The organism is Rosettibacter sp. KY25 (assembly GCF_057554405.1).
In genome coordinates this window covers 1-115,343 of sequence record NZ_BAAJAO010000001.1, presented here as the reverse complement: position 1 = coordinate 115,343, position 115,343 = coordinate 1, and the positions used below count along the sequence as shown (strand labels likewise).

107 protein-coding genes, 1 tRNA gene and 1 other RNA gene (1 of these 109 running past the window's edge) are annotated in these 115,343 nt (G+C 30.8%); 78 read left to right on the top strand and 31 right to left on the bottom strand.

The features are described 5' to 3' along the window. The 14 genes from AC27L2_RS00545 to AC27L2_RS00480 form a co-directional block, all read left to right on the top strand. Positions 1-43: the end of a hypothetical protein gene (locus tag AC27L2_RS00545; protein ID WP_487209701.1), read on the top strand. The gene continues 809 nt to the left of window position 1, outside the view; 43 of the gene's 852 nt are visible here — the last part of the coding sequence; its start codon lies off the left edge, out of view; its stop codon occupies positions 41-43. Between the two features lie 9 nt (positions 44-52). Beyond that, the gene (gene der / locus AC27L2_RS00540) at positions 53-1,366 is read left to right on the top strand and encodes a ribosome biogenesis GTPase Der (protein WP_487209700.1); all 1,314 of its coding nucleotides are present in this window, start codon (positions 53-55) and stop codon (positions 1,364-1,366) included. A gap of 62 nt (positions 1,367-1,428) precedes the next feature. Beyond that, entirely contained in the window at positions 1,429-2,787 is a 1,359-nt protein-coding gene (locus tag AC27L2_RS00535) for an FAD-dependent oxidoreductase (protein ID WP_487209699.1), read from the top strand. Positions 2,788-2,789: 2 nt separating this feature from the next. Beyond that, entirely contained in the window at positions 2,790-3,416 is a 627-nt protein-coding gene (gene upp / locus AC27L2_RS00530) for a uracil phosphoribosyltransferase (RefSeq protein ID WP_487209698.1), read from the top strand. Between the two features lie 54 nt (positions 3,417-3,470). Beyond that, positions 3,471-5,666: a RelA/SpoT family protein gene (locus tag AC27L2_RS00525; protein ID WP_487209697.1), complete on the top strand. Its 2,196-nt coding sequence runs from the start codon at positions 3,471-3,473 to the stop codon at positions 5,664-5,666. A gap of 12 nt (positions 5,667-5,678) precedes the next feature. Next, positions 5,679-6,116: a Holliday junction resolvase RuvX gene (gene ruvX / locus AC27L2_RS00520; RefSeq protein ID WP_487209696.1), complete on the top strand. Its 438-nt coding sequence runs from the start codon at positions 5,679-5,681 to the stop codon at positions 6,114-6,116. A gap of 71 nt (positions 6,117-6,187) precedes the next feature. Further along, complete coding sequence (gene eutM / locus AC27L2_RS00515; RefSeq protein WP_353677872.1) at positions 6,188-6,469, top strand: ethanolamine utilization microcompartment protein EutM; 282 nt, start codon at positions 6,188-6,190, stop codon at positions 6,467-6,469. A 7-nt stretch (positions 6,470-6,476) separates the two neighbouring features. Next, a complete protein-coding gene (locus AC27L2_RS00510) occupies positions 6,477-7,103 on the top strand; it encodes a BMC domain-containing protein (RefSeq protein ID WP_487209695.1) in 627 nt (208 codons plus the stop codon). Positions 7,104-7,224: 121 nt separating this feature from the next. Further along, complete coding sequence (locus AC27L2_RS00505) at positions 7,225-8,136, top strand: CdaR family protein (RefSeq protein ID WP_487209694.1); 912 nt, start codon at positions 7,225-7,227, stop codon at positions 8,134-8,136. A gap of 2 nt (positions 8,137-8,138) precedes the next feature. After that, positions 8,139-8,768: a dTMP kinase gene (tmk, locus tag AC27L2_RS00500; RefSeq protein WP_487209693.1), complete on the top strand. Its 630-nt coding sequence runs from the start codon at positions 8,139-8,141 to the stop codon at positions 8,766-8,768. 15 nt (positions 8,769-8,783) lie between these two features. After that, positions 8,784-10,433, top strand: coding sequence for a S41 family peptidase (locus AC27L2_RS00495; RefSeq protein ID WP_487209692.1), 1,650 nt, complete (start codon positions 8,784-8,786; stop codon positions 10,431-10,433). Then, positions 10,423-11,292, top strand: a complete 870-nt coding sequence (locus AC27L2_RS00490; protein ID WP_487209691.1) for a sulfite exporter TauE/SafE family protein — start codon at positions 10,423-10,425, stop codon at positions 11,290-11,292. Before AC27L2_RS00495 ends, AC27L2_RS00490 begins: the two co-directional genes overlap by 11 nt. A gap of 11 nt (positions 11,293-11,303) precedes the next feature. Next, positions 11,304-11,672, top strand: a complete 369-nt coding sequence (locus AC27L2_RS00485; protein WP_487209690.1) for a DUF1634 domain-containing protein — start codon at positions 11,304-11,306, stop codon at positions 11,670-11,672. Between the two features lie 12 nt (positions 11,673-11,684). Next, entirely contained in the window at positions 11,685-11,975 is a 291-nt protein-coding gene (locus tag AC27L2_RS00480; protein WP_487209689.1) for a hypothetical protein, read from the top strand. Here AC27L2_RS00480 and AC27L2_RS00475 read toward each other — a convergent pair whose 3' ends face one another. Next, a complete protein-coding gene (locus AC27L2_RS00475; RefSeq protein ID WP_487209688.1) occupies positions 11,976-13,658 on the bottom strand; it encodes an exonuclease domain-containing protein in 1,683 nt (560 codons plus the stop codon). It abuts the gene before it with no gap. Between the two features lie 166 nt (positions 13,659-13,824). Between AC27L2_RS00475 and AC27L2_RS00470 the strand changes: the two genes are divergently transcribed. The 6 genes from AC27L2_RS00470 (at position 13,825) to aroA (ending at position 18,511) form a co-directional block, all read left to right on the top strand. Next, positions 13,825-14,628, top strand: coding sequence for a TIGR00282 family metallophosphoesterase (locus AC27L2_RS00470; protein ID WP_487209687.1), 804 nt, complete (start codon positions 13,825-13,827; stop codon positions 14,626-14,628). Between the two features lie 34 nt (positions 14,629-14,662). After that, positions 14,663-15,568 carry a bifunctional methylenetetrahydrofolate dehydrogenase/methenyltetrahydrofolate cyclohydrolase FolD gene (gene folD, locus AC27L2_RS00465; protein WP_487209686.1) on the top strand — a complete coding sequence of 302 codons (906 nt, stop codon included), beginning with the start codon at positions 14,663-14,665 and terminating at the stop codon, positions 15,566-15,568. A 193-nt stretch (positions 15,569-15,761) separates the two neighbouring features. Next, positions 15,762-16,400 carry a deoxyribose-phosphate aldolase gene (gene deoC / locus AC27L2_RS00460; protein ID WP_487209851.1) on the top strand — a complete coding sequence of 213 codons (639 nt, stop codon included), beginning with the start codon at positions 15,762-15,764 and terminating at the stop codon, positions 16,398-16,400. Positions 16,401-16,413: 13 nt separating this feature from the next. Further along, positions 16,414-16,638 carry a type II toxin-antitoxin system HicB family antitoxin gene (locus tag AC27L2_RS00455; protein ID WP_487209685.1) on the top strand — a complete coding sequence of 75 codons (225 nt, stop codon included), beginning with the start codon at positions 16,414-16,416 and terminating at the stop codon, positions 16,636-16,638. Continuing rightward, a complete protein-coding gene (locus tag AC27L2_RS00450; protein WP_487209684.1) occupies positions 16,638-17,228 on the top strand; it encodes a TrmH family RNA methyltransferase in 591 nt (196 codons plus the stop codon). Before AC27L2_RS00455 ends, AC27L2_RS00450 begins: the two co-directional genes overlap by 1 nt. Further along, a complete protein-coding gene (aroA, locus tag AC27L2_RS00445) occupies positions 17,225-18,511 on the top strand; it encodes a 3-phosphoshikimate 1-carboxyvinyltransferase (RefSeq protein WP_487209683.1) in 1,287 nt (428 codons plus the stop codon). Before AC27L2_RS00450 ends, aroA begins: the two co-directional genes overlap by 4 nt. Here the strand turns inward: aroA and bshC are convergent. Beyond that, positions 18,493-20,118, bottom strand: coding sequence for a bacillithiol biosynthesis cysteine-adding enzyme BshC (gene bshC / locus AC27L2_RS00440; protein WP_487209682.1), 1,626 nt, complete (start codon positions 20,116-20,118; stop codon positions 18,493-18,495). The two genes, aroA and bshC, sit on opposite strands and share 19 nt — an antisense overlap. Positions 20,119-20,267: 149 nt before the next feature. Here bshC and AC27L2_RS00435 point away from each other — a divergent pair, with 149 nt between their 5' ends. Next, the gene (locus AC27L2_RS00435) at positions 20,268-21,242 is read left to right on the top strand and encodes an ROK family protein (RefSeq protein ID WP_487209681.1); all 975 of its coding nucleotides are present in this window, start codon (positions 20,268-20,270) and stop codon (positions 21,240-21,242) included. Positions 21,243-21,245: 3 nt separating this feature from the next. Here AC27L2_RS00435 and AC27L2_RS00430 read toward each other — a convergent pair whose 3' ends face one another. From AC27L2_RS00430 to AC27L2_RS00415, 4 genes are all read right to left on the bottom strand, one after another. Further along, entirely contained in the window at positions 21,246-23,219 is a 1,974-nt protein-coding gene (locus tag AC27L2_RS00430) for an ABC-F family ATP-binding cassette domain-containing protein (protein WP_487209680.1), read from the bottom strand. Position 23,220: 1 nt separating this feature from the next. Next, positions 23,221-25,431: a type IX secretion system anionic LPS delivery protein PorZ gene (porZ, locus tag AC27L2_RS00425; protein ID WP_487209679.1), complete on the bottom strand. Its 2,211-nt coding sequence runs from the start codon at positions 25,429-25,431 to the stop codon at positions 23,221-23,223. A gap of 87 nt (positions 25,432-25,518) precedes the next feature. Next, on the bottom strand, positions 25,519-26,349 hold the full coding sequence (locus AC27L2_RS00420; RefSeq protein ID WP_487209678.1) for a PHP domain-containing protein: 831 nt from the start codon (positions 26,347-26,349) through the stop codon (positions 25,519-25,521). Further along, positions 26,349-27,029, bottom strand: coding sequence for a Crp/Fnr family transcriptional regulator (locus tag AC27L2_RS00415; RefSeq protein WP_487209677.1), 681 nt, complete (start codon positions 27,027-27,029; stop codon positions 26,349-26,351). Before AC27L2_RS00415 ends, AC27L2_RS00420 begins: the two co-directional genes overlap by 1 nt. A 240-nt stretch (positions 27,030-27,269) precedes the next feature. Here AC27L2_RS00415 and gap point away from each other — a divergent pair, with 240 nt between their 5' ends. The 4 genes from gap (at position 27,270) to AC27L2_RS00395 (ending at position 31,005) form a co-directional block, all read left to right on the top strand. Next, entirely contained in the window at positions 27,270-28,334 is a 1,065-nt protein-coding gene (gap, locus tag AC27L2_RS00410; RefSeq protein WP_487209676.1) for a type I glyceraldehyde-3-phosphate dehydrogenase, read from the top strand. Positions 28,335-28,451: 117 nt separating this feature from the next. Beyond that, positions 28,452-29,651, top strand: a complete 1,200-nt coding sequence (locus AC27L2_RS00405; RefSeq protein WP_487209675.1) for a phosphoglycerate kinase — start codon at positions 28,452-28,454, stop codon at positions 29,649-29,651. Between the two features lie 132 nt (positions 29,652-29,783). Next, on the top strand, positions 29,784-30,701 hold the full coding sequence (locus tag AC27L2_RS00400; protein ID WP_487209674.1) for a rhomboid family intramembrane serine protease: 918 nt from the start codon (positions 29,784-29,786) through the stop codon (positions 30,699-30,701). A gap of 28 nt (positions 30,702-30,729) precedes the next feature. After that, positions 30,730-31,005, top strand: a complete 276-nt coding sequence (locus AC27L2_RS00395; RefSeq protein WP_487209673.1) for a hypothetical protein — start codon at positions 30,730-30,732, stop codon at positions 31,003-31,005. Here AC27L2_RS00395 and AC27L2_RS00390 read toward each other — a convergent pair. Then, complete coding sequence (locus AC27L2_RS00390) at positions 30,998-33,565, bottom strand: RecQ family ATP-dependent DNA helicase (RefSeq protein WP_487209672.1); 2,568 nt, start codon at positions 33,563-33,565, stop codon at positions 30,998-31,000. The two genes, AC27L2_RS00395 and AC27L2_RS00390, sit on opposite strands and share 8 nt — an antisense overlap. A gap of 173 nt (positions 33,566-33,738) precedes the next feature. Between AC27L2_RS00390 and rplM the strand changes: the two genes are divergently transcribed. From rplM to AC27L2_RS00330, 12 genes are all read left to right on the top strand, one after another. Next, positions 33,739-34,179, top strand: coding sequence for a 50S ribosomal protein L13 (gene rplM, locus AC27L2_RS00385; RefSeq protein WP_487209671.1), 441 nt, complete (start codon positions 33,739-33,741; stop codon positions 34,177-34,179). 12 nt (positions 34,180-34,191) lie between these two features. After that, positions 34,192-34,578 (top strand): 30S ribosomal protein S9, encoded by a 387-nt coding sequence (gene rpsI, locus AC27L2_RS00380; RefSeq protein ID WP_487209670.1) that lies wholly within the window; start codon positions 34,192-34,194, stop codon positions 34,576-34,578. A gap of 141 nt (positions 34,579-34,719) precedes the next feature. Then, on the top strand, positions 34,720-35,670 hold the full coding sequence (gene rpsB, locus AC27L2_RS00375) for a 30S ribosomal protein S2 (RefSeq protein ID WP_487209669.1): 951 nt from the start codon (positions 34,720-34,722) through the stop codon (positions 35,668-35,670). 16 nt (positions 35,671-35,686) lie between these two features. Next, positions 35,687-36,556, top strand: a complete 870-nt coding sequence (gene tsf, locus AC27L2_RS00370) for a translation elongation factor Ts (protein WP_487209668.1) — start codon at positions 35,687-35,689, stop codon at positions 36,554-36,556. A gap of 71 nt (positions 36,557-36,627) precedes the next feature. Then, on the top strand, positions 36,628-37,362 hold the full coding sequence (gene pyrH / locus AC27L2_RS00365) for a UMP kinase (RefSeq protein WP_487209667.1): 735 nt from the start codon (positions 36,628-36,630) through the stop codon (positions 37,360-37,362). A gap of 27 nt (positions 37,363-37,389) precedes the next feature. Further along, positions 37,390-37,947 (top strand): ribosome recycling factor, encoded by a 558-nt coding sequence (frr, locus tag AC27L2_RS00360; protein WP_487209850.1) that lies wholly within the window; start codon positions 37,390-37,392, stop codon positions 37,945-37,947. 137 nt (positions 37,948-38,084) lie between these two features. Then, positions 38,085-39,248: a tetratricopeptide repeat protein gene (locus AC27L2_RS00355; protein WP_487209666.1), complete on the top strand. Its 1,164-nt coding sequence runs from the start codon at positions 38,085-38,087 to the stop codon at positions 39,246-39,248. A gap of 61 nt (positions 39,249-39,309) precedes the next feature. Next, positions 39,310-39,633 (top strand): DUF3467 domain-containing protein, encoded by a 324-nt coding sequence (locus tag AC27L2_RS00350; RefSeq protein WP_487209665.1) that lies wholly within the window; start codon positions 39,310-39,312, stop codon positions 39,631-39,633. Between the two features lie 220 nt (positions 39,634-39,853). After that, entirely contained in the window at positions 39,854-40,918 is a 1,065-nt protein-coding gene (locus AC27L2_RS00345; RefSeq protein ID WP_487209664.1) for a fibronectin type III domain-containing protein, read from the top strand. 20 nt (positions 40,919-40,938) lie between these two features. After that, positions 40,939-41,658: a FecR family protein gene (locus AC27L2_RS00340; RefSeq protein WP_487209663.1), complete on the top strand. Its 720-nt coding sequence runs from the start codon at positions 40,939-40,941 to the stop codon at positions 41,656-41,658. A 35-nt stretch (positions 41,659-41,693) separates the two neighbouring features. Beyond that, the gene (locus tag AC27L2_RS00335) at positions 41,694-44,084 is read left to right on the top strand and encodes a TonB-dependent receptor (protein ID WP_487209662.1); all 2,391 of its coding nucleotides are present in this window, start codon (positions 41,694-41,696) and stop codon (positions 44,082-44,084) included. Between the two features lie 4 nt (positions 44,085-44,088). Then, positions 44,089-46,308: a CHASE2 domain-containing protein gene (locus tag AC27L2_RS00330; RefSeq protein ID WP_487209661.1), complete on the top strand. Its 2,220-nt coding sequence runs from the start codon at positions 44,089-44,091 to the stop codon at positions 46,306-46,308. Positions 46,309-46,334: 26 nt separating this feature from the next. Here AC27L2_RS00330 and AC27L2_RS00325 read toward each other — a convergent pair whose 3' ends face one another. Both AC27L2_RS00325 and AC27L2_RS00320 read right to left on the bottom strand, forming a co-directional pair. After that, the gene (locus tag AC27L2_RS00325; RefSeq protein ID WP_487209660.1) at positions 46,335-47,417 is read right to left on the bottom strand and encodes an LptF/LptG family permease; all 1,083 of its coding nucleotides are present in this window, start codon (positions 47,415-47,417) and stop codon (positions 46,335-46,337) included. Then, the gene (locus AC27L2_RS00320; protein WP_487209659.1) at positions 47,404-48,774 is read right to left on the bottom strand and encodes an LptF/LptG family permease; all 1,371 of its coding nucleotides are present in this window, start codon (positions 48,772-48,774) and stop codon (positions 47,404-47,406) included. The genes AC27L2_RS00325 and AC27L2_RS00320 overlap by 14 nt, the downstream gene beginning before the upstream one ends. Positions 48,775-48,927: 153 nt before the next feature. Here AC27L2_RS00320 and AC27L2_RS00315 point away from each other — a divergent pair, with 153 nt between their 5' ends. The 26 genes from AC27L2_RS00315 (at position 48,928) to AC27L2_RS00190 (ending at position 79,511) form a co-directional block, all read left to right on the top strand. After that, positions 48,928-50,295 carry a dipeptidase gene (locus AC27L2_RS00315; RefSeq protein ID WP_487209658.1) on the top strand — a complete coding sequence of 456 codons (1,368 nt, stop codon included), beginning with the start codon at positions 48,928-48,930 and terminating at the stop codon, positions 50,293-50,295. Positions 50,296-50,315: 20 nt separating this feature from the next. Further along, a complete protein-coding gene (locus AC27L2_RS00310) occupies positions 50,316-51,143 on the top strand; it encodes a hypothetical protein (protein ID WP_487209657.1) in 828 nt (275 codons plus the stop codon). Positions 51,144-51,218: 75 nt separating this feature from the next. Beyond that, positions 51,219-52,319 (top strand): CAF17-like 4Fe-4S cluster assembly/insertion protein YgfZ, encoded by a 1,101-nt coding sequence (gene ygfZ / locus AC27L2_RS00305; protein WP_487209656.1) that lies wholly within the window; start codon positions 51,219-51,221, stop codon positions 52,317-52,319. Then, positions 52,316-52,855, top strand: a complete 540-nt coding sequence (locus AC27L2_RS00300; RefSeq protein WP_487209655.1) for a cob(I)yrinic acid a,c-diamide adenosyltransferase — start codon at positions 52,316-52,318, stop codon at positions 52,853-52,855. The genes ygfZ and AC27L2_RS00300 overlap by 4 nt, the downstream gene beginning before the upstream one ends. A 27-nt stretch (positions 52,856-52,882) precedes the next feature. Next, positions 52,883-53,238: a transfer-messenger RNA gene (gene ssrA, locus AC27L2_RS00295) on the top strand. 336 nt (positions 53,239-53,574) lie between these two features. Continuing rightward, entirely contained in the window at positions 53,575-57,300 is a 3,726-nt protein-coding gene (locus AC27L2_RS00290; RefSeq protein ID WP_487209654.1) for a PAS domain S-box protein, read from the top strand. 105 nt (positions 57,301-57,405) lie between these two features. After that, complete coding sequence (gene dapF, locus AC27L2_RS00285) at positions 57,406-58,278, top strand: diaminopimelate epimerase (protein WP_487209653.1); 873 nt, start codon at positions 57,406-57,408, stop codon at positions 58,276-58,278. 7 nt (positions 58,279-58,285) lie between these two features. Further along, positions 58,286-58,588: an antibiotic biosynthesis monooxygenase gene (locus tag AC27L2_RS00280; RefSeq protein ID WP_487209652.1), complete on the top strand. Its 303-nt coding sequence runs from the start codon at positions 58,286-58,288 to the stop codon at positions 58,586-58,588. A 47-nt stretch (positions 58,589-58,635) separates the two neighbouring features. Continuing rightward, positions 58,636-59,676 (top strand): CehA/McbA family metallohydrolase, encoded by a 1,041-nt coding sequence (locus tag AC27L2_RS00275; RefSeq protein ID WP_487209651.1) that lies wholly within the window; start codon positions 58,636-58,638, stop codon positions 59,674-59,676. Between the two features lie 52 nt (positions 59,677-59,728). Next, positions 59,729-60,418, top strand: coding sequence for a tetratricopeptide repeat protein (locus AC27L2_RS00270; protein ID WP_487209650.1), 690 nt, complete (start codon positions 59,729-59,731; stop codon positions 60,416-60,418). A gap of 187 nt (positions 60,419-60,605) precedes the next feature. Next, positions 60,606-61,085 (top strand): acetyl-CoA carboxylase biotin carboxyl carrier protein, encoded by a 480-nt coding sequence (gene accB / locus AC27L2_RS00265; protein ID WP_487209649.1) that lies wholly within the window; start codon positions 60,606-60,608, stop codon positions 61,083-61,085. A 25-nt stretch (positions 61,086-61,110) separates the two neighbouring features. Further along, positions 61,111-62,463: an acetyl-CoA carboxylase biotin carboxylase subunit gene (gene accC / locus AC27L2_RS00260; protein ID WP_487209648.1), complete on the top strand. Its 1,353-nt coding sequence runs from the start codon at positions 61,111-61,113 to the stop codon at positions 62,461-62,463. Further along, positions 62,460-62,837, top strand: a complete 378-nt coding sequence (gcvH, locus tag AC27L2_RS00255; RefSeq protein ID WP_487209647.1) for a glycine cleavage system protein GcvH — start codon at positions 62,460-62,462, stop codon at positions 62,835-62,837. Before accC ends, gcvH begins: the two co-directional genes overlap by 4 nt. Positions 62,838-62,871: 34 nt before the next feature. Then, the gene (guaA, locus tag AC27L2_RS00250; RefSeq protein WP_487209646.1) at positions 62,872-64,413 is read left to right on the top strand and encodes a glutamine-hydrolyzing GMP synthase; all 1,542 of its coding nucleotides are present in this window, start codon (positions 62,872-62,874) and stop codon (positions 64,411-64,413) included. Position 64,414: 1 nt separating this feature from the next. After that, positions 64,415-65,095: a RadC family protein gene (gene radC, locus AC27L2_RS00245; RefSeq protein ID WP_487209645.1), complete on the top strand. Its 681-nt coding sequence runs from the start codon at positions 64,415-64,417 to the stop codon at positions 65,093-65,095. Positions 65,096-65,255: 160 nt separating this feature from the next. Continuing rightward, positions 65,256-65,531, top strand: a complete 276-nt coding sequence (locus tag AC27L2_RS00240) for a hypothetical protein (RefSeq protein ID WP_487209644.1) — start codon at positions 65,256-65,258, stop codon at positions 65,529-65,531. A 36-nt stretch (positions 65,532-65,567) separates the two neighbouring features. Continuing rightward, positions 65,568-66,272: a LysM peptidoglycan-binding domain-containing protein gene (locus AC27L2_RS00235; protein ID WP_487209643.1), complete on the top strand. Its 705-nt coding sequence runs from the start codon at positions 65,568-65,570 to the stop codon at positions 66,270-66,272. A 228-nt stretch (positions 66,273-66,500) separates the two neighbouring features. Further along, entirely contained in the window at positions 66,501-67,337 is an 837-nt protein-coding gene (locus AC27L2_RS00230; protein WP_487209849.1) for a PhoH family protein, read from the top strand. Positions 67,338-67,726: 389 nt separating this feature from the next. Next, positions 67,727-70,741 carry a TonB-dependent receptor gene (locus AC27L2_RS00225; protein ID WP_487209642.1) on the top strand — a complete coding sequence of 1,005 codons (3,015 nt, stop codon included), beginning with the start codon at positions 67,727-67,729 and terminating at the stop codon, positions 70,739-70,741. A gap of 61 nt (positions 70,742-70,802) precedes the next feature. Continuing rightward, a complete protein-coding gene (locus tag AC27L2_RS00220; protein ID WP_487209641.1) occupies positions 70,803-72,506 on the top strand; it encodes a FlgD immunoglobulin-like domain containing protein in 1,704 nt (567 codons plus the stop codon). A 148-nt stretch (positions 72,507-72,654) separates the two neighbouring features. Next, complete coding sequence (locus AC27L2_RS00215; RefSeq protein ID WP_487209640.1) at positions 72,655-73,680, top strand: LacI family DNA-binding transcriptional regulator; 1,026 nt, start codon at positions 72,655-72,657, stop codon at positions 73,678-73,680. Positions 73,681-73,721: 41 nt separating this feature from the next. Then, positions 73,722-75,107, top strand: a complete 1,386-nt coding sequence (locus AC27L2_RS00210) for a glycoside hydrolase family 28 protein (protein ID WP_487209639.1) — start codon at positions 73,722-73,724, stop codon at positions 75,105-75,107. 63 nt (positions 75,108-75,170) lie between these two features. Further along, positions 75,171-76,994 (top strand): TonB-dependent receptor, encoded by a 1,824-nt coding sequence (locus tag AC27L2_RS00205; protein WP_487209638.1) that lies wholly within the window; start codon positions 75,171-75,173, stop codon positions 76,992-76,994. A 58-nt stretch (positions 76,995-77,052) separates the two neighbouring features. Beyond that, positions 77,053-77,973, top strand: coding sequence for a VOC family protein (locus tag AC27L2_RS00200; protein ID WP_487209637.1), 921 nt, complete (start codon positions 77,053-77,055; stop codon positions 77,971-77,973). A 23-nt stretch (positions 77,974-77,996) separates the two neighbouring features. After that, the gene (locus AC27L2_RS00195) at positions 77,997-78,428 is read left to right on the top strand and encodes a cupin domain-containing protein (protein WP_487209636.1); all 432 of its coding nucleotides are present in this window, start codon (positions 77,997-77,999) and stop codon (positions 78,426-78,428) included. 30 nt (positions 78,429-78,458) lie between these two features. After that, complete coding sequence (locus tag AC27L2_RS00190) at positions 78,459-79,511, top strand: PfkB family carbohydrate kinase (RefSeq protein ID WP_487209635.1); 1,053 nt, start codon at positions 78,459-78,461, stop codon at positions 79,509-79,511. Between the two features lie 249 nt (positions 79,512-79,760). Here the strand turns inward: AC27L2_RS00190 and trpA are convergent, their stop codons facing one another. The 9 genes from trpA to AC27L2_RS00145 form a co-directional block, all read right to left on the bottom strand. After that, positions 79,761-80,546 (bottom strand): tryptophan synthase subunit alpha, encoded by a 786-nt coding sequence (gene trpA / locus AC27L2_RS00185; RefSeq protein WP_487209634.1) that lies wholly within the window; start codon positions 80,544-80,546, stop codon positions 79,761-79,763. Next, a complete protein-coding gene (gene trpB, locus AC27L2_RS00180) occupies positions 80,546-81,745 on the bottom strand; it encodes a tryptophan synthase subunit beta (protein WP_487209633.1) in 1,200 nt (399 codons plus the stop codon). Before trpB ends, trpA begins: the two co-directional genes overlap by 1 nt. A 143-nt stretch (positions 81,746-81,888) precedes the next feature. Beyond that, positions 81,889-82,515, bottom strand: a complete 627-nt coding sequence (locus tag AC27L2_RS00175) for a phosphoribosylanthranilate isomerase (protein ID WP_487209632.1) — start codon at positions 82,513-82,515, stop codon at positions 81,889-81,891. An 8-nt stretch (positions 82,516-82,523) separates the two neighbouring features. After that, complete coding sequence (gene trpC, locus AC27L2_RS00170) at positions 82,524-83,312, bottom strand: indole-3-glycerol phosphate synthase TrpC (RefSeq protein ID WP_487209631.1); 789 nt, start codon at positions 83,310-83,312, stop codon at positions 82,524-82,526. Then, entirely contained in the window at positions 83,309-84,325 is a 1,017-nt protein-coding gene (gene trpD, locus AC27L2_RS00165) for an anthranilate phosphoribosyltransferase (RefSeq protein ID WP_487209630.1), read from the bottom strand. Before trpD ends, trpC begins: the two co-directional genes overlap by 4 nt. Next, positions 84,322-84,888: an anthranilate synthase component II gene (locus AC27L2_RS00160; protein ID WP_487209629.1), complete on the bottom strand. Its 567-nt coding sequence runs from the start codon at positions 84,886-84,888 to the stop codon at positions 84,322-84,324. Before AC27L2_RS00160 ends, trpD begins: the two co-directional genes overlap by 4 nt. Next, positions 84,869-86,347: an anthranilate synthase component I gene (gene trpE, locus AC27L2_RS00155; protein WP_487209628.1), complete on the bottom strand. Its 1,479-nt coding sequence runs from the start codon at positions 86,345-86,347 to the stop codon at positions 84,869-84,871. Before trpE ends, AC27L2_RS00160 begins: the two co-directional genes overlap by 20 nt. Positions 86,348-86,613: 266 nt before the next feature. Further along, a complete protein-coding gene (locus AC27L2_RS00150; protein ID WP_487209627.1) occupies positions 86,614-88,086 on the bottom strand; it encodes an aminotransferase class V-fold PLP-dependent enzyme in 1,473 nt (490 codons plus the stop codon). A gap of 140 nt (positions 88,087-88,226) precedes the next feature. Continuing rightward, the gene (locus tag AC27L2_RS00145) at positions 88,227-89,087 is read right to left on the bottom strand and encodes a sigma-70 family RNA polymerase sigma factor (protein ID WP_353676362.1); all 861 of its coding nucleotides are present in this window, start codon (positions 89,085-89,087) and stop codon (positions 88,227-88,229) included. Between the two features lie 515 nt (positions 89,088-89,602). On the opposite strand from AC27L2_RS00145, the gene AC27L2_RS00140 reads away from it, so the two are divergent. Continuing rightward, entirely contained in the window at positions 89,603-90,220 is a 618-nt protein-coding gene (locus AC27L2_RS00140) for a tetratricopeptide repeat protein (protein WP_487209626.1), read from the top strand. On the opposite strand, the gene AC27L2_RS00135 is transcribed toward AC27L2_RS00140, so the two are convergent. From AC27L2_RS00135 to AC27L2_RS00110, 6 genes are all read right to left on the bottom strand, one after another. After that, positions 90,210-90,992, bottom strand: coding sequence for an eIF2B alpha/beta/delta subunit family protein (locus AC27L2_RS00135; RefSeq protein ID WP_487209625.1), 783 nt, complete (start codon positions 90,990-90,992; stop codon positions 90,210-90,212). The genes AC27L2_RS00140 and AC27L2_RS00135 overlap by 11 nt on opposite strands. A 14-nt stretch (positions 90,993-91,006) precedes the next feature. Continuing rightward, the gene (locus AC27L2_RS00130; RefSeq protein WP_487209624.1) at positions 91,007-91,477 is read right to left on the bottom strand and encodes a universal stress protein; all 471 of its coding nucleotides are present in this window, start codon (positions 91,475-91,477) and stop codon (positions 91,007-91,009) included. Between the two features lie 14 nt (positions 91,478-91,491). Further along, a complete protein-coding gene (locus AC27L2_RS00125; protein ID WP_487209623.1) occupies positions 91,492-92,022 on the bottom strand; it encodes a cyclic nucleotide-binding domain-containing protein in 531 nt (176 codons plus the stop codon). Positions 92,023-92,031: 9 nt separating this feature from the next. Beyond that, complete coding sequence (locus tag AC27L2_RS00120) at positions 92,032-92,784, bottom strand: 1-(5-phosphoribosyl)-5-[(5-phosphoribosylamino)methylideneamino]imidazole-4-carboxamide isomerase (RefSeq protein WP_487209622.1); 753 nt, start codon at positions 92,782-92,784, stop codon at positions 92,032-92,034. Then, on the bottom strand, positions 92,777-93,928 hold the full coding sequence (locus AC27L2_RS00115; RefSeq protein ID WP_487209621.1) for an acyl-CoA dehydrogenase family protein: 1,152 nt from the start codon (positions 93,926-93,928) through the stop codon (positions 92,777-92,779). The genes AC27L2_RS00120 and AC27L2_RS00115 overlap by 8 nt, the downstream gene beginning before the upstream one ends. Positions 93,929-94,035: 107 nt before the next feature. Then, positions 94,036-94,323 (bottom strand): hypothetical protein, encoded by a 288-nt coding sequence (locus tag AC27L2_RS00110; RefSeq protein ID WP_487209620.1) that lies wholly within the window; start codon positions 94,321-94,323, stop codon positions 94,036-94,038. A gap of 146 nt (positions 94,324-94,469) precedes the next feature. Here AC27L2_RS00110 and AC27L2_RS00105 point away from each other — a divergent pair, with 146 nt between their 5' ends. The 8 genes from AC27L2_RS00105 to AC27L2_RS00070 are packed head-to-tail and all read left to right on the top strand — an operon-like array spanning position 94,470 to position 102,015. Beyond that, positions 94,470-95,303, top strand: coding sequence for an alpha/beta hydrolase family protein (locus tag AC27L2_RS00105; RefSeq protein WP_487209619.1), 834 nt, complete (start codon positions 94,470-94,472; stop codon positions 95,301-95,303). Positions 95,304-95,316: 13 nt separating this feature from the next. After that, entirely contained in the window at positions 95,317-95,883 is a 567-nt protein-coding gene (locus AC27L2_RS00100; protein WP_487209618.1) for a biotin transporter BioY, read from the top strand. A gap of 25 nt (positions 95,884-95,908) precedes the next feature. After that, complete coding sequence (locus AC27L2_RS00095) at positions 95,909-97,912, top strand: (Fe-S)-binding protein (protein ID WP_487209617.1); 2,004 nt, start codon at positions 95,909-95,911, stop codon at positions 97,910-97,912. 17 nt (positions 97,913-97,929) lie between these two features. Next, positions 97,930-98,124: a histone H1 gene (locus AC27L2_RS00090; RefSeq protein WP_487209616.1), complete on the top strand. Its 195-nt coding sequence runs from the start codon at positions 97,930-97,932 to the stop codon at positions 98,122-98,124. Further along, positions 98,117-99,286, top strand: coding sequence for a CapA family protein (locus AC27L2_RS00085; protein ID WP_487209615.1), 1,170 nt, complete (start codon positions 98,117-98,119; stop codon positions 99,284-99,286). The genes AC27L2_RS00090 and AC27L2_RS00085 overlap by 8 nt, the downstream gene beginning before the upstream one ends. A 37-nt stretch (positions 99,287-99,323) precedes the next feature. Beyond that, on the top strand, positions 99,324-100,499 hold the full coding sequence (locus AC27L2_RS00080) for an MFS transporter (protein ID WP_487209614.1): 1,176 nt from the start codon (positions 99,324-99,326) through the stop codon (positions 100,497-100,499). Next, on the top strand, positions 100,496-101,482 hold the full coding sequence (dusB, locus tag AC27L2_RS00075; RefSeq protein ID WP_487209613.1) for a tRNA dihydrouridine synthase DusB: 987 nt from the start codon (positions 100,496-100,498) through the stop codon (positions 101,480-101,482). The genes AC27L2_RS00080 and dusB overlap by 4 nt, the downstream gene beginning before the upstream one ends. Positions 101,483-101,493: 11 nt before the next feature. After that, entirely contained in the window at positions 101,494-102,015 is a 522-nt protein-coding gene (locus tag AC27L2_RS00070) for an adenine phosphoribosyltransferase (RefSeq protein WP_487209612.1), read from the top strand. A 28-nt stretch (positions 102,016-102,043) separates the two neighbouring features. On the opposite strand, the gene rsmI is transcribed toward AC27L2_RS00070, so the two are convergent. Further along, the gene (gene rsmI / locus AC27L2_RS00065) at positions 102,044-102,757 is read right to left on the bottom strand and encodes a 16S rRNA (cytidine(1402)-2'-O)-methyltransferase (protein ID WP_487209611.1); all 714 of its coding nucleotides are present in this window, start codon (positions 102,755-102,757) and stop codon (positions 102,044-102,046) included. A 268-nt stretch (positions 102,758-103,025) separates the two neighbouring features. Here rsmI and AC27L2_RS00060 point away from each other — a divergent pair, with 268 nt between their 5' ends. Then, positions 103,026-103,466: a hypothetical protein gene (locus AC27L2_RS00060; protein ID WP_487209610.1), complete on the top strand. Its 441-nt coding sequence runs from the start codon at positions 103,026-103,028 to the stop codon at positions 103,464-103,466. Positions 103,467-103,491: 25 nt separating this feature from the next. Here AC27L2_RS00060 and lat read toward each other — a convergent pair whose 3' ends face one another. Continuing rightward, positions 103,492-104,841 carry an L-lysine 6-transaminase gene (gene lat / locus AC27L2_RS00055; RefSeq protein WP_487209609.1) on the bottom strand — a complete coding sequence of 450 codons (1,350 nt, stop codon included), beginning with the start codon at positions 104,839-104,841 and terminating at the stop codon, positions 103,492-103,494. Positions 104,842-105,138: 297 nt separating this feature from the next. Here lat and AC27L2_RS00050 point away from each other — a divergent pair, with 297 nt between their 5' ends. Then, positions 105,139-105,732, top strand: coding sequence for a hypothetical protein (locus AC27L2_RS00050; protein WP_487209608.1), 594 nt, complete (start codon positions 105,139-105,141; stop codon positions 105,730-105,732). Positions 105,733-105,761: 29 nt separating this feature from the next. Next, positions 105,762-107,294 carry an L-piperidine-6-carboxylate dehydrogenase gene (gene amaB, locus AC27L2_RS00045; RefSeq protein WP_487209607.1) on the top strand — a complete coding sequence of 511 codons (1,533 nt, stop codon included), beginning with the start codon at positions 105,762-105,764 and terminating at the stop codon, positions 107,292-107,294. Positions 107,295-107,325: 31 nt separating this feature from the next. Here amaB and AC27L2_RS00040 read toward each other — a convergent pair whose 3' ends face one another. Together AC27L2_RS00040 and AC27L2_RS00035 are read right to left on the bottom strand one after the other, a co-directional pair. Next, positions 107,326-109,284, bottom strand: a complete 1,959-nt coding sequence (locus AC27L2_RS00040) for a helix-hairpin-helix domain-containing protein (RefSeq protein ID WP_487209606.1) — start codon at positions 109,282-109,284, stop codon at positions 107,326-107,328. Continuing rightward, entirely contained in the window at positions 109,281-110,075 is a 795-nt protein-coding gene (locus tag AC27L2_RS00035) for a PorV/PorQ family protein (protein WP_487209605.1), read from the bottom strand. Before AC27L2_RS00035 ends, AC27L2_RS00040 begins: the two co-directional genes overlap by 4 nt. An 87-nt stretch (positions 110,076-110,162) precedes the next feature. Here AC27L2_RS00035 and porD point away from each other — a divergent pair, with 87 nt between their 5' ends. Next, positions 110,163-111,041: a type IX secretion system protein PorD gene (gene porD, locus AC27L2_RS00030; RefSeq protein WP_487209604.1), complete on the top strand. Its 879-nt coding sequence runs from the start codon at positions 110,163-110,165 to the stop codon at positions 111,039-111,041. Positions 111,042-111,086: 45 nt separating this feature from the next. On the opposite strand, the gene AC27L2_RS00025 is transcribed toward porD, so the two are convergent. Together AC27L2_RS00025 and AC27L2_RS00020 are read right to left on the bottom strand one after the other, a co-directional pair. Beyond that, positions 111,087-112,208: a hypothetical protein gene (locus AC27L2_RS00025; protein ID WP_487209603.1), complete on the bottom strand. Its 1,122-nt coding sequence runs from the start codon at positions 112,206-112,208 to the stop codon at positions 111,087-111,089. A gap of 73 nt (positions 112,209-112,281) precedes the next feature. Continuing rightward, positions 112,282-113,475: an aminotransferase class I/II-fold pyridoxal phosphate-dependent enzyme gene (locus AC27L2_RS00020; RefSeq protein ID WP_487209602.1), complete on the bottom strand. Its 1,194-nt coding sequence runs from the start codon at positions 113,473-113,475 to the stop codon at positions 112,282-112,284. A gap of 114 nt (positions 113,476-113,589) precedes the next feature. Here AC27L2_RS00020 and AC27L2_RS00015 point away from each other — a divergent pair, with 114 nt between their 5' ends. Further along, on the top strand, positions 113,590-114,582 hold the full coding sequence (locus tag AC27L2_RS00015; RefSeq protein WP_487209601.1) for an NAD-dependent epimerase/dehydratase family protein: 993 nt from the start codon (positions 113,590-113,592) through the stop codon (positions 114,580-114,582). Positions 114,583-114,605: 23 nt separating this feature from the next. On the opposite strand, the gene AC27L2_RS00010 is transcribed toward AC27L2_RS00015, so the two are convergent. Beyond that, positions 114,606-115,013 (bottom strand): c-type cytochrome domain-containing protein, encoded by a 408-nt coding sequence (locus AC27L2_RS00010; RefSeq protein WP_487209600.1) that lies wholly within the window; start codon positions 115,011-115,013, stop codon positions 114,606-114,608. 190 nt (positions 115,014-115,203) lie between these two features. On the opposite strand from AC27L2_RS00010, the gene AC27L2_RS00005 reads away from it, so the two are divergent. Beyond that, positions 115,204-115,276: transfer RNA gene (locus AC27L2_RS00005), tRNA-Ala, on the top strand. Positions 115,277-115,343: the final 67 nt, after the last annotated feature.

Genomic DNA, 115,343 nt, shown 5'->3' with positions numbered 1-115,343 from the left:
AACAATTTATTATCCTCAATTAAATTTGCAATACACATTTTAAGAAATTTATATGAAAGAACCTGTAGTAGTAATAGTAGGTAGACCAAATGTAGGGAAATCAACATTATTCAACAGATTGACAAAAACTAAAAAGTCAATTGTTGATGATGTAGCTGGTGTTACAAGAGATAGAATTTATGGTGATGTCGAATGGAACGGAAAACATTTTAGATTAATTGATACAGGTGGATTTGTCCCTGATTCTGAAGACCTATTTGAATCTGCAATTCGTGAACAAATTAAAATTGCACTTGAAGAATCAGATGCAATCCTTTTTGTAGTTGACGGTAAAACAGGGCTTACACCTCTTGACAGAGAAATTGCAAATATGATTCGTAAATCAACTAAACCTTATTATCTCCTTGTTAATAAAGCCGATGCACCTGAAATGACATCACACAAAAATGATTTTTATTCTCTTGGAATCGAAAAAGTTTTTGATATCTCTGCATTGAATGGAAGAAACCTGGGAGATTTTTTGGATGATTTACAAAATCATTTAACATTTCCAGAAGAAAAAGAAGAACCAGATTATAGACTGCGTCTGGCAATTATTGGAAAGCCAAATGTTGGTAAATCATCTCTTGTAAATGCTCTTCTTGGATATGACAGAACAATTGTTACTGATATCCCCGGAACAACAAGGGACAGCATTGATTCGATTCTTAAATATTATGGTGAAGAAATTGTTCTTGTAGATACTGCTGGTTTGAGAAGAAAATCAAGAATTAAAGAGAATGTTGAATTTTTTGCAAATGTCAGAACTTACAGAGCATTGTGGGACTGTGATGTTGCTGTTCTCCTTCTTGATGCTGAACTTGGACTTGAAAATCAAGACCAGAGAATAATTCAAGAAGCTGTAAGAAGAAGAAAGGGATTAATCATTGCAATTAACAAATGGGATTTAATAGAAAAAGATGTCAACACTGCAAAGAGATATGAAGATGCAATTAAAGCTAAAATGAAAACAGTTGATTATGTGCCAATAATTACAATTTCAGCTTTAACGAAACAAAGAATTTATAAATTAATTGACCTTGCAAAAAAAATTCATGAAGAAAGAAAAAAGAAAATTCCAACAAGTCAATTAAATGAAGTTCTTTTGCCAGAAATTCTTAAAACTCCACCACCTGCAACCCCTACAGGAAAAGAAATCAAAATAAAATATATAACTCAAGTAGGTGAACATTATCCAATCTTTTTGTTTTTTGCCAATCAACATAAATACATCCCAGAATCATACAAGAGATTTCTTGAGAGATTAATTCGTCAACATTTTGGGTTCGAAGGTGTACCAATTACCATCTCATTCAAAGAGAAATAATTATTAGTTTACCAATCATCATAAAAATTAATTATATTTCTGATAAAATTAATAAATGATTGATGCTTCCCAAACCAAGAAATATAATTATTGTTGGTGGTAATGCTGCAGGTCCAGCTGCAGCTGCTAAAGCAAAAAGAATCTCTCCTGATTCAAATGTGATAATGTTCGAAGCAGGCGAGTTCATTTCAACTGGCACATGTGAATTGCCCTATGTTTTGTCAAATGAAATTAAAGACTGGGAAGAAATTGTTTTTTATAATCAAGAGACTTTTGAAAAGGAAAAGGGTGTTAAAGTTTACTTAAATCATCTCGTAGAAAAAATTGACAGACGAAAAAAAACTGTTACAGTTCTAAGCAAAATTTCAAATCAAAGATATGAGCAACCGTATGATAGTTTAATACTCACCACAGGTTCATTAGCAAAATATCATCCGGATTTAAAAAAAAATCTAAAAAATGTTTTTACGTTAAAAAATGTTAAAGATTATTTATCGATAAAAGATTATTTAGTAAAGAATAATGTAAGAAAAGTTTTGATTATCGGAGCAGGTTATATTGGTCTTGAAGCTGCAGAATCTTTTAAAACACTTGGTTATGATGTAACATTGCTTGAAAAAGAAAATTTGCCAATGCCCTCAGCAGATGTTGAAATATCTCATTTGGTTAGAGAAATTCTTAATGAAAACAAAGTTGAATTTCTCGGGGATGCATTTGATATCAAATTCAAAATACAAGGTGATAAGTTAAAAGCTGTTGTTTACAAAGGTTGGGAGCTTGAATTTGATTTGGTGTTATCTGCAATTGGTTTTGAACCAAATAATTATCTTGCTGTTTCATCATCTCTGCAAATTGGTAAATCAGGTGGACTTAAAGTCGACCAAAGATTAAAAACATCGGATTCTAATATTTTTGCTGCTGGTGATAATATCGAAGTAAAAAATAAAATAACAGGAAAAGATGATTACATTCCTCTTGCTACAATAGCACATAATTATGGACACATAGCAGGTGAGAATGCTGCTGGAGGTAATGTTTATGCAAAACCAATTATCAAAAATGCAGCTGTAAAAATTTTTGATAATTATCTTTCTTATGTTGGAATTAACACTAAAGAAGCACAGGAAAATAGATTTAATTTTGCATCTGTAACTGCCACTGCAAATAATATAATTAAAGTAATGCCAAATTCAAGAAAAGTTTTTGGTAAAATTTTATATGAAAAGTATTCTCAAAAAATTCTTGGAGCATTCTTTCTTGGAGGAAATGAAGTTTCAGGTTATGCAGATTTAATTTCATCATTTATCCAAAACAATATTAAGGTAAGCGAACTATCAAACATACAATTTAATTACACACCTCCACTTTCTCCTTTTATAAATTTATTATCAATTCTTGGAAGAAAAATTAATAAGGAATAATTATGAATAATCTAACCATTGTTGATAATCCTCTTGTTAAAAGAGATATTTCTATTTTAAGAGACAAAAACACTCAGCCTGCAGAATTCAGATATGCTTTAAGTCGAATTTCATTTTCACTTGCAATTGAAATATCAAAAAATTTTGAATTGGAAGAATATGAAGTTCAAACACCATTAGAAAAAACAAAAGGTTACAGATTAAAACATCCTGTAGTTTTAATTCCAGTATTAAGAGCTGGATTAAGCATGGTCGATTCATTTTTAGAAATGTTACCAGAAGCAAAAGTTGGACACATTGGACTACAGCGCGATGAAAGAACTTTACAGCCTATTGATTATTATTATAAAACGCCTGATAATCTTGCACAATCAATTACAATTTTACTTGACCCGATGCTTGCTACAGGCGGCAGTGCAGTTGCTTCGTTTAATTATTTGAAAAAAAATGGGGCTGGAAAATGTATTCTCGCTTGCTTAATTTCTGCTCCAGAAGGAATTGAAAAAATGAATAAAGAACATCCTGAAGTTTTAATTTATACTGCAGCACTTGACCGTAAACTCAATGAAAATGGTTATATATTGCCAGGTTTGGGGGATGCAGGAGATAGAACTTTTGGAACTTTTTGATGAACTTGATTCATTGTTGATTGTATAAAGTAAGGAAATTAAAAGTTATTTGTTATGGAAACCGTAGCAAGGATAAAACATCAAAGAATGCTCGATGAATTGCTGAATGTATGCAGAGAAAATTTGCGTTCAGTAAATGAAGATTTGATTCGTAAAGCATTTCAATTTAGTTATGAGTGTCATAAAAATGATTTCCGTGCTTCGGGGGAACCATATTTTTATCATCCCTATGAAGTTGCAATGATTGTTGCTCGTGAAATTCCTCTGGATGATGTTTCAGTCGTAAGTGCATTACTTCATGATGTTGTAGAAGATTCTGATATTAAACTTGATTTTATTGCAAAAGAATTTGGCAGCGATGTAGCCGAAATTGTTGATGGCGTAACAAAGATGGGAAGTTTATTCAAAGATCAAGAAATTCTTAAAACAGAAGACCAGAGGAAAGCTGAAAATTATCGAAAACTGCTTTTATCAATGATTAAAGATGTTCGTGTTATAATTGTGAAATTTGCTGATCGACTTCATAATATGCGCACTTTAGAATTTGTAACTCCTCAAAAACAAATTAGAATTGCAAAAGAAACTCAAGAAATTTATGCTCCTCTTGCTCATCGATTTGGGCTTGGTGCAATTAAATGGGAATTAGAAGACCTCGCATTTAAATATCTCAATCGAGAATCTTATGAAGATTTAGCAAAAAAAATTAATGATACAAGAAAAGAAAGAGAAGCATTTATTGCCAAAGTAATAAAACCAATTGAAGAAAGATTGAAAAAGGAAAAATTAGTTTTTGAAATCAGCGGAAGACCAAAACATCTTTTCAGTATTTACAGAAAAATGATTAAACAAAATTTACCCTTTGAACAAATTTATGATATCCTTGCAATTAGAATTATACTTGAAACAGAAGATAAAAATCAATGCTATCTCGTTCTTGGAATTGTAACCGAATTATTTAAACCAGTTCCAGATAGATTCAAAGATTTTATTTCTGTTCCAAAGAACAATAATTACCAGTCACTTCATACAACTGTAATTGGACCCGAAGGAAGACTTGTAGAAATTCAGATAAGAACCAGAAAGATGCATGAAATTGCAGAAAAAGGTGTTGCTGCTCACTGGAAATACAAAGAAGAAATTACAACAACAGATAAACAACTTGAAGAGTGGGTAAGCTGGGTAAGAGATATTTTTGAAAATGCATCTAAAGATGAAACTACCAAAGAAATTTTACAAAGTTTCAAACTGAATTTATATCAAGATGAAATTTATGTTTTCACACCAAAAGGAGAACTAAAACGACTGCCAGTTAATTCAACCCCAGTTGATTTTGCTTATGAGATTCACAGCAATATTGGTGACCAATGTATTGGAGCAAAAGTAAATGGAAAGATTGTTCCGCTTGATACAAAACTTCACAGCGGTGATATGGTTGAAATTATTACATCAAAAAACCAACATCCAAATAAAAGCTGGCTCCAATTTGTTCAAACACAAAAAGCAAGAAATCACATAAGAAAATATTTAAATAAAGAAGAAGAAAAATTAGTTGAAGCAGGCAAAGAATTATTTGATAAAAAATCTAAAAAGCTTAAGTTATCATTTACACCAGATGAAATAGTAAAAATTTCCCGCAAATTAAAATTTGATAACATTAGAAGTTTCTACAAAGCAATTGCAGAAAACAAAGTTAATCTTGATGAAATACTTAAACCAGCAGAGGAACAAGAGCAAAAGCAGTCAATCGAATTACCATTTGATAAATTTGCAGATATTGCAAGATATACAGCTGGCGGTGTTGTAGTTGAAGGTGAACAAAAAGGTTTAGCTATAAGTTATGCTAAATGCTGCAATCCAATTCCTGGTGACCCAATAATCGGCTATGTTACAATTGGGGAAGGAATTAAAATTCATAGAAAGAATTGCAAAAATTTGATAGACAAAGTTCAAGCAGGGGATGAAAGACTTGTTCCTGTTACATGGCCTAAAGCAGATGGTTCTTATTTTATAGCTGGATTAATTATTAAAGGTGAAGATGTCCCTGGAATTCTTAAAGATATTTCAAACTGTATTACTAATTATGAAAATACAAATATCAAATCTGTTAACATGAGTGCAGAAGATTCGATATTCAAAGGAACAAATACAGTTTATGTAAAAGACCTTGACCATTTGAATAAATTAATTGATAGACTTAAGAAAATTAATGGAGTTTATTCAGTTGAAAGATTTGATTCCAATAAGCATTAAAAAGAGAAAATTATGAACTCACAAAATGAAGAAAGAATTTTAGCAATTGATTATGGCGAAAAAAGAATTGGATTAGCTGTTACTGACCCCTTGAATATTTTTGCATATCCTTTAGTTACACTTGAGAATAATAAAAATTTATGGTTAGAATTAGAAAAGATTATTCGAGATTATCATGTTAAAAAAATCATATTAGGTAATCCACTGAAAGAAAGCGGAGCAGAGTCCAGAATTTTTCCTTTAATTAAAAAATTCAAAGAAGAAATTGAAAAAAAATTTCAATTGCCAGTAGAATTGGTTGATGAAAGATATTCTTCTTTAATAGCAAAAAAAAGAATAATAGAATCAGTTCCATCAAAAAAGAAAAGAAAAGAGAAAGGATTGCTTGATAAAAATTCTGCAGCAGTTCTTCTTGAAGATTATTTAAAAGAGATTTCAATAACAAGATAAATGAAATTGACATTTTTAACTATAAAAACTATTTTGAAACAGAAAAATTAATCAATATTGGGAGCAAACTTATGACACTTGACGCACTCGGAATGATCGAAACCAAAGGCTTAGTCGGGGCAATTGAAGCCGCCGATGCAATGGTTAAAGCAGCAAAAGTAGAATTAATCGGGAAAGAAACAATCGGTGGTGGATATGTTACTGTTATGGTTCGTGGAGATGTAGGAGCTGTTAAAGCAGCAACAGATGCAGGTGCAGCTGCAGCTCAGCGTGTTGGTGAATTGGTTTCGGTTCATGTTATTCCTCGTCCCCACTCTGATGTTGAATTGATTCTGCCAAAACGTCCCAAATAATTAAATTATGGATTTAGCATTAGGATTAATTGAAACCAAAGGATTAATTGGTGCCATTGAAGCTGCTGATGCAATGGTAAAAACTGCTAATGTTAAGTTAGTAAGCAAAGAAAAAATATCAGCAGGTTTGGTAACAGTTAAAATTGTTGGTGAAGTTGCAGCAGTTCAAGCAGCGGTAGAAGCAGGTGCAGCAGCAGCTCAGCGCGTAAGCCAATTAATCTCTGCTCATGTAATCCCACGTCCAGATGACCAGCTAAATGATATTATTTATTCCGATAACAAATTAAATTTACCAGAACAAATAAATGATTTGAAAGAAGAAAATTCAGTTAATCCTACTTTATTCGATCAGCCAGATTCTGCAGAGGAAGTTCAATCAATTAAGAAAAAAAAGAAAGAACCTGAATCAAGATTGGAAGAGTTAAGAAAAGAAGCTATTGAAGAATTATCTGAAAATGAATTTGCAAAAGAACAAACTGTAAAAGAAGTTCCTTCTGAAGAAGAACTTTCTAAACTTAATGTCCATAAATTACGACATCTTGCACGCAGCTTCGAAAATTTTCCAATTAAAGGAAGAGAAATTTCCCGCGCAAACAGAGAAGAATTAATTGCTTATTTTAATCAAATCAGATGACGAATTTCTTACTGATGAATCTGCTAATTCTGATTTTATAAAATCAAAAAGAATAGAAAGTTAGGAATGATTTTGTTTGATGATTAGTTTTAAAGTCAGCGCCTTTTTTTATATTTAGAGTATGAAGAATAAAATTATTCCAATAATACTTATTGTAATATTTTCATTAATACTGTGGGGTTCAGTTACTCTTTCAGAATATTATGTCGAAATTATTTCTGTGCCTGTTGAACTTATTGACCTGCCAAAGAATTATTCACCAAGTTATATATCAGATGAGGAAATTACAATTAAAGTGAAAGCTAAAGGCTGGGAACTTGCAAAATTAATTTTAACTGGAGAACATTCATTTTATATATCTGCTCACCACAGAATTGGAAGATATAAAGTTGATTTAAGAAATGAAATAGAGAATAATATCTGGCTTACATCTGCTTTTAATGTTCTTGAAATATCTCCAGTTATTTTTGAATATGAGATTGATAAAACAGTAACTAAAAAGGTTCCAATCAAACCAAATGTTAAAATTAATTTTGCAGAAAATTATGATTTAGTTTCGGATATTTTATTAACGCCAGATGAAGTAGAAATATCAGGACCAGCAAGCATTTTGCAAAGTATTAATTATGTCGAAACAGATTCAGTTGTTTTTAATAATGTTAATGAAAAGATAGTTTCTGAAGTTAATTTAAAAGCTGTCAACGGTATTAGTTTTTCAGCAGATAAATGCATAATAGAATTTGATGTTCAAAAAATTGTTGAAAGAGCTTTTGATGATTTATTTGTAGAAATAAGAAATGTTCCGCCTTCAAAAGAATTAAATCTTTATCCAAGCAAAGTAAGTGTAATTTTGAGAGGCGGAATTAATCGACTTGGAAAACTTACAAATGACAGCATTAAAGTTTATGTTGATTACTGGGATGCAGTTCGAAGCGAAGAAAATATGATAGAACCAGTTGTTGTAATTCCGGAATTCACTAAATTGCTTGATATAAAACCAAAAAAACTTGAATTTGTAATTAAACAATACTGAACATGTTTATAACATTTGAAGGATTAGATTTTTGCGGCAAGTCCACTCAGGTAAAACTTCTAGAAAATTATTTGAAAGAAAAAAATGAAAATGTAATAGTCATTCGAGAACCTGGTGGAACGGAAATTTCAGAGCAAATAAGAAAAATTTTGCTCGACAGAATTAACGACGATATGAAAAACGAAACCGAGCTTTTGCTTTTTGCTGCCAGTCGTGCTCAACTTGTTCATGAAGTTATAATCCCTCATCTTGAAAAAAAATATTTTGTGATTTCGGATAGATTTCATGATTCATCAATTGCTTATCAGGCTTTTGGCAGAAATCTTCCACTGGAATTTGTTATGCAGCTCCAAAAATTTGTAATAGGGAATGCAATTCCCAATATTACTTTTTTTATTGATATTCCTGTAGAAGAAGTATTAAAAAGAATGTCAAAAGTAAAAAGTATTGAACTTGATAGAATTGAAACATCACCTAATGGAATTGATTTACAAAAAATTCAATTTTATGAACGAGTTAGAAATGGTTATCTTTATCTTTGTGAAAAAGAAAAAAGAATAAAAAAAATTGATGGCCTTCTTTCTATTGATGAAATTCATAATATCATAATTAAGCATTTAGAAAGTAAATGATTTGAAAGGGAAAGTATGAACAGAACAAAAATATTTTTTGCAATTGCATTTATCTTAATTTTTTCTGGCTTTATAAGACATGATTCGGATTTTTATTTCGAGATAAATAAAAGCATAGACATTTTTGGAAGAGTATACAAAGAGGTTGCACTAAATTATGTTGACCCCATTGATCCACAAGAATTTATGCTTGCTGGAATTTCCGGTATGCTTGAATCATTGGACCCTTATACAAATTTTATTGATGACAGTCATCAAAAAGATATTGATATAATTACAAAAGGAAAATACGGAGGCATTGGGGCAACTGTTGGTTTAAGAAATGATAATGTTACAATCGTAGATTTAATTGAAGGGTATTCTGCACAAAGACAGGGATTAAGAATTGGTGATGTAATTATTAAAGTTGATGATACTCCCGTTACTAAAGAAAATTATGAATCACTAAGCAATTTGTTAAAAGGCGAACCAGGCACAACAGTTAAAATTACTATAAGAAGAGAAGGAGTTAATGAAGAACTAACATTTAATTTGATTCGAGAAGAGATTGAAATAAAAAATTTATCGTTCTATGGTTTTGTGCCGGAAAATTCTAATAATGTTTACTTAAAGTTAAGTGGCTTTTCAAGAGCTGCAGGTGATGAGGTAAAGAAAGCACTGCTCGAACTAAAATCGCAAAGAAAAATTGAATCGATAATTTTGGATTTGAGAGGAAACCCAGGTGGTTTACTTGATGCTGCAATTGATGTTTGTGAAAAATTTTTGTCGAAAGGTCAATTAATTGTTACTGTAAAAGGAAGAGATAGTTCGAATGTCAAAAAATATTTTTCGCAGGAAGAACCAATTGCATCTACTCCAAAACTTGCAGTATTGATTGATGAAGGTTCAGCATCTGCTTCAGAAATTGTTGCAGGTGCAGTTCAAGACCATGATAGAGCAGTTATTATTGGAACTAATTCTTTTGGAAAAGGTTTGGTTCAAACTGTTATCCCACTTTCTTTTAATACATCGTTAAAAATTACTACAGCTCGTTATTATACTCCAAGCGGAAGATGCATACAAAAAATTAATTACTCTGAAAAGAATAAAGTTTTACAAAAGAGTTCCACACAAGAACAAGCTGAATTCCATACTGATAATAAAAGAAAAGTATTTTCAGCAGGTGGTATCAAACCAGATTCCATTGTGAACAATAAGTCGAAATCAATCTTAATTCAAAGATTACTTGCAGATGGAATGTTTTTCAAATTTGCTACTTATCTTTTCAATAATAATTCTTCGATGAATCTTAAGGATGTTTCTGATGATTATTTGTTAAAAGAATTTAAGAATTATGTTCAAAAACAGAGTTTTCAATTTGTATCCCCTACTGAAAAATTAATTGACCAATTAAAACAGGCAGCAAAAGAAGAAAATCTGGGTAATAATTTTATTGACCAGCTTGATAATGCAAAAAAACAAATTGCAGAAAATAATTCTAAAGAAATCAATAAATTCAAAGATGAAATAATTGGTTTGATAAAGGAAGAATTAGCTGCAAGAACTATTGGAAGAATTGGAAGAATTTTAGAATCATTAAAACATGATAATCAATTTGAAACTGCTTTATCAATTTTGAATAATCCACAAATATATAATAAACTATTGAGTACAAATGTTCATTAATATACTGCTTCTATTTTTAATTTCAGTTGTTGCAGGTTTATTGGGCTCTCTTGTTGGAATTGGTGGCGGAATTATTATTGTTCCTGCTTTAACTCTAATTTATAAAGTACCAATTCACAATGCAATTGCTGCAAGTTTAATATCTGTAATTGCAACTTCCATTGCTGGGGCACATAAGTATGTTGAACAGGAAATAACTAATATTAAATTAGGAATGTTTCTCGAAGTTTCAACCACTCTTGGTGCACTGATGGGAGCCTTGTTAGCTTTAATTTTACATGGTTGGATTCTGAGCGTGATTTTTGGTTCACTTGTATTTTCAATGGCTGTTTATTCCTACTTAACCAGAGAGAATGATGATTTATATGAATTTGATTCTGAATTTAATCCCAATAATAAATTTGAAAATATAATTGGAATCAAAGATTCATTCTACGATGCTGCTTTGAAAAAAAGAATTGAATATGCAGTTCATAATCCTTTGAGCGGCAGCTTTGTTGCTATGCTTGCTGGAATTGGTTCGGGTTTACTTGGAATTGGTGGTGGAATAATCAAAGTTTCTGCAATGAACACTTTAATGAAAGTGCCAATGAAAGTTTCAGTTGCAACAAGCAAATTTATGATTGGAGTAACAGCCGCAGCAAGTTCTACTCTTTATTTTCTGAACGGCTCTGTTGACCCGCACTATGTTGCACCAGTTGCACTTGGAACAATTGCAGGGGCTACTTTTGGAAGCAGCATTATGAACAAATTCAAAAGCAAGTTTATTAAACTTCTTTTCACTGCTGTTGCTGGTTATCTTTCAATAAGAATGATACTAAAAGGATTATCTGATGGATTGAACATAAATTTATTTTGAGGTGTTTATAAGTGGAAAATCAAAATCTAAATAAAAATGTAGGACGTATCCTCGCAGTAGGAATTTATTCAACAATATTTTTTTATGTTATTGGGATTATTCTTTTAATTATCAAACATGAAGACTTTGCTGTTTTTAATCATAATACATTTAAGAATGTTGGAGACTTTTTCCAAAATATCTTGAAACTTGAACCCGAACCATTTTTATATCTTGGAACAATAACTTTAATTTTAACTCCGATACTGAGAGTATTTATTTCAGTTTTCTTTTTTTATAAGAATCATGATAAAAAATTTTTTTATATAACATTAATCGTAGCTGCAATTTTAGTATTAAGTATTTTTATGGGAATATTTCTTTCAATAAAATTAGGTTGAGGGTATAAGCATTTGAAAACATTTAAAATATTGATAAGTGTCAATCCACAGTATTCCAAGTGTCCATCATGTAAATCAGCTTTAGCATTACATAGCTCAAGAGCAAGAAATATGCGTGAACAAATTATCAAAAGAATAACTTTCCTTAAGATTTATAGATGCAAAGAATGCGGATGGCGTGGTTATATGTCAACTTATAAAATTACAAAAGATTCGTTAAAGGCTTTGTTGCTTTATGCTGCAATAATTTTGTTGTCGGCGTATATTATTAGGTTTATAATTTTGAGATTTGTTCCAAGATGATTATAAATTATAAGCATGTTGTTGAACGAATATCATGCTTTTTGATAATTCTGTTAGTGAGTTATAATCTTTCAGATAATGAACTTTAATTCTTTGTTTATTTCTTACAAGCCAGTTCAAAGCTATTTTCATTCTTTCTAAATCTTTTTGTGTTACTTCATCAAAAAGATATTGGACCCCTTCAAAATAATCTTCAAGCATTTCATCAAAAAAGCATTTTTCTTCAATAAAGAAATTTTTTATAAATATTTTCCCTTCGAGCAAAAGCAAATAATCATTTTCTCTTTTTCCATAAACTTCAATCAATACATTTGCTTTGTTGATTGGTTCAGAAAGTATTGATGCTTTATTCAATTGATTTAATATTGAGTTGATTATATCTCTTGTTGCTGCAGCTTCTTCATATTTTTTTTGTTCACTGTAGATTTTCATTTTCCTTAAAAGTCTGTCAACAGCCGATTGATTATGACCTTTTAAGAATTCATGAACAAGATTAAGTTCATTATCATAATTTTCTTTCACATTTTCGATGCATGGGGCAAAACATCTTCCAATATCACTTAAATAACATTTTTTCTTTTTGTTAAATTCTTTATCGCTGCATTCTCTCAATAAAAATGTTTTGTCAATAATATCTTTAATTGAATTTGCTGTTTCTCTGTTTGGATAAGGCCCGTAATAATCATTGCCGTCAAAATCAAATGTTGTAACAACTTCAACATCAGGATATTCTTTATTATTTACTCTTATGAAATAATTGCTTGAATATTTTTTTAATAGTGTATTGAGCTTTGGATTATGTCTTTTAATTAGTTCAGCTTCGGCAAGCAAAGCAGTTAATTCTGTGTTAGTTTTTTGAAAATCAATTCGATGAGCTTTTCTTACAATTTCTTTTGTCTTGCGCGGAGTATTATTCAGAAAATAATTACTGATTCTTTGCTTAAGAGATTTAGCTTTCCCAATGTAAATAATTTCATCTCTTGAATTTTTGAAGAAATATACTCCTGGAGTATCTGGAACATTAGATAAATCTTCTGCTAATTTCTTTTTAATTACTTTGAAAGGTTTTGATGATGGAATATTTTGAAAATTAATTATATCCGCTGCAGTTTCTGCATTATGCTCGTTACGAAGATAAGAAAACATCTTCAGAAGAATTTTTGCTGTTGCCATCGCATCTCCCAATCCACGATGAATATTGCGATGACGAATTTTGAAATGTTTTGTTAAACTTCCCAAGGATTTGCTTGGAAGTTCTGGAAATAATCTTTTAGCTAATTTTAATGTGCAAATTGCAGGATTAGATGGAACTTCAAGATTTGCACTTAAGCATTCCTGTCTAAGAAAAGAATAGTCAAAGTTAAGATGATGTGCAACCAGTATTGAATCACCAATAAAATCAATGATACGAGGATATAATTCTTCAAAATATGGTGCCTCTATTACATCAGAATTAGTGATTCCAGTTAGCAATGTAATTGAATATGGAATCTGCCTACCAGGATTTATGAATGATTGAAATGTATCAACAATTTTTCCATTACGAATTTTAACAATTCCTATTTCGATTACTTTATCAAATTTTGCAGAAGTTCCAGTTGTTTCAAAATCAAATACACAATATTCTGCGTTTTCAAACTGAATTTCTTTTAATTCCATATCAAACAGTTTTTTGTTTATCAAATTTAATAAACACTCAACAATCCTGCTTTAAGAGGAAAATTATTGTATTAATTAATCAATTCTTCAATGCAATTAAAAATATTTTTGAGAAAAATATTTTAAGATAATCATTATCATTTCGTAATTCTTTCTATTTTCAATATATTTCTTATTAAAAGATTTGATTATGAATATAAATATACTTTTTATTGGTGATATAGTAGGTCAACCTGGACTTAACATAGTTAACATGTGGCTTCCATCTTTGCAAAAAAAATATAGAGCCGATGTTACTATTGTTAATGGTGAAAATGCTTCTGACGGTAAAGGATGCACCGAAAAAGAAGCAAAACAACTTTTTGAACTCGGAGTTCATGTAATTACAGGCGGAAATCATACATGGGATAAACATCAATCTCAGGAATTTCTTAAAAAAGATCCCAGAGTATTGCGCCCATTGAATTATCCAAAAGGAACTTTTGGAAATGGTTATTACATACTTGATACACCAAAAGGAAAAGTTGGTGTAGTAAATTTGCAGGGGAGAGCATTCATGGCAACAATTGATTGTCCATTTAGAACAAGTGATTGGATTATTCCCAAAATAAAACAGGAAACAAATGTTATTATTGTTGATTTTCATGCTGAAGCCACAGCAGAAAAAGTTGCACTCGTTAATTATCTTGACGGAAAAGTATCTGCAGTTATTGGAACTCACACTCATGTTCAAACTTCGGATGAAAGAATTTTTCCGAAAGGAACTGGTTATATTACAGATTGCGGGATGACTGGTCCATATGATTCTGTAATCGGAATGAAAACAGATGCTGCTATAAATAGATTTCTTTATCAAACACCTCAAAAATATCAAACAGCTGTTGATAATGTTCATCTCTGTGGAGTTTTTCTAAAGGTTGATGCTCAAACAGGAAAAACAGTTGAGATTGAAAGAATTTTTATTCCAGAGTTTGAAAGAAAAATAAATTTATAGTTGCAAAATATTCTCAATTAAATTAGAGAACTTTATGGCTGTAATAATTGATGGTAAAAAAGTTGCTGAAGAGATTAAAACAGAATTAAAAGATAGAATTGCTGAAGCAAGAAATAAAACAGGAAAAGTTCCTGGATTAGTTGCTATACTTGTTGGTGATAATCCTGCTTCGCAAGTTTATGTGTCATCAAAAAGTAAAGCATGCAATGAAATTGGGATGAATTCAAAGGTTGAAAATCTTTCAGCTGATATCAGCGAAAAAGAATTAATTGATTATATTAATCACTATAATCATGATGACAATTATCATGGTATTCTTGTTCAGCTTCCATTACCAAAACATATTAATGAACAAAAAATTATTGAATCAATTTTACCAGAAAAAGATGTTGATGGATTTCATCCGGTAAATGTAGGAAATCTTGTAATTGGCAAAGAAACTTTTTATCCCTGCACACCTTATGGCATTATTGAATTATTAAAAAGATATTCGATAGATACAAAAGGGAAACATGTTGTTGTAGTTGGCAGAAGTAATATTGTTGGGAAACCAGTTGCAAACATGCTTTTGCAAAAGAAAGAAGGAGCAAATGCAATTGTTACAGTATGCCATTCAGCAGCAAAAGATTTATCGAAATACACAAAAGAGGCAGATATTTTAATTGCAGCAATCGGGAAAGAAAATTTTATAACTTCAGATATGATTAAAGAAGGTGTTGTAATTATTGATGTTGGAATTAACAGAGTTGAAGATAAAAATTCAAAAAAGGGTTATAGACTTGTTGGTGATGTTAAATTTGATGAAGTTGAGAAAAAAGCATCATACATAACTCCGGTTCCAGGTGGAGTTGGACCAATGACAATTGCAATGTTATTAAAAAATACATTTCTTGCATTTACAAAATTTTTAGAGAAGAAGCATGGATTCATCATTAATTGACAAAATTGTATCTCAAGTTTTAATTGAAAAAGCTTTGCAGGAATTTTATTGTCATGCAGGAACTTGCAATGGCTGGGAAAGAAATGTAATCGACCAGCCTGTGGCAGTAAAAAATATTATTGAAAACGGTGCAGAAAGAATTGCTGCAGGTCCTGGCATTGGCGAGGAATTAACAAATAAAGATATTGCAAGAATGATTGACCACACTTTATTAAAACCAGAAGCTACTCCTGATGAAATAAAAAAATTATGTGAAGAAGCAAAAACATATGGCTTTGCTTCTGTGTGTGTTAATCCTTGTTATGTAACTTTGTGCAGAGATTTATTAAAAAATTCTGATGTTAAAGTATGTACTGTTATTGGATTTCCCCTTGGTGCAACTACAACAGAAGTAAAACGTTTTGAAGCTGAACAGGCTTTGAAAAATGGCGCTCAGGAAATTGATATGGTAATTAATATAGGAATGTTAAAGCAAAAAAATTATCAGTATGTTTTTAATGATATTAATCAAGTTGTTTTAGCTGCAAAAAAATTTAATGGTATATGTAAAGTGATAATTGAAACTGCTTTGCTTACAGATGAAGAAAAAGTAATTGCGTGTTTGATAAGCAAAGAAGCTAAAGCAGATTTTGTAAAAACATCAACAGGCTTTAGCAAAGGTGGTGCTACTGCAGGTGATGTTGCCTTGATGAAATATGTGGTTGGTTCTGCTGTTGGTGTTAAAGCTTCAGGAGGAATAAGAACTACCGAAGATGCACTCTTGATGATAAAAAGCGGAGCAGATAGAATTGGTGCAAGTGCAAGTGTGAAAATTGTCAAAGGTGAATCTTAAGAGGTGATAGTTCGTGGTACTGGATTTAATTGTAACTAAAACCGATGACGGATTCACAGCAGAAATTCCCTCAATTAAAGGATGTGAAAGCTGGGCTCACATTGAAGATGATGCAATAAACAAAACTATTGAACTCTTTAAATTCTATATCCAGGCTAAACCCGAATTAAAATTAAAAATTGACAGAGCAAGAAAAGAAGGGAATAGAATTGTTTATAAAATAATTTTCGATAAATGATGAAAAGATTTAGAACTCCAGAACGACTTCAAAAAATAACTAATGCTGCATCGTCAAGACAGTTTTCTTTGAGAGTTGTAATTGAAAATATTCACGATGCTCATAATGTAAGTGCAATATTTAGAACATGTGATGCTGTTGGTGTCCCAAAAATTACTTTGCTTTATACAAAAGAAACTTTTCCCAAAATTCATAAGGTAACTTCAGCATCAGCTAATAAGTGGGTAGATGTTGAAAAATTTGATGATGTAAAAAAGTGTGTAGATTCGCTTCATGCTGAAGGTTTTAAAATCTATGCAAGTTTTCTGGATAAAAATGCAAGAAATTTATATGACATCGATTTGACACAGAAAATAGCACTTGTCTTCGGCAATGAACACAGAGGCGTTTCTGATGAAATGAAAAAACTTGCTGATGATTTGTTTTATATTCCAATGAGAGGAATGGTACAAAGCTTAAATGTGTCTGTTGCTGCAGCTGTTACTCTTTATGAAAGCCAGCGTCAAAGAGCAGCGAAAGGAATGTATGATAAATCTGAACTTACAGAACTAGAATTAAATGAATTAATTGAAAAATGGTGTGAAAAATGAAATTCTATTATACTGAAAATTTATCCGGTGAATTATCACTCCCGGGTGATAAATCAATTTCACATCGAGCTGTGATGTTTGCTTCGATGGCAGAAGGGGAATCAATTATAAAAAATTGTTCTAATGCAGAAGATGTTAAATCAACAATTTCTTGCTTTAGAAAACTTGGTGTTGATATTGATGAAAAAGAAAATTTATTGATTGTAAAAGGAAAAGGTTTTAAAAATTTTTGTAAGCCAGAAGAAGAATTGTATGCAGGAAATTCTGGAACTACAGCAAGATTAATGAGCGGAATTTTATGTGCACAAAATTTTGAATCAATAATTACAGGAGATGAGTCCCTTTCTAAAAGACCGATGAAAAGAATTGTTGAACCATTGAATATGATGGGAGCTGATATTACAGCATCACCAGAAGGGACATTGCCTTTAGTAATAAAACCTTCGTCAAGTTTGCATGCTATTAATTACAAATTAAAAGTTGCGAGTGCCCAAGTTAAAAGTGCATTAATTCTTGCAGCTCTTCATCTTGAAGATGAATCAATAATTGTTGAATCAATTCCAACAAGAAATCATACAGAAAAATTACTTGGACTTAAAACAGAAAAAACTGAAGAAGGTACTTTAATTTTTGTTTCTAAAAAAAATTATCCTAAAAATTTTGAAATAACAGTTCCTTCAGATATTTCAACAGCAGCATTTTTCATTGTTCTGGGATTGTTGTCAAAAGATTCTAATATTCTGATAAAAAATGTTTCACTCAATGAAACACGAACAGGTATTCTAGATATATTAATATCAATGGGAGGAAATATTACAATTGAAAATGAGATAACTCAGAACGGAGAAAAAAGAGGAAATATAAGAGTAAAAAGCAGTCAATTAAAAAATATTGAAATACCAGCTGAAATTATTCCAAATATTATTGATGAAATTCCGATTTTATCTGTAGCTGGAGTTTTTGCAGAAGGGAAATTCAAAGTTACAAATGCAAAAGAATTGAGAGTTAAAGAGTCCGATAGAATAAAAGCTTTATGTGAAAATTATAAAAGAACAGGGTTGAAAGTTGAAGAGTTTGAAGATGGTTTTGAAATTGATGGAAAAATTTTAGAAGATAATTTTATTTTCGAAAGCTATGGTGACCATAGAATTGCTATGGCATTTGCTGTAATGTCGATGCTAATAAAAAATGGCGGCAGAATTAATAATTTTGATTGTGTTTCTATTTCAAATCCAGATTTCTTAACTCAACTTCAAAGCTTGGGTTATAACTCTAATATTTGATGTTCAAATTTGTTAATTGTAAGTTCATTAAAAACCCATTTCAAAATATCAAGTCCATATTTATTGGCAAAGTAAATAAAATTTATTTCTCTTTCTTGTAAGTTATTATTAGGATACAAGTTATTTCTTGCTTTTGTAAGCTGACGAATTGTTACTTCGTGCTTGCTTTTTTCAAGCTCAAGTGCTTTTGTTTTAAGATAATTAAGATTTTCTTCAATTTTGATTTTAGTTTTTCCTGTAATATCAAGCAGCGATTTATCAATGCTGCTTAAATTTTCTCCTAACTGATATAAAATCCTTCCGATGTTAGATTGTGTTTCTTCGAAAAGTGAATTGATATCTGTAGTAGAATTTTGTTCGATAATTTTTGTAATTAATTCTTCTTCGGTTGTGAATAGATTTAGATAATCGAGATTATATTTTTCAATAATTGACTTAATATTTTTCTCAACAATAGTTGCAGATGCGCGAGGATAAATTATTGGCTGAACAATGTTATAAATATCATACAGTGGTGAGATTTGTGCAAAATAACTTATCTCAGATGGTCCACCAACATAAAAAGCAGTTGGGAATAAATAATCCTGACAAATTGGCCTGAGCAAAACATTTGGACTAAATTTTTCTGGATGCTGATTTAACTGTTCTAACAATTCGTCTTTTGTAAATTTTTTTCTTCTGCCTTTTAATCGATACTCTTCTTCAACAGGTTCAATAAGAAGACGCTCATTATTTTCTATAAAAAATAGATTGATTGGCTTTACCTTAACCTGTGCATGATAAGTTTCCTCTAACTCTGCACTTCTTTCAACAAGTTGAATTGTATGACTGCGGTAATTAATTATTTCTTCTGAAAAAATTGGAGTAAGTAATTTTTTAATTTCTGAATCAAGAGGATTGAAAACAATTAATCCATAATCATCAAAAATTTTTATTAACAAATTTCGGAATGAGTCTAAAAATGTTTCACCAGGCTTGTAAAATGATTTCAACAGTTCAATTACTGAATTCTTAAATTCAGTTTCTCTTAAATGCAATGATAAATCTTCGAATAACTTTTCAAGATTATTGTTGAAAGATTTGAGTCCAATGCAGCCGCGATTTAATTCTTCTTCAAGACCATCATCATATTTGAGAGTAACAAGTTCATTGTTATTATTAAGTATGCTGAATTTTCTTACTTCATCAAAATCATGGTCATCTCCTTCAAGCCAGAAAACCGGCACAAACTGATAATTATCATATCTTTCTTTGAGATAGTTTGAAAGTTTAATTGCAGTAATAGTTTTATAAAATGTATACAGAGGACCGCCAAAAACTCCTAATTGCTGTCCTGTGCAAATAACAAATGTTCTGTTTGAATAAAGAGCTTCAATATTTGATTCAGTTTGCTTAGATATTCTGATGTTTTGATATTGCTTTTTGATTAATTCAATAAGTTGATTGCGATGTGGTCTGTTAAAATTTTCTAACCTGTTAAATAATGTTTCATAAGATTCTTGCTCTCTAAAATTGCTTTTATAAAATCTTTTGACATTATCGAATTCGTATAAATAGTCAAGAAATAAATTTTGCTGACCAGGGATATCACAAAAATTTATATACATTTAAACTCCATTTGTATTTAAGAAATGAGTTATTTTATAACAACTATTTATATTCTTTTTAATAAAATGTGAAATAAATATTAAATTCGGTATCAATTTAATAAAATTTTATATTGACTGAAATTCAATCTTAAAATTAAGAGGAAATTATGAGTAAGGATTTTATTATATCAGTTGACCTTGGAGGCACTAAAATTCTTTCTGCATTAATCAACTCTCAAAATCAAATTGTATCAAGAGTAAAAATTCCTACTGATGTTAAAAAAGGAGAGGAAAGTTTAACTCAATCAATACTGAAATCGGTTAATCAATTGATTCTTGAAAATAAAATTTCAGAAAAGAATGTAAAAGCTTTATGTCTTGGTGTGCCAGGGACTGTTAATCCATTTACAGGAATTATTTCTAATGCTCCAAATCTTTTTGTGAAAAATTTCAATATAAAGGAAGCATTATCAGAACACACAATTATACCCGTTTTAATTGAGAATGATGTTAATCTTGCTGGACTTGGAATAAAAAAATTTGAGTTTAATGATGAAATAAAAAATATGCTAATTGTTTTTATCGGTACTGGAATAGGCAGCGCTTTGTTTTTTGATGGAAAACTTTATCGCGGTTCAACATTTTATGCGGGTGAAATTGGACACATGATTGTAAACAGCAAGGGTGCTTTCTCATCAAAAAAATCTGCTAATACTTTTGAACTTTCAGCAAGCAGATTGGCTATTATTAAAGCAATTAAGAAGGAAATTAAAAAAGGGAAAAAAAGTATTTTGAAAGAATTTTTATCATCGGATAAAACGATAAAGAGTAAAACCCTTGCTCATGCTGTAGAACAGAATGATGCTTTAGCAGTCAAATATGTATCGAAAGCATGTGTAACAATTGGAACTGTTCTTGGGAGCTTAACTACATTTCTAAATTTTGATACTATAGTTTTAGGTGGCGGAGTAATTGAAGCTATGCATAAATTTATGCTTCCAAAAATTAAAGAAGCATTTTTGGAGGCTGTTTTACCCGAATGCGGTGAAAATGTGAAAATAAGTGTTACGAAATTAGGTGATGATGCAGCTTTGTTTGGAGGTGTTGCACTCGCTGAAGAATTTTTTAATGAAAATAAATAATAATTAATTATTATTTATTGTGATGCTCTTTTCAATTTCTTCTAATTTATAGTTTAGTTCTTCCCAACGGTTATATTCATCATTAAGCAGCTTTTTTATTTTTTCGTATTCGAGATTTTTTTCTCTTGCAAGTTCAGGATTACTGAAAATTTCAGGTTTTGTTAATTCATGTTCAATATCATTTTTTAAGTTTTCTAATCTTATGATTTCTTTTTCAGAGTTTTCTAATTCTTTTTTAATGTCTTTAGTTAAAGCATATTTTTTTTGTCTTAATTCGGCTTCTAATCTTTTTTGTTCTTTCCGGTTAGATTTTGCTGATTCTTTTAACTGGTTAAATTTTTCTTCTTCTAATTCTTTACTCGATGGGATGGATTCCAATAATTTTTTTTGAAGATAATATTCAATTCCACCATAAAAAACTTTTAAGCTCTGATTTCTTATTTCAATAACTTTGTTGACTATTGGCTTGAGAAAATCGATATCGTGTGACACAATTATTAAAGTGCCAGAAAAATCAACTAATGCTTTTTGCAGAATTTCTTTTGAAGATAAATCAAGATGATTTGTAGGTTCATCAAGTATGATTAAATTGCTTTTGGTTAGTAATAATCTTGCAAGTGCAAGTCTGCTTTTTTCTCCTCCAGATAAAACTTTTACTTTTTTAAAAACATCATCACCAGTAAAAAGAAACGATCCAAGAATTTTTCTAATTTGTCCTGGAGTTAATTCATCATTTATTTCTTCAAGTGTGTCAATTAAGTCGTATTCTAAATTTAAGCTGTCTGCAACTTCTTGCTCGTAATAAGAAATAATTGTGTTATGCCCATAGATAACTTCCCCTTTTGAAACATCAATTTTATTCCCAACAATTTTTGCAAAAGTAGTTTTACCTGCACCATTTGGTCCAACTACAGCAATCTTTTCTCCTCTTTCGATTTTTATGTTTACATCTTTTAATACTTCTAAATTATTGTAGGCTTTGTATACATTTTTTAACTCAACAGGGATGCTTCCACTTTTTGGTGTTTCTGGGAATTTTATCTCAATCTTTTTTTCATCTTCAATCAGTTCAACAGATTCCATTTTATCAAGCATTTTAATGCGGCTTTGAACCTGACGAGCTTTTGTTGCTTTGTATCTAAATCTTTCAATAAATCTTTCTATTTCTTTTATCTTTTTCTCTCGATTTTTTTCAATAGCTTTTAATTGAGCTTCTCTTTCTTTTTTGAAATTTAGATATTGGTCATAAGTGCCAGGGAAAAAATTAATTTGTTTATTGAATATCTCAAGAGTCTTATTTGTAACTTTATTTATGAAATGTTTATCGTGAGAAACAATTATCAATGCACCTTTGAAATCATAAAGAAATTCTTCAAGCCAAGTTAGAGTATCGATATCAAGATGATTTGTGGGTTCATCAAGTAAAATTAAATCATTTTCAGCAAGAAGAATTTTTGCAAGTTGAATTCTCATTTGCCATCCGCCTGAGAATTCCTGAGTCAATCTGAAAAAATCTTTTTCTTGAAAACCTAAGCCCGTTAGAACTTTTTTAATTTTTGAGTCAGCTCTGTAAAAGTCAATATTTTCTTTTTTATCATTAATTTCTCCAAGCGATTCAATTAATTCCTGTCTGTCAATTTCTGATAGATTATTTTTATTTAATGAATCAAGGATTTCTTTTTCTTTTTCAATTATTGTGTTTAATTCAATCATGGAAGATTTTACTTCTTCAAACAAAGTTTTATCACGGAATGAAATTAAATCCTGCGGTAAGTATCCAATTCGAATACCTTTCTGTTTATTAATTTCTCCTGTTTCAGGTTTTTCTATTCCATAAATTAATTTTAGAAAAGTTGATTTGCCTTTTCCATTAGCACCAACTAAAGCAATTTTATCATGTTTGCCAATTTTCAGGTTAACATTTTCGAACAGGTTTTCACCTGTAAATTGAATCGATAAATTTTTTATGTCTATCATGTTATTTTCTAATTACTGCAATTTTACCTGTAGTTACATTGTTTGCTTCTTCGTCGTATGCTACAACTATATAAATTCCGCTTGCTACTAAATTACCATCCATATCAGTTCCATCCCAGAGAGTAATTCTACCTCCTGGAGTTTTAATATATTTTATAAGATTCCCGCTGATATCAAGAATTTTTATGTAAGAATTTTTTATCAATCCATCAATTGTAACATAATTGTTTTTGCTTTCAATAATGAATGGATTGGGATAAATAAAAAGTTCATTGAAACTTTCAACAGGTTTTATAGCATATGTTTGAATCATTGCAAGGCCATAATCGGTGCCTATATAAACTCTTCCATTTTTTTCATCCACAGCAATGCTTCTTATATTATCATCAGGAATAGGTGAATCTTTTGAAGTAAAATGAGCAAGTAATTGAAGTCCATCTGAAGAAAGAACAAAAACACCATTAGTTGTTCCAACCCATTTCTGGTCTAAAGCATCAACAGCTATGCAAGTAATACTTTGACTTCTTAGTGATGGAATAATTAATTCTGATATTCTTGGATTAGAAGGGTCTGAAATAAAATTCATTCCCAGACTTGTTCCAATCCATAGTTGTCCGCGTTTATCAACTGATAATGCTTTAACATCATTTGAAATTAATCCATTGTTTGTGCTGAGATAACCTAATCTATCATCATTCAAATTTTCAAATGTACCATTTTCATTAAAATAATAGAGACCTGTTTTTCCAGAAAATAACAAAAACCATTTTGTATCGTACTGGTCAATTACCATTCTGTATATTCCGTCTTTTTCTGTAAAGCCAAAGCTTGCCAATGTATAACTGTACCATTTGTTATCTTTAGTCAATACAATTAATGGTTTGTTGTTTGCAGGATTAAAATTTGTAATCCAGATATTTCCTTTTGAATCTGTTTTAACATCAGAGATTGCAATAAAATTTGTATCATTTGCTATCCCAATAAGAGGGCTGTTATCTTTTTTGTAGACTTTAAAATTGCCATCCTTAAAAATTGTAAAACCATTTCCCCAATTTGCAAGATAAACTGTGTTATCTTTATCAGCATAAATATTGAAATAATCATTAGAAGGAAGTTGAGGATATTTTTGTTTGTTGTAAAGCGTCCAATTTTCACCATCAAATTTCATGAAACCAATTCCTGCTCCATCTCTTCCTGTTGCAATCCATAAATTGCCGTCATTATCTGCTGCAAGATTTATAAATAAATTTCCAGCTGGACCTTCTGGGTATAGTACTTTTACATTGCTATTGTTGAATTCAATCAAACCATTATTTGTGCCAATGTAAATTCTAGACCCATTGCTGATTACAGAAGATATCGAGTTTGTAAAGTCTTCATAAATTTTTGTTAGTTCATTATTGAAAAATTGATAAACCGAATTATCGGTTGCTATGGATAATTTGTTATCCGATGATGAAATATCGATTATGTTTGTTCCTTGAAAAAGGAAGGGTTTCCATTGATTATTTTCAAAAGAAAAAATTCCATTGTCTGTTGCAATTAAAATATTGTTATTCCATTCAATAATTTTTTTAATTGAAGTAGCATTAATGTTGGTCTTAAGTTTAAATGTAGTCCATGATTCTGGGGCAGTAAGATTAATTGTTCCTGGTTTTTGTACTGCAACACCATTTTCTGTGCATACATAAATTAAAGAAGTTTTTATTGCACAAGTTACTTTTGATTCGGAAGGGAAGTCTCCTAACTTTAAAAAAGTATCATAAAGAAAATAATTTTTAGAATTTATCAGCACTAAGCCAAAATCTGTTGATGCAAAAATTGTATCGCTTTTTGTAAAAATGTTGTTAATTCGTTTTTGTGTTTTGTTTGATTTATAAATATCAAGAATATTTTTTACAAAATTGTCTTTGGGATTATATGAAATTATATATCCTTCAAAAGAACCGAACCATATTTTACCTTCACTGTCGGAATTAATTGAGCTTAGGACTTGACTATTTAATTTATCAGCTTTTGTTAAAGTGAAAAATGTTCCATCTGAAAAATTGTATTTGAAAGCTCCTCCAGTTGTTGCAGCCCATAATCCATCATTTGTTAAAGTTATAGACTGAATATTTTTCATATCCGAAAATATTTTCCATTGTCCAATGTTTTGAGCATAACTAAAACTTGTTAATGCATAAATGATAATTAAAAATATTCTTTTCATTCTATTCCCTGATAGATTATAATATTGAAAGCAAATTTAGAATTTTTTTAGATATAAATTCTCTAAAGGCATTTTACAACTAAGATTCTATGCGGTATTTTTTAGGAGCATTTTTCTCATTGCATCAACGTGGTTGAGAGAGATACAATATTGGCCAAGATTTTCTTCATCATTCTTTTTGCCTCCATGAAAATCTGAACCCCCGGTTTCTAACAAACAATATTGATTGACGATTCCTCTATAAAAATTAATCTGGTTTTCATTATGGCTTGGATGAATTACTTCAATACCATCAACTCCTGCTTTAATAATATTTAATAATATTGATTCTTTCATATAACCGGGATGAGCTATAAATGATAAACCACCGCTATCGTTAATTAATTTTAATGCACTATTTGGTGAGATATGAATTTTGCGTTCATATGCGGGGCAGTTATCTCCCAGATATTTTTCAAATGCTTCTGTATAATTATTCACTAAGCCAAGGTCAACAAGTGTATAAGCTATATGAGGCCTTCCTACAGCTGAGTTATTTGTTCGGTCTAAGACATCATCAATGGAAATTGATAATCCGAGATTCCTCAATTTTTGAACAATTCTTTTAGCTCTATAAAGTCTCTCTTCTCGGAAAAATTTTAGATACTTCTGAAGTTCCTCATTATCGATGTCAATAAAATATGCTAACAAGTGAACTTCTTTATCTTCGATGTCGGTGCTTAATTCTAAGCCGGGAATAACTTCAATTCCTTTTTCTTTCCCATATAAAATTGCTTCTTTAATCCCATTGATACTATCATGGTCCGTTATGCTTATAATACTCAAGCCTGCTTTATAAGCTTTGTCTATGATTTCAAAAGGGGAGTAAGCTCCATCTGAATAAGTTGTATGAATATGTAAATCAACCTTTGCCGACATTAACTATAGAGTTCCTTAAATTTTTCGTAGTCAATGATGCGAATTTTTGAACCATCAATTTCAATCAATCCTTTCTTTGCAAAAGCGTGCAATGTTCTTGAAATTGTTTCTCTTGAAGTTCCAGCCATATTTGCTAAATCTTGTTGGTTCGGCAGGTTTTCTAATTCTACCTGTCCATGTTTAATTTTTCCAAACTCATCTGCTAATTGGAGTAAAACTGTAGCAACTTTTCCTTCTGCATCTTTTAATGAAAGAGCCTTGATTTTTACATCTGCTGCTCTGAGTCTTTTAGTTAATTCCTGAAGTAAAGATATTGAAACTTCAGGATGATTTGTTAGCAATGTAATAAAATCATTGCGTTGTATTATAAAAAGTTCTGTATCTTCAATTGCAGTTACAGTTGCAGAACGAGTTTGTCCATCCAGAATTGCCATCTCTCCAAAAAAATCACTTTCATTTAAAATTGTCAAAATAACTTCTTTGCCATCTGGACTTGTCCTTGCAACTTTTACTTTACCTGATATAATTACAAATAGTGCAGAACCAGCTTCATCTTCTTTTAATATTATCTCATTCTTAGCATATTTTTTTCTTGAACCAACTTTTTCAATTTTTTCTAACTCGGAAATCGGCAATTCAGAAAAAATTGGGACATATGATAAAAACTCAGATGAGTTCATACTTACACCCACTGATTTATTATAATTGTCATTGAAAAATAACCTTTTCAAAATTAATCACCAATTATTTTTTTAATAAAATATCAAAGTTAAAGTTCAAGTATATCCTCAATTAATTAGCTTAATTTGATGATATACAGAAATTATTAAATTAATTATTAAGATAAATTGAAACTTCTTTAATTAATAACTATATTGCCATTCAAAATTTACACAAATTCGTATATGGAGGAAAAAATCATGGCAACAAAAGTCGGAATTAATGGTTTCGGAAGAATTGGCAGACAAATAATTAATGTATTAGCAGACAAAGGCTACCTTGGCAAAGAGGTAGATGTTGTTGCTGTTGTGGATATTTCAAATGATGCTAAATATTTTGCTTATCAATTAAAGTATGATTCAGTTCATGGTAAGTTTAAAGGAACATTGAGCAGTGAAAAAAGTGACCCATCATTAGAGAATGATGATATTCTTGTTGTTAATGGTCATAAAATTAAATGCTTGTTAGCTCAAAAAGATCCTTCACAACTGCCATGGAAAGACCTTGGAGTAGAATATGTTCTTGAATCAACAGGTTTATTCACTGATTCTGAAAAAGCAAAAGGTCATTTAGCTGCTGGTGCTAAAAAAGTAATTATTACAGCTCCAGGCAAAGGTGATGTAAAAACTTTTGTTATGGGCGTAAACGATAATGAATATGACCCAGAGAAACATCACATTGTATCAAATGCATCTTGTACAACAAATTGTCTTGCACCACTCGTTCATGTATTGATTAAAGAAGGAATTGGAATCGAAACAGGATTGATGACAACAATTCACTCATACACTGCGACACAAAAAACAGTTGATGGACCATCAAAGAAAGATTGGAGAGGTGGCCGTGCAGCTGCAATTAATATTATTCCTTCAACTACTGGTGCAGCAAAAGCAGTTGGTGAAGTTTTACCTCAGACTAAAGGTAAATTAACTGGAATGTCTTTCCGTGTTCCTACAGCTGATGTTTCTGTTGTCGATTTAACATTTAGGTCAGAAAGAGAAACATCAATTCAAGAAATTGATGAATTGATGAAAAAAGCTTCAGAAACATATCTTAAAGGAATTCTTGGTTATTGCAACGAAGAAGTTGTATCAACCGATTTTATTCATGATGACCGTTCTTCAATTTATGATTCACTTGCAACTTTGCAAAATAATCTTAAAGGTGAAAAAAGATTCTTCAAGATTATATCCTGGTATGATAATGAATGGGGTTATTCCTGCAGAGTTGTAGATTTATTAATGAAGATGATTAATACAAAATAATTTATTAATGATGCTCGATTAAGACGCAGTCCGCTAATTACGGCTGCGTCTTTTTTGTATATATCCTTTCTAACATCTAATTTTCGATAAAGAAAATTCCTAAAACAGGAGGATAAAATGAAAAAACTCAGTATTGACAAAGTTAACCTTAAAGGGCAAAGAGTTCTTGTTCGTGTTGACTTCAATGTTCCTTATGATGAAAATATGAACATTACAGATGACCTTCGTATTACTGCTGCTCTTCCTACTATTAAAAAAATTATTAATGAAGGCGGTAAGTGCATTTTAATGAGTCATCTTGGAAGACCTAAAGGTGCACCAAATCCAAAATATACTTTGAAGCCGGTTGCTGTTCGTTTAAGTGAACTGCTCGATATGGATGTAAAATTTGCACCTGATTGTGTAGGCGAACAAGTAAAAGCAATTGTAAATTCATTAAAGGAAGGAGAAGTTCTTCTTTTAGAAAATTTAAGATTCCATGCTGAAGAAGAAAAAAACGACCCTGCATTTGCACAACAGCTTGCAGAACTTGGGGATGTTTACATCAATGATGCTTTTGGAAGTGCACATAGAGCCCATGCTTCAACTGAAGGTGTGACTAAATTTATCAAAGTTTGTGCAGCTGGTTACTTAATGCAAAAAGAATTGAATTATCTCGGCGAAGCAATATCAAATCCTGTTAGACCATTTACTGCAATTCTTGGAGGTTCTAAAATTTCTGGTAAGATTGATGTGATAGAAAATTTATTGCCTAAAGTTGATAATCTTTTAATCGGCGGGGGGATGGCTTATACATTTTATAAAGCTATGGGTTATGAAATTGGAACTTCATTACTTGAAGAAGAAAAAATTGAACTGGCAAAAGAAACACTTGAGAAATTCAAAAAATCAAATGCAAGAGTTCTATTGCCAATTGATAATGTAGTTGCATCTGAATTTAAAAATGAATCACCATCAATGGTTGTTGACTCTGATAAAATTCCTGCAGATAAAATGGGATTGGATATTGGACCAAAAACAATAGAAGAATTTCGCAAAGTTATACTTGAAAGCAAAACAATTATTTGGAATGGTCCTCTCGGTGTTTTTGAATTTGATAATTTTGCTAAAGGAACAAATGCAATTGCTCAAGCACTTGCTGAAGCTACAGAAAAAGGTGCTATTACAATAATTGGTGGTGGTGATTCTGCTGCAGCAATTAAAAAAGCTGGACTTGAAGATAAGGTATCACATGTTTCAACTGGAGGTGGTGCTTCACTAGAATTTCTTGAAGGAAAAGTTCTGCCTGGCGTTGCAGCATTAAATGATGATGTTTGATTAACTCGAATAAAATTTTAAAGCAGGAGCTAAGATATTTCTTTATGCTCCTGCATATTTTTTTATTAATGTTTTTGGATAATTTATAAAAGAAATAGTAATTTAATAATTAGATAGAACATAGGCATATAAATGAGTTTAGATTCAAGAGATTATTATCGTCCTTCTGGTTTTGGAGGATTTTCCTTTTTCCCTCCAGTTATAAAAAATCTATTAATAATTAATGTTGGTGTTTTTTTAATCCAAATGATATTTGATAACATCAACTTTAATGGAGTACCTGGCTGGTATATTTTGAATAGATACTTTGCATTAAACCCAATTAAAGGAATCGACAGTGCAGGCATGCCTTATAATTTTAAAATCTGGCAGTTCCTAACTTATCAATTTATGCATGGTGACTTTACACATATTCTCTTTAATATGTTTATGCTCTGGATGTTCGGAATGGAGTTAGAAAATATTATGGGTTCTAAAAAATTTTTGATTTATTATTTATTGTGCGGCTTTGGAGCAGGTTTGTTTCAAATCTTTTTGTCACCTTTATTCTCTGAATCATTGGCTCCAACAATTGGGGCATCTGGGGCTGTTTTTGGTATTATGATTGCATTTGCTATGTTTTTCCCCGACCGTTACATTTTTCTATACTTCTTAATTCCAATTAAAGCTAAATATCTTATTGCATTTCTTATTGTTATAGAATTTTTATCGGTTAATGAACCTACACTTGTAGCTCATCTTGCTCATATTGGAGGTGCAGTCACAGGATTTTTATTTATTTTACTTGATAGAAGATACAATTTTCAATTCAGTAATATATTTGGTTATTCTAAGAAAAAATCCAGTTTTAAGTTTACTTCAAGATTAAGAAAACCGTCGTTTTCAAAAGATATTGAAGAAGCAGATTTTTACGATATAGAATCAAAAGATGAAGAAGAAATTACTCAAGAAGAAATTGATAGAATACTCGATAAAATCAGTCAAAGCGGCTACAAAAATTTAACCGAACGTGAAAAGAGAATCTTATTTGAAGCAAGCAAGAAGAAATAAATTTATTTTTTCTTTTTGCATATGTTTAATGATGTTTCTAACAGGCTGCGACAAAAAAAATATTGATGAGCAAACCGCAGTCAAAATTTATGTAGAAAATATTATTCTCGAGGAAAAATATTTTTACAATGTTGATTCGTTAAATGTATATAGAAAAAAAATGTTTGATAGATATAAAGTCAGTCCGAAAGATTTTGAAGAATATTTAAAAGGGTTAAAAGCAAACCAAAAACAATGGGAAAATTTTTTTAAGAAAGCTGATGAGTTTCTTAAAGACTTAAAAAACACCAAAGCAATTAATTAACCCTTCTCTTTGCTAATGCTATTCTTAATTTTGCATAACTTATTTTTTCATTAAAGCATTTTCTAAGTTCTTTTAAATCAAAAATGCCTTCATCGATTTTTTCATAAATCATTTTTAGTTCATCATAATTAAACAGAGAATCAATTTCCAAATCAGGTATTGCTTCTATTAATGTTTCTATCTGAACAGAAAGAATTGATTCGGGAATTTTAGTGATGCTTGCTATATCTTCAAGTGAATATTTTTTTTGAATTAATTCAAGTATTTGATATGAAGTATGCGGTAAATTTTTTTCTTTTATTTTGTGAATATTGGTTTCATTTTTTTCGAATTCATTGATTGCCTCTATAAATTCAGCTCCGATTTTATTGAACATTCTGTTATTAAAACCATCGATTTCAAGAAATTCCGAATATGATTTTGGACGAAGCTTAGAAATTTCTCTCAGGACATTATCTGGACAAATTAACTGTGCCGGCTGATTAAATTTTTCAGATGCTTCTTTTCTAATTTGTCTGAGAATATTAAAAAGTTTTAACTCATCTTCATAATTTTTTTGATTTATTTCAGAGTCTTCTGACAAAAATAAATTAAGATTATTTTGCTTATAGAAAATAATATCATTTTTTATTGATATAATATTTTCCAACTCCAATGTTGAAAGCACATCCTCTAATTCAATTACTGAAAAATGTTCACATGAGCCAAAAGTGGAAATATTGTGGTATTTTGTATCTTTTCCAGTGATAGTTTTAAAAAGTTCTTTTTTATGTAATGGATTTTTGAATTCAAGTAATGTTGTAATTATGTGTCTTCTTAAATAGTCATCATCATTTAATGTTGTTGTTTTTCCAAGGCATAGATCGCATCTGCCGCATTTATAATTTTCTTTTATTTCCCCAAAATAATTTAGTATATATGAAAATCTGCATTCGTTGGATGTTATATAACCAATCATTTTTTGAAGTTTATTTTTATTGTGTTCAATAAGTTTTTTTGTTTTAGAAAAATCTAGAAGCAAATCTTCACTTTTTACTCTTGATTTTAAAATTGTCACAGTTGGAAATAATGAAGGAGGTTCATACAAGATTATGCCTGAATTGTTTAACAATTTTAAGTATTCTATAAGACTTTCGACATTTGAATTTAATATCTCCGAAAGTCTCATCAGATTAATAATAGTTTTTGTTCTGAAAATTTTATTACCATAATCTCTTACAAGAATCAATATAAAATCTTTCAGTTCGTTGTCATTAATCTTGTGGATAAATGAATTTAATTTTGCTGGCTCAATTAAAAATTGAACATAATGCTTTTGATAGAAATCGGGATTAAATTTTATGTAACCTGATTCCTCAAGAATTTTAATTGATGATTCAATGAGTGCTTTATTTAATTCTTTTGACTGCAAGAATGAAATTAGATTTGTATCAAGTGGAATTTCCTTTTTTGGAATGCTTCCAAGTGAAATTCTACCATAATCACAAATTGCATTATAGACTAATTCAACTTGTTCTCTCTGAGGGAAAGAATTTTTTATGAAATATTCTTGTATGGCAATATCTTTTTCATCAAACAATAAAAAAATGTTTGAAGGTTTGCCATCTCGTCCTGCTCTTCCAATTTCCTGATAATAATTTTCGAGATTTGCTGGCATATTAAAGTGAATGACTGTTCTTATATCACTTTTGTCAATTCCCATTCCAAATGCATTTGTTGCAATAATTAGATTAATTCTTCCTTCCAGAAAATCATCTTGAATAAGTTTTCTTTTTTCTGCGTTTAATCCTGCATGATAATAGGTGCAATTAATTTTATTGTATTTTAAGAATTCATAGACTTCTTCAGCTAATTTTCTGGTTGCTGTGTAAATAATTGCTGGTATTGCAGAAGGGATGATTAATTTTAATAAAGTTTCTTTTTTTTCTTTTGTTTTGATAACATTAAGATTAAGATTCTTTCTTTCAAAACCATGAATAAAAATTCTTGCATTAATTATTCCAAGTTGTTCTAAAATATCTTTACGAACATCTTCAGTAGCTGTGGCAGTAAAAGCAGAAATTTTTGTTATGCCAGTAAATTCTGCAAAGTGTTTAATTTTTCTATAGCTTGGTCTAAAGTTATGTCCCCATTCACTAATGCAGTGTGCTTCGTCAACAAAGAGATATGATGGGGAAAGCTGTTTTATTGTTTCAGCAAAATTGATATTGTCTAACTTTTCTGGTGAAAGGTAGAGAAGTTTAATTTTTCCATTTGAAATATCATTGAATACTAATTGAATTTCTTTTTGTGAAAGTGTACTGTTTATGAAAGCAGCTATTTTTATTTTTTTATTTATTGTATCAACCTGATCTTTCATTAAAGCAATAAGAGGAGAAATAACAATAGAAAAAGAATTTGATAGAATAGCAGGAATTTGATAACAGATAGATTTGCCTCCTCCAGTTGGAAGAACAGCAAGAACATTTTCTCCATTCAGAATTGCATCAATAATTTCTTGTTGTGCAGGTCTGAACTCGTCGAACCCAAAGTATTTTTTTAATATTTCATGAGGAGTCATATCTTATTTTTTTACTTTCAAGTAAAAATAACACTGTAAAGATGATAAATATGAAATAATTTCAAACCGAAAACTAAATAATAAATTAAAAATTTCGAATTTCTTGACATTCTAAAGCTATAGAAATATATTTGAAACCTTTGAAAAATAGATTTTTGTATTTGGAGGCTATCTTGAAGCAAGAAAAGATTACTAAGTTCATTAAACCTGAAGAAGCAAATCGAAAATGGTATATTGTTGATGCTAAAGATCAGGTTTTAGGCAGATTAGCTGCTAAAGTAGCAAGAATTATTAGAGGTAAGCATAAACCTGTTTTTACACCCAACATGGATACAGGCGATTTTGTAATCGTGATTAATGCCGATAAAGTTCGAGTTACAGGGAAAAGAGAATCCTTAAAAACTTATTTCTGGCATACAATGTATCCAGGTGGAGTTAAAATCAAAAGTTTTCAAGAGCTGCTTGCTAATAAACCGGAATTTGTAGTAGAACATGCGGTAAAAGGGATGCTCCCCAAAAATCGTCTTGGAAGAAAATTAATTAAGAAATTAAAAGTCTATGCCGGTGAAAATCATCCTCATGCAGCTCAAAAACCAGAAGTGTTAAGTTTATAACGGAGTTATTTGATGGCAGATAAAATATTTGTAGGAAGAAGAAAAACTTCTGTTGCCAGAGTTTATTTGAGAAATGGTTCTGGCAAAGTAACAATTAATGAACGAGAGTTTGAAAATTATTTTCCACTAAAAGAACATCGCGATAATATTTTACTTCCTTTTGTTGTAACTCAAACATTAGGGAAGTATGATGTTTTTGCAAATGTTACTGGAGGTGGAATTACTGGTCAATCGGATGCAATACGACTTGGAATAGCACGTGCACTTGAAGATTTGAACCCAGATTTTCGTCCATTGTTAAAAGCAGAAGGTTTGTTGAAGCGCGACCCACGTATGGTCGAACGCAAAAAATACGGACAGAAAAAAGCAAGAAAGAGATTCCAATTCTCTAAGAGATAATCAACTAATTTATTTAACCATTCATACTCTCGTATTTGCTTCCTGTGTCCCATTAATTTGGGATGAAAAGCAAACTTATCCAACCAATGCTTAATGCAATGGAGGATAAGATGAGAGTAGAAGATAAAACAGGAGAAAAATATGCCAAGAGTACAACTTACAGATTTAATTGAAGCAGGTGCACATTTTGGACACCTGACACGCCGCTGGAATCCCAAAATGAAACCCTACATTTTCATGGAAAAAAATGGGATTCATATTATTGACCTTAAGAAAACACAACAAGCAATCGACCGTGCTGCAGAAGCTATCACAGAAATTGTTGCTCAAGGAAAAAAAGTTCTTTTTGTTGGAACTAAAAAGCAAGCAAAAGGAACAATTGCCGCCGAAGCAAAAAGATGTGATTCAAACTGGGTAAGTGAAAGATGGCTCGGTGGAATGCTGACAAACTTTGCAACAATTCGCAAAAGTGTTAAGAGACTTCAAAATATAGAAAAAATGGAAAGCGATGGAACTTTCGATAAAATAACCAAAAAAGAAAGATTGGTTTTAACAAGAGAAAAAGAAAAATTAAGAAAAGTGCTTGATGGTGTTGAAACAATGACCAAATTGCCGGGTGCATTGTTTGTAGTGGATGTAAAAAAAGAAGCCATCGCAGTTAAAGAAGCAGAAAGATTAAATATTCCTGTGTTTGCTATTGTTGATACAAATTGCGACCCAGACCCAATTGACTATGTTATCCCGGCAAATGATGATGCATCTCGAGCAATTGAAATTATAACTAAGGTAATTGCTGATGCAGTAATCGAAGGCAATGCGAAAGCAAAAGAATTAAAGGCTCAGGAAGTTGCAGAAAAAGAAAGAGAAAAGAAAGTTACAGAGGAAGAAGAACAAGAACCAGAAAAGAAACAAGCAAAAGGAAGAATTAGAAGAGTAAGATTCAATAATGATGATAAAAAAGGTGAATCAAAACGCAGAACTGAAAAAGCTGAATCTTCCCAAGCTGAATCTTCTGTATCCAATCAATCCAATACTGAACAAAATCAAAATGTAAAAGAAGAAAATTCATCTACACAGGAAAATCAAAATTGAAATCGGAGAATAGATTATGGCAATAAGTGCAACTCAAGTAAAGGAACTAAGAGACAAAACCGGCGCAGGAATGGTTGACTGCAAAAAAGCTCTTGAAGAGGCTAATGGAGATTTTCAAAAAGCAATAGAATTACTCAGAAAAAAAGGAGCCGCAGTTGCAGCTAAAAGAGCTGAGAAAGCTGCCAACGAAGGCTTGATATTAACTCGTGTATTTGATAATGGAAGTTCTGCAGTAATTGTTGAAATTAATTGTGAAACAGATTTTGTTGCAAAAAGTGAAGACTTTGTAAATTTTGCTAATTTTGTTCTCGATACACTTGTTCAAAATAAACCTGCAGATGTAAACTCATTGCTTCAATTATCGATGAATGGCAAAAATGTTCAGGATGAGCTCAATGCTTTGATAGGAAAAATTGGTGAGAAAATTGAAGTATCTAGATTTGCTTTTGAAAATGTCGAAAATGGTTTGATTGTAGATTACATACATCACGGCTCAAAGCTTGGCGTTCTTGTATCTGCTGAAAATGTGCCTCAAGATAAAGCTTCAGAGCTTCAGCCGATACTGAAAGACATTGCAATGCAAATTGCAGCAATGAGACCAATTACAATTTATAGAGAAGAAGTTGATAAATCAGTTATCGAAAAAGAACTCGAAATTTATAAAGAACTTGCTCGTAAAGAAGGAAAACCTGAACAGGTTCTTGAAAAAATTGCTATGGGCAAATTGAATAAGTTCTATGAAGAAAATTGTCTGATAGAACAGATTTTTGTTAAAGATAATACCAAAAAAGTTGGAAACCTGATAGAAGAATTTAATAAGAAAAATAATTCACAGGTAAAACTAGTAAGATTCAAACGCTTCCACTTAAGCGACGAAAAGAAGTAATTAATAAAAGGTCTTATTTCTTAATAAGACCTTTTTTTTTATATTGGCTTGCAATAATTCAAAAAAATCTTATGCATTCTAACCTCAAGTATAAAAGAATACTTCTTAAACTTAGTGGTGAATCTTTAATGGGTGACCAATCCTTTGGTATTGACCCTAAAGTTCTTAATTATTTTGCTGATGAAATAAAAAAGGTTCACGACCTCGGTGTTCAAATTGGAATTGTAATTGGCGGTGGAAATATTTACAGAGGATTAAATGCTGCTTCTCAAGGGATTGACAGAGTTACTGGTGATCAGATGGGTATGCTTGCTACAATCATCAATTCACTAGCTTTACAAAATGCTCTTGAACATAAAGGAATATTTACAAGATTAATGACTGCAATAAAAATGGAAGAAGTTGCTGAACCATATATCAGAAGAAGAGCAATTCGACATCTTGAAAAAGGTAGAGTTGTTATTTTTGGTGCTGGAACAGGTCATCCATATTTTAGTACTGATACAGCTGCAACATTAAGAGCTGTTGAAATTGAAGCAGATGCAATTTTCAAAGGGACTAGAGTAAATGGTGTTTTTGATTCTGACCCTGAGAAAAATCCAAATGCAAATATGTTTGAACAGATTTCCTACCTTGATGTTCTTAAAATGAATCTTAGAGTTATGGACCTTACTGCAATTAGTATGTGTCAGGAAAATAATCTTCCAATTGTTGTATTTAATATGGATGTTCCTGATAATTTATTGAAAGTTGTTACAGGAGAAAATGTGGGAACATCAGTTGGTAATTTTACTTCAAAAATCTAATTAATTCCAAAAAGTGAGGCAGCCATGATAAACAATCAAGTTATTAAAGATGCCAAACAAAGAATGGACAAAACAATAGAAGCATTTAGAAATGAAATTGCAAAAATAAGAACTGGAAAAGCAACAACTGCACTTTTAGATGGTATCAAAGTGGATTATTATGGAACAATGACCCCATTAAATCAAGTAGGAAATGTATCAGTGCTTGATGCTCATACTCTTTCAGTTACTCCTTGGGATAAAAGTATGGTAAGTGTGATTGAAAAAGCTATTCTTACATCTGAACTTGGTTTAAATCCAGTCAGCGATGGAACAAACATTAAAATTCCAATACCTCCATTAACAGAAGAACGAAGAAAAGAACTTGTTAAACTTGTAAAAAAATTTGGTGAAGATGCAAAAATAGCATTAAGAAATGTAAGAAGAGACGCGAACGACCATCTCAAAAAAATGGAAAAGAATAAAGAACTGACAGAAGATGAACTCAAAGAAGCTGAAAAGGAAGTCCAAAAAATTACAGATGACCATATTGCAAAGATTGATGAATTAATTAAGCACAAAGAAAAGGAAATAATGGAAGTCTGATAAAAAATTTCTTATAAAAAATTTTGTGCCCTGGATTTATCCGGGGTTTTTTATTTGTTGTTATCCTTGACTTGCGAAATTGAAATTGGTTATTTTTCGATACATATTTTAACATATTTTTAAATTTAGGAGAATCAATGAAACAAGCACTTATTTATTTAAGTATTTTAGGAATGGTCTTAGGAATTACCGCATTCCAATGTGCATCCGCTGAATTAACAGGTGCAAAACTCTATATTAATCAAAAGCAATACGAAAAAGCTAAAGAAACTTTATTAAAAGAAGTTCAAAAAAATCCAAACAGTGATGAAGGTTGGTATCTATTGGGTTATCTCTACGGTGAAGAAGGAGATATTCCAAAAATGCTCGAAGCTTTTGATAAATCATTATCAATAAGTAAGAAATTCGAGCAATCAATTCTTGAATCAAAAAAATATTATTGGGCAACAAGTTTTAATAAGGGTGTAAGCTTTTTCAATAAAGCTACAAAAACTTCCAATCAGGATTCTGTAAAACTTAACTTTGAAAAAGCAGCCGAAAGTTTTAATTACTCAATTATGTGCGAGCCAGATTCTGCTGGTGGATATCTCAATCTTGTTTATACTTATATTAATCTCAATAGAATCGATGATGCAATAACACCTCTTGAAAAATTAGTAAACATTGGAACATCACCAGAAGCTTTTGCAATGCTTGGACAAATTTATACCGAGAAAGGAAATCAATTAATGGATAATTATAAAGTTTCAAAAAGTCCTACAGATAGTGTTCAAGCATTTGAAAATTTCAATAAAGCAATTGAAGTTCTTGAAAAAGGAAGAACAAAATATCCTGATGATGGAGAAATTTTGTTGAGAATATCAAATGCTTACATTGCTGCTAATAAGTTAGATGTAGCAATGAGTGCTTTCAAGGAAGGTGTTGAAAAAGAACCGAATAATAAATTTTACAGATACAATTATGGTGTACTTTTATTGAACGCAGATAATTATCCAGAAGCTGAAAAGCAATTTAAAGCCGCAATAGAAATCGACCCAGATTACACCAATGCGGTTTATAATCTGGCAGTAACTTACATTCGTTGGGGTGCAAAGATTAGAGAAGAAATGGAAGAGAAAGGTGAGGTTTCTGATGCTTATAAAGAAAAATTTAATGCTGCAATCCCTTACCTCGAAAAATATTTAGCAGTAAATCCAAAAGAACCTACAATTTGGGAACTTCTTGGTAAAGTTTATGCAAATCTTGGTATGAAAGAAAAATCAGAAGAAGCTTTCAATAAAGCAGACCAGTATAGAAAATAATTTTAATGCCCGCATATTTGTGCGGGCATTTTTTTGTATAATTCAGAATAGTGAGGATAAAATGGAACACGATGAAATAAAACCACAGCAAATTAATATTGAACTTGGAGAAAAAGAAGCCGAAGGAATTTATTCTAATTTGGCAATAATTACTCATTCACCTGCAGAATTTATAATTGATTTTACTCGAGTAGTTCCGGGCGTACCTAAAGCTAAAGTTCTGGCAAGAATAATTACTACGCCGCAACATGCAAAAATGTTGATGAGAGCATTGAAAGATAACATTGAAAAATATGAAGCTCGTTTTGGAGAAATAAATATTGACTTGCAGCCTGCTCCACAATTTGGGTTTATTAATCCTGACAAAGAACAAAAGGTAAATTAAAAACTACAGTTAAATACTGAAAGACAGATTAAATAAAATCAACTTATAAAAGTGCTTTAGTCTATTTCAAGAATTGCTGCTATTTATTTAACTTTCCTTTTAAAATCATTTCTTAATTGAGAAATAACAAATTATTCTTGAGTTAATCCTAATAAATAATTACTTTTTAATAAACCAATTCTTCTCTCATTTTCGATTTAATAAATTATAGGAGGGAACTATGCGGATTGTTAATATACTTTTTACTTTTTTATTGATTTTTATTTTAGATATTAATTCTCTTAAAGCTCAAACTGCTACAATTACATTGAACATTTTTGGTGATTTATCAACAATTGATTTTGCAGCTTTTGCGGTTGAACAGAATCTCGAAAATCAACCAAGAATGCTTCAGGTAATCATAAATCCTCCTGGAATGGAAGTAATTGTTGAAGGAATATTTTTCTGGTTGAGAGATCGGACTACAGGTTTCCAGCAAGTAGGTTGGTTTAAGACAAAACCTTTCACTGCAAGAACATTTTACAATGATGAAATTGGTAAGATTAATGACATTGAACTTGAAGAAAGTTCTTATAACTCTAATTTAACAAACGAAATATTAGAAAAAGGAAAGCCAAGCGGTATATTTCAAATCAAATTTAATCTTTATGATAAACAAGGAAGATATTTAAGTTCAGCTGAAGAACAATTAGTATTTTTAAATCCAACTCCGCCAAGCATAACTTCTCCTCTTGAAAATAGTGTGCAGGATGTTGGTTCAATATTAGTTTCATGGGACGAAGTACTTGGAGCCACAAGTTATAAGGTCCTAGCAAATTATCTAAAACCAAATGAGTCTAATGAACAAGCTCTAAGTTCAGGAAATCTTCTTGTTAATAATAAAGATGTTGGCAAGCAAACAAATATTGATTTAACAAAATATTTAGACAGAGAATTAATTGCAGACACTGTAATTATTTTAGCTGTAAAAGCAGTTGTTCATCGTCCAGGTGGTTTTGATGAATTAATGAGTAAACCAGTTGTATTTAGAACAGGAAATCAAAGTATGCAGAGTACAGGACAGAAAGTAATTAATCCAGAATTAATTAGACTTGCTAATTTTTTAACAGGAAAAGTAGATGATGCTTTTATAATGAAATTGAAAAATGGGGAAATTAGTGCTGACCAGATTCAGTTTACAGATGAGAATGGGAATACATTAGTCTTCTCTGACTTCATAAGAATACTAAACTTTCTTGAACAAAATTTATCCTCTGTAATTAGTGTACAACAAATTGGCAGATAAATATTAGGAGGGATATTAAAATGAGAATCAAACTTTTAGTACTCTTTATATTATTACCTGCGATAATAACTTTTTCATTTGATAAAACATTTATTAAAGAAAAAAATTCGAACCAGCCCGAAAATTCAGTTGCATATGTAAAAAAAGTTCATAAAGAAGTTGATTATAGAAAATCAACTCAAACGGATTGGGAAAAAGCTATAATTGGAATGGTACTTTACAATGGGAATGAAATTAAAACTGGTTTTAAATCTCTGGCATTAATTCATTTTACAGATGGCTCTGGTTTATTACGTGTTCGAGAAAATTCTATACTTCATATTTATGGAGAGAAAAAAAATAAAAATCTGAATAAAAATGCTTTTCTTCAAAAAGGGTTAATAGGCTTTGATGTTAAAAAACAATCGGAAGATGAAGAATTCAAATTTACAACTCCAACAGTGGTAGCATCGATAAGGGGAACAAGTGGATTTGTTGAATATACTGAAGACAGCACTTTTACTATGACTTTAGATTCTGGAACGGCATTGCTTAATTTTTTAGGACCCCAAGGTGGGGAAGGAACATTAACACAAGGAAATACAATTGTGATTACTTCCGATGGAAATTTTGATTTTCATCAACAAACGGATGAAGAAAAAAATAAATCCGAAGAAACAAAAAGAACAAATGTTAAAAAGCTGATAATCCGCACTAACCAAGGAACTGTTGAAGTTGAATATTACGCTCCAGAAGAATAATTGTAAATAATTTTTACAAATTATCAGGGGTTTGTATGAACAAAAAAATTTTTGCTGCTATAAATACATTAATCATCTTTCTGTTAACAAGTTTTATTTATTCACAGGAAAGTAATTACATATTAAATGTTAAAATCAGTGAAGCTAAAATTAACAATCCAATTAATATTTCAGTTGACTTGGTTTCTGGAGAAAATATTTCATCGATTCAATTAGCTTATCGATTTTTTGGTCAAAATGAGTTTAATAAAAAAGAAATGCAGATTACCGGGATTAATGCAACTATTACAATACCAGCTGACGAAGTTAAACCCCCAACACTTGAATATTTTTTTATAATTAATTTGAAAGATGGAACAATTGATACTTATCCAGCAGGAATTGAACAAGGAACTTCACATTTCCAATTGGCAATTGCAGGACAAACTGAAAAAGAAAAAGAAATTTTAATACTTAGTCCAGAAGAAGGGGAAATCCTTTCTACAGAAAATTTTTTAATCACAATTTCTTTCATAAAGGCACCTTCGAATATTGATATTAAAAAAACAAGAGTTTTTTTAAATGATATTGATATATCACAAAATATGTTAATCGCAGAAGATTTGATAGTAATAAGCGGTGAGAGCATTGGTAATCTAAAATATGGTTCAGCAGAAGTGAAAGTTGAAGTATATGACAACGAAGGGAAACTATATTATACAGCTGAGAGAAATATTTTAATTGCAACCAAGAAAGTACTTGAAAAAATTGCAAGAAAATGGAATATAAATGGAAACTTAAGAGCAGAATCAAGAAATGAAAATTATAGTTCATCATCAACATGGTATAATAATTTAAGTGCAGAAGCCAAATTGACATCAGGAGAATGGCTGTTTAGCGGACAATTATATGTTACCTCAGAAGAAAAAAATTATTTGCAGCCATACAATCGTTATACATTTACAATTCGTAATGGTGATTTATTGAATTTACAATTAGGTGATTCATATCCTCAGTTCCCCAATTTGATAATGAATGGTAAAAGAGTAAGGGGATTTAATGGAGCATTAAATTTAGGAGGAATTAATATTCAAACTGCATTTGGTGAAACAGAAAGAAAGATTGAAGGAACACTTTTGCAAACTTATCAAAAAGGAGATGCTCCTCTTGCTTATGATGTTATTGCAATAAATGAAAGTAAATATGGTTATCCATATGGTAAAGTTAAGTTTGGGACATATAAAAGAAATATTTTCGTAGTTCGACCATCATTTGGAAGTGGAGAAAATTTTCAATGGGGATTTACTTTCTTGCATTCAAAAGATGACCCAAATTCAGTTGAGTTTGCTTCTCGTCCACAAGAAAATGCTGTCTTTGGAACAGATTTAATGTTTGCATTTGATGACCAAAATATAATGTTTACCTCTCAGGCAGCATTTAGTATTTTTAATAAAGATATTTCTTCTGGAACTCTATCAGATGCAAAAATTGATTCAATATTTGGAGAAGGTTCTGCTTTTGATATTGACCCCGACCAGATTAAAACTATTAAAAAAATTCTTGGAAAATTTATTACAGTAAATCAATATATCGGTCCGCTGAACCCGCAAAAATTAGCTTCTCTAGCAGGCGAGGCAGCATTAAGTCTTAACTACTTTAATAATTCTTTGAAAGCTTCTTATGTTTACAGAGGAAATGATTATCTTTCACTTGGTCAGCCGTTTATCCAGACAGACATTAAAGGATTTAATTTTGTTGATAGAATTAGAATGTTCGATAACAGATTTTTCCTTTCAGTTGGTTATGAAAAATTAGAAGACAATCTTCAAAAAACAAAAATTGCTACAACAACTTATGAAACATTCAGTGCAACTGCCTCAATATTTACAAGATTAAATTTCCCAAATATCACAGTTGGATATTATCTTAGGAAAAATAATAATGGCTTAAGTGTAACTGACACTTTGTTCAATAATTATGTTATTGATGAAATTACTAATCGATTTACATTGCTTCTTTCATATGATTTGAAATTAGGTGTTCGTCACAATACATCATTATCGTTATCAACTCAGAAAAGAGATGATAGAAGTCCAAGAAATTTTGATGCAAGTTTTAATTCAGTTTCATTTTCATTAAATAGTTTCTGGGAGAGCAATTTGAACTCTGTGTTCCAGATTCTTTACAGTTCTACAGAAATTGGGAATTCTCAATTTAAATATTTCACTTTAACAGCAGGTGCAAAATATAGATTACTTGAGAATAAACTAACACTTTCAGCTACTTTAAGTCCAAGCATCGGAGATTATAAGAGACAAGCATTGGAATTAATTGCTGATTACAAATTAATTGGAAATCTTAATCTTGCATTTCAGGCAAGAATTTTTAGATTTCCCGGAAAATCAACTAATTCTATTGTCGGTTTAACTACAAGATATGTTTTATAATTTTATGAACAGCAGCAAAAAAATTTTTGGCGATGCATTTAAACAAGTTTTGATAATTATTTTTGCTGCTGTTTTTACTATTGTTATAACTCAAGATTATCTTCTCCCAATTTCTCCTCTAAAAGAATTAGAACTAAAATTAATTGATAGAAGATTTTCGGAAAGAGGACCAATCGATATAAGTGATATTTCCGATGTAATAATTGTAGAAATAACTCAAGATGCATATGAACAAATTCCTGCTCCTTATAATCGATGGCCCTGGCCTAGATTTATTTTTGCAAAAGTAATTAATAATCTTACAGAAGCAGGCGTTAAAGCAATTGGCATTGATATAAATTTTACAAGCAGCGACCAATTTTCTCCAGCAAATGATTCATTAATGATTGATGCAATTAGAAATTCAAAAAAAGTTGTTCTTGCAGGAAAGATTGATGTAGAACAGGAAAAATTATTTGAAGAAAATAAAAGCTTTATAACAAATCTCAATGAAAATTACGGCAATTACTTCTACAATGCAGATAGTTCAATAGGAATTGTGCAGGTACCTGCAGATAATGATGGGGTTTTCAGAAGATATGTTCCTTATGTTAAATCAAATGCATCCAATAAATTAATACCAAGTTTTGGATTTGCAGTATTAAATAAATACTTTGAATTGCCAGCATCTTACACAGCAAAACGCAAAAAGAATTACTTTGAAATTTTTGATAAATTAATTCCTCAGTACGATAAGAACAGTATTTTGATAAATTTCTATGGACCAAGCGGAACTTTCCCTCGTATTAAATTAATTGATGTCCTTGATGATAAAGAATTTAAAACTGTTGATGAAATCGAAATTGGAGAAGACATAAATACATGGGATAATCCAGATGGAGGGTGGTTATATTCTAATAAACTGAAAAATAAAATTGTTTTAATTGGTTCAACAATGCCGGAAGATAGAGATATTCTTCCAATTTCTTTTGCAAGAGGAAAGCAAAAAGGGGACAATTTAATTTATGGCGTTGAATTTCATGCAAATGTTATTCAAAATATTTTAAAAGGTGATTTTTTATACAGGCAATCTAATCTTGGCGAACTTTTGATGATTTTTATATTTACTCTTTATTCATTTCTATTGACTTCGCTGTTAAGGAAAATAAAACTGCATATTGGTTTATTGATTGAGCTGCTGAACATTATTATTGTAGGATTCAGTATTTATTTAATCTATCAACTTAGTGTTTATTATTTTGTTGAAGAAAAATTAGTGATGGCAATTGTAAGTCCATCGCTTGCAGTTGTGACAGGATATTTTTCAAGTACTGCTTATCATTTTCTTAAAGAGAGGCAGCAGAATGTTTTAATCAAAGGAATGTTCAGTCATTATGTAAGCAATGCAGTTGTTAATGAATTAATCTCAAATCCAGAAAAATTAAAATTAGGAGGCGAGAAGAAAAATTTAACTGTATTATTTAGTGATATTGCAAACTTTACAACATTTGCAGAAAAAAAACAACCTGAAGAACTCGTCAGCTTCATCAATCAATTCTTGAATGAAATGAGTGAAATAATAATTGCAAATGATGGAACACTCGATAAATATCTTGGTGATGCTGTTATGGCTTTCTGGGGTGCTCCAATTGAAGTGCCTGATCATGCTTATAAAGCTTGTCTTACAGCATTACAAATGCAAACAAGACTTGCTCAATTAAGAGAAATATGGACAAACAAAACTGAATCTTCAATTCACATAAGAATCGGCATTAATTCAGGTGAAGTTATTGTTGGAAATATTGGCGGTGAAAAAAGATTTGATTACACAGTCCTTGGTGATAATGTTAATTTAGCTTCAAGACTTGAAGGAGCAAATAAAGAATATGGAACAAGCATAATGATTAGTGAATCTACATATGAACTGGTAAAAGACAAATTTCTTGTTCGTTATCTTGATGTTGTAAGAGTTAAAGGGAAAACCAAACCAACAGCAGTTTATGAATTAATAAGTATGAAGGGAGATAAAAAAGCTGAAGAAGCAATAGAAAACATGGATTTTTATTTTCAAGGGATAGAATTATATAAACATCGCAGTTTTGATGCTGCGTTTGATTATTTCAAGCGTTCTTATGAGAAATTAAAAGATTATCCTTCAAAAGTTTATATGAACAGATGTGAATTTTATTTGACTAATCCGCCAGATGAAAATTGGGATGGTGTATTTGAGTTGAAATCAAAATAACTTTTTAATCTTATCCAATCTATAATTTATTTCATTGCTCTGTTAAGATTAAAAATTGCTGCAATCAGAAATATAAAATTAGAAAACCATGCTGTTATGAATGGGTCTAAAATTCCATTTTTGCCAAATGCTTGGCTCACTTTCATAAAAACTAAATAAATAAATGTTATTAAAAGATTGATTCCAAAGTGAAGTGCCAATCCTCCTTTTCTTCTTCCTGCCGAAATTGGCAAACCAAATAAAACTACAATTACACTTGAAAATGCATAAGCAATTCTTGATTGATATTCAATTTGGATTTGTGTTGGGTCGTTTCCTGTTCGTTTTTGTTCATAAGCTAATTCAGATAATTCGGGCAGAGAGAGTTCTTCCGGCTTCCTTTGTTTCTTTATTACATCTTCCGGTTTGAAGTTTAAGCCATGAAACTCTTTCATAACAAATTTTTCTACTGTTTCACTCGTATCGCTGAATGTTCTTTTTATTCCATTATAAAGAATCCAGCATGCTTTTGCTGTGTCATATTTCATTCTAAAGGCATCAGTTCTTTCAATTAACTTTGTTTTATCATTAGAATCAAATTCCTGAATACTTACCTGATTTGCCTGGTCGTTTGCTAAATCATAAATGTTGATTGTAACAATTCTTGTTTTGGTATCTTGGAAATAAATATTACTTCCGAAATAAACAACACCTTTTTTTAAGTAAGTTTGTTCAATGAAAACTTTGTGCTTATTTGCCATCGGAACAATATATCCTCCAAAGTAAACAGAAAAAAGACTGATAATAAAAGCAGTAATAAAAAATGGAACTACAAATCGATAAAAACTTATTCCACCAGCTTTGATGGCAGTTAATTCATTTTGATTGGATAATTTGCCAGCAGTGAAAAGACTTGCAAGCAAAACTGCAACAGGTGTCATTAATCTTATGATTTCAGGAGTGAATACAATGTAGTATTGAACAATAATATTTGTATCAACATTCTGGTCAATAAAATCTCCAAGCTTTTCCATCATATCGATAACAACAAAGAGTAATGTAAAAGCAATCAAGCCAAAAAATATTGATTGTAAAAATTGTTTGACAAGATATCGGTCAATTATTTTCATATTCTTCTTCAGGTTTAAGCCACGATTGAGGAATATATTTTCTTATGAAACTAAAGTCCAAAGTAATTTTTTCTCTTGCACTTTTTATTGTAAGAATAATTCCGAGAATGCCTAAAAGAATATTTGCACTCCACATTCCCCAGAAAGGAGATAGAAGTCCGCGGTCAGCTAATTTTTCGCCTCCAATTAAAAATGCCCAATAGATTAAAAAGAAAACTAAACTTATTCCAGCCGCCATTCCAAAACCGCCTTTTCGTGTCATAGTTCCAAGTGGAGCTCCAATTAAAACAAAAATCAAACATGCAAATGGTAATGAATATTTTTTGTGAATCTCTACCCAGTAACGATTAATTTCTTTTTTATAATAATCAATTCTGTATAAAGTATTTAATATGGAACTTTCATCAGCTTTAATTCTTTGCTGTGCACGAATGAATATAAATTTTGAATACAAATCTGGTTGAACAATATTTTTATTATCCAAAGGAATTTTTTTGATTAATTCAGAAATTTTTTTGTTCAATTCGTTTTCATATTGAGTAAGATATACATTTAGACTGTCAACAATTTTCAGCATCGCAGGTGCACCTAATTCTCTATCGCCACGAGGTCCGCCAGGTGCAGTCTGCTCAAATGTAAATTGTTCTGCTGGCATTGCAATTTTATGACGCTGAAATCTTAATCTTCTGTATTCAATTGAATTAGTATTATCTGTTTCATGAATTTCACCGTTTGTTAAATCCATGATTAATTTTTTTTGATTCTTCGACAAATAAATTTTTCCCTTCGATGCAGTTACAATATTTACTTTTGGCGATTCTGAATAATCATAAATTGTTAAATCTTCTAATTCATTTGTATGAGCATCAACTTTACGAGCAAGTATTGAATAGTTTGGAACATCCTGAGAAAAAACACCAGGCACAAGTGAAAGTGTAGGTTTTTGTCGTGAAATATCTTCCATCAACAATCTTGCAGCATGATTTGCATCTGGATAAATATGATTGTTAAAATAAACAAGCATCAATGCGAGAATAATACTTGCTGCAAAGGGTGGTATCATCATTTTATATAAACTTATTCCAGTTGCTTTTAAAATTGCAATCTCGTTGTTCTGCGACATATTCCCGAAAGCCATTAAAACCGCAACAAGAACCGACATTGGAATTACAAGCACAACCATCCATGCTAAATTGTATGTAATTAATTTTAGAATAACCCAAAAACTTAATCCTTTCCCAACCAACCTATCTGCAAATTTCATAAGGAATTGCAAAAGAAAAATTGCTATCAATACAAAAACAGAAAAGAAAAACGGGGCAATATGATTTTTGAGTATATATTTTATTAATATCATTTAAGTGAGCTGTAAAATTACTTTCCTAAATTTACCAACTTTATTCAGTAAATTGAAATTTGATTAAACATTAACTTGAATACCGATTAAATGCAATGTAAATTTGAGCATAGAAAATACTTAATTAGTTTTTATAAAATTTTAGGGGGTTTTATGGATGCGGTTCTAAATTACATAAATTCCAATCTCCATAATTATCTAAATGAATTAATCGAATACTTAAAAATTCCAAGTATAAGCACACTTGAATCTCATAAAGAAGATATAAACAGATGTGCTGAATTTGCAGCAAGCAAATTGAAAGAAGCAGGAATGACGAGAGTGGAAATTTTTCAGACTGAAAAACATCCAATTGTATATGGTGAATGGCTTGGAGCTCCAGGTAAACCAACTTTACTAATTTATGGTCATTATGATGTTCAGCCTGTTGACCCGATTGATTTGTGGAATAATCCTCCTTTTGAACCTGTAATTAGTGATGGAAAAATTTGGGCTCGTGGTGCAAATGATAATAAAGGTCAACATTTTGTTCACATCAAAAGTGTAGAAGCATTTGTTAAAACTTTCGGCTCACTTCCGCTGAATGTTAAATTTGTAATCGAAGGTGAAGAAGAAATTGGAAGCGGAAGTTTATATTCTTTTATTAAACAGAATAAAGATTTATTAAAATGTGATGCAATTTTAATTTCTGATACAAGCATGTATGATAAAGGTGTCCCAACTATTACTTATGGATTACGCGGACTTTTATATACAGAAGTTGAAGTTATTGGTCCAAAAGCAGATTTACATTCGGGAAGTTTTGGAGGTGCAGTTGCAAATCCAATTAACGAGCTTGCAAAAATAATTTCTAAACTTCATGACAAGAATGGGAAAATTACAATACCAAATTTTTATAAAGATGTTTTGAAATTAACTCCGGAAGAAAAAGAAAACTTCAAGCGACTTAAATTTTCTGATAAAAAATTTGCACATGAACTTGGTGTTAAAGAACTTCAAGGTGAAAAAGGTTTTTCTACTCTGGAAAGACTCTGGGTTCGACCAACATTAGATTGCAATGGGATTGTTGGAGGATTCATTGAAAAAGGAGCTAAAACTGTATTGCCTTCAAAAGCTTCTGCAAAAATTAGTATGAGATTGGTTCCCAATCAAAATCCTCAAAAAATATTTAAGGAATTTGCAAATTATGTAAAAAGTCTTGCACCAAAGAGTGTAAAGGTTGATGTAAAAATGATTCACTATGGTTATCCAGTTGTAACATCATTAAACAGCAATGCAGTTAAAGCTGCATCAACAGCACTTTCAAAAGCTTTTGGAAGAAAAACTGTATTTACTCGCGAAGGTGGTTCAATTCCTATTGTTGTAGATTTTATGAATCAATTAAAAGCCCCAGCAGTTTTAATGGGCTTGGGTTTGGATACAGATAATATTCATTCACCAAATGAACATTTTCATATAGAAAATTTTGAAAAAGGGATTCTAAGTTCAGCTTATTTTATTGATGAATTTTCCAAAACATAAAATATTTTTAAGAGGAATAAATGAACAAGTATAATTTAATTATTTTATTTCCTCTTTTACTTATTGCCTGTACTTCTGGTAAGAAGGAAACAGGCGATGCAGCAACTTCAACTGGAAAAGAAAGAGAAATTAGAGAATACAATATTGAGGTAGCAAAAGAACAAGCAAAGAATAGATTCCCATGCGATACAATTGCATTAAAAGAATATATCCTTGAAAATTATCCTCCAGGAACTTATTTAATGGAAAATGAACCTTCTACAATTTATGGTGTTCCTAAAAATGCAGTAATTTATTTTAATGATGGTGGAAATTTTATTCTTGCATTAATCGCTCGTTCAAAAGAAACCGAAAGATTTATAGAGAAAAAAAATGTTCAAGGATATGAATCAAGTTTTGTTACACTCGACAGCACAAAATTAGGAACAGCTTTTTTCTATTTAACTTTGTTTGAATGCAAAGAAAATAAATTCGAAAAAATCTGGGAAGCCGAGGTCCCAATTCATGGTGGATTTAGCAGAATGTCAATAAAAACATGGGCGCCCAAGAATATTAAATATGTTGAACTCTATTACGAAGATGGAATTATTTCAGGCAACAGAAGATATAATTTTTTCATGATTGATGGATGGCGCAAACCACCGCATTTGCTCGAAACTTATACAGGCATTGTACATAAAAGAACTTTAGCTAATATTAATAACGATAAATATCCCGATTATTATGAATACAGATTTATAGAAGATTCAATGCGTATCAGAGTGCGGGATTCAATACCATTTTATTGGAGTGAAAAAAGACAATTGTACATTACAGATAAAAATCCCCGCTGGTTTAGAAAGTATTAATTTCCTTAACTCAGTTGTTCACAATCTTTAATAACTAACTTTTTTAGAATCAAAAAAATAATTATGAGAGGATTTATGTATCAGGAGGAATTTTCAGTATTGAATGTAAATGAAATATTAAAAAATAAATTCAAAAATTGTGTTTGTGAAGATTCTTTAATCAAAGTGATAAATAATTTTAAGGAAGAATACAATTCATTAAGATATGGTGTTGGGATAAGGTTTTATAATCCTGTGATAATTCAGTTGAAGGGGAATGACACAATCGACTTTCTTCACAGAATTTCTACTAATGATTTGCGAAATCTCAAAGCATTTGAGAAAATCAATACTCTTTTCTTAAATGAAAAAGGAAGATTTATTGACAGAACAACTTTGTTGAATTTGAATAATTATTTTGTCTTGATAGGTCTGCAGGATAATTCGAAAAAATTATTTAACTGGATTAATAAATATATTATAACAGAAGAAATTGAAACAACTGATATTACTTCATCATATATTTTAGTTGAAATTATTGGTCCTCAAACAGAATCATTTTTAACAATGATATTAAGTGAGCAATCGAATGAGATGAACAATCTTTATAATTCATTAAATGAAAATAAAGTTTTGTCAATATCAAATGATAATTTGAAATACGATTTGTTTTTGCATAAAGAAAATGGATTGAACATTTATAAAATTCTTTTAGAAAAAAATGTACTTGGAAATTTTATCGACTATATTTTGGAAAACAAAAGCATATTTGACCTGAATTTTGTTGGTGAAGATGCATATCAAGTTTTCCGAGTTGAAATGGGAATTCCAGATACATCAGAAATAAATCTTAATTTTAATCCACATGAAATAAATTTATTAAATGAAGTAAGCTTTACAAAAGGTTGTTATATCGGTCAAGAGGTTGTTGCAAGACTTGATACTTATGATAAAGTTCAGAGAAAATTATGTGGTGTAATTTTTGAAAATGGAGATAATGTTTTAACTGGTGAAGTAACTGATTTAGAAGGAGAAAATGCTGGAATCATTACAAGTGTTGTAAATTCTGAATTGCTCAATAAAAAAATTGGACTGGCTGTAATTCGAAAAAAATTTTTAGATAAAGAAAATTTTGAATGTCTGATGAACAAGAAAAAATTAAATCTAAGAATTGTAACACTACCGTTCGAAAGATGAAAATTTATACAAAACAGGGAGACGAAGGGAAAACATCACTGCTTGGTGGCGAGAGAGTCTGGAAGGATAATCAACGCATACAAGCATATGGAACAGTTGACGAACTAAATGCTATACTTGGCATAGTTGTAACAGAATTAAAATCTGAGGAACTTAAAGAAGAATTAAGAAGTATACAGTCCGAACTTTTTACAATTGGAGCAGATTTAGCAACACCAAATAATAAATCTGTTAAAATTGTAAGAGTTGATAATAATTTTACAAAAAGAATAGAAGCGTTAATTGACAAGTATGATGAGAAACTACCTGAGTTGAAAAATTTTATTTTACCTGGCGGTTCAAAAGCTTCGGCTTACTTGCATTTAGCAAGAACAGTTTGCAGAAGAGCAGAAAGAGAGGTAGTTTCATTAATTAAAGAAGTAGAAATTAATCCAGAAATTGAAGTATATTTGAATCGGCTTTCAGACTTATTATTTGTTCTTGCAAGATATGAAAATTATATCAGCGGGATTGAAGATATAAAATGGAATCCTTGAAATAATGACAGCCCCTGTTAAAAGTTTGGGGGTGACGTGGTTTCGACGGGGTTACTGGTTCTTTGAACTGCGCACCGTGTTCACCGTAGACACGTTAAACGACGGTAAAAAAATAAATGGCGAATATAACTACGCATTAGCTGCTTAATAAAAAACAGCAGCCGCTCTTTAAATCCTTTCGTATCGGGATTTAACAGAGCGTCGTCAATGATACGATAGCCGAGTCGAGTGTCCGTGTAGACAAGGCGAAATTCTAACGGAATAGTCCTGTTAAAATCTGTCTGTCGATGTTAACAGGGCGAAATTCAAAAGACAGACTATGTGCGTAGACGTTCATTGAAAGGTAACTTCGGACCGGGGTTCGACTCCCCGCACCTCCACAAAATTTATTTACTTCCTAAAATTACTTTAATACCAATTCTAAATTATTTCTCCCCCTATTTCATCATTCAATGGAACCAACAACTTTATCTTTTCATATCAGCTTTTCTAAAATACTATTACATATAAAATGAACTTTTTCTTGCTTTTTTGCTTTTTGCTTATTGTTTTAATTCCAGTTATCTATTTTGTTATTGAATGTTTAGTATAAACTGATTAAGTTCAAAATGAAATTAAATATAACTTAAATGCATAAAACTTTTTATTAGAAAATCGATAATCGTTTAAGAGAAATTTTTTATAGGAAATCTATTGATTAAAAATTTTACGGGGGCTGCATGTTAATTGTTCAGATAATTTATAACTTATCTGTTCTTGTTGCAGCCAGTGTAATTTCTAATTTTATTGATGTTAGATGGAACAGGGATACTTTAGCTGGTAAAATTCTTCAAGGTATAACTTTTGGTTTGATTGCTGTTCTCGCTATGTTAAATCCTTTTGTCCTATCTAAAGGAATAATTTTCGATGGCCGCTCAGTTGTTCTAAGTTTATGTGCTCTCTTCTTTGGCAATTTATCTGGAATTATTGCGGGAATATTGGCTGCAGCAATGAGAATTTATCTTGGCGGCGGTGGAGTTTTAATGGGAATTTCTGTTATTACTTCTTCGGTTATTGTTGGATTAATTTTTTATTCACTTAGACAAAAAAACAAAATTCACCTCAACAATCTTAATCTCTATCTCTTTGGAATTATTGTTCATTCATTGATGATTTTATTAATGATTTTGCTGCCCAAAGGTTATACATCACAAGCATTGCAAACTGTGGGTCTAACCGTTATAATTTTCTATCCAGTCGCAACCATATTAATTGGGAAAATTCTCTTAGACCACGAAATTAATTTGAAGATAAATAAAGAATTAAAAGAAAGTGAATCAGTAAATCGTGCAATCCTCGAAGCCATTCCGGATATTGTTTTTTTAATTGATAAGAATGGAAAATTTCTATCTTATAAAACTTATTCCGTAGATGAATTATATCTTCCGCCAGAAGAATTTATCGGTAAAAATATAAAAGAAGTACTGCCGCCGTTTCTTGCTGATTTGACTATGGAGAATATTAAAAAAGCAATAAGCAAAAAAGAAATGCAGATTTATGAATACAAATTACAAATGACTGCCGGAATACAATTTTATGAAGCACGAATGTCCCCAGGTCTTTATGATAATGTTGTAGTGGTTATAAGAAATATTACAAATCAAAAATTATTTCAGGAAAAACTTCTTAAAAGCGAAAAGAAATTTTCAACATTGTTCCAAAAAACTTCTGTTGCAGTGGAATTATTAAAATTGCCTGATTTAAAATACACAGATGTAAACTTAGCATGGACAGACTTACTTGGCTATTCTAAAGAAGAAGTTATTGGGAAAAATGTATTTGAAGCTGGAATTATAAAGGAGAAAGATTCATTTCAATTATTAGTGAATGAAATTAAGCGTAATAATCATATTAGAAATTATGAAATTACATTAAATACAAAAACAGAAAATCAATTAATTGTTTTAGCAAATAGTGATGTAATTGAAATTGAAAATGAAGAATATATTTTAACTTCGCTTCAAGATATTTCTTTGCTTAAAAAATCTGAGAATGAAATTAAAAGATTGAACAGGATTTATGCAGTGCTGAGCGATATTAATCAGATGATTGTTAGAACACAAGATAGACAAAAAATTTTTGATGAAACATGTCGTATTGCAGTTAAAGTAGGCAAATTTAAATTAGCCTGGATAGGAGAAATTACAGATGAAGAACATAACTCAATAACTCCAATTGCTATTCATTCACAAGGCAATTTCCCTGATGACGAAATAAAAACTGATATAAAAAATATAATTGCAAAGAAGGAATTTATTGATTTCATAAAAAATTCTAAAAGCTATTATATCGTCAACAATTTTGAAGAGAATAAATTCAAATTAATAAGAGAAGCAGCAGATAAGTATAATTTCAAGTCATTTGCTCTATTCCCGATTATTTTTATGAATGATGTAAGATGGTGCTTACATCTTTATTCTGAAGATACTGATTTATTTGATGAAAACGAATTAAAACTTTTAACAGAACTTGTCAACGATATTTCGTATGCAATTTATACTTTAGAGATTGATAGGAAACGAAAGGAAGCAGAAGAAAAGATTTCGGAAAATGAAAGATTTTTATCAACACTGATTGATAATTTGCCTGGTTTTATTTACAGATGTGCTAATGATAAAAATTGGACAATGTTTTATATATCAAAGCAATGTGAAGAAATAACAGGCTACAAACCAGAAGAGTTTATTAACAATAGTGTTGTAGCTTTTAACGACATTATTCATCCAGAATATCAACAATTGTTGTGGAAAGAATGGCAGAAAATTCTTGCTGAAAGAAAATACTTTGAATATGAATACCCAATCATTACAAAATCTCATGAGATGAAATGGGTTTGGGAAAGAGGAAGAGGAATTTTTTCAGAGAGTGGGGAATTGCTCTATCTTGAAGGTTTCATAACCGATATAACCAAACGAAAATTATTGGAAGCTGTGATTAAAGAAAATGAAGAAAAGATGAGACTGCTTGTAGAAGGCACTTCATACTTCTTCTTCTATTCACATGATACTGAAGGAAGAATAACTTATATATCTCCCTCAGTCGAACAAATTACAGGTCATAAAGTTGAAGAATGGCTTAATCAAAATAATTGGTTTCTAACGGATTCACCAGTAAATTTGAAGGCAAGAGAAAACACAAGAAAAATGCTTAGAGGTGAAAAGTGTGAATATCCAATCTATATCGAAATTTATAATTCAAAAAATGAAAAAATATTGCTTGAAGTTTATGAAGTCCCGCATTATCAAGATGGAAAAATTATTGGGTTGCATGGAATTGCCCGTGATGTAACAGAACAGAAAAAAGCAGAAGCATTGCTTAAGAAAAGTTATGACAGATTAAACAGAGCAGAAATTGCATCAAAAACTGGTAACTGGGAACTTAATCTTAATACAAAAAAAATATCAGCTTCAAAAGGGGCTGCGTTGATTTATGGTGTTAATAGAGAGGAAATTGATTTTGAGCTTATCAAAAAAATGCCTTTACCCGAATATAGAAATCTTCTTGATAATGCACTCAAAAATTTAATTGAAAACGATATTCCCTATGATGTAGAGTTCAAAATTAAAAAAGTTGATACAGGAGAAATTCGGGATATACATTCAGTTGCTTTTTATGACAAGGATTCCCAAACTGTGTTTGGTGTTATTCAAGATATAACAGAAAAGAAAAAATTAATTGAAGAATTAATTGAAGCAAAAGAAAAAGCTGTTACATCAGAAAAAATGAAAACTAATTTTTTGGCACAAATGTCTCATGAAATAAGAACACCAATTAATATTATTATGGGTAATCTCCAATTAATAAAAGAAGAACTGTGCAAAAATCCAGATGATGAAATATGTGAGTTGTTTGATGGGATTGAACTTGCAAATAAAAGAATAATGAGAACAATTGATTTAATCCTGAATGTCTCAGAACTCCAAACAAAATCTTATGAACCAATTTTTAAGGAAATAGACCTTGGAAAAAATATTTTGCCTTCATTATATGAGGAATATAAGCTACTTGCCGAAAAGAAAAATTTGAAATTCATTTTTAATAATAAAGTTGATGATGCAAAAATAATTGCAGATGATTACAGTGTTGCACAAATTTTTTCCAATCTGATTGATAATGCACTTAAATATACTAACACTGGAGAAGTAGAAATAAATTTAGATAAAAATGAAAAAGGAGAAATCTTTGTAGAAGTTAGAGATACTGGAATTGGAATGAGTGAAGATTTTTTGCAACATTTATTTGAGCCCTTTAATCAAGAAGAACAAGGCTATTCAAGAACTTATGATGGCACAGGTTTGGGCCTTGCGCTTGTAAAAAGCTATTGCGACATAAACAAAGCAAAAATTGAAGTAGAAAGCAATAAAGGTAAAGGGTCTAAGTTTAGAGTTACCTTCAGCATAGATTGAGAGCAATTTATTGCTTTGATTATTAAGATACTTTCCATAAAAAATCATGCCAGATAACCTTTTTCGTTGATTTCAGTTCTTTATTGCCTTAAATTTGAAATCGCTATGAATAACTTTTTGTCTACAAATATTTTATTTACAAAATTGACAGCAGCAGGCAACGATTTCATTTTATTCGATAGGAAATTAAATCCTTCTATTGAAATGGATGACATTTTTATTCAAAATGTATGCAATCGAAGAACAGGAATTGGTGCCGATGGAGTTTTGCTTTTTTCTGATTCAGTTAATTATCCATTCGAATTAGATTATTTTAATTCCGATGGAACATCTGGAGTTTTATGTGCAAATGGAGCAAGATGTGCATTAAGATATGCTTTTATAAGTGGAAGAATTAATCAAGAAAAAGTAAAATTTTCAGTAAATGGAATTGAATACAGCGGTGAAATTATTGATGATAAATTGGTTAAGTTTTATCTGAACGAACCAAAAAAGATAAAAACAAATTTTAAGATAAAAGCTGAAGAACAATTGATTAATGCATCTTATGTAGATGTTGGTGCACCGCATGTAGTGATTAAAATTTCAGATATTCTAAAAAATCCAAAACGACTCGATTCATATTATGATGATATAAATGATGTTCCTGTTTATCAAATTGGAAAAGATATAAGATATTCAAAAGATTTTGAACCTGAAGGGACTAATGTTAATTTTATTGATATTCAAGACAACTTAATAAAAATCAGAACTTATGAAAGAGGTGTTGAAGACGAAACATTAGCCTGCGGAACAGGAAGTGTTGCATCAGCATTAATTTCTTTTTTGAATTACGACATTAAACCACCAATTAAATTAATTACAAAAATTGGAGAAACTTTCATAGTAGATTTTAAAATTGAAAATAAATCATTCAAAGACCTGTCACTGACAGGACCAGCAGTTGCAGTTTTTAAAGGTGAATTATTAATTAAATGAGGAATACATGAGCAAAGTAATTTTTTCAATTCGTTACAACATTTTCCCAGAAAAAAGAAATGAATATCTTGATATTGTTCGTGAACTAAAAACTTTAGTAAAGGCAGAAGGCTTGGAAAGTTATTCTGTTTATGAACAAAAAAATAAACCAAATAATTTTGAAGAAGTCTATATTTTTTCTTCAGAAGAAGCTTTTGAAAATTTTGATGATAATCAGGATGAACGAATTGATATTTTAATGACAAAACTTTCTGATTTGATTAAAGAACAAACAACTCAATACACAACATTAATTGAGGTTAACAGCTGAAAAATTCAAATCAGAATAACTGCCTGCCTTTATTAGAAAGGTAATTTATGTTTGAATACACAGGTGCAATACATGTGCATTCTATATTTTCTGATGGATCAGGCGATGTAAAGGAAATTGCAAAGTATGCTGCAGAATCTGGACTTGATTACGTTATTTTAACTGACCACAATACTTTGCGAGCACTTCATGAAGGTTATGAAGATTGGTATGATAAAACTTTTCTTCTTGTTGGATGTGAAATAAATGATAAAGAAAATAAAAATCATTTATTGGCATTTAATATTAACGAAGCTTATTCTACAAGACTTCCTGCAAAAGAATATGTTCATAAAGTTAAAGAAGCAGGTGGACTTGGATTTATTGCGCATCCGCATGAAAAAAGAAATTCAATGGAAAAACATCCACCATACCCATGGACAGAATGGGATACAGATGAGTTTACAGGAATAGAAATTTGGAATCACATGTCTGTCTGGATGGAAGGTTTAACTGAAGAAAATAAGTATAATTATTTTGTCCATCCTTTGAAATCAATTACACCACCACCAAAAGAAACATTAGAACTTTGGGATAAGCTTAATTTGAAAAGAAGAGTTGTTGGAATTGGCGGAGTTGATGCTCATGCACATAAAGTAAATCTACTTGGATTTTTTGAAGTAGAAGTTTTTCCATACAAAGTAATGTTCAGGTCAATTAGAACAAATATTTTGGTTGATAAAGAAATATCACCCGGTAATGATAAAAATGAAACAAAAAAAATAATTTATGAAGCTCTTGAAACTGGGAGATGTTATGTAGCTAATTATTATTATGGTGATTCAAAAGGATTTAGATTTTATGCTGATGATGGAATTAAAATTTATCAGATGGGTGATTCAATACCTCTTACTGAAAGAACGAAATTGAAAATTTTACTTCCAAATCAAACAGCAGAAATCAGATTAATCAGAAATGGTGAAATTATTGAAAAGCAAAATTCATCTGAATTGGAATTTGATGTAAAAGAATCAGGTGCTTATAGAGTTGAAGTATATTTAAATGAAAATCCATGGATTTTTTCAAATCATATTAGAATTGGTCTATAATATTTGCTAAATTTCACGCCGAATTTTTTGAAAATATCATAAAGAGGTGAACGTGTTAGAAAAAAAGAAAAAAATTACCAAAAAGGAAATTAAACAAGATACCTTAGTTACAACTTACTACAAAGTTTATAATTTCTTTTTAGAACATCAGGCAAAAATTTTAATTGCCTTAGCAGCTGTTGCTTTAATAGTGGTATCAATTGTAATTTATTCTAATAAGCGTTCAAGTGATAATTTAACTGCAGCAAATTTGCTTGCCAAAGTAATTCCTCTTTACGATGCAGGCCAATATCAACAAGCTATTGAAGGAATAAAGGCTCAAAATATTGTTGGATTAAAAAGCATTGTAGAAAATTATGGCAGCACAGAGCAGGGAGAAACAGCAAAAATTTATTTGGCTAACTGCTATTTATTCCTAAACAAAATTGATAGTGCTTATGAAATGTTTAAAGATTATGATGGTTCAAACCCATTATTCAAAGCTGCTTCCTTAGCAGGGCAAGCTGCATATTATGAAACAAAAAAAGAATATGAAAAAGCTGTAGATGCTTACAAAGATGCAGCAAAGATTTCAAAAGAAAATCCTTTGAATGCAGATTATTTGCTTAAAGCAGGTATTAATTTGCTGAGATTAAATAAAAAGTCCGAAGCAAAAACAATTTTTGAATTAATTAAAAAAGATTATAAAAATTACCCGGAAGCAAGAGAAGTTGAGAGATATATAGTTCAAGTTGAAAGTTGATTTTAATTTATTAACTTGATTTTATAGCATGTGCTGAATATATTTTCATTGCTTACTGGGAATAAATTTAATGAAAGATATATCAGATATAAATAAGTGTATATCATTTTTGCATTTCCTATCTTTAATATGTATAATTGACTTTATCCCTTCTATAAAAAAATTATAAAACAAAATAAGAAAGAACATGGATATTAATTTAATTAAGAAGCTGATTAAAATTGTAGAGCAAAGTGAAATCACCGAATTTTCTGTTCAAGAAGGTGATTTGAAAATCAAAATATCAAAGAACTCACATACGGGAACTCAAGCTGTATTCCAGCAAATTCCTGCTGCAATTCCAGAAGTAGTAGCGCAAGTTCCTGCAACAAACACTGTTCAAGAAGAACCAAAACTGCTGGAATCAAAAGAAGAAAAGAAATCGAACTTACATGAAATCAGGTCTCCAATTGTTGGAACATTTTATAGAGCACCTGCACCAGATGCCGACCCATATGTTCAGGTAGGTGATATAGTTTCGCCAGGAACTGTTTTATGCATTGTAGAAGCTATGAAATTGATGAATGAGATTGAGAGTGATGTGAGTGGAAAGATTGTTAAAATACTTGTCGAAAATGCCACACCTGTAGAATATAATCAACCTCTTTTTTTAATTGAAACTATGTAGTTCGTCTAACTTTTGAGAGGTTATATTGTTCAAAAAAATTTTAATTGCCAATCGAGGAGAAATAGCATTAAGAATTATCCGCACATGTAAAGAAATGGGGATAAAAACTGTTGCTGTTTACTCCGAAGCGGATAAGGAATCCTTACATACAATTTTTGCTGATGAAGCTGTATGCATTGGTCCGCCACCAAGTTCAGAAAGTTACTTGAAAATCCCAAACATAATTTCTGCAGCAGTAATAACTGGTGCCGAAGCAATTCATCCAGGTTATGGATTTCTTGCCGAGAATGCAGAATTTAGTGAAATCTGCGCTGATTCGAATATAAAGTTTATTGGACCATCTGCAGATTCAATTAGAAAAATGGGAGACAAAGCATTTGCAAAAGAAACAATGAAGAAGGTTGGCGTTCCGGTTGTTCCAGGAAGTGATGGTGTTGTTAAAGATATTTCAGAAGCAAAAAAAATTGCAAAGGAAATTGGCTATCCAGTTATGCTTAAAGCTTCGGCTGGAGGCGGTGGCAAAGGAATGAGAATTGTCTGGGAAGAAAAAGATTTGCCAAAATTATTCCAAACAGCAAGCACAGAAGCTGAAGCAGCTTTTGGTGTGCCCGATTTATATATTGAAAAATATATTGAAAATCCTCACCATGTTGAAATACAGATTTTAAGTGATAGACATGGCAATGCATATCATTATGGAGAACGTGATTGCTCAATTCAAAGGAGACATCAAAAATTAATTGAAGAATCACCTTCTCCTTTGATTACACCAGAAATCCGCGAAAAAATGGGAGAAGCTGCATTAAGAGGTGTTCGTGCTGTAAATTATGAAGGGGCTGGAACTGTTGAATTTATTGTCGATAAAAATCTTAATTTCTATTTCATTGAGATGAATACAAGAATTCAGGTTGAACATCCAGTTACTGAAATGGTAAGAAATCTTGATTTGATTAAGCAACAAATTTTAATTGCAGCTGGAGAAAAAATTGCCGACCCTCCTTTAGAACCTCGAGGTCATGCAATTGAATTTAGAATTAACGCAGAAGACCCAGAAAATAATTTTAGACCAAGTCCCGGCAGAATTGAATATCTCCATTTCCCTGGTGGATTTGGTGTAAGAGTAGATTCTCATATTTACAATGAATATGTTATTCCACCTTATTATGATTCATTAATTGCTAAATTAATTGTATGGGGAACAGATAGAAAACATGCTATAGCTCGTGCTCGAAGAGCTTTTGAAGAATTTACTGTTGAAGGTATTAAAACTACTATTCCTTTCCATAAAAAAGTTTTAGAACACGAAAAGTTTATTGAAGGTGACTTTGATACTTCTTTTATAGACAAATATTTAAACAATATTAAGAGGGATTTATGAACATACCCAATAACTTAAAGTACACAAAAGACCATGAATGGATTAAAGTCGATGGTAACATTGGATTTATAGGAATTACCGACTTTGCTCAAAGCGAGCTTGGTGATATTGTGTTTGTTGATATCAAACCAGATTTAAAAGAAATTAAAATGAATGAACCATTCGGTACAATCGAAGCTGTTAAAACCGTAAGTGATTTGTATGCCCCTGTTGATGGGAAGCTGCTTGAGATTAATCCTAAAATTAATAATGAACCGCAATTGATTAATTCCGACCCTTATGGGGAAGGCTGGATTATTAAAATTGAATTAACAAATCCAGAGCAATTGAATGAACTGCTTGATGCAGAAGCTTATAAATCTCAATTAGGTTGATTGGATGATTAATTTTTTTATAGCAATTTAATTTATGACTCATCCACAAAAAATATTAATTCTTGATTTTGGCTCTCAGTATACACAACTAATCGCACGCCGAATTCGTGAATTGAATGTTTATTCTGAAATTCATCCAAATAATTTTCCTTTAGAAAAGATAATCGATGAAAAGCCCCGAGGAATAATTTTATCGGGTGGTCCAATGAGCGTTTACGATGAAGGGGCTTTAACAATTGATAAAAAAATCTTTGAGCTTGGAATTCCAATACTTGGGATTTGCTACGGAATGCAGCTGATTGCAAAATATCATAATGGAAAAGTTGAACCTGCAAAAAATAGAGAATACGGAAAAGCTCAAATTCAGATTTTGCACGAAGATGAATTGTTAAAAAATGTTGAAGATAATTCTATTGTGTGGATGAGTCACGGTGATTATATAACTGAAATGCCAGAAGAATTTAATGTAACTGCGAGAACCGAGAACTCTCCAATTTGTGCAATATCAAATTCTGCAAAAAAAATTTATGGCATACAATTTCATCCGGAAGTTGCACATACAAAAGACGGCAAAAAAATTATTGAAAATTTTCTGTTCAATATATGTAATTGTAATGCAGATTGGACGCCGGGAAATTTTATTCAATCATCAATAAAGGAAATAAAAGAAAAAGTTGGCAGCAAAAAAGCAATTTGTGCACTAAGCGGAGGAGTGGATTCTTCAGTTGCAGCTGTATTAGTTCATAAAGCATTAAAGGAAAATTTAATATGCATTCATGTTGATACAGGATTGATGAGAAAAAACGAGAGTGAAAATATTGTTAGGTTATTCCGTGATAATTTTAACATAAAATTAATTTTTATTGATGCTTCGGAATTATTTTTAGAAAGATTAAAAAATGTTGTTGACCCAGAAAAGAAAAGAAAAATAATTGGTAATACTTTCATAGAAGTATTTGAAAAAGAAGCAAAAAAAATTCCTGATGCAGAATTTTTAGTTCAAGGAACACTTTATCCAGATGTAATTGAATCAGTTTCGGTCAAAGGAGCTTCAGTTACAATTAAAACACATCATAATGTCGGCGGACTGCCGGAAAAGATGAATTTGAAACTGATTGAACCATTTCGTGAATTATTTAAAGATGAAGTAAGAGCAATTGGAAGAGAACTCGGATTACCAGAAATGTTTATAAATCGTCATCCATTTCCAGGGCCAGGACTTGCTGTTAGAGTTTTAGGAGAAGTAACAAAAGAAAGATTGGATATATTGCGTGAAGCAGACGATATCTTTATCAATCTTTTGCACGAAGATGGTTATTACAACAAAATCTGGCAAGCTTTTGCTGTTCTGCTTCCAGTGCAAAGTGTTGGGGTTATGGGGGATGCTAGAACTTATGAAAATGTTTTAGCATTAAGAGCTGTTACATCAACCGATGGAATGACAGCAGATTGGTTTCGATTTGACCATGACTTTTTAGAAAAAGCTGCCAATAAAATTATCCGTTCAGTTAAAGGAATTAATCGTGTGGTTTATGATATAAGTTCTAAGCCGCCATCAACAATTGAATGGGAATAAAATGTCGAAGGTAAAAGAATTACCTATTGACGACCGGCCAAGAGAAAAATTAATTTTAAGAGGGGCACAGAGTTTATCTGATGCAGAACTAATTGCTATATTACTTCGAACAGGTACAAAAGGGAAAAATGTAATTCAAATTGCACAAAGTCTAATCAGCAAATATGGTAATCTGAATATTTTATCAATGCAAACTATTGATGCAATTAAAAAATTTCCTGGAATTGGAAAAGATAAAGCAGCTACTCTCATCGCAGCATTCGAAATCAGCCGCAGAGCCGATGCTCAGAAAAAATGGTTTTCAAATAAAAAAATTACATCACCTTCCGATGTGGCAGAAATATTCATCCCACTCTTGAGAGACGAAGTAAAAGAAAAATTTTATGTTCTATGCCTAAATTCTGCAAATAAAATTATAAAAAATGAATTAATATCAGTTGGAAATTTGAATTCAAGCGTGGTTCATGCACGGGAAGTTTTTAAGGTTGCAATAGAAAATAATTCTGCAAATATAATTTTGCTTCATAATCACCCAAGTGGAAATCCGGACCCAAGCAGAGAAGACATTTTATTAACAAAAAGATTGATAGAAGCAGGCAAGCTGTTGGAAATTCAGGTTTTTGACCATATCATAATTGCTGGGAACAATTACACAAGTTTGGTTGAAAAAAGGCTGGTTTAATAAACTTGTTTGATAATTAAATATGATTTTGCTTTCTTTTGTAAAGAAAATAATTATATTTGAGATAAATTATAAGAGATTTGTTAGCAATTTCAAATAAATTTGTTCATCAATATCGAATTCCAAAATTCAATTATTCACAAATTAAAAGGAGAAGCATATGGTAAATATTAAGAAAATCTTAAGCAGCGGGCTAATTATAGCCTTATTTGCTGGAATGCTTAGCGTTACTGGCTGCAGCGGTGTATCCGAAGAACAAATGGCTGAATTAGAAGCTCTTCGTTCAGAAGTAAAAGCACTTGAGAAAGAAGTTAATTCATTGAAGAGTGAAAAAGCTGCCCTCGAAAGAGAAATTGCTGAAAAGAATGCTAAGCTTGATGAATGCGCAAAAGCAAAAGCAGAGACCAAAAAGAATCTCGAAAAACTTGGTTTATAATTCAAAAAGTTTAATAATCTAAAAAAGGAGGAATAGATGAAAGTTTACAAATTTTTATTGGCAATTACAGCTTTAATGCTCCTCTCAGCTGAAGTTTTTGCGCAGCAGCAAGAATTAACAAAAGAGGAGTGGCAGAACGAAATTAATCGTCTTACAGAAAGAAAAGCTTCATTAACAACTGAATTAAATGCTCTCAAAAAAGAAGTTGCTGATTTAAAAGCTACAAGTGAAAAATTACAAACTTATGATGATTGCATGAAAGAATTATATGCTATGGTTGGAGCATCTTCAAAAGCTGATATAGATAATTTTAGAAATCAGCTTGATGCATTAACAAAGAAAATTGATAACAAAGAAGCTCCTAAAGCAGACCGTCAGGCAGAATTGGATGCAATGAAGAAAAACAAAATTTCTGCTTTGCCAGAATTCTTCGATAAAGTTCATAACCAACTCCAAAGAAAATTAGATGCTTGGGTTGAAGCTCCAAAAGAAATTAACTATACAGTTGTAAAAGGTGACTGCCTCTGGAATATTGCAAAGAAGAAAGAACATTATGATAATCCATTTGCATGGCCAATTATTTATAAAGCTAATAGAGACCAAATTAAAAACCCGGATTTGATTTATCCAAAACAAGTATTTAAAATTCCTAATTTGACTGAAGAAGAAAAAGCTAAGTATGATAAGATTAGAAGAAATTATAAACCAGCTCCACCAGCTCAATCACAAACAACAAAGTAATTGGGTGACACTTTCAGAAAGTGTTAGTCTATAATTTTCATAAAGCCCTTTTCATTTAGTGATGAAGAGGGCTTTTTTTATAAAAAGGAGGTAACTACGCAGATAGAGAAACAATTAAAATTAGAAAATGTTGATTTAATTTCTTTGCTGGGTTATCGAGATTCTAATCTCAAACCCATTGAAGAAAGATTCTCAAGCAACATTATTGTGCGCGGAGATAATGTGATTATTCAAGGTGTAGAGGAAGAAGTAAGTGCTATCGAGAAAGTTTTTAAGGAAATGGTTTTTGTGCTTAATACTACTGGCAAACTTCAACCAACCGATGTTGAAACAATTATTGATTTAACACTTCAGGGGAAAGAAATTATTAATGAAAATGAATATGATAATATTGTTCTCTATTCTAAAAAAGATGTTATAAAAGCTAAAACTCCAAATCAAATTAAGTATATAAAAAGTGCCAGAGAAAATGATATTTGCTTTGCTATTGGACCTGCAGGCACAGGCAAAACTTATCTTGCAGTTGCTCTTGCAGTTGCAGCATTAAAAAAGGGGATAATAAAAAAAATAATTTTGGCTCGTCCTGCCGTTGAAGCAGGCGAAAGTTTAGGATTTTTACCTGGTGACTTTCGAGAAAAAATTGACCCTTATCTTAGACCACTATATGACGCTCTTGAAGAAATGTTGCCCGCAGAACAATTAAGAAATTATATCGAGAAAGGAATAATTGAAATAGTCCCTCTTGCATACATGCGTGGTAGAACACTTAACAATGCTTATGTAATTCTTGATGAAGCACAAAATGCAACTGGAATGCAAATGAAAATGTTTTTGACAAGATTAGGTCCAAACTCAAAAGCAATAATAACTGGAGACATAACTCAAATTGATTTACCATCCTACTCACAAAGCGGATTAGTGCAGGTAAAAGAAATTCTCAAAGATATTGATGGTGTTAGTTTTGTTTATTTTGATAAATCTGATGTAGTTCGTCATAAACTAGTTAAAGATATTATTGATGCATATGAAAAACATTACAACGGCTCTAATAATCCTAAGGAATAAAATTTTTTGAACAGCATAACTAAAGTTTACTAATTTTTAGTTTGTCCCCTCTTACTTAATAATTATAATCGGAAATTATAATGCTTTCAAAAAAGAAACCTCTCATTTTGGCTAACTACAAAAATTTTAGTATAACTTTTTAGGCTGAATAAATTTTTGTATAAAATCTCTGATTGCCTCCTTAATAAAAAATATATTCCATTTTATTTATAAATGGATAAAAGATATTATATTTAAAAATATCTTAAAAAATTTGCTTGACAATTAAAATAAAATTTGGCAAGTTAAGTTATCAATTAAGTAAACAATGACTTTATTGTTCTAATTGCACCTTACCTTTGCTCAAATTTAATACCATATTAAAACAAAGTTCATAAAGGGAGAAAAGTATGAAGCTGAATTACATTAGAAATGCTTTCTTAATTTTACTATTTACCTTTGGGATTATAAATGCGCAGGGCAATTTAAGAGGGACAGTAACCGATTCACTTACAAATGAAAGCTTGATAGGCGCAAATGTGTTTTTGTTAGGAACATCTTTAGGAAGTGCAACAGATATTGAAGGCAAGTATGTTATTAATAGAATTCCTGAAGGCACATATAAAGTTAAAGTTTCTTATGTTGGTTATAAACCTAAAATTTATGATGTAGTTATTCAGAAAAATAAAACTGTTGTTTTCAATTTTAATCTGGTGCCAGATGTCATTGAAGGAACTGAAGTAGTTATTACAGCACAGGCAGTTGGGCAGGCTGCTGCAATTAACCAACAATTAGCTTCAAATACGATTATTAATGTAGTATCTGAAGAAAAAATTAAAGAATTACCCGATGCAAATGCTGCAGAATCAATTGGTAGACTTCCAGGAGTATCAATCCTTCGTTCAGGTGGTGAAGCTAACAAAGTAATTTTACGAGGATTAAGTGATAAATATACAACTGTTACGATCGATGGTATTAGAATTGCATCAACAGATGCTGAAAGTCGTGGCCTTGATTTGAGCACAATTTCTCAAAGTTCACTTGCAGGAATTGAACTTTATAAAGCACTTACTTCTGATAAAGATGCTGACGCAATAGCTGGAAGTATTAATTTGGTAACAAAAAAAGCTCCTTCTTTAAGAGAAATTAATGCAGTATTAAAAGGCGGCTATAATGATATTATGAGTTCCTTCAAACAATATGATTTTTCTTTTAAGTATGGCGAAAGATTCTTTAAGGATTTAATTGGAGTCCGTGTAAATGCAAATGCAGAAAGTAAAATTAGAAGTAATGAAAAAATAGACCTCGATTATGACCAATCTATTAATAATCAAACTGATTATGCTATCAACGATTTCTCTCTTGAATTTACAGATGAAGTAAGAACTCGCAACGGCGGTGGAATTATGTTTGATATTAATACTCCTGATGAAGGTAATATTAAAATCAATAATGTTTATAACAGCACAAAGCGAGATTACATTATACATTCAAGAGATTATCCATCTGGTGGCGGAGTAGGCGGAACTGTAACTTATTCATTTAGAGATAGAGTTCAGGAAATTAAAACATATACAAGTTCAATATCAGGTGAAAATAATTTAATCGGATTGAAGTTAAACTGGGGATTATCTTTTGCACAATCAGAAGCCAACTATCCGTTTGATTACAGTATAGATTTTCATGAGCCTTCTAATGCTGGTGTTTCGGGGATGGCAAATACTCCAAGTTTGAAATCAAATCCAGAAAAATTAATTCCGTTTGCATATAATAATTTTAGAACAGCCACTCTCTATGAAGCTTATTACTATACTCAAAGAAACTTTGAAAAAGAAAGAACTGCTTTTCTAAATGCTTCAAGAAATTATGTAATTGGAAATTTAATGTCTGGCGAATTTAAATTTGGTGCTAAGTATAAAATTAAAAGCAGATCAAATGTAACAACATCAGAGTATGCTCCATATTATCTGGGTTACTGGCAGCCTTATGAATTAACAGCAGATGGAAAAATTCAACCAAAAGATTTAAGCGGAACTTTGTTTGATGCATTTTATCAGAGATACTTACAAAATCCTCTAAATAACACGTTAGCTTTTGTTGAGTTTCTTGATGACACTCCTGCATCGAGAGATTTATATGGCACATATAAATTATATCCTTTAATTAATAGAGATAAAATGCATCAGTGGTATGAACTAAATAAAAATGGAATTGACAAAACAGGTAATAAAAGAGAGTATAATTTAGATCCATCAAATCAAGCTAATTATTATGATATATCAGAAAGTGTTTCTGCTGGCTATATAATGAATACTCTGAAAATTGGTCAAAACATAACTTTTATTGCTGGGTTGAGAATTGAAAGAGAAGATAATGATTATAAATCGAAATATTCTCCAAATCAAATTGGTGGTTTCCCAATTCCTCTTGGTGTAACAAGAGATACATCATCAAACTTTACTCAAACAATTTATCTTCCAAACTTCCATCTTAATATCAAGCCAACAAATTTTATGAGCATCAGAATCGCAGCATATAAAGCTTTAGCAAGACCAGATTTTAATATGAGATTGAGTAAATATTTTGCATGGCGACCGGCTCAAGTTGGTATCGATAAGCAATTAATTGTTGGCAATCCAATTTTAAAAACAGCACAAGCTTGGAACTATGAAATTAATACATCATTCTATGGAAATGAAATTGGATTGATTTCAATTTCTGCATTTTACAAAGAGATTAAAGATATGTACCATATGCTTAATAGAATTAATACAACCGGCGATACTTTATTTCATTACCTTGGACTGAAATGGAAAACACTTCATACCGGAACATATGCTTTAACAGTTCCATATAATTCGCCAAAACCAACAAAAGTTTGGGGATTTGAATTTGAACATCAAATTAATTTCACATTTTTACCAGGACTTCTTAGAAACTTTGTCTTAAGTTATAATGCATCTCTTGTTCGATCTGAAACATGGCTGATAGGTTCAAAGACCGATACAACATTTGTTGAAAAAGAAATTTTGCCTGGCGTTAAAATAAAAGTACCTCAATATTCAGAACGTGCAATAGAAGTTAAACAGCAATTGGAAAATCAACCAGAATTTTTTGGCAATATTGCATTAGGTTATGATATTGGTCCTGTTTCTGCTCGTATTTCATTGTTCCATCAATCAGAATATAATTTGTCATTTTCTCCAAGTGGAAGGGGTGATGTTATAATAAATCCATTTACAAGATTAGATTTTGCACTTAAATATCAATTCAACGAGCATATTGCTATCCTTTTGAATGTTAATAATCTAACAAACATCAAAGAAGAAAATCTGGTTTACAATCGTGTAAATGGTTACAAAATTTTGAATACAAGTGAACGTTATGGTTTAACAGCTGATTTAGGTGTTAAAATAGATTTATAATATTTAGTTCTTTTATGAATTATAAAAAACATATTATTCAACAACAAACCATGGAGGCACCATGAATAAGAAAAACAACTTAATTCTATCTGCATTATTAATTTTATTTTTTACATCATTTGTGTTTGGCCAAAATGTTCTTAAACTCAAACCATATGATGGTACACCCGAATCTTTCTTTATTGCACAAATTAAGGCTGATACAGCAGCTAATCACGGTGTATTACCTGACCGCGTTTATGAACTTGTGAGTGGCGGAGTTTATTTAAACACAGAACAATTTAATGTAGCTAAAGGTGTTACGATAAGATTGGTATGCAACGGTCCTAAGAAGCCAATTATTTATCAATTCCCAACCGGAACTGGAAGCAATCCACAAAATCCACCAGGAAACCTCTTTGTTCTTCAAGGTGGAAATTTAGAAATGAAAAACATTGCTGTATCAGGTTATTTTGAAGCAAGCAGTGATTATCTGGATAACTTGCAAGGTGGTATAATTAATACTACACAAGAAGGTTCTTCAATAATTATCGATGATTGTATTTTTAATAACATTAATGGTCAGCATATTAGAACCGGAAGTGCTACAAAAAAAGTGAAGGTAACTAATACAATATTTGCAAACATGGGCTTCCTTGGTCGTTCTAATCTTGGAGCAGGGAAAGGAATTGATTTAAGAGAAGCTTCATGCGATTCACTAATTCTTGTTAATAATACTTTTGTAAATTATCAAGACCGAGTTGTAAGACATTACAACTTTAGTAATCCACTTGCTGGTACAGGCGGAATTCAATATTGCTTAATTGAACATAACTCATTTGTAAATGGCATGGGATTCCATGGTTTGCTTTCTTTAGGTAATGTTGGCAAAGAAGTAATTATTAAGAATAATTTATTCTACGATGCATTCGCATTAGGTGAAGATTCTACCGATGCTACAAGAGCCGCAGAATGGGCTAACACTGGCGAAACTTATGCTAATGGAAATAACAGAATTACTTGGATATTCAGTGCACCAAACGATACAACTCAATGGACTGTAAAAAATAATTATTATGTAATTTCTCCAGAAGGACAAAACTTTTTAACAAAATATGGATTTGGCGAAGGATCTCCATTATCACTTCATATTAAAAGCAGACTTGGGGCTGCAGCTGCAACTGCTTTTAAGAAAATTAATCTGAAACTGAAAGAGATTCCAAGATTGATGGTTAATATGATGGAATGGTATGAAAGTCCCGATGGCGGCAATAAAACTAAAAATACTCCTTCAGATAAATGGAATAAAAATCTGCACGATATGGATAGAAGAACTTATAAATATTTTGAAGATACACTCGATTGCTCTTATAGTACAAATGTTGAAGCATATTATAGTGCAGAAAGAGGATTCCCTGTTGGCGATTTGAATTGGTTCCCAGATTTAAAAGTTCGCTGGGAAGCTGGAGAAACAGTTGGTGTTGAACAAGATCTAATTTTAGCTAAAGATTATATACTTGAACAAAACTATCCGAATCCATTTAACCCAACTACCAACATAACATATAGTTTACCTAAAGCTTCCAATGTAACATTAACAATTTATAATTCACTTGGTCAAGAAGTTGCAAAACTTGTTAACAATCAACTTCAGAATGCTGGTAAATATACTGTTACTTGGAATGGAAAAAATTATTCAGGTCAAACATTATCGAGTGGAATTTATTTCTATCAATTAAAAACTGATGAAGTAACAATAACAAGAAAGATGACTTTAATTAAATAAAAATGTTACAAAGAGGGATGACTATAAATTGGTCATCCCTCTTAATTAATTTTAGTTAAAGAATGATTCAGTTAAAATCATTATTTTAGTAATTAGAATAAAATTCAATTAACAAAAACTAATAGATAGATTTATTAAAAACATAAAAATGAAATCAAAACCTGTTACTTTAAGTGATATTGCTAAGATATTGAATGTATCAACTGTAACAGTATCGAAGGCATTAAGAAATCATCCCGATATTTCACCCGAAACAACTAAAAAAATAAAAAAACTTGCAGAAGAACTTGAATATACTCCAAATTTGATTGCCAGAAGTTTATCTGCAAGAAGGTCAAATACAATTGGAGTTGTTGTTCCTAAAATAGCTCACTTCTTTTTTGGTTCTATAATCGAAAATATTTATAAAATTGGGATGGAACATAATTATGAAATTATTCTAACTGTTTCTCAAGAAGATGCAGAGCTTGAGAAAAAACACATTCATACATTACTTGCAATGAAAGTTGATGGGATTATTGTTTCAATTACTCAGCAAACAAATAGCTATGAAGTTTTTGAAACAGTTTTGAAACGAGAAATTCCAATTGTATTTATTGACAGAGTTCCACCAATTGAAAATATAAGTACAGTTACAGTAGATGATAGGGGTGGTGCATTTAAGGCTGTTGAACATGCTATTAAACTTGGATACACAAAAATTGCTCACTTTGCAGGTTATACTAATATCAACATTGGCAAACAAAGATTATTAGGTTTTAAAGATGCAATGGAAAAATATGGACTTGAAATTAATCCTGATTGGGTTATTGAAGGAGGTTTTGGAGAAGAATATGGTTACGATGCTTTCATGAAACTTTATAAGCAAAATAATTTGCCCGAATTTATTTTTGCTGTAACTTTCCCTGTGGCTCTTGGGATTTATACTGCAATTAAAGAAGTTGGTTTGCGAATCCCTGAAGATATAGATTTAATCTGTTTTGGTAATGCTAAAGTTCAGGAATTTCTTTGCCCGCCTTTGAGTTGTGTAGACCAACCAACAAATTTATTAAGCAAACATGCAATGGATATTCTTTTTGAAAATATTAAAAATCAAGATGAATTTAAGCCTAAAAATGTTGTTATCGATACTGAGCTGATTTTACGTGGAACCTGTTCAAGAAAACATAATTGATACTTATAAATTACTCATCTAACTTATCAATAGGTGTGAAAATGAAAAAAGTCAAATTAATTTTACTGATTTTTTCTATAATCTTTTATGCTAATTATTATGCTCAGGATGAATGGAGAAAAGCTGATGAAATTTTGAAAACTATTGTCCCACCTAAATTTCCAGATAAAAAGTATAATGTTCTTGATTTTTTGAAAGGTGAACAAAAAGATATTAAAGATGCAATCAAAAATGCTATAGAAGAATGTTCCCAAAATGGCGGAGGCATAGTTGTTGTACCTAAAGGTGAATATTATTGCGGCGGTCCTATTCATCTTAAAAGCAATGTGAATCTTCATTTGGAAGATGGAGCAGTCATAAAATTTAGTACCAATCCTGATGATTATTTACCGGTTGTATTTACAAGATGGGAAGGCGTTGAATGTTATAATTACTCTCCACTGATTTATGCTTATGAAGAAGAGAATATTGCAATTACTGGAAAAGGAATTTTAGATGGTCAAGCAAGTTCTGAAAATTGGTGGAAATGGAATGGAAATAAAAATTATGGCTGGGTTCCTGGAATGCCAAGTCAAAGAGATAGTAGTTCAAGACCAAGATTAATGAAAATGAATAATGAAGGTGTTCCAGTTGAAAAACGAGTTTTTGGCAAAGGATATTATTTAAGACCTAATTTTGTTCAATTAATAAAATGTAAAAATATTCTTCTTGAAGATATTACAATTACAAATTCTCCAATGTGGATTATTCATCCTGTCCTTTCAGAAAATATTACAATAAAAAATGTAAAAACAATAAGTGAAGGTCCAAACACAGATGGCTGCGATCCTGAATCAAGCAAAAATATTTTAATTGATGGTTGTTATTTTGATAATGGTGATGATTGTATTGCAATAAAATCAGGCAGAAATCTTGATGGTAGAAGAATTAACATTCCAAGTGAAAATATTATTGTTAGAAATTCTGTAATGAAAGATGGACATGGTGGAGTTTCAATCGGAAGTGAAATTTCAGGTGGCTGCAGAAATGTATTTATTGAAAATTGTAAAATGGATAGTCCAAATCTTGATAGAGCATTAAGAATTAAATCTAATTCCTACAGAGGAGGAATAGTTGAAAATATCTTCATGCGAAATGTTGAAGTTGGAGAAGTTAGCAATGCAGTTATTAGATTAAATATGCGCTATGATCCAAATGAAGGCAGTGATGGAAAGTTTCCACCAATATTTAGAAATATTAAAGTAGAAAAAGTAACAAGCAAGAAAAGTGAATATGCACTTGAATTTATTGGATTGAAAGAATCACCAATAAGAAATGTTCAGATTATTGATTGTAATTTTGATGGTGTAGCAAAAGAAAATTCTTTGCAGAACGTAGAAGAACTCAAATTAATAAACGTAATAATTAATGGTAAAAAAGTAGAATAATTTTCTTTGACAATTTTATAATCTCAATCATAGATTTCTTATCATTATTTTGAAAGGGCAATAATGAAAATAAAATTTATTATTCTTGTGATTTTTTTGAATACAATTCTACATGCACAATCTGATACTGCAAAAACTTATGAACTTAAGCAAATTACTGTAACTGCAACTAAATTTGAACAATTACTTAGGAATTTTACTCCTGCATATTCAATTATATCCGAAGAAAAAATAAAGCAGGATATTAAGCCAGCTTTACTTGCTTCGATTAGTGGAAAAGTTCCTAGTTTGTTTGTTACAGAAAACGGTCTAAGTGGCTTCGGAATTGGTTCACAAGCAGCTGGAAAAATTTCAATACGCGGGATAAATGGAATTCAACAAACATTAATTGTTGTTGACGGCAGACCAGAATTTGCTGGAATATTTGGGCATCCTATTGCAGACATTTATCAATCTTCTGAAATAGCTGCAGTCGATGTGTTACGTGGACCTTCATCAGTTATTTATGGCACTAATGCAATGGGAGGAGTAATATGTATTACAACTAAAAAAAGCCAGCATGAAGGATTAAGATTTTTTACCGATGTTAATTATGGTTCATTTGATTCATACAAAATTAAAGGCAGTATCGATTTCAAAAAAAATAAGTTTACAAACAAAATTTCTATAAGTAAAGATTATTCAAATGATAATCGTCCATCATCAAGCTACAATTCTATTTCAGGAATTTATAATTCATCATACTTAATTAATAATTTTTGGTCAATTGATTTTAATACTTTTATCAATTCAACGAAATCTTTTAATCCTGGTCCTGTATCCAAACCATATAAAAATGATTCGGTTTGGACTGATGTAACAAGAGCAAATCTATCTTTGGCAATAAAAAATAGATATGCAAATCATGAAGGTTCGGTTTTATTTTTCTTTAATAATGGTGTACACGATGTATTTGATGGATTTCATTCAAATGATAACACATTAGGAATAATAGTCAATGAGAGCATTGAATTTATTGATAAAAGTTTAATAACAATCGGAGCCGACATTAAACGTTATAGCGGTTCTGCACGAAATAAAGTTCAGTTGATTGATAAAAGTATAACAGAAAGAGCTTTGTTCATTATCCTGAACAAAAATTTATTTAACAAAATTTCATTAAATGGCGGATTAAGATTAAACAACCATTCAGTTTATGGAACATTATTGATACCTCAATTTAATTTAAGTTATTTGATTGATGATAAATCATCTCTATACTTATCTGCATCAGAAGGGTTTAGAAGCCCAACTCTGAATGAATTATTTCTGTTTGGTGCTAATATTGATTTGAAACCAGAAAAACTTTGGAGTTATGAAGTTGGTTTTAAAAGTTTATTGCTTAAAAATAAACTTTCATTCAGTGGTGCATTTTATTTAATTGAAGGAAAAGATTTTATTAATATGACCGGGGTTTATCCAAATATTAAAAACCAGAATATAAGTAAATTGACCAATCGAGGATTTGAAGTCGAAGCAAGTTATTTCTTAACGAGAAATTTTACATTAAACAGTAACTATAGTTACTTGAAAAGTTCGGCAAAGTTAATTGGTGTTCCGCAACAACAATTTTATGCAAATGCTAACTATGTTTATAAAATATTCACATTCAATATAGGATTAAAAACTATTACGAATCTCTATACATCAATTAAAACAAATAATTCAATAGAAAAAAAACAAAGTTATGCTTTACTTAATGCATCAACGTGGATTAGTTTATTTAAGCCACTTTCATTGTATTTCAAAATTGATAATTTATTAAACAGACAGTATGAAATTATTGATGGATATCCAATGCCAGGAAGAACATTTTTGCTTGGATTTAGTTTTGATGGAAGTCTGTAAATGAAAAAATGATTTGAGAATACAATACTAAATTAAATTTAATAAAGGAGTGATTTCAATGTTTCTTGAAAAGAATAAACTTGTTTCGATAACAACCGTATTACTTTTTATATTAACTTTTGCAAGTTATTTTTATGCAAAAGACGATGGCTGCAAAAAACAAGAATCGTGCTGCCAAAAAGCAGGAAATATTATAAGATTTGAACACATCGGGATAAATGTAAAGGACCCGATTGCCGCTGCTAAGTGGTATTCTGAAAATTTGAATATGAAAATCATTCGAGAAGGAACTGCTCCAAACTATTCCACATTCGTCGCTGATTCATCAATTCATATGATGATTGAATTCAATTACAACAAAGATTATCCAACACTTGATTCACTTAATCTTAATTATGATTCTTTTCATCTTGCATTTTGCGTATCTAATATTAGAATGATTAAAGAAAAATTACTGAATGCTGGTGCAGCAATTTTAAATGATATAAGAAAAACTGATTCTGGTGACCAAGTTCTGGTTTTGAGAGATCCGTGGGGCTTACCAATTCAATTTGTACAAAGAGTAAAACCTATGATTAATGCAAATGGAATTTTCATTGAACATATTGCATTTAACGTATCCGATTCACCTGCAAAATCTAAATGGTATGTTGATAATTTGAATATGGTTATTATGAGAGAAGGAAAAGCCCCATCATTTGGTATGTTTGTAGCAGACCAAAATAAAAATGTTATGTTTGAATTTTATCAGCATAAAGATTCACCTGTGATAGATTTTAATGAAATAACTCATTCATCTTTACATATTGCTTTTGAAGTACAAGATTTAAAAGCTTTGAAAGAAAAATTATTAGCAGAGGGAGCCAAACTTATAAATGATATTTATCAGACTCCGTCTGGAGATTCTGTAATGAATTTTAAAGATGCAGCTGGATTACCACTTCAATTTGTAAATCGTATTAATCCAATGCTGAAATAAATTAATTAAATTTAGAGGATACAATGAAATACTTAATAAAATTATTTTTGATTTTTTGTGTTCCTGTGTCAATAATATTTTCACAAGAGAAAGATACAAGTCAATCTACAAAAAAATTTACAATTGAAAATTGTGTAAATGAGTTTAACCCAGAAAAAATTGTAAAAACGGAAGTAGGTTATCAATATTGGTTTGTTGATAAAAATTTTCTTGATGGACGAACACTTAAATTAAGTGTTGTCGCTCCTCACTCGGCAACCCATCCGCCGCATAAACATGCTGAAGATGAATTCTTTTTTGTATTAGAAGGCACAGCAGAATTTTATCTTAATGGCGAAACAAAAATTGGGAAAGCATATTCAAGCTTTTACTGTCCGCCAAACAGCATGCATGGAATCAGAAATATTGGAGATACTGAATTAAAATATCTTGTGATAAAAAAATATGAAAAGTAAAAAGACAATAAATTAATTAAGAGGAATACTATGTTTAACAAAATCGACAAATCAAAAAAAGTAGTAACATTTGGTGAAATAATGCTTCGTTTGTCAACACCGGGATTTACAAGATTTGTTCAAGCACAAAGTTTTGATGTTACTTTCGGAGGAGGCGAAGCAAATGTAGCTGTATCGTTAGCTAATTATGGGCTTGAATCTTATTATGTAACAAAATTACCTAAACATGAAATTGGGCAAGCAGCCGTAAATCATTTGAGAAGATTTGGAGTCAAAGATGATTTTATTGTTCGAGGTGGAGATAGGATTGGCATTTATTTTTTGGAAACGGGCGCAAGTCAAAGACCTTCAAAAGTTATTTATGATAGAGCTAATTCAGCTGTTGCATTGATGAAAAAAGGAGAAGTAGATTGGAACAAAGTTTTTGATAATGCAATCTGGTTTCACTGGACAGGAATTACACCTGCTTTAGGGAAAAATGCTCAAGAAGTTTTATCAGAAGCATGTCAAATTGCTAAAGAAAAAAATGTAACAGTAAGCTGCGACTTAAACTTTAGAGCAAAAATGTGGACTACAGAAGAAGCTCAGTCTGTAATGAAACCTTTAATGAAATTTGTAGATGTTTGTATAGCAAACGAAGAAGATGCTGAAAAGAGTCTTGGAATTAAAGCAGAAGCTACTGATATAGAATCTGGCAAGCTAAGTGAAGAAGGATATTTTAATGTTGCAAAAAAATTAAAAGATATTTATGGATTCAAGGCTGTTGCAATTACATTAAGAGAAAGTTATTCAGCATCGAGAAATGGATGGAGTGCAATTTTACTAGATGATAAAGATTGTAAAATTCCATATCGTTCAAAAAAATATGATCTTGAAATTGTTGACAGAGTAGGTGCAGGTGATTCTTTTGCAAGTGGTTTAATTTATGGATTACTAACAAAAGAAAATACTAAAGATGCTTTAGAATTTGCAGTAGCAGCATCCTGTTTAAAACATTCAATCCCAGGCGACTTTAATTTAGTCTCTTTAGATGAAGTTGAAAAATTAGTTAAAAGCGGCGGTTCAGGAAGAGTTGAGAGATAATGCAGTTTTGATTTTATTCATTCTATCATAAAATCTGCGGCTTAATTCAAGCCGCAGAAATTTATACTCGCTACTTTATAACCTTTAATCTGCAACACTAATATTCTCTTCAATACCAAAATCTCCCAATTTCGAAATCGTGTAATTATGCAATCTTGCAATTTGCATTCTTGTAATCTTTCAATATTGCAATTTTGTAATCTTATAATTTTGCAATTATGATACATCAATCCTGCATTTCATAGATACCTAATCCTCGCATGCCGTGCTCAATTCATGAATAATTTTTAAAGTGTCATCAAATGTATCACCATTAAGAATCGATTTAATAATTCTGCTCCCAACAATTACTCCATCACAATAAGGAGAAAAATTTTTAACATCATCTGGTTTAGATATTCCAAAACCAATTAGCATTTTGTTTTTTTTGATTAAAGAATAAGTTCGTTTAAGATTTTCAAATGTCTCATTGCTGAAATAATCTTTTATTCCTGTAGTGCCTGTAACGCTAACGCAATAAACAAATCCTTTGCTTTTATTATCAATAGATATTATTCTTTCATTTGTTGAAGTGGGAGTTGTAAGCAAAATTATATCTAAATTTTTTGTATCACAGTCATAGAAGGAATCATATTCTTCAAGCGGTATATCTGGAACAATTAAACCTTTCACACCTGCATTAGCAGCATCATTAAAGAAATTTAATTTATTGTATTTGTTGATAGGATTTGCATAGCCCATTAGTATTATGGGTTTTTCAGAATACTTTGAAATAATTTCAGCATATTTTAAGACATCATGAGTAGTAACATTATTATTAAGTGCAATATTAGATGATGTTTGAATAATAGGACCATCAGCAAGTGGGTCACTGAATGGTATTCCTAATTCAAGCATATCGGCTCCAGCATCTAAAACAGCTTTTGCTAATTCTGCAAATTTTTTTTTATCTGGAAAACCGGCTGTAAGAAAAATTGATAATGCTTTTCTTTTTTGATTGTTTAATTTTTCGATATAATTATGAATGTAACTCATTATAGATTTTCCTTAAAATTATCCATATAAGTTGATAAATCTTTATCTCCTCTTCCGCTTAAATTAATTATAATAATTTCATCATGATTTGTTTGATGAATAAATTTTTCAAGATAGGCTATTGCATGTGCACTTTCTAATGCTGGTAGTATTCCTTCAAGACGAGTTAAAAGATAAGCAGCATTTAAGGCTTCTTCATCGGTTACAGATGAATATTTAACTCGAGAAATATCTTTGAGCAATGAATGCTCGGGTCCAACTCCAGGATAATCAAGTCCTGCCGAAATTGAATGAGCTTCTGAAACCTGTCCATCTTCATTTTGCAAAAGATATGTAAGCATACCTTGAAAAATTCCTGGTGAACCAAGACTCAAAGTTGCACAATGTTTATTTGTGTTAATTCCATATCCTGCTGCTTCAATTCCAATTAGTTTTACATTTTCATTATTAATAAAAGGATAAAAAATTCCAATGGCATTCGAGCCGCCTCCAACACATGCAATGATATAATCTGGCAGTCGTTTTTCTATTGATAAAATTTGTTCTTTAGTTTCTATTCCAATTATTGATTGAAAATCCCTGACTATCATTGGGTATGGATGAGGACCAACAACAGAACCAATAATATAGTGAGTATCTTTTACATTAGTTACCCAATCTCTAATTGCTTCGTTGGTAGCATCCTTAAGTGTTTTACTGCCAGATGAAACTGGGATAACATCAGCGCCAAGCAGTTTCATTCTAAAAACATTTGGTTTTTGTCGTTCAATATCTTTTTCTCCCATGTAAACGACACATTTAATTCCAAATCTTGCACAAACTGTAGCTGTAGCAACTCCATGCTGTCCAGCTCCTGTCTCCGCTATAATTCTTTTTTTACCCAATTTTTTTGCTATTAAAATCTGGCCAAGTGCATTGTTTAGTTTGTGTGCACCTGTGTGACATAAATCTTCTCGCTTTAAATATATTTTTGCTTTACCATAATATTCTGTTAATCTGCTTGCAAAAGTAAGAGGTGTGGGTCTCCCATTATATTCTTTTTGAAGCTTGTGATATTCACTAATAAATTCAGAATCATTTTTTAGTTGATTATAAACTGATTCAAGTTCATAAAGTGCTGGAATTAATGTTTCTGGAACAAATCTTCCGCCATAAATTCCAAATTTGCCGTTTGAATCAGGAAAATTGTAAGTATTCATTTTGTTCTCATTTTTTTTTGATGATAATTAAAAATTTGCTCGAGCCCTTAAGACTTTCATTTTGTGAAAGCTCAGAGGGCTCGAGAGGAGTGTATGCACCGGAACATAAAGATATGTTTTATTTTGTTTGTAAATTTTTTGTATCATTGATTTGTGCATGAGTATCTAAGATTATTTACAACTTTAAAAAATTCTTTTAGTTTCTTATGACTTTTTTTGCCAGGCTTTATTTCAACAGATGAAGAAAGGTCAACAGCCTGCGGTTGTATGTTTTTGTAGATGTATTCAATATTTTCAATTGATACTCCTCCAGCTAATATTATTTTATCTCTTAAATTTTTTGGAATTAAATTCCAGTTAAAAGATTTTCCCGTACCTCCCAAAGCTTCATGAGAAAAAGAGTCTAACAGAAATTCGCAATTTTTGTATTCGTTTAGTTTTTTGAAATCAAATTGTTCGTCTATGCGAAAACTTTTAATAACAGGTAAAATAATTTGAGATGCAAAATCAATATCTTCATTGCCATGCAATTGAATGTGTGTTAATCCAATTTTTTGTGAAATTTGATTTATCTCCTCAACGTTGTTATCTACAAATACTCCAACCTTTGCAATAAATGCAGGAAGATGTTTAATAATTTTTTCTGCAGTAGAATAATTAATGAAACGCTTGCTCTTTTTGTAGAAAACAAAACCAAGCGCATCTGCACCTAAATCACAACAAATTGATGCATCATTAATATTTGTAATCCCACAAATTTTTACTCTCATTTTTCATCTCATTTTTTGCAGAACTGAATAAATTCTTTAACACTTTTTTCAATGTTTTCAGATTTCATAAAATATTCACCAACTAAAACTGCATTAACTTTTGTATTCATAATTTTGTTAATATCTTCTTTTGTATTAATTCCACTTTCAGATACAACAATTACATTTTCAGGTAAATGCTCTAAAACTTTTAAAGTTGTGCTTAAATCGACTTCGAATGTTTCCAGGTTTCTATTATTAATTCCAATTAGATAATTTTTGTTGAAATCAATTTTTTCTAATTGAGTGATAGAATGAAGTTCTAATAAAACTTCTAATCCGCATTCATTTGCAGCAGAAGTTAAATTTTCAATTTGATTTTTCGACAAAGCTTCTGCAATAAGAAGAACTGCATCACCTCCAAATGCTTTTGCTTCATAAATTTGGTATTCATCAATTATGAAATCTTTTCTTAAAAGAGGGACAGTTTTCATTCTTGCAATCTCTTTAAGATAATTAATATGACCTTTGAAAAAATTATTGTCTGTTAGCACTGAAATTGTCTGAACGGAGCAGTCCATATAAATTGAAGCAATATTTATGTGGTTAAAGTTATCAATTAAATTCCCTTTTGATGGACTTGCTTTTTTTATCTCCGCAATCAATGAAATTCTGTCAGGTTGATTTATTGCCTTATTAAAACTGATTGTTTTTGAATTAAAAAATTCTTCATCCATAAATGATGAAAGCGTGAATTTCTGCTTAAGACTTTTCACTTCTTCTTTCTTCACTTCGAGTATTTTGCTTAAAAAATTCATTGATAATTTTCTCCAAAAGATTTTAGTGAAAGCAACTTTTCATATGCTTTGCCGGAAAGAATTGATTCTTCAGCTGCAAGGCGGCATTCATTTAAGTCATTTGAAAAATCTGCTGCATAAAGTGCCATTGTTGCATTTGCTGAAACGACATAGAATGCGTCGTTCTTTACTTTATCTCTCAAAACTGAAAGAATCATTTCTGCATTTTTTTCAACAGAATTGCTTTGAATATTTTTTTTATCAACTTTTTTGTAACCAAATGTTTCGTAAGAAATTTGGTATTTTCTTAAAGATGATTTATTATGTTCAAATACATCTGTCTTTTCTGTAAGAGAAATTTCATCAAGACTATTTTCTGTGCAAACAAAACATACTTTTTGCATATCAAGATATGATGCAGCTTTCGACATCAATTCAGCAGCTTGATTATTGAAAGTTCCTATTAATTGCTTTTTTGTATTAGCAGGATTAGTTAATGGTCCAAGAATATTAAATACAGTTCTCATACCTAATTCTCTTCTAACTTCTGCTGCATATTTCATTGCTGGATGATAAAGAGGAGCAAATAAAAATGTGATTCCTATTTTGTTCAAAGCTTCTTCTGCAGCAGAAGGGGAGAGATTAATGTTGATTCCAAGATGTGAAAGAACATCTGCACTTCCGCATTTACTTGATATTGATTTATTTCCATGCTTTGCTACCTTAACACCACAACCAGCAACAACAAATGCAGCTGCAGTTGAAATATTAAATGTATTGGAACCATCTCCTCCTGTGCCGCATACATCAATTACATTTTCATCTGAATTAATTTTTATGCTTTTGTTTCGCATTGCTTTAACAAAACCTGCAACTTCTTCCGGGGTTTCGCCTTTTGTTTTTAAAGCAAGCAAAAATCCGGCAATTTGAGAATTATTACATGAACCATTCATGATGTGTGTCATTGATTCATAAGCTTCTTCAACAGTTAAGTTTATGCCGGAAGCAACTTTTTCAATGTAATTATTAATCATAGTTCAATCCAATTTTTAATTAATTGATAACCTACTTTTGTTAATATAGATTCTGGATGAAATTGAATCCCTTCAATTGGGAAATTTTTATGTCTGATTCCCATTATAATGTCATCTTCTGTATGTGCCGAAATTTCAAGCACATCTGGAAAATTCTTTTTATCAATTATTAAAGAGTGATATCGTCCTGCATCAAATTTTTGTTCAATATTTTTAAAGATTGTTTTTCCATCATGAATAATGTGGGAAGTTTTGCCGTGCATCAAATAGGGAGCATTGATAACATTTCCACCGAAGTAATAACCAATTGTTTGATGCCCAAGACATACTCCAAGTATTGGAGTATTCGAACCAAAATTTTTTATGACATCGATAGTAATTCCTGTATCTTCCGGTGTTCCAGGACCCGGAGAAATAACAATTTTATCAGGATTAATTTCTTTTATTTCATCAACTGATGTTTTGTCATTTCTTTTTACAATAATGTTATCTGTAAATTGACCAATTAGTTGAACAAGGTTATATGTAAAAGAATCGTAGTTGTCAATTACTAAGATTTTCATCGATTACCTCCGCACATTTTAGTGCACTAACCAAAGCAGCTGATTTGTTTTTAATTTCTTTTAGTTCGAGCTCAGGTTTACTGTCTGCAACAATACCGGCTCCAGCCTGCCAGTAGATTTTATCTCTTGTTGCAAATAAAGTTCTAATTGCAATACACATATCTAAATTCCCGCTGAAATCGATATAACCTACAGCGCCGGCATATAATCCTCGTTTAATTTTTTCGTATTCATTTATTAATTGAATAGCTCTAATTTTGGGAGCTCCTGTTACTGTACCGGCTGGGAACGATGCTTTGAGTGCATCTATACAATCAGCATCATCTCGCAATATTCCTTCAACACGAGATACTATGTGCATTACATGAGAGAATCTGTTGATTTTCATCCTTTCACTTATTTTTACTGAACCGAGTTTACAAAATCTCCCGAGGTCGTTTCTTGCTAAATCGACAAGCATAACATGTTCTGCAATTTCTTTTGGGTCGTTAAGCAAATCCATTTCTAGTTCTAAATCTTCTTCTTCTGTTCTGCCTCGTCTTCTTGTACCTGCTATTGGTAGAATTTCTGCTTTTCTGTTTTTTACTTTTAATAAATCTTCTGGTGAAGTACCAATTATTTTGAAGCCATTGTCAAATTCCATGAAATACATGTATGGTGAAGGATTAATCATTCTTAATGCTCTGTAAACATTAAATGGATCTCCTTGATATTCAGCTTCAAATCTTTTCGAAAGAACAATTTGAAATACATCGCCGTTGTAAATGTTTTTTTTCGACAATCTCACAAGTTCACAAAATTCTTCCTCTTCATAATTACTCAGTTGTTTAGGATTAGCTTTGAAATCAGATTTGAATTCAATGTTATTATTTAATATGCTTTTAAGTTTTTGAAGTTCAAGTATTGCTTGTTCATACTTTTCTTTGATATTAATCTTATCAAAGCAATCAACATTTTGAATCAAAATTATCTGATGCTTAAAATGGTCAAAAACAATGAGTGTGTTATAAAGTCCAAGAATGGAATCTGGTGCTATGTCTCCTGATTTGGAATTATACAAAATACTATCTTCAATCAGAGAGATATTATCAAAACCAATAAATCCTACTAATCCACCAGAGAAATAGGGGAGTTCATCAATTTTGGGATAAGAAAAATTGTTAATTTTATTTTTAAGGAAATCGAATATATTGCCGTAGATTTTTTCAGTTGCGGCAGAATTTTTAATAGTAATTTCATTATAATTATTGGAAATAATTTCAGAGGGATTTAATCCAATAAATGAATATCGTGCTAATCTGCCGATTCCTTCAACAGATTCCAATAAAAAAGTAGAATAATTTTTGTTTCTAATTTTTAGATATGCAGAAACAGGAGTAAGTAAATCTGCTGCAATTCTTTGATAAACTGGTACTATGTTATATTTTTGCGATAGTTCTAAAAATTTTTCTTTTTCCATTGTAAATTCCTTTAAAACAAAAAACCCTTCTCAGTGACTACTAAGAAGGGTTTTGTTAGAAAAATATTTATATTACTTCAAGTCACTGAGATAGTGCGAATAAAATAATTCCACCAGCACCAAGCCCAGACTGAATTGAAGTAATATGTAACTTTTCTTGTTTTCATAACCAGTGCAAATATAGAAAAAAAATAAGCAGCTTGTCAATAATTCTTAAGATTATTTTAATTAATAATTAAGGTTCGTAAAAAAATATGAACGAATTTTCAAATTACTTCAAACCAATCTTGAATGTGCTGCCATTTTTCTTCGGTGTAATAAATGTGTGTGTATTCATTAGTTTTTTTTGAGTAGATATAATCTTTAGACAATTTTTCGACATTATTAATAATTTCTTCTATTGCATCTGTGATGAATATTAGTTCATCGTTTGTCATTGTAGGATGAATTGAAAGACGAACCCAGCCAGGTTTTTCTGATAAATCACCTTGATTAATTTTTTCAGTAATATGTTTTGACCTTGTCGGATCAACATGAAGTAAGTAATGACCATAAGTTCCAGCACAGGAACATCCGCCTCTTACTTGTATGCCATATTTATCATTGAGCAGTTTTACCATTAAATTGTAATGAATATTTTCTAAATAAAATGAAATAACTCCAAGCCGTTCTTCATGCTCAGCTGCGAGTATATGAAGTCCATTAATTTTTTTTAGCTTGTCAAAAGCAAGTGATAATAATTCATGTTCTCGTTGAAGTATATTTTCCACACCCATTTCTTCTTTAAGTTTTACAACTAAAGCAGATTTAATTGCTTGAAGAAAACCTGGGGTTCCGCCGTCTTCTCTTGTTTCAATATCTTCAATGTATTTATGCTCGCCCCATGGATTAGTCCAATCAACAGTTCCACCGCCTGGATGGTCGGGCACCCTTCTGTTATATAATTTTGAATCAAAAATTAATACACCTGATGTTCCTGGTCCTCCTAAGAATTTATGAGGTGAGAAAAATATTGCATCTAATTTTTGTTCTTCAATTTCTGGATGCATGTTGATATCTACATAAGGGGCTGCAGCTGCAAAATCAACAAAACAAACCCCATCATATTTATGCATTAATTCTGCCATTTTGTAAATGGGTGGTTGAATTCCGGTTACATTTGATGCTGCAGTAAATGAACCAATTTTTAATTTACGATGCTCATATAATTTTAATAAATGTTCAAGATGATTGATATTTACCAGGCCTTTTTCATCAGGTTCAATTAATACTACATCACAAATTGTTTCAAGCCATGAAGTTTGATTAGAATGATGTTCCATATGAGTTAAGAAAACTACTGGCTTTTCTTCTTTAGGAATGTGAACATATTTTTGAAGTTGTTCAGGCAATCTTAAACCAAGAATACGTTGGAATTTATTTATTGCAGAAGTCATCCCATAACCAGAAAAAATTAAAACATCATTTTGATTAGCATTCACATGTTGTTTGATTATTCTTTTTGCCTCTTTGTATGCTTTTGTCATCGATGTTCCTGTAATGGACGATTCAGAATGAGTGTTGCCTACAAATGGTCCAAATCTTTCTTTTAAAATATTTTCAATTGGTCCATATAATCTTCCGCTGGCAATCCAATCGGCATAAACTATTTTTTTCTTCCCAAAAGGACCTTCAAAATACTGGTTTATGCCTACAATGTTATTACGATATTTTTCAAAATATTTTTCAAGAGATATCATAATGCCTCATAATTTTTTTACAAATATAATAAGGTTATTTATAAGGAAGTAATAATTATGAGTTTTTGAAAGAGGGATTAGTTGGCGAGAAATTTATATATGAATAAAAAAATAGAGCGAACCGAAGTTCGCTCTACTGATTATCCTAAATAAGCTTTTAAGTTTTTACTTCGTGAAGAATGACGTAATCTTATTAAAGCTTTTTCTTTGATTTGACGAACACGCTCGCGGGTGAGATTTAATTTTTCTCCAATTTCTTCAAGAGTAAGAGAGTGTTCTTTTCCTAAACCAAAATATAATCTGATAACTTCTGCTTCTCTTTCAGTTAAAGTAGAAAGAGAACGTTCAATTTCAGCTTTAAGAGATTCTTTCATTAAAGAATGGTCTGGTGGTGGTTGATCCTCATTTGGCATAACATCAAGCAAACTGTTGTTGCTGTCTTCACTATGAGCAAATGGAGCATCCATAGAAATATGACGTCCTGCAATCTGCATTGCATAAGTAACATCCTGAACATCCATATCAAGCTGTTCAGCAATTTCTTCAGGATTTGGACGTCTTTCGTATTCTTGTTCGAGCTGGCTTAGAGCCTTGCTCATTTTATTTAATGCGCCAACTCTATTTAATGGCAGGCGCACCATTCTTGACTGCTCTGCAATTGCCTGCATGATAGACTGACGAATCCACCAGACAGCGTATGAAATAAACTTAAATCCGCGTGTTTCGTCAAATCTTTGACCAGCTTTAATAAGTCCAAGATTACCTTCATTAATCAAGTCACCTAAAGGTAACCCTTGATTTTGATATTGTTTTGCAACACTAACAACAAATCTAAGGTTAGCTTTTGTTAGTTTGTCGAGCGCAGCTTTATCGCCCTTTTTGATTCTTTTGGCTAATTCAATCTCTTCCTCCGGTGTTAGGAGGTCAACTTTGCCAATCTCCTGTAAGTATTGATCTAAAGATTTACTTTCTCTGTTCGTAAATTGCTTCGTAATCTTCAAATCTGCATCTCTCCTTAATTTATTTGTAGTTAGTTAAATTTTTCTGAGCTTCAACTTTAAGTAATACAAAATTGTTCCCTTATTTTACCATATTTTCAGGTAAAAAATTTTTCTACTTCTTAGAGCTATTTTGATTTAATTAATTCCTTCTTATGTGGATGTGTTCCAAGAAAGTATAAAGATTTATAATAGCAGCTCTTTGATATGTTAAACAAAATTTCACATCCAAAATTAATAAATTTTAATTTAATTGTCTATAAAAATTTTCAATCCAACAAAGATTTTAAAACTCAAAGCTATTATCGAATTTTTTAGAAAATATTTGACTAACAGAATGATTTTTATTTCCTTGATTTTGAAAATTCATTCTGGCAAACACTGAAATTTTGATTATAGTTCATATGAAATTAATTTATTTATAAAAACCGAAATAAAAAGTTAAATCAAGGAAAGAATAAAAACTTTAGAAAAATATTCTTAATTTGGCAGCCACAATTTTGAATAATGGAGATTATATGAAAGTTAAGTCGTTATATATCTATCTTATACTTTTTGTAGCATTTATCATTTCGTTAATTATATTCTCATCAAGTGCAAAAGAATCAGCTTCAAAACAACAAATAAATCCTCATGGTCAAATGCCAAATGATGATATTCACATAGGGATGACTCAAAACAGCGAAAACATGCCTTCGAAATCTAATGTTGCTAAGGAAGCTGTTGAGAAGTTAAATCAGTTAAAAGAAGATTATGAAAAAAATCCTAATGATACTGTTAAAATTAGAAATTATGCCGATATGTTAACTCTTGCTCACCAGCATGATAAAGCAATTGAACTTTATGAAAAAATTTTGAAAATCGATTCAAAAAGAGTTGATGTATTGCAACATTTGACATTTTTGTATTTCAATAAAGGTGAACTTGATAAAGCTGAGGAAATGTCAAATAAAATCTTAACAATCCGAAAAGATTATCCACTTGCATTATACAATCTTGGTGTAATTTCTCATGTTAAAGGGGATAATCAAAAAGCAAAATTTTACTGGAATGAAGTTATAAAAAAGGAACCGAATAGTAAATTGGCTAAAAACGCAAGAGAATTATTGCAAAATTTAGAATTGATTAAGAAGTAAATATTTTTGTAATAAGTTTTTTATCTATCTCTTCGAAATAATAATTTGGGATTTTAATATTTAATGAACTGCGCCAAATTTCTGTAGAGGGCATATCTTTTCTATGAAAATTATTTTTTGAAGAAAATTTACTTTTATCAGCCAGAACATAGAAAGGAATTTTATAATGCTTGCAAAGAATTGCCAATACTGAACTTCCAACTTTGTTTACGACATTGCCATTTTTTAAAATCATATCTGCGCCAATTAATGCAGCATCAGATTTTTTTACATAATTGCTCAACATTGCTTCAGTAATTAATACGACATTAATTTTTTCTTCAGCAAGTTTTCGAGCTAAAATTCTGCCCTCGAACTTTGGTCTTGATTCCGAAACATAAACAGTGATTTTCGGTTTTTCTTTTTTAATTCTCTTTAAGATTTCAAGAACAGTTTTGCTGTTTGAAATAGTAATGAAGTTTTTGTTTTTAATTAACTCATCTCTTGATTTGAAAAAGATGCTATCATACACGCTTAATAAACTTTTATCATATTTATCAAAGAATTTGTCAAGGCTTCTTTTATTTTTGATTTCATTATAGAATTCATCAAGGTAGTTTTGAATGTTTTCAAATGAAGAAAATTTTTTTTGAAGTTCAGTTATCATGGAAGGGAATAATTGAAAAATCTTTCTTTCTTTTTTTAAGTGTTCATGAAGAAGTATAAGAAGTTCACTGCTGCCAGAAGTTTTGTTATTAACTAATTTCAGCAATTCTTTGTCAAAATTTTTCATTCAGAAGTAAATAATTATGAAATATTTTGATTGAACTTAAAACCTTTTATTGGCTCACGCAAAGTTAAAACAGGGCAGGGTGCTTTCCTTACAACTTTTTCTGCTGTGCTTCCAAATAGTAAATGTTCTACGCCTGTATGTCCATGCGTTGCAATAATTATTAAATCAATATCTTTTTCTTTTGCTGTTTCATTAATTTCGACAAAAGGTTTGCCTGTTTTAATTATTATTTCAACTTTTATTGAAGGGTCAACATAATTTTTTGCAAGATTGCTAAGTTCTTCTTCTGCTCTTGCTTGTATATTTGCATCCATTGCTGGGATTGCAACTTGTCCCATGCTAAAATCTGCAGGGTAGATGACAGGTTCAATTACATAAATTAAGTACATCGAAGAATTAAAATGCTTGGCAAATTGAACTGCATATTTCAATGCATTTTTTGAATAATCAGAAAAATCAATTGGCACAAGAATTTTATCTATCATTCCCATAGTCCACCTCACTTTTTTCTATATTTATTATAAAGTTCAATGTAATCTTGATTAAGATTTCTTAATCTTCTTGAAATTATTTGAGTAATTCCTCTTAAAATTTTTATTCCTTCAAGAGGATGAGATTCAATAAATTCATCCAAATCTGGCTTAAAAATTACAGCGAGTTGTGAATCTTTAAGTGCGATTGCAGAAGCAGAACGTTTTTCGTTATCAAGCAGAGCTAACTCGCCAAAAAAATCACCACGCATTAGATGTGCAAGGTCAAATCTTTCATTATCTTCAGCTTCAAATGTTATTAAAATTTCTCCATTAACTATTATATATAAACCAATTCCTGGGTCATTTTGATAAAAAATATATTCATTAGCAGCATAAACTCGGTTGTGAAATAATTTTAATAATGATGCAAAATTCTTGCTGTTAAGATTTTTAAATGGCGGCATTGACAAAAGCACTTGTTCCAAATCACTTTTTTCTGTTGGGGTCTTAAACAAATTTGCCCAGAAACTGCTATTTACTTTTGTTTTGTTTTCCATTTATAATCTCTAATTAAATAATCCTGCTTCGGCAACACGCCAGATTTTTTGACATGGAAATTTATTTTCGTATAATGCTCTGCCAATAATTACAGAATCTACATAACCTTCAGTTTCTTTTTGTAATTTAATCAAATCGTGGTAACCGCCAATTCCGCCGGAGTGTGTAACTTTTCTTTCAGTAACCTCTGCAATATTTTTTGAAAGTTCAATATTTGGTCCGAGCATCATTCCATTTCTTCTAACATCTGTTACAACATAGCGTTGTGCACCAAGGTCTTTCAGCATGCGTGCGTAGTCTAAAGCATTAATTCCTGTAAAGACTCTTCTTCCGCGAGTAACAACTTGATTTTCTATTACATCAATTGCTGCTACAACTCTGTTTGGTGTAAAAGTTTCAAGAATTTTAGAAAATTCTTTTGGATTTTCGAAAGCAAGTGTTCCAATTACAATTCTTGTTACACCTAAATCAAAAGCAATTTTAGCATCTTCAAGGTTTCTGATGCCTCCACCAAGTTCAACTGGAATAATAACAGCTTCGCAGATTTTTCTGATAATTTCATGATTAACATTTGAATGTTCCCATGCAGCGTTGAAGTCAACAACATGAAGACACTTTGCATTTTCGGCGCGCCAAATGAGTGCCATCTCTACGGGGTCGTTTCCGTATGCTGGACAATTTAATTCTGGAATGCCTTGAACAACTCTAACAGTTTTTCCATCCTGTATATCGATTGAAGGAATCACTAATAGTTTAGCCATTGAATTTCCACTTGCCTTGATTCTTTATAGTTTTTCTGCTGATTATTAATTTCTGAATCTCACTTGTTCCTTCAAAAATTTTTAGAATTCTTACATCTCTATAAAATCTTTCAATTGGAAGTTCTCTTGAATATCCCATTCCACCATGAATTTGAACTGCCATATCAGCAATTTTTGAGACTGCTTCTGAACAATAAAGTTTAACAATTGCTGCATCGTGACTTATGTCCATACCTTTATCATATTTTTCTGCAGCTCGATAAAGGATGCTTTCCATCAAATAAATTTTTGTTGTCATATCTGCAATCATAAATTGAATTGCTTCAAATTGTGAAATTGGCTGGTCAAATTGAACTCTTTGATTTGCATATTGAACAGAAAGTTCAAGTAATTCTTTAGCAGCTCCAATACTACACGCTCCAACAGTTAATCTTCCTGCATCAAGTGTTTTCATTGCAATTGCAAATCCTCGTCCTTCTGTTCCGATTATGTTTTCAGGAGGAACTTCAACATTGTTAAATCTTATTGCATTGGTTACACTTCCTCGTATCCCAAGTTTTTTTTCGTTTGGGCCAATTTCTACACCTTCGAAATTTTTTTCGACAACAAAACCTGTTATTCCTTTTTCTGTTCTTGCAAAAACAGAAAATACATCTGCTATAGCTCCATTGGTAATCCAGAGTTTTTCACCATTAATAATCCATTTGCCGTTTTTTTTAGTTGCTGTGGTTTTTAAGTTAAATGAATCTGAACCAGCTTGAGCTTCTGTAAGACAAAATGCAGCTATTTTCTCACCAGATGTTAGCGAAGGTAAATATTTTTGTTTTAATTCTTCAGAACCCCCAATGTAAATTGCATTTGTTCCAATTGATTGATGTGCCCCAATAAAAGTAGCAGTAGCACCACAGCCTCTTGCAACTTCTTCTTGTGCAATGCAGTAACCAACTTCGCCAAAACCTCCTCCTCCATATTTTTCAGGGAATGCAGTTCCCAATAATCCAACTTCTGCAATTTTCTTAATTAATTCTTGCGGAATAAACTCTTGTTCGTCAATTTTTTTTGCCAACGGTTTAATTTCTGCGTTCGTGAATTCTCTTACCATTGAACGCAGCATTTCTTGTTCTTCTGTGAACTGTAATATCATGTTAAGTAAGTTTTTTCTGATTTGCTGATGCAAAATAAAGAAATGGATTCTAAAATAAAATTATATAAGGAGTGGATTATTAAAAGTATGAGTTCAAAAATAGAATATTATACAGCTTGTGAAGTTTCTACTGCAAACATTTTGTACTGTTTATAAAGAGCAACTGCATCCTCAAAACTGAATCTTGTTCTAATTAAAAAGCTTTCATCTCTTTTCTTTGCAGGAGGTTCTGGTTCCCATTCTAAATTTGAATTTAAGACTGTGTTATTTTCTGTATTAACTATAGCCCATTTTGCAACGCCATTTTTGTTTGATTTCATAACAAGGTGTATTTTACCCTCTAATCCAAATCTCATTGCAACATCAAACCATTTTGCTTTTTCTTCTATTGTCATTTTTCTTTGAAAGCTATTTTTTCTAACTTATAATCGTAAAAAAATTGGAAAGCTTTAGTGAGTTGTATATTAGATTTTTTTATCATCAAAACCAAGTATAATAAATTCTTGACTTTCGAATCACTAATATTCATATTTCGCACTATATGATTGAAAATTTTACTCTTTTTACATCCGATAATGAAAAACTTGCAATTACCACTTACTTTAATAGAAATAATTTTAGTGGGAATGCAATTATTTTTGTCCATGGTTTTAAAGGTTTTAAAGATTGGGGGTTTGTTCCTTATCTTGGAGATTATTTTGCCAATAAAGGTTTTTTTGTGATAACATTTAATTTTTCTTTTAATGGCATTGGAGAAAATTTAACAGAATTTACAGAACTTGATAAATTTGCTAAAAATACAATTTCAAGAGAAATTAGAGAATTAAACGAACTTACAGAAGCATTAAAATCTGATTTCTTTAATATCAATTTCAATGGTAAAATAGGATATATAGGACACAGTCGTGGAGGAGCAATTGCAATTTTAACAGCAAGCAAAAGAAACGATATAAGCTGCGTTAGTCTATGGGCTTCAATTTCAAAGCTCGATAGATATACTGAACGACAAAAAGAACAATGGCGCAAAAAAGGTTATCTCGAAATCATAAATACGAGAACAAATCAAGTAATGAAACTTGATATTTCTCTTCTTGAAGATATTGAAAAAAATTCAGATGATTTTTTGAATATTCAAAAAGCTGTGTCACAGTTTAATAGACCATTGTTAATTGTTCATGGCAATCAGGATATGGTTGTTCCTGTAAAAGAGGCAATGCAATTGTATGAATGGTCAAATAAAACTAAGACAGAATTTTTCAAAATATATGGCACAGGACATACTTTTGATGTTGTTCATCCTTTCAATGGTTCAAATGAAAAATTTGAAAGAGTATTAGAAACCACATTCAATTTTTTTCAAAATAATCTTAAATAAAAAAAGGTGAAACATGATAGTAAAAGAATTATCCAATCAAATTGTTTATGTCTTAGATAAAATCAAATCAAAACAATTGTTAGGTATAATTTCATTTTCATTACTTACATTTCTTAGTGCTCAATTCATAATACCTGTTCAACCTGTTCCTTTTACACTTCAAACAATGATTGTAATATTATCTGGAGCTTTTTTGGGTGCAAGAAATGGTTTATTAAGTCAATTAATATATTTAGCGCTTGGAGTTCTTGGATTACCTGTGTTTGCTGGTTTTAGTGCTGGAATATTAAAATTATTTGGTCCAACTGGAGGATATTTGTTATCATTTCCCTTTGCTGCATTTTTAACTGGATATTTAATTGAAAAGAAAAATACAAATCTGTATTTATTTCTTTCTTTTATACTTGGGGAACTAATAGTTTTAGTTGGCGGGGCATCATATCTTGCATTATTCTTAAATGGCAATTTTAAACAAGCTCTATTTAGCGGTGCATTTATATTTTCTGTATGGGATTTTATCAAAGTAATTGCAGCATTCAGCATTTATAAAGCAATTAACATTAAGTTCCATAAAGAATAAATAATTTCACAATTTCGGATTAAAAATGAATGCTAAAAATATAATTTTTATTATTGTATTCTTTAGTGCAATTGGATTTTTTCTTTATAATCTAAGAAAAATTATTCGATATATTCTTTTGGGTCAGAAAGAGAATAGATTTGATAATCCTGTAGAAAGAATAAAAAATGTATTGAAAATTGCATTTGCACAATCAAAATTATTAAGAGAACCTGTAGCTGGCACAGTTCATTTTTTCATTTTCTGGGGATTTATAATTTTTCTTCTTGCTGTACTTGAATCAATCATTCAGGGATTCTATTCTAATTTCAGCTGGGAATTTTTAGGTTCTTTCTACAAAATTATTACATTAATTCAAGATTTATTTGGATTGCTTGTTATTATTTCTGTTTTAACCGCTCTTTACAGAAGATTTATAATAAGAATCCCAAGATTAAATGCAGGCAAAGAAGGAAATTTAGATGCAGCAATAATTTTGCTTTTGATACTTGGAGTAGTTATTTCAATGTTTGGGCAGAATTCTGCATATATTGCATTTAATAATTTTTCATTATCAGAAAATGAATTTAGGCCAGTCTCTGCAGCGCTAAGCAAATATTTTTTTACAAATGCAGTTTCATTATCAAAAATATCATATGAAATTTTTTGGTGGGTTCATATTTTGCTTGTACTGAGTTTTTTAAATTTTCTTCCTTATTCAAAACATTTCCATGTTATTTCGTCAATTCCAAATGTTTACTTTTCCAAACTTAATCATGAAAAATTTGTTCTGAAAAAAATAAATCTTGAAGATGAAAATATCACTCAATTTGGCGCATCAGATTTTGAGCATTTAACATGGAAACAAATACTTGATGGATTTGCATGCACTGAATGTGGAAGATGCACAGATGCATGCCCAGCTTCGCATACAGGAAAAAAATTATCACCTCGTGAGATTATAAAAAATATTCGTCATAGAACCGAAGATAAAGCTCCTTTATTGTTAAATGGTGTTAATGAGAATGAAATATTAACCAGAACACTTATTCATGATTATATAACAGATGAAGAAGTTTGGGCGTGTACAACTTGTGGAGCTTGCATGAATGAATGTCCAGTTACTATTGAACATATTGATACAATTGTAGATTTAAGAAGAAATCTTGTTTTAATGGAATCAAATTTTCCATCTGAATTAAATGCAGTTTTCAGAAATATAGAAACGAACTTTACACCATGGGCTTTTAATGCGCAGGATAGGGCGAATTGGGCTGAAGGAATGAATATAAAAACTATGGCAGAAGATTCAAATTGTGAAATTTTATTCTGGGTAGGATGTGCTGGCTCTTTTGATGCTCGTTATCAAAAAGTGACAAAATCAATTGCAAAATTGATGCAAAATGCAAATATTGAATTTAGAATTCTGGGCGTTGAAGAAAAATGCACAGGGGATGCAGCACGAAAGTTAGGAAATGAATATCTGGCTCAAATGTTAATACAAGAAAATGTCGAAACTCTGAATAAGTATAATGTTAAAAAAATTGTAACTGGCTGTCCTCATTGTTTTAATATGTTGAAAAATGAATATCCACACTTTGGCGGAAATTATGAAGTTATTCATCATACTGACATGATTTTGAATTTATTGAAAGAGGGAAAATTAAAATTGAAAGACGAATCGCTGAAACAAAGAATTACTTATCATGATTCATGCTATCTTGGCCGATATAATAATATTTATGATTCACCAAGAGAATCTCTGAAAATGATTAATGGGATAAATCTAATTGAAATGGAAAGAAATAGAGACAGAGGTTTTTGCTGCGGGGCAGGGGGCGGAAGAATGTTTCTTGAAGAAAATGAGGGTGAAAGAATTAATGAAAATAGAACCAAAGAAGCAATTAAAACTAATGCTGATGTGATTGCATCAGCTTGTCCATTTTGTATGACTATGCTTTCTGATGGATTAAAAACTTTTAATAAATCCGATGAAATTGCAGTTAAAGATATTTCCGAAATAATTCTTGAAAACTTATTAAATAATTAAAAAGTATGGAGGTATACATGCAAAAGTATCAAAATTTAGTAGAGTTCGTTAAAAGTTTAGAAACAGACGTAATTAAGTTCTACGAAAAAGGTCAAGCAGCTGCAGGCACTCGTCTAAGAAAAGGATTGAGTGAGCTGAAAAAAATGGCTCAAGAAATAAGAAATGAGATTCAAGAAGTAAAGGCTCAACGCAAAGCTTCAAAAAGTGAATAATATATTTGTAAAAGGCTGGATTTTTATATCCAGCCTGTTTTTTAAATCATTATTTGTAAAATTTCTTTCTGTTTGCCTATTTATAATTTCTTATTCATTCCTGTTTGAGTTATATCAGAATAGCTCTTCAAATCAATTATCCAATGTTTCTGAATCTAAAATTAAATTGACTTTCGTTGGCGACTTAATGTGTCATCTTCCTCAATTAAATGCTGCTCAAATAAATAAAGACAGTTTCGATTTCAAGCCATCATTCAATTACATTAAAGAATTTCTTGAAAATTCCGATTTAACTTTTGGGAATTTAGAGACTGTCATAGGCGAAGAAAAAGATTTTTATAAAGGTTATCCAACTTTTAATTCCCCACCAGAATTTGTTGATGCACTTAAATATGCTGGTTTTGATATTTTGTTTACTTCTAACAATCATGCTTATGATCAAGGAATTTCTGGAATACTTAGAACAATTAATTCTATTAAAAAGAATCAAATGGAATACATAGGAACTTACTTTTCAAAAAGCGATTATGATTCATTAAGAATTATTAGTAAAAAAAATTTTAAGATTGGATTATTGGCTTATACTTACGGGTTGAACATTAATTTAAAGATGAACAAATATGCAGTTAAAATTATTGATACTCTTTTGATTAAAAGGGAGATTAATCAATTAAAAGAAAAAGCTGCTGATATAATTTTAGTTTATTTTCATTTTGGAGATGAGTATAAAAGAAATCCATCATCCTATCAAAAAGAAATTGTAAGAAAAACAATTGAATATGGGGCAGACGTTATTGTTGCAAGTCATCCGCATGTTGTTCAACCAATAATGATTTATAGTTCTGGAAATAAAATTGGTAAAACATTGGTTGCATATTCATTAGGAAATTTTATTTCAAATCAAAGATGGAGATATTCTGATGCTGGAGTAATTCTTAGTGTTTATCTAAGTAAAATTAACAATACATTTGCATTGGACAGCATTTCAATAATTCCTACCTGGGTTTATAAAGGTTTGATTGATGGGAAAAATCAATTTTATATTATTCCTTGTGATACGTTCAAAATAAATGATTATCCATTTCTAAATAATTCTGATAAAAAACTTATCAAAAGAAGTTACAATGATATTAAGGAAATGTTTTTAAATCAGAATTATTAACCAATTTCATATCTTTGCATGTTAATATTTCATTTGTATGAAAAATAAAGCATCGCTTACAGTAATATTTATAACAATATTTATAGATTTAATGGGTTTTGGAATATTAATTCCAATTCTGCCAACCTTTGCAAGCAAAGAATTAGGTGTGCCCGATTATGGGATTGGAATAATTGTAGCAATTTTTTCTTTGATGCAGTTTTTATTTAATCCATTACTCGGCAAATTATCTGATGCTGTTGGAAGAAAACCAATAATTGCATCTACATTATTATTAACATCAATTTCTTATGTTATCTTTATTTTTGCTAAATCTTTTGGAGTATTGTTCTTGTCAAGAGCTTTAGCTGGACTTGGTGGAAGCAATATTGGAGTTGCTCAAGCATATATTGCTGATATAACTCCTCCAGAAGAGAGACTTAAGGGAATGGGAATAATTGGAGTTGCATTTGGTCTTGGATTTGTCTTTGGTCCTTTGATTGGTGCATTTATTTCAAAGTTCGGTTATACAATTACTGGTTTAAGCAGCGCAGTTTTTTCTTTCACTGCGTTTTTATTTGCATTATTAATTTTACCAGAATCCAGACAAAAAAAATCGGAGAAAATAAATTTCCGTTTTAAGTTATTTGATTTAGTTTATATTAAAGAAGTTATACGAAAACCTGTTGTTGGTTTGTTAATAATTATTTTTTTCTTGGTTATTTTTTCAATTGCTAATATGTATGGAACATTTGCACTGCTTGGTTATAAATTTTATCATTTTAATGACCAGCAAAATGGGATTCTTTTTGGTATAATGGGTATTATTGGTGCTATCGTTCAAGGTGGATTAATTAAATTCACAAATAAATTTTCAGAACGAACTCTTTTATATCTTGGTTTAATTTTTATGATGTTAGGACTTGCTGGAATTCCATACGGAGGAAATTTTTTGGGAGTTGTTATTATTATTTCGATATTATCAATTGGGACAGGAATTCTGCAGCCATTAATTTTAAGTATGATTTCAAAATATTCACCTAAAGAAGAACAGGGTTCCGTTCTTGGTTTGAATCAATCATTCTCTGCATTTGCAAGAGTGCTTGGTCCGCTCTGGGGCGGCTTTTCTTATGATTATCTGGGTTATAAAGCTCCATTTCTTACAGGAGCAGTTTTTACATTTTTTATATTAATCATTGTAATTAACTTTTTGAAAAAAATTATTTTAACATGAACATTGGCAAAATCAAAATAAATAAAGCTTTGCTTTTAGCACCAATGGAAGATGTTACAGATATTGCATTCAGAAAATTATGCAAAGAATTTGGTGCAGATATAGTTTATACTGAATTTGTTAATTCAGATGGATTAATACGCTCTAACAAAAAGACATTTAAGAAACTTGAAATTACTGAAGAAGAAAGACCAGTTGGAATCCAAATTTATGGCGGTAACTTAGAACCTATGATAGAAGCTGCAAAAATAGCAGAGAAAAAAAATCCAGACATTATTGATATTAATGCCGGCTGCTGGGTTAAAAAAATTGCTAATCGAGGTGCAGGGGCAGGTTTATTGCGTGATCCGGATTATATGCAAAAAATGGTTGAATCAATTGTTAAGACTGTTAAAATTCCAGTAACTGTGAAAACAAGAATAGGTTGGGATGAGAACTCAATTAATATTATTGAGATAGCAAAAAGAATTGAAGATGCGGGCGCTTCTGCAATAACAGTTCATTGCAGAACAAGAAGTCAAGGACATAATGGAGAAGCTGATTGGTCATGGATTCCAAAAGTTAAAGAAGTAGTTAAGATTCCTGTTTTTCTTAATGGTGGAGTATTTACAGCTTACGATGTAAAAAAGGCATTTGAAACTACAAATGCTGATGGGGTAATGATTGCTCGCGGTGCAATTGAAAAGCCATGGATTTTTAGAGAAGCTAAAGAACTTTTAGAGTATGGAGAAATAAAATTAGTTGATTCCCCTGAATTTAGGTTTCAAACAGCTCTACGCCATTTGAAATATTCACTTGAAATTAAAGAGCCAAGAGCAGCTATAATACCATTCAGAAAATTCTGGTCGGGTTACTTAAAAGGTTTAAGAAATTCATCAAAAATAAAACAGGAATTGATGAAATTAACTGAGTATGCTCCCATTGAAAATTTATTAATGAATTATCTTGAGGAATTAAAAAAGGAAGAAAAATATATCTATTAAAGGGTGCCAATATGGAATTAAAAAATTACATTAGAACAATACCTGATTTTCCCAAAAAGGGAATTATGTTCAGGGATATTACTACTTTACTTAAAGATGGAAAAGCATTTAAATATGCTGTAGATGAATTGTATAACTTATGTAAAAACAAAAAGATAACTAAAGTAGTTGGGATTGAATCTCGCGGCTTTATTTTGGGTGCTGCGCTGGCAAATAAACTGGGGGTAGGTTTTGTGCCAGTTAGAAAACCAGGTAAACTTCCAGCAGAAAAATTGTCAGAAACATACTCGTTAGAGTATGGAATTGACTCTGTTGAAATTCATAAAGATGCTGTTGAAAGTGGGGATTTAGTCCTAATGCATGATGACTTGCTTGCTACTGGGGGAACTATGGAAGCAGCTTGTAAATTAGTTGAAAAATTGGGAGCAAAAGTTGTTCAAATTTCATTTCTAATAGAGTTAAGTTTTCTTAAAGGACGAGAAAAATTAAAAGATTTTGAAGTATACTCTTTAATTCAGTACGATTCGGAATAGAATATTTCAATAAATTTGATTGAGAAATTCACTTAAAATCAATTGAAAAATTTTTTGGTGCAATTATAACTACAAATTCTCCTTTGATTATTTTTTTATCAAAATCTTTTAAAATTTCATTTGGTGTACCTCGCCAAACTTCTTCAAATTTTTTTGTTAACTCTCTTGCAACAACAATCAATCTTTCAGGCATGTAATTATTTAACTCTTCTATCAGTTTTTTAATTCGATGCATTGATTCATAGAGAACAATTGTTCTCTCTTCTTTTGCAAGTTCCTGAAGTTTTTTCTTTCTTCCTTTCTTTTGAGGTAAAAAGCCTTCGAATACAAAAGAACTTGAAGGTAAACCGCTTACACTTAAAGCAGCAGTAACAGCACTTGGACCAGGAACAGGTATAATTTTTATTTCATTCTGTATAGCTTCATTAATTAATTTAGAACCAGGGTCAGATATCAAGGGTGTACCAGCATCAGAAACAAGGGCACACGAATAACCAGATTTTATTTCTTGTAAAATTTTATTTATCTGAAATTCTTCATTGTTTGCATTAACAACTACAAATTTTTTCTGAATGTTGTAGTGGTCAAAAAGAATTTTTGTTACTCTTGTATCTTCACAAATTACGAAGTCAACACTCTTTAATGTCTCTAATGCACGCAATGTTATATCTTCTAAATTGCCAATGGGTGTAGCTACTACATAAATTTTTCCGTATTTGTTTTTATCGAAGGAACTACTCATAAATTTTTTGTTAGTGAATAAAATTATTTCTAATAGAAAAAATTATTTGCTTACAAAAAGTAATAATTATTATCGTTCAATTACACAGGAATTTTAATAAAAAATATTTTTCGTAGAATTAATTTCAGTGTAAATTATTTCTACAAAATCATTTTTTGACTGCCACAAAATTTTTCTTCGGCAAGTAATTAAACAAACATTCACATCTTTACGATAATAAGCCAGAAGCAACAAACAATATTAGTAAAGTTATTATTGTGAGGTTAACATGAAAAAAATATTGATGATGGGTGCAGTAATAGTATTTCTTGTAACATCGTGCGTAACAGAAAAAATCATTGAACCAACAGTACCAAATGATTACAGTGGACAATATCAGTCAATTCCTTATTCGCCTGATAATGCTGACCCAATTGTAATTTTATTGCTTTCTCATGAAGGTAATAAAGTTTATGGAACAGGCAGTTGGAATGCAATAACATTCAATTTTGAAGGCACTGTAATTAATAAACATACTATTTTAACATTTACATTAAGAGATACAAACGTTGGTAATGTCAATGGCGATATTGATGCATGGTTTGGCGATGATAATAGTCTTGCAGGTGGTTATAAATTATGGAATTCTTCACAATTATTTAATGGTGCAATTAGATTTAAGTTGGTTCAAAAACTTGAGAAGAAGCACGACCAAGGTGCAGGATATTAAAATAAAGGCTCTGTTGAAGAGCCTTTTATAAACTTCGAAGTGTTCTTCTTATTATTTCAATTCCTTTATCTACCTCATCTTTTGTAATAATTAATGGCGGTCTGAATCTTACAGTTGATACACCACAACCAAGCATAAGCATTTTGTTTTCAAATAATTTTGAGAGAAATCTTTTTCTAATTTCTGGTGACGGCATATCAAAAGCACACATTAAGCCAAGTCCACGTGCTTGACTAACAAGATGAGGAAAATCTTTTTGGACTTCTAATAGTTTTTCTAAAAGATAGTTGCCAACAACTCTTGCATTTTCAATTAAGTTATCTTCAACAATAACTTCGAGATATTTTCTTGCTCTTACCATATCAGTTAAATTTCCGCCCCATGTTGAATTAATTCTCCCTGATACTCTTAAAACATTATCTTCAACCTCGTCGATTCTGCTGCTGACCATAATTCCACAAACCTGAAGTTTTTTCCCAAATGATATAATATCAGGCTGAACAAAGTGTTCATGAGCCCACATTTTGCCTGTTAAACCAACTCCTGTTTGAACCTCATCTAACATAAGCATTATTTCATGTTCGTCTGCAATCTCTCTGAGTTTTAAGAAAAATTCTTTTCTGAAAAAGTTATCTCCACCTTCACCTTGAATTGGTTCAATTATAATTGCTGCAATATCATCTTTGTTGTTTTTAATTGCTGAATAAATTTCATTTATTGCCTGATTTTCCATTTGAATAATCTTGTCTAAATTTTCTTCCATCGGGAATATTATTTTGGGATTCGTAATTCTGGGCCAATTGAATTTAGGATAGTGTGCAGTTTTAATTGGGTCTGTGTTTGTTAATGACAATGTATATCCTGACCTGCCATGAAAAGCCTGACGAAAATGAATAACCTGTTGACCCTTTTCTTCCTTATATCCTTTCATAAAATTTTTTTTGACTTTCCAATCAAATGCTGCTTTAAGTCCATTTTCAACTGCAAGTGTTCCGCCTTCTACAAAAAACAAATGTTTGAAATATTCCGGCTTTGCAAGTCTGCATAAAGTATCAACAAATTTTGCCATTTCAACTGTATAGATATCTGAATTAGATGGTTTATTCATTGCAGCTAATGTTAATTCTTCTTTGAACTCTTTCGTGTTTAACTTTGGATGATTCATCCCAAGCGGGGCAGAAGCAAAGAATGAATAGAAATCTAAATATTCATCTCCTGTCTTAGCATCAATAATTGTTAAACCGTGACTTTTTTCTAAATCAAGAACAATTTCAAAACCATCAATTAACATTACTTTGCGAAGTACATTAAGTGCATTTTCAGGAGTAACTTTGGTAATGTTATTAACAAATGCAGTATTAGTATTTTCTGACATAGTGACCTCTCAATTTTTTTAGTTTTTATTTTGGTAAGTATGCTGAGAGGGGAAGAACTTAGTAAACTTGTTCTAAGCGGGAACTTAAGTAGCTTTTTAAGTTTTTTCTGCCGGTTAGTTTTTGAAAATCAATGTACTTCATAAATAATTGCGAAATTTCACTGTTAAATTATGAATCATACTCAATATTAACAAATCAATTTTAGAGTACATTAAATATTTATTTTATTGAAATGCTGAAGTTTGTTAAAGAAATATTTTTGCTTAATTTAAATCGAGAATAAAAATTGAATAATAATGCGAATCAAATTTTCTTGCATCATTTTATTATTGATTATTATTACAGGGTGCAGTAAAAAAAGTAATGATAAATTTAATTTTCGTAATAGAATAGACAAATCGAAACTTGCCGCTGAAATTACTGATGAAAAATTGAAGATTAAATTTAATCCTCCAATTGATTGGCAAATTAAACAACCCGAATTTTCAAGAAAAGTAGAAAGCTTTTCAAAAAATTCTGAATCTAACGAGAAAAATTTTTTTTACACGCCAGTTTATCTTTTCTATAACGATTCTACAAATAGTTTGCTGAGCGTTGGATATGTTGATTCACCTGATAGTTCATTATCTCTAAATGATAAATTGAATTATTACAAAAATTTAATAAGCAATAAATATCATCTATACAATTTATCAGTAGATGAATTTGCTAATTCAAATATTCATTTAACTCAATTCAAATATGAAATAGGAAATTTTATAAATAACAAGATTGTGTTTAAAAGCAAAGATTGCATTATAACATTCGATTTCACAGTTCTAAAAAAAAATTACAACAAAGAATTTGAATATATTGAATCTGCAATAAGCTCTATAAAACTGATTAATTGAAGAGCAAAAAGGAATTTATAGGAGGCAATATGGAGTTTTTAAAATTATTAGGAATAAAAGAAGAAAATTTTGGAGCTTCAACCGGATTAAACTGGCTTGGAACCAAAAGCAGTGGAATGATAGAAGTTATTTCTCCTGTTGATGGGAAATTAATTGCAAAAGTTTATCAGGCAAGTGAAAATGATTATGACCTTGTTGTAGAAAAATCTGTTGAAGCATTTAAATTCTGGCGAACAGTTCCAGCTCCCAAACGCGGTGATATTGTTAGACAAATTGGATTAAAACTTAGAGCTTATAAAGAAAATCTTGGAAGATTAGTTTCCTATGAGATGGGAAAATCTTTGCAAGAAGGATTAGGTGAAGTTCAGGAGATGATTGACATTTGCGATTTTGCTGTTGGTTTGTCACGACAGTTGTATGGTTTTACAATGACTTCTGAAAGAGAAAAACATAGAATGTATGAACAATATCATCCTTTGGGTGTTGTAGGAATTATTACTGCTTTCAATTTCCCTGTAGCTGTTTGGTCATGGAACGCTATGATTGCAACAGTTTGTGGAGATGTTAATTTATGGAAACCTTCTTCAAAAACACCTTTATCTGCTATTGCAGTTCAAAATATTTTGTCAGAAGTAATAAAAGAAAATAATTTGCCCGAAGGTTTGTTCTCGCTAATCATTGGCAAAGGTTCAACTATTGGTGAAAAATTATTGAATGATAAAAGAATTCCATTGATTTCATTAACTGGTTCAATTCAGGTAGGGCAGCATGCAGCTGGTATAATTGCCAAAAGATTCGGGAGAGCAATTCTTGAGTTAGGAGGGAACAATGCAATTATCATAACACCAAATGCAGATTTAAATCTTGCAATTCCTGCAGTAGTTTTTGGAGCAGTTGGAACAGCAGGACAAAGATGCACAACAACCCGGCGTTTAATTGTTCATGAAGATATTTATGATAAAGTTAAAGATTCTTTAATCAAAGCATACCAGAGTTTGAAAATTGGAAATCCACTTGACGAAAAAAATCATGTTGGACCTTTGATTGACAAAGCTGCAGTTGAAGAATTTAAGAATGCATTAAATCTTGTTCAAAAAGAGGGAGGAAAAATTTTGTACGGCGGTGATGTTTTATCGGGCGAAGGTTATGAATCTGGATGTTATGTTGTTCCAGCAATTGTGGAAGCTGAAAATCATTACAAAATTGTTCAGGAAGAAACTTTTGCTCCAATTCTTTATTTGATTAAATATTCCGGCGATGTTCAAAATGCAATTAATATTCAGAATGATGTTGTGCAGGGATTATCTTCTGCAATCTTCACAAATAATTTGAGAGAAGCTGAAGAATTTCTTTCTGCATGGGGAAGTGATTGCGGAATTGCAAATGTTAATATTGGAACATCTGGTGCAGAAATTGGTGGTGCATTCGGTGGAGAAAAACATACTGGCGGAGGCCGTGAATCAGGTTCTGATGCATGGAAATTTTATATGCGTCGTCAAACTAATACAATTAATTTTGGAACTAAATTGCCTCTTGCTCAAGGAATTAAATTTGAGATATAAACTTGATTGAAAGAATTTTCTTAAAGATGTTTTACAGTCTCCAGTCAATCTGAAGACTAATTCTGTTATCTAAATTACCTTTAATTTCATTATATCCTGTGCCTAAAGTTCTTTCACCTGGTTTATATAATTCAGAGTATTTTAAAGAAAAGTTTATCCCAAAATTTGTGTTATATTTTATCATTAAATACCATCTAATTCCTTCACCATATAAAGCAGGAATTGTCATGATTCCCGGCAAATCATTTTCATATTCATAAAGTCTTGAGTTGTATGAATCTGTTCTGAAGAAAATTACTCTGCCATAAAATTGCAAATTCTTATTCGGTAAATAGTTGATATCTTCAGAAATTAAATATCCATTTTCTTTTTGTAATTGAGAAAGAGAAATTAATTCTAATCTGGTTTTTAATTTTAGTTTTGATGATGAATTAAATAAAATTTCTATTCGAATATTGTTTGTGATTCTGTTAATGAATGATTTTACTTCATTCGAGTTATTTGTAATCTCTTTGTTTTGATGCTTGTATTTTACTCTCAATTCAGTCCGTGGAAAAATTTTATTATAGTAGTAAATTAAAAATTCTTTGCCGTTTGAAGATAATAATAAAGTATTATCAGTTTTTGGATTTTGAAATTGGTCATAATAAAAATTGAAATTGCCAAATTTAGTTTTCAATAAAATCCCTGTATAAAATCCAATTTCATTTTGAACCGAAGAATTTTCTCCAAATGAATTTCCATGCAGACTTATAAAATTGTTAGGATAATATCTGTATGAAAAAAGAACTGATAAATTTTTATCTGCTTCAAGTATTGCTGTATTGATAGCCGCAATAGAATTTTGGTGATAAGCCATCTCGCCGATTAAATTTATTTTTTTTATTAATGTTGAATAACTTATTGAATAATAATCGAACGAGCTGTTAGTCTTATCAGAATTTAATTTTAATTCATTGCTCAATTTTGAATGATAGTAAAGCAAGCCAATTTTGTTATTTGCAGACAAAGATAAATTAACTGCTGTTCCAATAATATTTTCACGAACTCTATCTTTTTTATTAATTTCTGTATTAGTTCTATGATAACCATCATAATCAAATGAAGTTATGTTGTTTGAAATACTATCTATTGATGCATCAATTTTATTATATGAAATAAATGGGGATAAAATTAATTTGCCGGCATTTACATTCATTGCGAAGCCATGAAAAAATTTATTTTCGTCTGTGCTTGTGTAAGGTATAATTGTTCTTCCATTTCTACTTACAAAATTTACAGCATCAATCCCTTTGGAAAATGAATATGGTCCCCATAATGCAAGTCCCTGACCAAATTCAATTATGTAGTCACCGAAAGTGATATTCGAAAAAATTGAATAATTATTAATTTGAAAGTGATAAGAGAAAAAATCTGATAAAGAACTTTCACCTGCATCTTTTTCCATTGTAAATCCAGCTCGAAAATAATTTTGTGAGTTAATGAGAAAACGGTTATAAATTTTTTGCCTCGATCCTGCAAATTTGTTTTCCGCAAAATCTTTTCTGGTTTGAATATCCTGAATGGTTCTTAATCGATTAGAAATTTTTATTCTTTGTAAAAGATTTTTATATGATAGAATTTCGTTATCAGTTTTTTTGATTTGAATGAAAGGCTTTATTCGGTCAATTAATTCATCATTAAGCTCATTAATATTTTTTAATTCATTAAGTGAGTTGAAGCTGCCATGTAAATCTCGGTATCTTACGATAGCATTTGCTGTTAATAAATTTAGAAATGGAATATGAAGTAATTGTTCAGATGTAGCTGAATTGATATCAATTGGATGATTGACAAGCTCTTCAATCAAATCATAAATCTGAAAATCTTCTTTATTTGTCGAAGCATCTTCGAGCAAAATCTGAAAATCATCATTAATTTCTGTTGAATCAACCTGTGCAAAAATTAATGATGAAAATAACAATGAAAGAAATGCTGATTTAATTTTCATTTTAATTGAATAATTAAACCAAATTGATGTGTTAAACCCAAATCTTGATGCGAGATTACTCCATACTCAATTGAAATAAAGTCATAAGAAAATCCAAAACCACCTGAAAATTCTTCTGGCTGATTTGTAGTTCCAACTCTAAGTGACAAATAATCAAGAATCTTGTACTCAGCTCCCAATTTTAATGAAATATTATAGTTGAGTTCCTTAACTAATGCTGTAAAGAAATTTATATCGTCAATGGGTGAATAATTGACTCCAAGATTTAATGTTACTGGGAATTGATTCTCCTCATTATTTATTGTTGTTCTTGTTAAGTTTTCGAATACAAAACCAAGATTTAGATTTTTTGTTAATTCAGCTTTGCATCCAAGATTGAATAAAAGAAAAGCTCTGCTCCCATAATTTTTTATTGAGATATTTTTTAATATTGATGTAACTCCAAACGAAAAATTATTTGAAAGTGATTTGCTTAAGCCAATTGCAAATTGAGTTTCTTTGTAGAGTTCAAAACCATAAATCATAAAGCCGGCAGATATTACCCCAAATTCTGCAGGTTGAATGTATGATAAGTAAGCAGTTAATAATTCTTTAAGACCAAACGGCGAAGGTGAATATGAAATTCCAATTGTGCTGTTTGAAATACTGCTTAAAGTTGAAGGATTATAAAACAAAGAAAAAACATCTGACGATGATAAATCCGAAAACGACAAAGCAGCTTGGCGTGCACCTGGTTTAATCTGTGCAACACATAATTCAAATGAAATCAAAAGAAGAAAAAAGATTTTCAAAACCCTCTTCATACTGGGATTCAAGTTAATAGATTGTAAAATTATTTTCAATTCCATATTTTGAACAAAAAGAAATTAGAGTTAGTTATGAAAAAGCTAATATTGATTGTATTGATTATTGCATCAACTATTAAAGCTCAGGAACTCGACGCAACTGTTAGTGTTAATTATGAACAGCTGCCAGTTGCAGCTAAAGAGAGATTGGAAAATTTTCAGAATCAAATTCAAAGTTATTTGAATAACACAAAATTTACTAAAGGAAATTGGGAAGGTGATAGAATAAAATGTAGTTTTAATATTTTCTTCATTAGTTCAAGTGATGAAACAACTTATATGGCTCAGTTAGTTGTTACAAGTCAACGACCAATTGAAGGCACAGAAAGAAATTCGCTAATGCTAAACATTCTTGATAATGCATGGAATTTTAAATATGAAAAAAATCAAGCGATGTATTTTAATCAAACAGATTTCGACCCTCTTGTAAGTCTTCTTGATTATTATGCTTATATAATTATTGGATTCGATATGGATTCGTATTACAAATTAGGCGGCTCAGAATATTTTTCAAAAGCATTAGAAATAACTATAAAAGGGGCAAATAGTCAATTTGCAGAAGGCTGGCAGGCAAAAGGAACTTTGTATAACAGGCGAGGGCTTGCTGAAAATCTTGTCAATGCAAAGTATCAACAATTTAGAATGGATTATTTTGATTATCATTACAATGGTTTAGACCTTTTAGAAAGTGACCCAAAAACTGGAATAAAAAATATTGTAAAACTTATAAAGAATCTTGAAAAAGTAAGAGACCAGATAGATACACGCAGTGTTCTGCTAAAAGTATTTTTTGATGCTAAAGCTGGTGAAATAGTAGAGGTATTGAAAAACTATCCTGACAAATCAATTTTTGAGACACTCAAAAAAATTGATGCTCCTCATATTGCAAAATATGAAGAGGCATTAAAATAAACTTTTAGATTATTTATAGGATAAGCAGTTTATTCAATGCAATGATTAAATAGGTATTTCGTAAATCCTGTATTTTTTGTAGAGTTCACTATTCATAACCTCGGCTGCGCGGTTCATCATGTCGTTATCTTCCAAAATCCAGCTTGCTTCACCCAAATAAATTCCGAGTTTAGCTGCTCGGTTTACAATTTCCCAATAGAAAACTGCATCAAGTCCTCGCTTTTGATATTCTGGGATTATACCCAATGTAAGAATTCTTGCCCATGTAATTTTTTTTCTTTGTGTAAAAAGTTTGATAAAGTTAAACGGAAAAAGTCTTCCGTTCATAGTTTTGAATAATTGATTATAATCAAGCATAACCAGAGAAAATCCAACAAGCTGATTGTCAATTTCTCCAAAAAGAACAAGTGATGGTTCAACTAGTGGTTTTAAGTCTTTTGCCATCGCATCAATTTCTTTTTCTGTCATTGGAACAAAACCCCAATTCGGAGCCCAAGCTTTGTTGTAAACATATTTCACTTTTTCTAATTCACGCTTAAAGTTCTTCATATCTAATTGTGTGATTTTTAGTTTATATCTTTCTTGAGCAATTTGTGCTACTCTTTTAATCTTATCTGATGTAATGATTTTATTATATTCGATTTTGTAAGCGTAAAGGTCTTTAGCTTTTTTAAAACCATAATTTTCACAAAGGTCTAAATAATATTTTGGATTATAAGGCATCAAAATTCTTGGTTCATCATCAAAACCTTCAAGCAACATTCCATATTCATCATTTGAAGATGGATTAGCTGGACCACGCATTGCATTTAAGCCTTTTGACTTCAGCCATTCTTTGGCTGCATCAAAAAGTTTATTTGCAACTTCCTGATCGTTGATACATTCAAAAAATCCGAAGAAACCAACTTTGTCGTTGTGATATTGATTGTGGAGGTCGTTTTTGATTGCTGCAATTCTACCGACAAGTTCACCATTTTTTTCTGCAAGAAATAATTCCATATCGGCATGTTCAAAGAATGGATTTTTTTTCTTATCCAGAATTTTTTTCTTATCATAAATTAAAGGTGGTACCCAGTAGGGGTCGTTCTTATAAATTTTCCATGGGAATTTTATGAATGTCATTAAATCTTTTTTTGATTCTACTTTTTTTATTTTTATTTCTGACATAAGACCTCCAAAATTAAAAAAGAGCCTTATCAAATAAATTTGACAGGCTCATTTATGGATTAAAGAATTACTATTAAATTAATCCTAATTCTTTTCCAACTTTTTTGAATGTATCAACAATAAATTCTAAATGTTCATCTTCATGAGTTGACATGTAGCTTGTTCTCATCATTTGTCTTCCTGGAGGAACACCCGGTGAAATAAATACATTAACAAAAACCCCTGCATCGAAAAGTTTTCTCCACATTTTAAATGCTAATTCGTCATCACCAACAATTACAGGAACAATAGCTGTTCTTCCGTCAACAATATTAAATCCAGCTTCTTTCAATCCTTGACGAACTTTATTGGCATTATTAATTAATTTTTGAACGCGCCATGGTTCCTGTTCAAGAATATCGAGAGCTGCAAGTGCGGCTGCAACAGCTGCGGGGGTTGGAGATGCACTGAATATCAATGCTGATGAATGATGTTTCAAATAATTAATTACTCTTTCTGGACCAGCAACAAATCCACCTAAAGAGGCGAATGTTTTGCTGAAAGTGCCCATTGTTAAATCAACTTCTTTTTCAAGATTGAATTCGCTTGCTGTTCCTCTTCCGCCTTTTCCGATTACTCCAACAGCATGTGCATCATCAATTAATACGCGTGCATTGTATTTTTTAGCAAGACCGACAAGTGTTGGCAAATCTACAATTTCTCCACCTGTGCTGAAAACACCATCGCTTACAATTAACTTACCAGCTTCAATAGGAATTTTTTGAAGAACTCTTTCAAGGTCATTCATATCATTGTGTTTATATCTTACAAGTTCTGCAGTAGCACCGCGTGCCATAATTTGTCCTGCAACAATACAAGCATGATTATCTCTGTCTGAAACAACATATTCTCCTTTTTGAACTAATGCAGTTATAATTCCTTGAGCAGTTTGGTAACCTGTACTGTAAAGAAGAACAGCTTCTGCACCAAAAAACTTTGCTAATCTGTTTTCTAATTCAATGTGAAGGTCAAGTGTGCCTGTTAAGTATCTTGAGCCTGAGCATCCGGTACCATACTTTTCAACTGCTTTTATAGCAGCTTCTTTGACTTTGGGATGTGCTGTTAAACCTAAGTAATTATTGGAACCTGCCATTACAATTTTTCTTCCTTCAATTTGAACTACAGGTCCCTCATTTTCTTCGATGGGTCTGAAATATGGATAATAACCCAGCGCTTTGATATCATCTGCGCGGGTAAATTCAAAACATTTTGTGAATAAATCTCCCAAAAATACCTCCAGATTGTTTTACAAATTTTGATTTTTATATTTTAGTTATATTATTTGAATAAAATTCTTAAACAACAAAAACAATATAAATAAAATTAACAATTATTTAATACTATGGAATCTAAAATTATTTCTGTTGTAACGGGAGCTTCTGGATTTGTAGGAAGCCATATGGTCGATTATCTTCTTGAAAAAGGTCATCATGTAAAATGTATTTTGAGAAAAACAAGTTCAACAAAATGGCTTGAAGGTAAATCAGTAGAAATTTTTTATTCTGGATTATTTGATAAAGAAAAATTAAAAGAAGTTCTTAAAGATGCTGATTATTTATTTCATATCGCTGGAGTTGTAAAATCAAAAACAGAAGAAGGATATTTCAAAGGCAATGTTGAAACAACAAGAAATCTTCTTGATGCATTATGTGAACTTGATTCAAAAATTAAAAGAATTGTTGTTGTAAGCAGTCAAACTGCATGCGGACCTTCATTGAATGGAAAACCATGTAACGAAGAAACTCCTGAACATCCAATTACAACTTATGGTAGAAGCAAACTTGCCGAAGAGCAGCTTGCAAAAAATTATATGGATAGATTGCCCATAACAATTGTTAGACTGCCTGCAGTTTATGGTGAAAGAGATACAGAAATTTATCAGGTTTTTAAAACCTATAAAATGGGATTAATGACACTTGTTGGATTCAATGAAAAGAAATTGAATTTAAGTCATGTTTATGATGTAGTAAATGGAATTTACCTTGCAGCAACATCTGAAAAATCTAAAGGTCAACTCTATTTTATTGCTTCAGAAGAAATTTACACATGGGAACAGATTAGTCAATCTATCAAAAAAGCATTTGGAAGAGGAGCGATTAAAGTTAGAATTCCTCATTTTCTTGTTTATGCAGTAGCAGCAATAGCACAATTTTTTGCAATGTTCAGTTCAAAAGCAGCAACTTTTAATTTGGAGAAAGCAAAAGATTTTGTTCAAAAAGAATGGACCTGCGATGTTTCAAAAGCAAAAAATGAATTAGGTTATAAACAAGTGATTTCATTAGATGAAGGAATGAAAAGAACAATTTCATGGTACAGAGAAATGAAATGGTTGTAAATAAAATTGCTAATGAGATTTATTTAATTATTCTTTGCACCTTCTTTAATCCAGGTTTTTATGCCATCTATTTGATTTTTAGTGAGAGGCCATCTTCCTACTGGAGGCATTGGATTTGTGCCACGTCCTTCTATTGCCCAGACAAGTTTGCTGTTTTCAGGTAGACCAGGGGCAACAATTAAATAGTCTGCAGTTGTGTTAAAATAATTTGTTAAACTCAATCCACCAGCTAAATCTCTATCATTATGACATCCTGCATAATTGCATTTTGCATCAAACACAGGTTGAATGTGTTGTGAATAACTTACATTTGAAGCAGGAATTTGTCTATTGTCCAAATCTTGTTGTGTGATAGTATCATCACATGAATATGAAATTAATAGCACAAATGTAATTATGAAAATGATGTTAATAAATTTTCTATAGTTCATAACTTCACAAATTTTTCATACAAAGATATTCTTACTTCAAATGTAATTCAATGAATTTATTTTGAAAGAAGTAATAAGTGATTGATTTATTCATGATGAAAAAATTTTTTCTATCAAAATACATTATTCTTAATTCTAATGTTATTTGACACACGAATGTAAGTTTATCTATATTTGCAATGAATTTTACGGGGCTGTAGCTCAGTTGGGAGAGCGCTTGAATGGCATTCAAGAGGTCAGGGGTTCGAATCCCCTCAGCTCCACAAATGGGGGATAAATATTATACATACATATTACATTCCTTAAAGACAAATCGATATTATGTAGGTC

Excerpts from the sequence above, each read along its gene's own strand:
- der (WP_487209700.1), top strand. The coding sequence starts at position 53 with ATGAAAGAACCTGTAGTAGTAATAGTAGGTAGACCAAATGTAGGGAAA.
- AC27L2_RS00535 (WP_487209699.1), top strand. The coding sequence starts at position 1,429 with ATGCTTCCCAAACCAAGAAATATAATTATTGTTGGTGGTAATGCTGCA.
- upp (WP_487209698.1), top strand. The coding sequence starts at position 2,790 with ATGAATAATCTAACCATTGTTGATAATCCTCTTGTTAAAAGAGATATT.
- AC27L2_RS00525 (WP_487209697.1), top strand. The coding sequence starts at position 3,471 with ATGGAAACCGTAGCAAGGATAAAACATCAAAGAATGCTCGATGAATTG.
- ruvX (WP_487209696.1), top strand. The coding sequence starts at position 5,679 with ATGAACTCACAAAATGAAGAAAGAATTTTAGCAATTGATTATGGCGAA.
- eutM (WP_353677872.1), top strand. The coding sequence starts at position 6,188 with ATGACACTTGACGCACTCGGAATGATCGAAACCAAAGGCTTAGTCGGG.
- AC27L2_RS00510 (WP_487209695.1), top strand. The coding sequence starts at position 6,477 with ATGGATTTAGCATTAGGATTAATTGAAACCAAAGGATTAATTGGTGCC.
- AC27L2_RS00505 (WP_487209694.1), top strand. The coding sequence starts at position 7,225 with ATGAAGAATAAAATTATTCCAATAATACTTATTGTAATATTTTCATTA.
- tmk (WP_487209693.1), top strand. The coding sequence starts at position 8,139 with ATGTTTATAACATTTGAAGGATTAGATTTTTGCGGCAAGTCCACTCAG.
- AC27L2_RS00495 (WP_487209692.1), top strand. The coding sequence starts at position 8,784 with ATGAACAGAACAAAAATATTTTTTGCAATTGCATTTATCTTAATTTTT.
- AC27L2_RS00490 (WP_487209691.1), top strand. The coding sequence starts at position 10,423 with ATGTTCATTAATATACTGCTTCTATTTTTAATTTCAGTTGTTGCAGGT.
- AC27L2_RS00470 (WP_487209687.1), top strand. The coding sequence starts at position 13,825 with ATGAATATAAATATACTTTTTATTGGTGATATAGTAGGTCAACCTGGA.
- folD (WP_487209686.1), top strand. The coding sequence starts at position 14,663 with ATGGCTGTAATAATTGATGGTAAAAAAGTTGCTGAAGAGATTAAAACA.
- deoC (WP_487209851.1), top strand. The coding sequence starts at position 15,762 with ATGATTGACCACACTTTATTAAAACCAGAAGCTACTCCTGATGAAATA.
- AC27L2_RS00450 (WP_487209684.1), top strand. The coding sequence starts at position 16,638 with ATGAAAAGATTTAGAACTCCAGAACGACTTCAAAAAATAACTAATGCT.
- aroA (WP_487209683.1), top strand. The coding sequence starts at position 17,225 with ATGAAATTCTATTATACTGAAAATTTATCCGGTGAATTATCACTCCCG.
- bshC (WP_487209682.1), bottom strand. The coding sequence starts at position 20,118 with ATGTATATAAATTTTTGTGATATCCCTGGTCAGCAAAATTTATTTCTT.
- AC27L2_RS00435 (WP_487209681.1), top strand. The coding sequence starts at position 20,268 with ATGAGTAAGGATTTTATTATATCAGTTGACCTTGGAGGCACTAAAATT.
- AC27L2_RS00430 (WP_487209680.1), bottom strand. The coding sequence starts at position 23,219 with ATGATAGACATAAAAAATTTATCGATTCAATTTACAGGTGAAAACCTG.
- porZ (WP_487209679.1), bottom strand. The coding sequence starts at position 25,431 with ATGAAAAGAATATTTTTAATTATCATTTATGCATTAACAAGTTTTAGT.
- AC27L2_RS00420 (WP_487209678.1), bottom strand. The coding sequence starts at position 26,349 with ATGTCGGCAAAGGTTGATTTACATATTCATACAACTTATTCAGATGGA.
- AC27L2_RS00415 (WP_487209677.1), bottom strand. The coding sequence starts at position 27,029 with ATGAACTCATCTGAGTTTTTATCATATGTCCCAATTTTTTCTGAATTG.
- gap (WP_487209676.1), top strand. The coding sequence starts at position 27,270 with ATGGCAACAAAAGTCGGAATTAATGGTTTCGGAAGAATTGGCAGACAA.
- AC27L2_RS00405 (WP_487209675.1), top strand. The coding sequence starts at position 28,452 with ATGAAAAAACTCAGTATTGACAAAGTTAACCTTAAAGGGCAAAGAGTT.
- AC27L2_RS00400 (WP_487209674.1), top strand. The coding sequence starts at position 29,784 with ATGAGTTTAGATTCAAGAGATTATTATCGTCCTTCTGGTTTTGGAGGA.
- AC27L2_RS00395 (WP_487209673.1), top strand. The coding sequence starts at position 30,730 with ATGATGTTTCTAACAGGCTGCGACAAAAAAAATATTGATGAGCAAACC.
- AC27L2_RS00390 (WP_487209672.1), bottom strand. The coding sequence starts at position 33,565 with ATGACTCCTCATGAAATATTAAAAAAATACTTTGGGTTCGACGAGTTC.
- rpsI (WP_487209670.1), top strand. The coding sequence starts at position 34,192 with ATGGCAGATAAAATATTTGTAGGAAGAAGAAAAACTTCTGTTGCCAGA.
- rpsB (WP_487209669.1), top strand. The coding sequence starts at position 34,720 with ATGCCAAGAGTACAACTTACAGATTTAATTGAAGCAGGTGCACATTTT.
- tsf (WP_487209668.1), top strand. The coding sequence starts at position 35,687 with ATGGCAATAAGTGCAACTCAAGTAAAGGAACTAAGAGACAAAACCGGC.
- pyrH (WP_487209667.1), top strand. The coding sequence starts at position 36,628 with ATGCATTCTAACCTCAAGTATAAAAGAATACTTCTTAAACTTAGTGGT.
- AC27L2_RS00355 (WP_487209666.1), top strand. The coding sequence starts at position 38,085 with ATGAAACAAGCACTTATTTATTTAAGTATTTTAGGAATGGTCTTAGGA.
- AC27L2_RS00350 (WP_487209665.1), top strand. The coding sequence starts at position 39,310 with ATGGAACACGATGAAATAAAACCACAGCAAATTAATATTGAACTTGGA.
- AC27L2_RS00345 (WP_487209664.1), top strand. The coding sequence starts at position 39,854 with ATGCGGATTGTTAATATACTTTTTACTTTTTTATTGATTTTTATTTTA.
- AC27L2_RS00340 (WP_487209663.1), top strand. The coding sequence starts at position 40,939 with ATGAGAATCAAACTTTTAGTACTCTTTATATTATTACCTGCGATAATA.
- AC27L2_RS00335 (WP_487209662.1), top strand. The coding sequence starts at position 41,694 with ATGAACAAAAAAATTTTTGCTGCTATAAATACATTAATCATCTTTCTG.
- AC27L2_RS00330 (WP_487209661.1), top strand. The coding sequence starts at position 44,089 with ATGAACAGCAGCAAAAAAATTTTTGGCGATGCATTTAAACAAGTTTTG.
- AC27L2_RS00325 (WP_487209660.1), bottom strand. The coding sequence starts at position 47,417 with ATGAAAATAATTGACCGATATCTTGTCAAACAATTTTTACAATCAATA.
- AC27L2_RS00320 (WP_487209659.1), bottom strand. The coding sequence starts at position 48,774 with ATGATATTAATAAAATATATACTCAAAAATCATATTGCCCCGTTTTTC.
- AC27L2_RS00315 (WP_487209658.1), top strand. The coding sequence starts at position 48,928 with ATGGATGCGGTTCTAAATTACATAAATTCCAATCTCCATAATTATCTA.
- AC27L2_RS00310 (WP_487209657.1), top strand. The coding sequence starts at position 50,316 with ATGAACAAGTATAATTTAATTATTTTATTTCCTCTTTTACTTATTGCC.
- ygfZ (WP_487209656.1), top strand. The coding sequence starts at position 51,219 with ATGTATCAGGAGGAATTTTCAGTATTGAATGTAAATGAAATATTAAAA.
- AC27L2_RS00300 (WP_487209655.1), top strand. The coding sequence starts at position 52,316 with ATGAAAATTTATACAAAACAGGGAGACGAAGGGAAAACATCACTGCTT.
- AC27L2_RS00290 (WP_487209654.1), top strand. The coding sequence starts at position 53,575 with ATGTTAATTGTTCAGATAATTTATAACTTATCTGTTCTTGTTGCAGCC.
- dapF (WP_487209653.1), top strand. The coding sequence starts at position 57,406 with ATGAATAACTTTTTGTCTACAAATATTTTATTTACAAAATTGACAGCA.
- AC27L2_RS00280 (WP_487209652.1), top strand. The coding sequence starts at position 58,286 with ATGAGCAAAGTAATTTTTTCAATTCGTTACAACATTTTCCCAGAAAAA.
- AC27L2_RS00275 (WP_487209651.1), top strand. The coding sequence starts at position 58,636 with ATGTTTGAATACACAGGTGCAATACATGTGCATTCTATATTTTCTGAT.
- accB (WP_487209649.1), top strand. The coding sequence starts at position 60,606 with ATGGATATTAATTTAATTAAGAAGCTGATTAAAATTGTAGAGCAAAGT.
- gcvH (WP_487209647.1), top strand. The coding sequence starts at position 62,460 with ATGAACATACCCAATAACTTAAAGTACACAAAAGACCATGAATGGATT.
- guaA (WP_487209646.1), top strand. The coding sequence starts at position 62,872 with ATGACTCATCCACAAAAAATATTAATTCTTGATTTTGGCTCTCAGTAT.
- radC (WP_487209645.1), top strand. The coding sequence starts at position 64,415 with ATGTCGAAGGTAAAAGAATTACCTATTGACGACCGGCCAAGAGAAAAA.
- AC27L2_RS00240 (WP_487209644.1), top strand. The coding sequence starts at position 65,256 with ATGGTAAATATTAAGAAAATCTTAAGCAGCGGGCTAATTATAGCCTTA.
- AC27L2_RS00235 (WP_487209643.1), top strand. The coding sequence starts at position 65,568 with ATGAAAGTTTACAAATTTTTATTGGCAATTACAGCTTTAATGCTCCTC.
- AC27L2_RS00225 (WP_487209642.1), top strand. The coding sequence starts at position 67,727 with ATGAAGCTGAATTACATTAGAAATGCTTTCTTAATTTTACTATTTACC.
- AC27L2_RS00220 (WP_487209641.1), top strand. The coding sequence starts at position 70,803 with ATGAATAAGAAAAACAACTTAATTCTATCTGCATTATTAATTTTATTT.
- AC27L2_RS00215 (WP_487209640.1), top strand. The coding sequence starts at position 72,655 with ATGAAATCAAAACCTGTTACTTTAAGTGATATTGCTAAGATATTGAAT.
- AC27L2_RS00210 (WP_487209639.1), top strand. The coding sequence starts at position 73,722 with ATGAAAAAAGTCAAATTAATTTTACTGATTTTTTCTATAATCTTTTAT.
- AC27L2_RS00205 (WP_487209638.1), top strand. The coding sequence starts at position 75,171 with ATGAAAATAAAATTTATTATTCTTGTGATTTTTTTGAATACAATTCTA.
- AC27L2_RS00200 (WP_487209637.1), top strand. The coding sequence starts at position 77,053 with ATGTTTCTTGAAAAGAATAAACTTGTTTCGATAACAACCGTATTACTT.
- AC27L2_RS00195 (WP_487209636.1), top strand. The coding sequence starts at position 77,997 with ATGAAATACTTAATAAAATTATTTTTGATTTTTTGTGTTCCTGTGTCA.
- AC27L2_RS00190 (WP_487209635.1), top strand. The coding sequence starts at position 78,459 with ATGTTTAACAAAATCGACAAATCAAAAAAAGTAGTAACATTTGGTGAA.
- trpA (WP_487209634.1), bottom strand. The coding sequence starts at position 80,546 with ATGAGTTACATTCATAATTATATCGAAAAATTAAACAATCAAAAAAGA.
- trpB (WP_487209633.1), bottom strand. The coding sequence starts at position 81,745 with ATGAATACTTACAATTTTCCTGATTCAAACGGCAAATTTGGAATTTAT.
- AC27L2_RS00175 (WP_487209632.1), bottom strand. The coding sequence starts at position 82,515 with ATGAGAGTAAAAATTTGTGGGATTACAAATATTAATGATGCATCAATT.
- trpC (WP_487209631.1), bottom strand. The coding sequence starts at position 83,312 with ATGAATTTTTTAAGCAAAATACTCGAAGTGAAGAAAGAAGAAGTGAAA.
- trpD (WP_487209630.1), bottom strand. The coding sequence starts at position 84,325 with ATGATTAATAATTACATTGAAAAAGTTGCTTCCGGCATAAACTTAACT.
- AC27L2_RS00160 (WP_487209629.1), bottom strand. The coding sequence starts at position 84,888 with ATGAAAATCTTAGTAATTGACAACTACGATTCTTTTACATATAACCTT.
- trpE (WP_487209628.1), bottom strand. The coding sequence starts at position 86,347 with ATGGAAAAAGAAAAATTTTTAGAACTATCGCAAAAATATAACATAGTA.
- AC27L2_RS00150 (WP_487209627.1), bottom strand. The coding sequence starts at position 88,086 with ATGATATCTCTTGAAAAATATTTTGAAAAATATCGTAATAACATTGTA.
- AC27L2_RS00140 (WP_487209626.1), top strand. The coding sequence starts at position 89,603 with ATGAAAGTTAAGTCGTTATATATCTATCTTATACTTTTTGTAGCATTT.
- AC27L2_RS00135 (WP_487209625.1), bottom strand. The coding sequence starts at position 90,992 with ATGAAAAATTTTGACAAAGAATTGCTGAAATTAGTTAATAACAAAACT.
- AC27L2_RS00130 (WP_487209624.1), bottom strand. The coding sequence starts at position 91,477 with ATGATAGATAAAATTCTTGTGCCAATTGATTTTTCTGATTATTCAAAA.
- AC27L2_RS00125 (WP_487209623.1), bottom strand. The coding sequence starts at position 92,022 with ATGGAAAACAAAACAAAAGTAAATAGCAGTTTCTGGGCAAATTTGTTT.
- AC27L2_RS00120 (WP_487209622.1), bottom strand. The coding sequence starts at position 92,784 with ATGGCTAAACTATTAGTGATTCCTTCAATCGATATACAGGATGGAAAA.
- AC27L2_RS00115 (WP_487209621.1), bottom strand. The coding sequence starts at position 93,928 with ATGATATTACAGTTCACAGAAGAACAAGAAATGCTGCGTTCAATGGTA.
- AC27L2_RS00110 (WP_487209620.1), bottom strand. The coding sequence starts at position 94,323 with ATGACAATAGAAGAAAAAGCAAAATGGTTTGATGTTGCAATGAGATTT.
- AC27L2_RS00105 (WP_487209619.1), top strand. The coding sequence starts at position 94,470 with ATGATTGAAAATTTTACTCTTTTTACATCCGATAATGAAAAACTTGCA.
- AC27L2_RS00100 (WP_487209618.1), top strand. The coding sequence starts at position 95,317 with ATGATAGTAAAAGAATTATCCAATCAAATTGTTTATGTCTTAGATAAA.
- AC27L2_RS00095 (WP_487209617.1), top strand. The coding sequence starts at position 95,909 with ATGAATGCTAAAAATATAATTTTTATTATTGTATTCTTTAGTGCAATT.
- AC27L2_RS00090 (WP_487209616.1), top strand. The coding sequence starts at position 97,930 with ATGCAAAAGTATCAAAATTTAGTAGAGTTCGTTAAAAGTTTAGAAACA.
- AC27L2_RS00080 (WP_487209614.1), top strand. The coding sequence starts at position 99,324 with ATGAAAAATAAAGCATCGCTTACAGTAATATTTATAACAATATTTATA.
- dusB (WP_487209613.1), top strand. The coding sequence starts at position 100,496 with ATGAACATTGGCAAAATCAAAATAAATAAAGCTTTGCTTTTAGCACCA.
- AC27L2_RS00070 (WP_487209612.1), top strand. The coding sequence starts at position 101,494 with ATGGAATTAAAAAATTACATTAGAACAATACCTGATTTTCCCAAAAAG.
- rsmI (WP_487209611.1), bottom strand. The coding sequence starts at position 102,757 with ATGAGTAGTTCCTTCGATAAAAACAAATACGGAAAAATTTATGTAGTA.
- AC27L2_RS00060 (WP_487209610.1), top strand. The coding sequence starts at position 103,026 with ATGAAAAAAATATTGATGATGGGTGCAGTAATAGTATTTCTTGTAACA.
- lat (WP_487209609.1), bottom strand. The coding sequence starts at position 104,841 with ATGTCAGAAAATACTAATACTGCATTTGTTAATAACATTACCAAAGTT.
- AC27L2_RS00050 (WP_487209608.1), top strand. The coding sequence starts at position 105,139 with ATGCGAATCAAATTTTCTTGCATCATTTTATTATTGATTATTATTACA.
- amaB (WP_487209607.1), top strand. The coding sequence starts at position 105,762 with ATGGAGTTTTTAAAATTATTAGGAATAAAAGAAGAAAATTTTGGAGCT.
- AC27L2_RS00040 (WP_487209606.1), bottom strand. The coding sequence starts at position 109,284 with ATGAAAATTAAATCAGCATTTCTTTCATTGTTATTTTCATCATTAATT.
- porD (WP_487209604.1), top strand. The coding sequence starts at position 110,163 with ATGAAAAAGCTAATATTGATTGTATTGATTATTGCATCAACTATTAAA.
- AC27L2_RS00025 (WP_487209603.1), bottom strand. The coding sequence starts at position 112,208 with ATGTCAGAAATAAAAATAAAAAAAGTAGAATCAAAAAAAGATTTAATG.
- AC27L2_RS00015 (WP_487209601.1), top strand. The coding sequence starts at position 113,590 with ATGGAATCTAAAATTATTTCTGTTGTAACGGGAGCTTCTGGATTTGTA.
- AC27L2_RS00010 (WP_487209600.1), bottom strand. The coding sequence starts at position 115,013 with ATGAACTATAGAAAATTTATTAACATCATTTTCATAATTACATTTGTG.